96 protein-coding genes and 6 pseudogenes (1 of these 102 running past the window's edge) are annotated in these 115,343 nt (G+C 33.1%); 95 read left to right on the top strand and 7 right to left on the bottom strand.

Translation table 11 applies throughout. The features are described 5' to 3' along the window. The 8 genes from PTSHG_RS02400 to PTSHG_RS02365 all read left to right on the top strand — a co-directional run. A protein-coding gene (locus tag PTSHG_RS02400; protein WP_019107299.1) for a CHAP domain-containing protein crosses the window boundary here: on the top strand, window positions 1-1,709 show its 3' portion. The gene continues 424 nt to the left of window position 1, outside the view; the window shows 1,709 of its 2,133 coding nt (coding positions 425-2,133); its start codon lies off the left edge, out of view; the stop codon is at window positions 1,707-1,709. An 11-nt stretch (window positions 1,710-1,720) separates the two neighbouring features. After that, window positions 1,721-1,960 (top strand): hypothetical protein, encoded by a 240-nt coding sequence (locus PTSHG_RS02395; RefSeq protein WP_000817944.1) that lies wholly within the window; start codon window positions 1,721-1,723, stop codon window positions 1,958-1,960. Further along, on the top strand, window positions 1,935-3,479 hold the full coding sequence (locus tag PTSHG_RS02390; RefSeq protein ID WP_019107298.1) for a CD1107 family mobile element protein: 1,545 nt from the start codon (window positions 1,935-1,937) through the stop codon (window positions 3,477-3,479). Before PTSHG_RS02395 ends, PTSHG_RS02390 begins: the two co-directional genes overlap by 26 nt. Window positions 3,480-3,573: 94 nt before the next feature. Continuing rightward, window positions 3,574-5,286 carry a DNA topoisomerase 3 gene (locus tag PTSHG_RS02385; protein WP_042230926.1) on the top strand — a complete coding sequence of 571 codons (1,713 nt, stop codon included), beginning with the start codon at window positions 3,574-3,576 and terminating at the stop codon, window positions 5,284-5,286. Between the two features lie 83 nt (window positions 5,287-5,369). Continuing rightward, window positions 5,370-5,549: an AbrB/MazE/SpoVT family DNA-binding domain-containing protein gene (locus PTSHG_RS02380; protein ID WP_009643971.1), complete on the top strand. Its 180-nt coding sequence runs from the start codon at window positions 5,370-5,372 to the stop codon at window positions 5,547-5,549. 17 nt (window positions 5,550-5,566) lie between these two features. After that, the gene (locus PTSHG_RS02375; protein ID WP_019107296.1) at window positions 5,567-6,994 is read left to right on the top strand and encodes an RNA/DNA-binding domain-containing protein; all 1,428 of its coding nucleotides are present in this window, start codon (window positions 5,567-5,569) and stop codon (window positions 6,992-6,994) included. 86 nt (window positions 6,995-7,080) lie between these two features. After that, window positions 7,081-15,795 carry a helicase-like domain-containing protein gene (locus tag PTSHG_RS02370; RefSeq protein ID WP_019107295.1) on the top strand — a complete coding sequence of 2,905 codons (8,715 nt, stop codon included), beginning with the start codon at window positions 7,081-7,083 and terminating at the stop codon, window positions 15,793-15,795. 41 nt (window positions 15,796-15,836) lie between these two features. Then, window positions 15,837-16,496: a hypothetical protein gene (locus tag PTSHG_RS02365; RefSeq protein WP_026088818.1), complete on the top strand. Its 660-nt coding sequence runs from the start codon at window positions 15,837-15,839 to the stop codon at window positions 16,494-16,496. 69 nt (window positions 16,497-16,565) lie between these two features. Here the strand turns inward: PTSHG_RS02365 and PTSHG_RS02360 are convergent, their stop codons facing one another. Beyond that, complete coding sequence (locus tag PTSHG_RS02360) at window positions 16,566-17,897, bottom strand: relaxase/mobilization nuclease domain-containing protein (RefSeq protein WP_019107293.1); 1,332 nt, start codon at window positions 17,895-17,897, stop codon at window positions 16,566-16,568. A 2-nt stretch (window positions 17,898-17,899) separates the two neighbouring features. Continuing rightward, window positions 17,900-18,256, bottom strand: a complete 357-nt coding sequence (locus PTSHG_RS02355; protein WP_019107292.1) for a plasmid mobilization protein — start codon at window positions 18,254-18,256, stop codon at window positions 17,900-17,902. 589 nt (window positions 18,257-18,845) lie between these two features. Between PTSHG_RS02355 and PTSHG_RS02350 the strand changes: the two genes are divergently transcribed. The 67 genes and pseudogenes from PTSHG_RS02350 (at window position 18,846) to PTSHG_RS02020 (ending at window position 91,512) form a co-directional block, all read left to right on the top strand. Next, window positions 18,846-19,460: a TetR/AcrR family transcriptional regulator gene (locus PTSHG_RS02350; RefSeq protein ID WP_019107291.1), complete on the top strand. Its 615-nt coding sequence runs from the start codon at window positions 18,846-18,848 to the stop codon at window positions 19,458-19,460. A 65-nt stretch (window positions 19,461-19,525) separates the two neighbouring features. Beyond that, the gene (locus PTSHG_RS02345; RefSeq protein ID WP_002844380.1) at window positions 19,526-20,125 is read left to right on the top strand and encodes an MptD family putative ECF transporter S component; all 600 of its coding nucleotides are present in this window, start codon (window positions 19,526-19,528) and stop codon (window positions 20,123-20,125) included. Further along, window positions 20,126-20,830 carry an energy-coupling factor transporter transmembrane component T gene (locus PTSHG_RS02340; RefSeq protein ID WP_001162459.1) on the top strand — a complete coding sequence of 235 codons (705 nt, stop codon included), beginning with the start codon at window positions 20,126-20,128 and terminating at the stop codon, window positions 20,828-20,830. It abuts the gene before it with no gap. Next, complete coding sequence (locus PTSHG_RS02335) at window positions 20,827-22,296, top strand: ABC transporter ATP-binding protein (RefSeq protein ID WP_002844386.1); 1,470 nt, start codon at window positions 20,827-20,829, stop codon at window positions 22,294-22,296. Before PTSHG_RS02340 ends, PTSHG_RS02335 begins: the two co-directional genes overlap by 4 nt. Next, window positions 22,286-24,040 carry an ABC transporter ATP-binding protein gene (locus PTSHG_RS02330; protein WP_002844383.1) on the top strand — a complete coding sequence of 585 codons (1,755 nt, stop codon included), beginning with the start codon at window positions 22,286-22,288 and terminating at the stop codon, window positions 24,038-24,040. The genes PTSHG_RS02335 and PTSHG_RS02330 overlap by 11 nt, the downstream gene beginning before the upstream one ends. Further along, a complete protein-coding gene (locus PTSHG_RS02325) occupies window positions 24,037-25,791 on the top strand; it encodes an ABC transporter ATP-binding protein (protein ID WP_002844378.1) in 1,755 nt (584 codons plus the stop codon). The genes PTSHG_RS02330 and PTSHG_RS02325 overlap by 4 nt, the downstream gene beginning before the upstream one ends. Then, window positions 25,788-26,372 (top strand): L-2-amino-thiazoline-4-carboxylic acid hydrolase, encoded by a 585-nt coding sequence (locus tag PTSHG_RS02320; RefSeq protein WP_002844398.1) that lies wholly within the window; start codon window positions 25,788-25,790, stop codon window positions 26,370-26,372. Before PTSHG_RS02325 ends, PTSHG_RS02320 begins: the two co-directional genes overlap by 4 nt. 112 nt (window positions 26,373-26,484) lie before the next feature. Beyond that, window positions 26,485-27,114, top strand: a complete 630-nt coding sequence (locus tag PTSHG_RS09110) for a class I SAM-dependent methyltransferase (RefSeq protein WP_238318701.1) — start codon at window positions 26,485-26,487, stop codon at window positions 27,112-27,114. Window positions 27,115-27,133: 19 nt separating this feature from the next. Beyond that, window positions 27,134-27,742: an MptD family putative ECF transporter S component gene (locus tag PTSHG_RS02310; protein ID WP_002844381.1), complete on the top strand. Its 609-nt coding sequence runs from the start codon at window positions 27,134-27,136 to the stop codon at window positions 27,740-27,742. After that, a complete protein-coding gene (locus PTSHG_RS02305; RefSeq protein ID WP_002844403.1) occupies window positions 27,742-28,437 on the top strand; it encodes an energy-coupling factor transporter transmembrane component T family protein in 696 nt (231 codons plus the stop codon). Before PTSHG_RS02310 ends, PTSHG_RS02305 begins: the two co-directional genes overlap by 1 nt. Continuing rightward, window positions 28,434-29,825, top strand: coding sequence for an ABC transporter ATP-binding protein (locus tag PTSHG_RS02300; RefSeq protein WP_002844372.1), 1,392 nt, complete (start codon window positions 28,434-28,436; stop codon window positions 29,823-29,825). Before PTSHG_RS02305 ends, PTSHG_RS02300 begins: the two co-directional genes overlap by 4 nt. A 26-nt stretch (window positions 29,826-29,851) precedes the next feature. Then, window positions 29,852-31,231 carry an MATE family efflux transporter gene (locus tag PTSHG_RS02295; RefSeq protein WP_002844373.1) on the top strand — a complete coding sequence of 460 codons (1,380 nt, stop codon included), beginning with the start codon at window positions 29,852-29,854 and terminating at the stop codon, window positions 31,229-31,231. Further along, a complete protein-coding gene (locus PTSHG_RS02290) occupies window positions 31,228-33,051 on the top strand; it encodes a serine hydrolase domain-containing protein (RefSeq protein ID WP_019107290.1) in 1,824 nt (607 codons plus the stop codon). Before PTSHG_RS02295 ends, PTSHG_RS02290 begins: the two co-directional genes overlap by 4 nt. A gap of 277 nt (window positions 33,052-33,328) precedes the next feature. Beyond that, entirely contained in the window at window positions 33,329-33,745 is a 417-nt protein-coding gene (locus tag PTSHG_RS02285; protein WP_001051308.1) for a sigma factor-like helix-turn-helix DNA-binding protein, read from the top strand. A gap of 447 nt (window positions 33,746-34,192) precedes the next feature. Further along, window positions 34,193-34,339, top strand: coding sequence for an SHOCT domain-containing protein (locus tag PTSHG_RS09935; protein ID WP_001058405.1), 147 nt, complete (start codon window positions 34,193-34,195; stop codon window positions 34,337-34,339). Between the two features lie 62 nt (window positions 34,340-34,401). After that, the gene (locus tag PTSHG_RS02275) at window positions 34,402-36,168 is read left to right on the top strand and encodes a recombinase family protein (RefSeq protein ID WP_019107289.1); all 1,767 of its coding nucleotides are present in this window, start codon (window positions 34,402-34,404) and stop codon (window positions 36,166-36,168) included. Next, window positions 36,152-36,475: pseudogene (locus PTSHG_RS09105) on the top strand (23S rRNA (uracil(1939)-C(5))-methyltransferase RlmD); the annotation flags it as partial. The gene PTSHG_RS02275 and the pseudogene PTSHG_RS09105, both read left to right, overlap by 17 nt. A gap of 13 nt (window positions 36,476-36,488) precedes the next feature. Then, the gene (locus tag PTSHG_RS09745; protein ID WP_019107287.1) at window positions 36,489-36,662 is read left to right on the top strand and encodes a hypothetical protein; all 174 of its coding nucleotides are present in this window, start codon (window positions 36,489-36,491) and stop codon (window positions 36,660-36,662) included. 128 nt (window positions 36,663-36,790) lie between these two features. Then, window positions 36,791-37,006 (top strand): type IV secretory system conjugative DNA transfer family protein, encoded by a 216-nt coding sequence (locus PTSHG_RS10180; RefSeq protein ID WP_019107286.1) that lies wholly within the window; start codon window positions 36,791-36,793, stop codon window positions 37,004-37,006. Window positions 37,007-37,074: 68 nt separating this feature from the next. Continuing rightward, the gene (locus tag PTSHG_RS10175) at window positions 37,075-37,476 is read left to right on the top strand and encodes a type IV secretory system conjugative DNA transfer family protein (RefSeq protein ID WP_019107285.1); all 402 of its coding nucleotides are present in this window, start codon (window positions 37,075-37,077) and stop codon (window positions 37,474-37,476) included. Between the two features lie 36 nt (window positions 37,477-37,512). Then, a pseudogene (locus tag PTSHG_RS10020) lies at window positions 37,513-37,701 on the top strand (DUF4368 domain-containing protein); the annotation flags it as partial. 64 nt (window positions 37,702-37,765) lie between these two features. Continuing rightward, window positions 37,766-38,338: a TetR/AcrR family transcriptional regulator gene (locus PTSHG_RS02245; protein ID WP_019107283.1), complete on the top strand. Its 573-nt coding sequence runs from the start codon at window positions 37,766-37,768 to the stop codon at window positions 38,336-38,338. 103 nt (window positions 38,339-38,441) lie between these two features. After that, window positions 38,442-40,181, top strand: a complete 1,740-nt coding sequence (locus tag PTSHG_RS02240; RefSeq protein WP_019107282.1) for an ABC transporter ATP-binding protein — start codon at window positions 38,442-38,444, stop codon at window positions 40,179-40,181. Then, window positions 40,174-41,883, top strand: a complete 1,710-nt coding sequence (locus PTSHG_RS02235) for an ABC transporter ATP-binding protein (RefSeq protein WP_019107281.1) — start codon at window positions 40,174-40,176, stop codon at window positions 41,881-41,883. The genes PTSHG_RS02240 and PTSHG_RS02235 overlap by 8 nt, the downstream gene beginning before the upstream one ends. Before the next feature lie 2 nt (window positions 41,884-41,885). Continuing rightward, a complete protein-coding gene (locus tag PTSHG_RS02230; RefSeq protein ID WP_019107280.1) occupies window positions 41,886-42,125 on the top strand; it encodes a hypothetical protein in 240 nt (79 codons plus the stop codon). A 43-nt stretch (window positions 42,126-42,168) separates the two neighbouring features. Next, entirely contained in the window at window positions 42,169-42,459 is a 291-nt protein-coding gene (locus PTSHG_RS02225) for a CD1845 family protein (protein ID WP_019107279.1), read from the top strand. Between the two features lie 86 nt (window positions 42,460-42,545). Further along, on the top strand, window positions 42,546-43,523 hold the full coding sequence (locus tag PTSHG_RS02220) for a replication initiator protein A (protein WP_019107278.1): 978 nt from the start codon (window positions 42,546-42,548) through the stop codon (window positions 43,521-43,523). A 14-nt stretch (window positions 43,524-43,537) separates the two neighbouring features. Then, a complete protein-coding gene (locus PTSHG_RS02215) occupies window positions 43,538-44,395 on the top strand; it encodes an ATP-binding protein (RefSeq protein ID WP_026088816.1) in 858 nt (285 codons plus the stop codon). A 14-nt stretch (window positions 44,396-44,409) separates the two neighbouring features. Then, window positions 44,410-44,901 (top strand): PcfB family protein, encoded by a 492-nt coding sequence (locus PTSHG_RS02210; protein ID WP_004829707.1) that lies wholly within the window; start codon window positions 44,410-44,412, stop codon window positions 44,899-44,901. A 188-nt stretch (window positions 44,902-45,089) separates the two neighbouring features. Next, a complete protein-coding gene (locus PTSHG_RS02200) occupies window positions 45,090-45,293 on the top strand; it encodes a hypothetical protein (RefSeq protein WP_019107276.1) in 204 nt (67 codons plus the stop codon). A gap of 44 nt (window positions 45,294-45,337) precedes the next feature. Continuing rightward, a pseudogene (locus tag PTSHG_RS02195) lies at window positions 45,338-45,682 on the top strand (VirD4-like conjugal transfer protein, CD1115 family); the annotation flags it as partial. A gap of 60 nt (window positions 45,683-45,742) precedes the next feature. Then, window positions 45,743-47,581 carry a DUF4368 domain-containing protein gene (locus PTSHG_RS02190; protein WP_019107274.1) on the top strand — a complete coding sequence of 613 codons (1,839 nt, stop codon included), beginning with the start codon at window positions 45,743-45,745 and terminating at the stop codon, window positions 47,579-47,581. A gap of 81 nt (window positions 47,582-47,662) precedes the next feature. Beyond that, complete coding sequence (locus PTSHG_RS02185) at window positions 47,663-47,854, top strand: TnpW family protein (protein WP_019107273.1); 192 nt, start codon at window positions 47,663-47,665, stop codon at window positions 47,852-47,854. Window positions 47,855-47,988: 134 nt separating this feature from the next. Then, window positions 47,989-48,504: a hypothetical protein gene (locus PTSHG_RS02180; protein ID WP_019107272.1), complete on the top strand. Its 516-nt coding sequence runs from the start codon at window positions 47,989-47,991 to the stop codon at window positions 48,502-48,504. Between the two features lie 13 nt (window positions 48,505-48,517). Beyond that, the gene (locus PTSHG_RS02175) at window positions 48,518-48,739 is read left to right on the top strand and encodes a hypothetical protein (RefSeq protein ID WP_019107271.1); all 222 of its coding nucleotides are present in this window, start codon (window positions 48,518-48,520) and stop codon (window positions 48,737-48,739) included. Between the two features lie 82 nt (window positions 48,740-48,821). After that, a complete protein-coding gene (locus tag PTSHG_RS02170) occupies window positions 48,822-49,142 on the top strand; it encodes a DUF3847 domain-containing protein (RefSeq protein WP_019107270.1) in 321 nt (106 codons plus the stop codon). 241 nt (window positions 49,143-49,383) lie between these two features. After that, window positions 49,384-50,844, top strand: coding sequence for a MobQ family relaxase (gene mobQ, locus PTSHG_RS02165; RefSeq protein ID WP_019107269.1), 1,461 nt, complete (start codon window positions 49,384-49,386; stop codon window positions 50,842-50,844). Window positions 50,845-50,904: 60 nt separating this feature from the next. Then, entirely contained in the window at window positions 50,905-51,324 is a 420-nt protein-coding gene (locus tag PTSHG_RS02160; protein ID WP_019107268.1) for a nuclear transport factor 2 family protein, read from the top strand. A 20-nt stretch (window positions 51,325-51,344) separates the two neighbouring features. Then, a complete protein-coding gene (locus PTSHG_RS02155) occupies window positions 51,345-51,977 on the top strand; it encodes a hypothetical protein (RefSeq protein ID WP_019107267.1) in 633 nt (210 codons plus the stop codon). A gap of 151 nt (window positions 51,978-52,128) precedes the next feature. Beyond that, window positions 52,129-53,598: pseudogene (locus tag PTSHG_RS09095) on the top strand (VirD4-like conjugal transfer protein, CD1115 family); the annotation flags it as partial. Window positions 53,599-53,749: 151 nt separating this feature from the next. Continuing rightward, complete coding sequence (locus tag PTSHG_RS02145) at window positions 53,750-54,613, top strand: Abi family protein (protein ID WP_019107265.1); 864 nt, start codon at window positions 53,750-53,752, stop codon at window positions 54,611-54,613. A 190-nt stretch (window positions 54,614-54,803) separates the two neighbouring features. Then, window positions 54,804-55,127: a single-stranded DNA-binding protein gene (locus PTSHG_RS02140; RefSeq protein ID WP_002842079.1), complete on the top strand. Its 324-nt coding sequence runs from the start codon at window positions 54,804-54,806 to the stop codon at window positions 55,125-55,127. Next, window positions 55,128-55,343: a Maff2 family mobile element protein gene (locus PTSHG_RS02135; protein WP_002838961.1), complete on the top strand. Its 216-nt coding sequence runs from the start codon at window positions 55,128-55,130 to the stop codon at window positions 55,341-55,343. It abuts the gene before it with no gap. A gap of 1 nt (window position 55,344) precedes the next feature. Next, window positions 55,345-56,208, top strand: coding sequence for a VirB6/TrbL-like conjugal transfer protein, CD1112 family (locus PTSHG_RS02130; protein WP_019107264.1), 864 nt, complete (start codon window positions 55,345-55,347; stop codon window positions 56,206-56,208). 17 nt (window positions 56,209-56,225) lie between these two features. Beyond that, on the top strand, window positions 56,226-56,483 hold the full coding sequence (locus tag PTSHG_RS02125) for a hypothetical protein (protein ID WP_019107263.1): 258 nt from the start codon (window positions 56,226-56,228) through the stop codon (window positions 56,481-56,483). Beyond that, window positions 56,483-56,821, top strand: a complete 339-nt coding sequence (locus PTSHG_RS02120; protein WP_002838958.1) for a PrgI family protein — start codon at window positions 56,483-56,485, stop codon at window positions 56,819-56,821. Before PTSHG_RS02125 ends, PTSHG_RS02120 begins: the two co-directional genes overlap by 1 nt. Before the next feature lie 100 nt (window positions 56,822-56,921). Continuing rightward, window positions 56,922-59,312, top strand: coding sequence for a VirB4-like conjugal transfer ATPase, CD1110 family (locus PTSHG_RS02115; RefSeq protein ID WP_019107262.1), 2,391 nt, complete (start codon window positions 56,922-56,924; stop codon window positions 59,310-59,312). Beyond that, the gene (locus PTSHG_RS02110; RefSeq protein WP_019107261.1) at window positions 59,284-60,249 is read left to right on the top strand and encodes a DNA-methyltransferase; all 966 of its coding nucleotides are present in this window, start codon (window positions 59,284-59,286) and stop codon (window positions 60,247-60,249) included. The genes PTSHG_RS02115 and PTSHG_RS02110 overlap by 29 nt, the downstream gene beginning before the upstream one ends. A 9-nt stretch (window positions 60,250-60,258) precedes the next feature. Beyond that, complete coding sequence (locus PTSHG_RS02105) at window positions 60,259-63,225, top strand: C40 family peptidase (RefSeq protein ID WP_019107260.1); 2,967 nt, start codon at window positions 60,259-60,261, stop codon at window positions 63,223-63,225. A gap of 20 nt (window positions 63,226-63,245) precedes the next feature. After that, window positions 63,246-63,503, top strand: coding sequence for a hypothetical protein (locus PTSHG_RS02100; protein ID WP_001035536.1), 258 nt, complete (start codon window positions 63,246-63,248; stop codon window positions 63,501-63,503). Then, entirely contained in the window at window positions 63,500-65,854 is a 2,355-nt protein-coding gene (locus PTSHG_RS02095) for a leucine-rich repeat protein (RefSeq protein ID WP_019107259.1), read from the top strand. Before PTSHG_RS02100 ends, PTSHG_RS02095 begins: the two co-directional genes overlap by 4 nt. 15 nt (window positions 65,855-65,869) lie before the next feature. Continuing rightward, window positions 65,870-66,748 (top strand): CD1107 family mobile element protein, encoded by an 879-nt coding sequence (locus PTSHG_RS02090; protein WP_019107258.1) that lies wholly within the window; start codon window positions 65,870-65,872, stop codon window positions 66,746-66,748. A 303-nt stretch (window positions 66,749-67,051) separates the two neighbouring features. Next, window positions 67,052-67,645, top strand: a complete 594-nt coding sequence (locus tag PTSHG_RS02085; protein WP_001109528.1) for a type IV toxin-antitoxin system AbiEi family antitoxin domain-containing protein — start codon at window positions 67,052-67,054, stop codon at window positions 67,643-67,645. Further along, window positions 67,638-68,477, top strand: a complete 840-nt coding sequence (locus PTSHG_RS02080; RefSeq protein WP_019107257.1) for a nucleotidyl transferase AbiEii/AbiGii toxin family protein — start codon at window positions 67,638-67,640, stop codon at window positions 68,475-68,477. The genes PTSHG_RS02085 and PTSHG_RS02080 overlap by 8 nt, the downstream gene beginning before the upstream one ends. A gap of 69 nt (window positions 68,478-68,546) precedes the next feature. Further along, window positions 68,547-70,253, top strand: a complete 1,707-nt coding sequence (locus PTSHG_RS02075; protein WP_019107256.1) for a DNA topoisomerase 3 — start codon at window positions 68,547-68,549, stop codon at window positions 70,251-70,253. Between the two features lie 341 nt (window positions 70,254-70,594). Further along, the gene (locus tag PTSHG_RS09090; protein ID WP_019107255.1) at window positions 70,595-70,921 is read left to right on the top strand and encodes a type III toxin-antitoxin system ToxN/AbiQ family toxin; all 327 of its coding nucleotides are present in this window, start codon (window positions 70,595-70,597) and stop codon (window positions 70,919-70,921) included. Between the two features lie 1,029 nt (window positions 70,922-71,950). Further along, a complete protein-coding gene (locus tag PTSHG_RS10290; protein WP_079392108.1) occupies window positions 71,951-72,409 on the top strand; it encodes a TnpV protein in 459 nt (152 codons plus the stop codon). 659 nt (window positions 72,410-73,068) lie between these two features. Continuing rightward, the gene (locus PTSHG_RS02065) at window positions 73,069-81,525 is read left to right on the top strand and encodes a helicase-like domain-containing protein (RefSeq protein WP_392392321.1); all 8,457 of its coding nucleotides are present in this window, start codon (window positions 73,069-73,071) and stop codon (window positions 81,523-81,525) included. Window positions 81,526-81,558: 33 nt separating this feature from the next. After that, the gene (locus tag PTSHG_RS02060) at window positions 81,559-82,701 is read left to right on the top strand and encodes a transposase (protein WP_019107253.1); all 1,143 of its coding nucleotides are present in this window, start codon (window positions 81,559-81,561) and stop codon (window positions 82,699-82,701) included. Window positions 82,702-83,385: 684 nt separating this feature from the next. Beyond that, window positions 83,386-84,069, top strand: coding sequence for a response regulator transcription factor (locus PTSHG_RS02055; protein ID WP_019107252.1), 684 nt, complete (start codon window positions 83,386-83,388; stop codon window positions 84,067-84,069). Next, window positions 84,062-85,108: a sensor histidine kinase gene (locus PTSHG_RS02050; protein WP_022620841.1), complete on the top strand. Its 1,047-nt coding sequence runs from the start codon at window positions 84,062-84,064 to the stop codon at window positions 85,106-85,108. Before PTSHG_RS02055 ends, PTSHG_RS02050 begins: the two co-directional genes overlap by 8 nt. A gap of 219 nt (window positions 85,109-85,327) precedes the next feature. Next, complete coding sequence (locus PTSHG_RS02045) at window positions 85,328-86,215, top strand: ABC transporter ATP-binding protein (RefSeq protein ID WP_012797171.1); 888 nt, start codon at window positions 85,328-85,330, stop codon at window positions 86,213-86,215. 1 nt (window position 86,216) lies between these two features. Beyond that, on the top strand, window positions 86,217-87,491 hold the full coding sequence (locus tag PTSHG_RS02040; RefSeq protein WP_019107250.1) for an ABC transporter permease: 1,275 nt from the start codon (window positions 86,217-86,219) through the stop codon (window positions 87,489-87,491). Next, complete coding sequence (locus PTSHG_RS02035) at window positions 87,457-87,750, top strand: hypothetical protein (RefSeq protein ID WP_019107249.1); 294 nt, start codon at window positions 87,457-87,459, stop codon at window positions 87,748-87,750. The genes PTSHG_RS02040 and PTSHG_RS02035 overlap by 35 nt, the downstream gene beginning before the upstream one ends. A 177-nt stretch (window positions 87,751-87,927) precedes the next feature. Beyond that, window positions 87,928-89,157 carry an ABC transporter permease gene (locus tag PTSHG_RS02030; RefSeq protein WP_019107248.1) on the top strand — a complete coding sequence of 410 codons (1,230 nt, stop codon included), beginning with the start codon at window positions 87,928-87,930 and terminating at the stop codon, window positions 89,155-89,157. A gap of 30 nt (window positions 89,158-89,187) precedes the next feature. Further along, a complete protein-coding gene (locus PTSHG_RS02025; RefSeq protein ID WP_019107247.1) occupies window positions 89,188-90,963 on the top strand; it encodes an ABC transporter ATP-binding protein in 1,776 nt (591 codons plus the stop codon). A gap of 27 nt (window positions 90,964-90,990) precedes the next feature. After that, on the top strand, window positions 90,991-91,512 hold the full coding sequence (locus PTSHG_RS02020) for a VanZ family protein (protein WP_004812176.1): 522 nt from the start codon (window positions 90,991-90,993) through the stop codon (window positions 91,510-91,512). Between the two features lie 723 nt (window positions 91,513-92,235). Here the strand turns inward: PTSHG_RS02020 and PTSHG_RS02015 are convergent. After that, complete coding sequence (locus PTSHG_RS02015) at window positions 92,236-93,606, bottom strand: relaxase/mobilization nuclease domain-containing protein (protein ID WP_019107246.1); 1,371 nt, start codon at window positions 93,604-93,606, stop codon at window positions 92,236-92,238. Next, complete coding sequence (locus tag PTSHG_RS02010) at window positions 93,606-93,974, bottom strand: plasmid mobilization protein (protein ID WP_019107245.1); 369 nt, start codon at window positions 93,972-93,974, stop codon at window positions 93,606-93,608. Before PTSHG_RS02010 ends, PTSHG_RS02015 begins: the two co-directional genes overlap by 1 nt. Window positions 93,975-94,781: 807 nt before the next feature. Here PTSHG_RS02010 and PTSHG_RS02005 point away from each other — a divergent pair. The 11 genes from PTSHG_RS02005 to PTSHG_RS01955 all read left to right on the top strand — a co-directional run bounded on the left by PTSHG_RS02005 (window position 94,782) and on the right by PTSHG_RS01955 (window position 106,195). Further along, the gene (locus PTSHG_RS02005) at window positions 94,782-95,096 is read left to right on the top strand and encodes a YdcP family protein (protein ID WP_000420682.1); all 315 of its coding nucleotides are present in this window, start codon (window positions 94,782-94,784) and stop codon (window positions 95,094-95,096) included. A 15-nt stretch (window positions 95,097-95,111) separates the two neighbouring features. Next, the gene (locus tag PTSHG_RS02000) at window positions 95,112-95,498 is read left to right on the top strand and encodes a YdcP family protein (RefSeq protein WP_000985015.1); all 387 of its coding nucleotides are present in this window, start codon (window positions 95,112-95,114) and stop codon (window positions 95,496-95,498) included. A gap of 28 nt (window positions 95,499-95,526) precedes the next feature. Next, on the top strand, window positions 95,527-96,912 hold the full coding sequence (locus PTSHG_RS01995) for an FtsK/SpoIIIE domain-containing protein (RefSeq protein WP_000813488.1): 1,386 nt from the start codon (window positions 95,527-95,529) through the stop codon (window positions 96,910-96,912). Between the two features lie 177 nt (window positions 96,913-97,089). After that, window positions 97,090-98,295 (top strand): MobT family relaxase, encoded by a 1,206-nt coding sequence (gene mobT / locus PTSHG_RS01990; protein ID WP_000398284.1) that lies wholly within the window; start codon window positions 97,090-97,092, stop codon window positions 98,293-98,295. A gap of 42 nt (window positions 98,296-98,337) precedes the next feature. Continuing rightward, a complete protein-coding gene (locus tag PTSHG_RS01985) occupies window positions 98,338-98,559 on the top strand; it encodes a hypothetical protein (RefSeq protein ID WP_001009056.1) in 222 nt (73 codons plus the stop codon). Between the two features lie 116 nt (window positions 98,560-98,675). Next, window positions 98,676-99,173, top strand: a complete 498-nt coding sequence (locus tag PTSHG_RS01980) for an antirestriction protein ArdA (RefSeq protein ID WP_000342539.1) — start codon at window positions 98,676-98,678, stop codon at window positions 99,171-99,173. Beyond that, a complete protein-coding gene (locus PTSHG_RS01975) occupies window positions 99,148-99,654 on the top strand; it encodes a conjugal transfer protein (protein ID WP_000506270.1) in 507 nt (168 codons plus the stop codon). The genes PTSHG_RS01980 and PTSHG_RS01975 overlap by 26 nt, the downstream gene beginning before the upstream one ends. After that, the gene (gene tcpF, locus PTSHG_RS01970; RefSeq protein ID WP_000331160.1) at window positions 99,638-102,085 is read left to right on the top strand and encodes a conjugal transfer ATPase TcpF; all 2,448 of its coding nucleotides are present in this window, start codon (window positions 99,638-99,640) and stop codon (window positions 102,083-102,085) included. The genes PTSHG_RS01975 and tcpF overlap by 17 nt, the downstream gene beginning before the upstream one ends. A gap of 2 nt (window positions 102,086-102,087) precedes the next feature. Continuing rightward, window positions 102,088-104,265 carry a CD3337/EF1877 family mobilome membrane protein gene (locus tag PTSHG_RS01965; RefSeq protein WP_000804748.1) on the top strand — a complete coding sequence of 726 codons (2,178 nt, stop codon included), beginning with the start codon at window positions 102,088-102,090 and terminating at the stop codon, window positions 104,263-104,265. After that, on the top strand, window positions 104,262-105,263 hold the full coding sequence (locus PTSHG_RS01960) for a bifunctional lytic transglycosylase/C40 family peptidase (protein ID WP_000769868.1): 1,002 nt from the start codon (window positions 104,262-104,264) through the stop codon (window positions 105,261-105,263). Before PTSHG_RS01965 ends, PTSHG_RS01960 begins: the two co-directional genes overlap by 4 nt. Beyond that, window positions 105,260-106,195: a conjugal transfer protein gene (locus PTSHG_RS01955; RefSeq protein ID WP_001224320.1), complete on the top strand. Its 936-nt coding sequence runs from the start codon at window positions 105,260-105,262 to the stop codon at window positions 106,193-106,195. The genes PTSHG_RS01960 and PTSHG_RS01955 overlap by 4 nt, the downstream gene beginning before the upstream one ends. A gap of 240 nt (window positions 106,196-106,435) precedes the next feature. On the opposite strand, the pseudogene PTSHG_RS10285 reads toward PTSHG_RS01955, so the two are convergent. After that, window positions 106,436-106,522, bottom strand: a pseudogene (locus PTSHG_RS10285) (hypothetical protein); the annotation flags it as partial. Here PTSHG_RS10285 and PTSHG_RS10280 point away from each other — a divergent pair. From PTSHG_RS10280 to PTSHG_RS01945, 3 genes are all read left to right on the top strand, one after another. Continuing rightward, entirely contained in the window at window positions 106,495-106,557 is a 63-nt protein-coding gene (locus PTSHG_RS10280) for a hypothetical protein (RefSeq protein WP_223296035.1), read from the top strand. The pseudogene PTSHG_RS10285 and the gene PTSHG_RS10280 overlap by 28 nt on opposite strands. 15 nt (window positions 106,558-106,572) lie before the next feature. Next, the gene (gene tet(M) / locus PTSHG_RS01950; protein WP_019107244.1) at window positions 106,573-108,492 is read left to right on the top strand and encodes a tetracycline resistance ribosomal protection protein Tet(M); all 1,920 of its coding nucleotides are present in this window, start codon (window positions 106,573-106,575) and stop codon (window positions 108,490-108,492) included. 118 nt (window positions 108,493-108,610) lie between these two features. After that, a complete protein-coding gene (locus PTSHG_RS01945; RefSeq protein WP_000336323.1) occupies window positions 108,611-108,778 on the top strand; it encodes a cysteine-rich KTR domain-containing protein in 168 nt (55 codons plus the stop codon). Window positions 108,779-108,837: 59 nt separating this feature from the next. Here PTSHG_RS01945 and PTSHG_RS01940 read toward each other — a convergent pair whose 3' ends face one another. Beyond that, window positions 108,838-109,191 carry a helix-turn-helix transcriptional regulator gene (locus PTSHG_RS01940; RefSeq protein WP_001227347.1) on the bottom strand — a complete coding sequence of 118 codons (354 nt, stop codon included), beginning with the start codon at window positions 109,189-109,191 and terminating at the stop codon, window positions 108,838-108,840. Window positions 109,192-109,695: 504 nt separating this feature from the next. On the opposite strand from PTSHG_RS01940, the gene PTSHG_RS01935 reads away from it, so the two are divergent. The 6 genes from PTSHG_RS01935 (at window position 109,696) to PTSHG_RS01905 (ending at window position 114,614) form a co-directional block, all read left to right on the top strand. Beyond that, entirely contained in the window at window positions 109,696-110,118 is a 423-nt protein-coding gene (locus PTSHG_RS01935; RefSeq protein WP_000804885.1) for a sigma-70 family RNA polymerase sigma factor, read from the top strand. Then, window positions 110,115-110,345 carry a helix-turn-helix domain-containing protein gene (locus tag PTSHG_RS01930; RefSeq protein WP_000857133.1) on the top strand — a complete coding sequence of 77 codons (231 nt, stop codon included), beginning with the start codon at window positions 110,115-110,117 and terminating at the stop codon, window positions 110,343-110,345. The genes PTSHG_RS01935 and PTSHG_RS01930 overlap by 4 nt, the downstream gene beginning before the upstream one ends. A 460-nt stretch (window positions 110,346-110,805) precedes the next feature. Then, window positions 110,806-111,009, top strand: coding sequence for an excisionase (locus tag PTSHG_RS01925; RefSeq protein WP_000814511.1), 204 nt, complete (start codon window positions 110,806-110,808; stop codon window positions 111,007-111,009). Window positions 111,010-111,090: 81 nt separating this feature from the next. Continuing rightward, window positions 111,091-112,308 (top strand): tyrosine-type recombinase/integrase, encoded by a 1,218-nt coding sequence (locus PTSHG_RS01920; protein WP_001291561.1) that lies wholly within the window; start codon window positions 111,091-111,093, stop codon window positions 112,306-112,308. A 726-nt stretch (window positions 112,309-113,034) separates the two neighbouring features. After that, on the top strand, window positions 113,035-113,931 hold the full coding sequence (locus PTSHG_RS01910) for a copper amine oxidase N-terminal domain-containing protein (protein WP_019107242.1): 897 nt from the start codon (window positions 113,035-113,037) through the stop codon (window positions 113,929-113,931). After that, window positions 113,916-114,614, top strand: a complete 699-nt coding sequence (locus PTSHG_RS01905; protein WP_148498654.1) for a TatD family hydrolase — start codon at window positions 113,916-113,918, stop codon at window positions 114,612-114,614. The genes PTSHG_RS01910 and PTSHG_RS01905 overlap by 16 nt, the downstream gene beginning before the upstream one ends. A gap of 57 nt (window positions 114,615-114,671) precedes the next feature. Here PTSHG_RS01905 and PTSHG_RS01900 read toward each other — a convergent pair. Beyond that, window positions 114,672-115,343 (bottom strand): annotated as a pseudogene (locus PTSHG_RS01900) (relaxase/mobilization nuclease domain-containing protein); the annotation flags it as partial.

Raw genomic sequence — 115,343 nt, 5'->3', positions numbered from 1 at the left:
ATGATAATCTCCATAAAAAAGATGAGTTTATTGGAAGTTCCCCTAAAAGTTATGAGGCTAAAAAGAGAAAGTATAAGAGGAAAAACTACACCGAAAGCCTTTATACAAGAAAAAAAGAAGATGCGTCAAAGGAAAATAAATCTGAAGGTAAAAAGACTGGAAAAGATGCTACAAGCGAAAAAGTTCATAGTAGCCTTTCTAAAGAGCAGAGGAAAAAGCTAAAGAAAGATATGGTAAAGGTATCTGCCCTTTCAGGACTTGCCAAAGGAAGTGAAACCGTAAGGGATTATCTTTCTCATGGAAGTGATGAAAATAAAGGGGTGGAAGCAGGAGAAAAGACGGCGGACGCAAGCTCTAAACTCATTCATGGCATAAAGAAATATTCTGATAAGAAAAAGGCGAAGAAAGGATACGATCTTACAAATAAGGATTATAAAATCAGGAAGCGAAAATCGAAGCTTGAATTTCGTGATGCCAAAGAGAACCTGAAAAAGACGAATGAATATAAAAGAGCAAATGCCTATAAAAGATTTCAAAAGAAAAATCAGGTAAAGGCAGCCATTCGTCGTGAGAATAAGTCAAGACTCAGAGATCGGATTAAAGAAAACCTCATTGGCTCGTTGAAAGCTTCAAAGAGATTTATAGTAAGAAAAGCAAAGGGACTTATGATTATTTTCATAGGTCTTATTATTTTGGGAACTTTCTTTATCAACTTTGCGGGAACGGGAATGACAGGCTTTATGAACTCCACAAGTTCTGTTCTTACAACAAGCTATTTGTCAAAGCCAAATGTCCTAAATGAAATCAATCAGAACTTTTCCGCTATGGAGAGTGAGCTTCAAAACGAGGTTGATCATGTCAAAAATAACTATCCCGGCTATGACGAATACATCTTAAATAATACAGAGTATATTGGTCATAATGTCCATGAGCTTTTATCCTATATTACATCAAGATGTGGAGAGGTAAAGAGTGTATCGGAAGTAGAATCCATATTAAAAGAATTGTTTGAGTCCATGTATGACCTTGAATATAGGGAAGAAGTTGAAATCAGATACAGGACAGTTACAGAAACCTATACCGATGAAGATGGCAATGAATATACCGAAAGTCATGAAGAACCTTATGAGTATAAAAAGCTCATTGTAACGCTGCATAAAAAAGAGATGGACAGCATTATCCGAAAGGTATTTGCAAACTATCCCGATAACTTAAAGCACTATGAAGCCTTATTCCTTGCACAAGGAAATATGGGAGAAGCCTTTGGAAATTCTGACCTTATCAGTGCAAATGGTGGCGTAGGTGGTGGAGTTGAGTATGAAGCATCAAGTGAAGTTCAAAAGAAGATTGTTAATGCTGCATATATCACGCCATCTCCGGGTGCAGGCTGGTGTGCCATGTGGGTTTCACAGGTCTATCAAAATGCAGGTCTTGGATATATTGGCGGAAATGCCTGCGATATGTACAGAAACTATACTTTTACATCAGACAGGTCAAAACTCAAGGTGGGAATGCTTGTAGCGGTGGAAAGCAGTAGTAGTGGAAGCACAGCAGGACTTACCTATGGTCATGTAGGAATTTATATTGGAGATGGTAAAGTTATGGATAATATTGGACGAATAAGAGTAACCACTTTAGACAATTGGATTGCGTCTTTCTGCAAGCATCATCCCGTAGGATTTGGATTCCCACCAAACGTAAAGAAATAGGAGGTAACAATGTGAAACGAGAATTAACGGTAGTGAAAAACAAAATAAAGAAGTTGAAGGATAAAAAGGCTCTGATTGATGAAGAATTGGAGCCTTTATTTATTCGTGAAGAAGAACTTGAAAACGAAGAAATCATTGCCATTTGCAGAAAGAACAACATTACAATCAGTGATTTGATGGCAAAGGTAAACAGACAAAGAGTAGAAATGAAAAAGGAGAAGTCAAATGAAAACCAGTTGGAAAAAGAATAAGAAGTTTTGGACAGCAGCACTTGCAGTCGTTGTAAGTATAAGCTGCCTTTTGGGCCTTTGGACAGTTGTTTATGCTCATGAGCAAAACTTAGCGGGAGCACCTACAAGCGATAAAGCTGTCCAAACACAAGTGGAAGTAAATGTAAAGTATATCTTTGAAGATGAAAAAGTTTATAAGGAAGAAAAGATAAAGGCTGAGAAAGGACAGCTTCTTGACAGCGGAGATCTGCCGATGCTTCCTGATGATATGAAATTTATTGATGAGTTTCTATTTTATGAAGTAAAAGGCGATGGAAATGATGAAATTATCCGAAAGGTAGCAAAGACTGAGGCTAAAAATAAAGAGACTCAGACAGAAGACGAAAAGCCGAAACAGGATGAAAGCTCGCAGACGAAAACTCCAAAGACGGAAGATAAGTCAACGCAGACAGAGCTTTCTAAAAATGATATTTCCAAAATGGAAAAAGATACTAAGGAGCTTCAGGAAAAACTTGATAAGTTAAATAGCGAAATGAAGGATAAAGACAAATTAAGCGATAATCAGAAAGAAAAAATCAAAGAACTTGAAGCCCAGATTGAAAGCTTGAAAGAAAAAATGAAAAAAGATAAGGAAAATAAGGGCTTATCAGAAGACATGAAGAAGGAAATGGATAAGCTGAATAAAAAGATGAAAGAGCTTGAGGAAAAGGCAAACGAAGCAAACAAGGCTCACGTAATATCTAATCAGTCTGCACCGAACAGCCCTATTTCCGAAATTAAGACAAACTCAGGCATTTCAAATCAAACACCTGTAAACAACACAGGAAAAAGCACAACTACACAGGCGAGTTCAGAAAATACTGTAAAAGATACAAGCAATTCTGAAACGAAAGAGAAAGATATTCGCTATCCTAATAAGCTGACACCGAAAGCTCCTGCCAATAACAATCAGGATTCATCTATGGACGGGACAAGTAAGACTGTAAATACCAATAAGGGAGTAGCTTCTGCTCCGTCAAAGGCAAGAGGAACCGTTACGGAAAATAAGGACAATGCGAATAAGGACTATCCAATTCATCATGGGGATAGCGGTGATAACAAAGAAACAGATCTGTATTCTGCTGATGCAAGACAGTTTATTACCTTTCAAACGGAAAACGGTAAGACCTTCCATCTCATCATCAACCACGATGAGACACAAGAAAATGTAATGCTTTTAACGGAAGTATCTGAAGATGATCTTCTAAATATGGTTGAAAAGAAAGAGGCTCCGAAGCAGGAGATTAGCAAAGAGGAGCCAACTAAGGAAGAAGTAAAGCCTGAGAAAAAAGAAGAAAAGAGTAATTTAGGAACATACATTATTCTGCTTCTTGTTATAGGCGGAGCATTAGGAGCAGGTTATTACTTTAAGGTCGTAAAAAAGAAAGAGGACAAGGAGCTTGAATCATTAGAGGAAGAAGATGATGATTTCTTTTCGGAAGCAGAAAGTGAGGAAGAAATAGGAGAAGCAGAAGAAACAGAAGTTTATGATGAAGAATAAATGCATCTTAAAATATATTGTTATGGGTGCAAACGCAGGGCGGGAGAGTAAAATCTTTCGCCCTTTTACAATGAAAGCAGGAGGAAAAATATACATGGAACATATACTTGTGATAGCAGAAAAACCGAGTGTAGCTATATCAATTGCAAAGGTAATAGGAGCTACAAAAAAGAAAGATGGATACTATGAGGGAAATGGATATAAGGTATCTTGGTGTGTAGGTCACCTAATTCAGATGGCAAATCCGGACGCTTATGATGAAAAATACGCTAAGTGGAATATATCGGATTTACCAATTATTCCAAAGCAGTACAAATTTGAAGTGGCAAAGGCTACAAAAAAGCAGTTCAATATCCTTAAAAAGCTGATGAATGATAAGGAGATTGATACAGTTATCAATGCGTGCGATGCGGGAAGAGAAGGAGAAAGTATTTTTCGACTGGTATATAACGAAGCTAAATGCAAAAAGAAAATGCAGCGTCTTTGGATTTCGTCAATGGAAGATAGTGCTATCAAAGAGGGATTTTCCAATCTAAAGAATGGCAAAGATTACGATAAGCTCTTTGAATCGGCACAGGCAAGAGCTATTGCAGACTGGCTTGTCGGAATGAATATCAGTAGGCTCTATTCTTGCCTGTATAAGCAAAATTACAGTGTCGGGAGAGTACAAACCCCAACACTTTACATGATTGTAAAAAGAGATGAAGAAATAAGTAATTTTAAGAAAGAAAAATACTACACCGTAGAGCTTTCTGTGAACGGCTTTACATTATCGACAGACAAAATTGGTGATGAAATAACCGCAGAGCAGCTTATTAATTTAATAGGCGATAATATTGAAATAACTGATGTCATTCAAAAAGAAAAGATTACAAAGCCGGATTTACCCTTTGATCTAACAACACTTCAAAGAGAGTGTAATAAATATTTTGGATATTCAGCAAAGCAGACGCTTGATTATGCTCAAAGCCTGTATGAAAAGAAACTAATTACCTATCCAAGAACAGACAGCAGATGCTTAACGGAAGATATGATTGTAAGTACGGTCAATAACATTTTAGGAAAAAATGATTTTGATACAGAGCGTATCAAGACGGTATTTAACTCTAAAAAGGTTACAGACCATCATGCTATTATTCCGACAGTAAGCTCACTGAGTGAAGATTTATCAGGCATTCCTGAGAGTGAAGCGAAGGTATATAGGCTTATTTCTAATAAGCTTCACGCAAGTGTAGGCTATCCATTAGTGGAAAACACAACAAAGATTGTAGCTGAATTTGACGGATTTGAATTTACAAGTTCAGGAAGGGTAATTAGAGACGAGGGCTTTAGCAAATACCTTAAAGAATACAAGTCCAAGAAGAATGAGTTCATAGAGCTTCCTGATGTAAGTATTTGTGATGTTTTAAGTATTGAAAATAAAGAGATTAAAGAAAAATTTACTCAACCACCGAAACACTTTACTGAAGATACGCTTCTAAAGTCTATGGAGATTGCAGGAAATGAAGCCTTAGAAAAAGGTGTAGAAGTGGAAAGAAAGGGACTTGGAACACCTGCAACAAGGGCAGGAATTATTGAAAATCTAATATTTAAGGGATTTGTTGAAAGGGATAAGAAAAATCTAATTGCAACACATAAAGGGATCAGCCTTGTAACGATTGTAGCAGATACCTTCAAGTCAGCGGAAACAACTGCAAAGTGGGAAATGGAATTAGCGGATATTGCCCAAGGCAAATCGTCTAAGAAAGAATTTTTAGATGCGATTGAAAATGAGATAAAAGAGGCTGTTTTGACATATCGCAAGTAAGACAGCACTAATTTCAGAGTAGAAAAAACCCTCTAAAAATGCTATAATTTCTTGTAGGAAAAGTAGGGCGAAAGGAAGTAAGTATGAAAGATATATTTATGGATACTGCAAAAGTTATGGCAAAAGGACAGGTTACTATCCCGAAAAGGATAAGAGAACTTTTGAATTTAGAAAATGGAGATTATGTTACTTTTGTAGTCAATAAAGATAGAGTTGAAATTCAAAATTCCAAAGTTTTTATTGAAGAAAACATTGGGAAATAAAGGTGGTGAAAAAGCAGATGATGATAGATGAAATAAAGAAGTTAATTCAAAATGGAGAGAAGATAGATGTCGAGTTTAAAGAATCCAAAAATGCTTTAACCAAAGATGTCTTTGATACAGTATGCTCTTTCAATAATAGAAATGGTGGACATATTTTACTTGGTGTAAATGATAAAAGAGAGATTGTTGGTGTTAGTAAAGACAAAGTTGATAAAGTGATTAAGGAATTTACTACGGCAATCAATAATCCGCAAAAGATGTATCCGCCACTTTATTTATTACCTGAAGTCTTTGATATAGATGAGAAAAAAGTAATTTACATCAGAGTTCCGGAAGGCTATCAGGTGTGCAGGCATAACGGAAGAATTTGGGATAGGTCTTACGAGGGAGACATCAATATAACAGACCATTCCGAACTTGTATATAAGCTATATGCAAGAAAGCAAGGAAGCTATTTTGTTAATAAAGTATATCCGAATCTTGATATTGATTTTCTTGATGCTTCTGTCATTGATAAAGCTAAGAAAATGGCTGTTTCCCGAAATAAAAATCATATTTGGGAGAATATGAGCAATGAAGAACTTCTTAGAAGTGCCAATTTGATACTGACCGATCCGGAAACAAAGCGTGAGGGAATTACATTAGCAGCCATTCTTTTATTTGGAAAAGACAACTCTATTATGTCTGTCCTTCCGCAGCACAAAACAGATGCAATATTCAGGGTTGAAAATAAGGATAGATATGATGATAGAGATGTTGTCATAACAAATCTGATTGATAGTTATGACAGGCTTATTGAGTTTGGGCAAAAGCATTTGAATGATTTATTTGTATTGGACGGAATTGTCAATGTCAATGCAAGAGATAGGATACTTAGAGAGATAGTTTCCAATACATTGGCTCATAGGGATTATTCAAGTGGGTATCCTGCAAAGATGATTATTGATGATGAGAAAATTACTGTTGAAAACAGCAACTTGGCTCATGGTATGGGAGCATTAGACTTGCAGAAATTTGAGCCATTTCCTAAAAACCCTGCTATATCAAAGGTATTTAGAGAAATAGGTCTTGCTGATGAATTAGGCTCAGGAATGAGAAATACCTATAAGTACACACAGCTTTATTCAGGACAAAATCCGTTGTTTGAGGAGGGAGATATATTCAGAACGATTATTCCTTTGAAGAAGATAGCAACGCAGAAAGTTGGAGGCGACAATGTCGCTCAGGGTGTCGCTCACGATGTCGCTCAGGGTGTCGCTCACGATAAGGTAGTCCTCGTAGAGTTCATCAAAGAAAAAGTAAGAAGCAATGATAGGATTACAAGAAAAGCTATTGCAGATGAAGCTGGAGTTAGCGTAAAGACTATTGAAAGGGCTATAAAAGAAATAGATAACCTGAAGTATGTAGGTAGTGGAAATAATGGTCATTGGGAACTTAATGAGTAAAATTAAGTTGCAATACACAGAATTAAAAGGTGATTAGAGTAAAATCTAACCGCCTTTTTTTGTTTGGAAAAACGAAGGAGGTAAAAATGCGAATAAATGATTTTCATAACATTTTGGAGCTTATAAAACAAGATGTGCTTCATAGTGAAGCAGAGTATCTGAAGCTCTTAAAGGTTGTCGGAAACAATCAAAGATATGACTTTAGAAGTCAATTAAGTATCTATGATAAAAATCCTGAAGCAATAGCTTGTGCCAAGTTTGACTACTGGAGGGAACGTTTTAATCGAACAGTAATGCGAGGACAGAAAGGTATCCCCATTTTAGAGAACTATGGCACATTCAAAAAAGTGGACTATATTTTTGATATAGGTCAGACAGTTTCAAGAAACAGAGATGTCAACGAAGTAAATCTTTGGAAGTTTGACAAAGAAAATCATCAAGATGTGTTAAAGGAAATGATTAAAAGCGAGGGCTATGAGGAAAGTAAAAGCACACTTGAAAACATCTTTTCTTTAAGCAGACTCTATGGTGATGAAAAAATAGATACCTTAATGAATGAACTTAGAGTAGCGGATGAAGATAGAATATCCTTTACAAAGTTTGTAAGGGACTCGGTAAGCTATGCGGTAGCGTCAAGATTTAAGTTAGATTATTCGATAGATTATGAGCTTTTAAGAGAGAATTTTCAAAGACTTGACAGCATATCTCTAATGAGTCTTGGTGAAAGCGTATCGGATATTAGCGGAAAGATTATTGATGCGACCATTCAAAAAAGCAAAGAACTTGAGCTTCAAAAAGAAGTTTTAAGAGGAAAAGAAGCGGGATATAATAAGATTAAAGAAGAATTGGAGGAGGTAGAAGAATATGTACTTCGACGAGATGATCAGGGAAGAAATGAAAACGAGCGAGTTCTCCGAAATGGAGAGTACAGACGAGATAATAGAGAAAATCAGGGAGAATACGCTAAACAGCTTGGAGGAAGAGACGGACTTCATGAAAGAATTCCCGAATCCGACTTACGCAGTGATGAGGCTGGATTATCTATCACAGAGCGAGGAGCAGAGCCACTTCGAGATGTTAGTAGATCTATACAAGGAGAAGAAGTTGACAGGACACCTGATGGATATTCAGAAACAGGCGATAGAATTTATGAGAACAGAGAAACCGAAACTGATGGCAGCTTGGAAGATAGAGGACGAAAACAACCCGCAGTATGGGGCGATGATTTCAGCTCTCAAAGAAATGACCATCAAGGAAGTAGTGGAAATCTAAAAGAAAATACTGAGGCAGAGATAAGAGAAGCTGAAAATGCTTCTTTTTCTTTACCAGAAAATTCCTATGGACAGATACGCCTTACGATTCCGCTAACTGAGAATGATATAGATACCGTCCTTATTAACGGAGGAAATCACGATGGCGGCAGACTTCCTGTTATTGCTGAGTTTTCTAAAGGAAAAAGTAATGAAGAATTGGGAGAATACCTCAAAGATACCTTTAAAGGCGGAAACGGGTTTTACATTGATGAAAGAGAAGTATCTTCCTGGTATTCGGATAAAGGCATTCATTTAGCTTACGGAACATCGGCAAGAGAAGATGATACGCAGGTTTTAAGTTGGAGTGATGCTGCAAAGAGGATAAACGAACTTCTTAATAGTGGGGAATTTGCTACAAATGTAGAGCTTTTAGAAGCTCTTGATTATGAAAGAAATCGGATTTCAGAATCTCTATGGTATCTATCGCATGATTTAAGTGAAGAAGGAAAAGGGCAAGGATATTTTGAACTTTTTGAAAGAGGCGGGGGCTTTCCGGAAGAAACAAAAAGATTATCTGAAGCATTAAAAAATCCTGAGTATCTGAAAGAAACAATCAGAGAATATGACAGATTTTTAGAAGGATACAAAGAAAATAGGAATGTACTAAGGTTTCACTATCACAAGGTAGATAGCCTTTATCAGAAATTACAGGAGCTTGAGCTGCCACGAAAGGAATATAGCACCAATTTGGCAGAACTTCCGAAGGTAAAGTCCTTTATTACAGAAGATGAAGTCCTTGAAAGCCTTTCAAGAGGAAGTGGCGTTGATAGAGGAAAAGAACGAATCACCAAGTTTTTTAAAGAAAATCATACGCTTCAGGAAAAAGCGAATTTCTTAAAAGACGAATATGGAATTGGAGGACATTCCCATGCTGTTTCCGGAGCAATGGGAAGTGATGAATGGCACGATGCTAAGGGACTTAAATTACAGAAAAATGATTGTAATGATGTGTTTCTTACTTGGACAAGTGTTGCAAAGCATATCGACGAGTTGTTTTCTAAAAATCTTTATCTTGAAGAAAAGGAAACAGAAAACAAGTCAGAGATTAAAGAACCACAATATTATTCCAAAGATGATCCTGAAAACTTAATGACAGATGAAATGCTTGAAAGAGTGCCGGAGCTTTACGCACAGGAGGATGTAGCTTTAGCGGATAAAGAGGTTCATGCTGCATATATCATTCCTTTCCGTTCAAATTGGACTTGGTATATGACGGAATATGACAGGGAAAGCGGTGATGCCTTTGGACTTGTTCTTGGGATTGAGCCTGAATGGGGATATTTTAATCTTAAGGAGCTGGAAGAACTAAACGCACAAAGGCTTATTTTAGAGGATTTCCCAAAGACCTTTAGAGAGCTTAAAGACAGTGAACTTAAAAAGCAGATGGACGAGCAGGAGTTTCAGTATGTCTTTAATGGAGAACTTAGCTTTGAAGAAGAACTTGAAGCACCTGAAGAAACAGAAGAAGTTAGAAGGGCTGATGCAGTTCAAGCTACCTTATTTGATTACCTAAAGGATAGAGAAGAAGTAGAGCTTAATGAAAAAGAGGGAAACCATTTAGAGGATTTTGCAGTTAAAGCAGGTGATACCGTCTACTTTCATCATGAAGAGTACAAGATCAGAGAAATTTCTAAAAATGAAATCACAGGAAAAATTGACTTGTGGCTTGATCCTGTAAGACAAGGCAATCATCAAATTCCGATTGTAGCCTTTACAGATAATGAGGATCTTCTGAAGCATATAAGCCTTGAAAGACCAAACTTTATCGTTGGAGATGAAGTCAAATACAAGGCTAAAGACTATACCATCACACGCTTTGATGATATGGGAAATAACCTAAAGACGGTAACAGTTAAAGATAATACAGAATATCTTGGCGGTATGATAACAGGCTCCGATGTGATTCCTTATCGTCTTGAAAGCGACCTTGAGAGGACATTTGAAAATCTGACATATCAGAGTCCTGAAAAGACAACTGAAGAAATTGAGATAAAGAAAGCTGAGGCTCATAACTTCAAAATTAAAGAAGAAACGCTACCTGACAAGTTATCTCCAAGTGAGAGATTAAACAATAACCTTGAAGCAATCTCGATGTTAAATCGAATTGAAAGAGGTGAGAGAGATTTAGATATTACCGCTCAGGAAGTTTTAGCAAGGTATGTAGGCTGGGGAGGACTTGCTGATGTATTCGATGAAGAAAAAGGCGGACAGTGGAAAGAAGCGAGGAGCTTTCTAAAAGAGAACTTATCTCAGGCAGAATATGAAGCTGCAAGAGAATCTACTTTAACGAGTTTTTACACACCGAAAACAGTGATTGACGGAGTGTATAAGACGCTTTCGGATATGGGATTTAAACAGGGAAACATTTTAGAGCCAAGTATGGGAATAGGGAACTTTATAGGCAATATCCCTGATGAAATGAACAAGTCTAAGTTTTATGGTGTAGAGCTTGACTCAGTAAGCGGTCGAATTGGAAAACTCTTATACCCTGAAAGTGATATACAGATTAAGGGGCTTGAAGAAACTTCTTTCTCAAATAACTTCTTTGATGCGATTATCGGCAATGTACCCTTTGGAGAATACAAGGTAAATGACAGGGAGTATAACAAAAATAACTTCCTTATCCATGATTATTTCTTTGCCAAGTCCATTGATAAAGTAAGAAATGGCGGTGTTATTGCCTTTATTACATCAAGCGGAACGATGGATAAAAAGGACGAAAGTGTAAGACGCTACCTTGCAGCAAGAGCAGAGTTTTTAGGGGCGATAAGACTTCCGAACGATACCTTTAAGGGCATAGCAGGAACAGAAGTAACCTCAGATATTATTTTCCTAAAGAAAAGGGACAGTATCAGAGAAAGGGATGAGGACTGGATTCACCTTGATGAAGATGAAAACGGGCTTTTATATAACAAATACTTTGTTGATCATCCTGAACAGGTGCTTGGTTCTATGGAAGAAATATCCGGAAGATTTGGGAATACAATAGCTTGCCTGCCAAAAGAAAACACAGACTTAAAGGAGCTACTGACAAAAGCAAGCGAAGAAATCTCTAAAAATGCTAATTATGAAGAAATAGAGCTACTTGATGATGAAATTACCTCAATTCCTGCCACAGATGATGTTAAAAACTTTTCATATACCATTATTGATGATGATGTTTATTACAGAGAAAACTCCCTATTTGTAAAGAAAGAAGTAACGGATAAAAACAAGGAAAAGATTAAGGACTATCTTGAGTTAAATGCTGCCTTAAAGGATGTTATTTACAAACAGAAAGAAGATTTTTCAGATGATGAAGTAAAGAAAGCTCAGGAAAAACTAAATGAAATTTATGACAGCTTTTCTAAGAAGCATGGATATGTCAATAACCTTTCTAATACCAGAGCCTTAAAAGAGGATAGCAACTTCCCGCTTGTTTCTTCCATTGAAATCCTTGACGAAGAAGAAAACTTCAAAGCAAAGGGAGATATTTTCTCCAAGCGAACAATCACAAAGGCGAAGGTTATCGACCATGTAGACACTTCTCTTGAAGCTCTTGTTTTATCGGTATCAGAAAAAGGATATGTGGATTTTGAGTATATGGGAAGCCTTACAGATAAAGACAGACCGACTTTGATAGAAGAACTTAGAGGGGAAATCTATCTAAACATCAGAGAAGAGCAAAACTTTTATAGACCATTATCTTTTAACCTTGAAGATGGAGATCTACCTTTTGCCTGTGCAAACGGCAGTAATTCATATAAGTACGGCTATGTAACAAAGGATGAGTATCTAAGCGGAAATATCAGAGATAAGATTGCTATTGTAGACAGCTACCTTGCAAAGTTAAGACAAACCGAAAGAGAGTTACCTCATCTTGGCTATGCGGAAGATGGCAAAGAAAAAGAGTTGATAAGTTATGAGATGAACCGTTTGGAATATCAAAAGGCAGAGCTTACAAAAGTTCTTCCAAAGGAACTTGAAGCAAGTGAAATCAATGTAAGACTCGGAGCTACTTGGATACCGAATAAGGATATTGAAAAATTCATCTTTGAAACGCTGAAAACTCCAGGATATGCCAAATGGGATATTAAGGTTAAATTTTCAAATCTGACAAGTGAATGGAATGTTGAAGGAAAGAGCAGGGACAGAGGAAATGACCTTGCAGAGATGACCTACGGCACCTCAAGGGTAAATGCCTATAAGCTGATTGAAGATGCATTGAACTTAAAAGAAACAAAGGTATTTGATCAGATTGTAAATCCGGACGGCTCGAAAACTTCTGTATTAAATAAAAAGGAAACGCTTCTTGCAGGACAAAAGCAGGAGCTTCTAAAAGAAGAATTTAAGAACTGGATATTTAACGATCAGGAAAGAAGAAACCGTCTTGTAAAGATATATAACGAGCGTTTTAACTCTATCCGCAACAGAGAATATGACGGAAGCAAGCTCTCCTTTGAGGGAATGACCACAGAAATTGATTTAAGACCTCATCAAAGAAATGCCATAGCAAGAAGCCTTTATGGAGGAAATACCTTGCTTGCCCATGTGGTAGGTAGTGGTAAGACCTTTGAAATGGTGGCGTCTGCGATGGAAAGTAAAAGGCTTGGAATGTGCAGTAAGTCCTTGTTTGTTGTCCCCAATCACTTAACAGGTCAAATCGGTCGTGAGTTTATGCAGCTATATCCGTCAGCTAACATTATGGTTGCAGATAAGAAAGACTTTGAGCCGAAAAACAGAAAAAGATTTATCGGAAGAATTGCCACAGGAGAGTATGATGCCGTTGTAATCGGGCATACACAGTTTGAAAAGATCCCGATGAGTAAGGAATATCAGGAAAAGCATATCCAAGATCAGATTGATGAAATTATAAACTATGTGGAGGAATATAAGCATGACAGAAATCAGAACTTTACGGTAAAGCAGCTTGAAAAAACAAAAAAGAAGCTGGAAACAAGGCTTGAAAAGTTAAACGATGATTTTAAAAAAGACGATGTCATTACCTTTGAAGAATTAGGTGTAGATAAGCTCTTTATTGACGAGGCACATAATTACAAAAATCTCTACCTTTATACAAAAATGAGAAATGTAGCAGGTATTGGGCAGTCTGAAGCTTTTAAGTCCTCCGATATGTTTATGAAGTGCAGATACATGGATGAAATGACAGGTGGAAAAGGTATTGTCTTTGCCACAGGAACGCCTGTCAGTAACTCGATGACAGAGCTTTATACTATGCAGCGTTATCTTCAGTATGAAAGCCTTAAAAAGAATAATTTGGAGCATTTTGATAGCTGGGCTTCTACCTTTGGTGAAACGCAGTCAGCATTTGAATTATCTCCTGAAGGTACAGGGTATAGAGTAAAGACAAGATTTTCCAAGTTCTATAACCTTCCTGAACTAATGTCTATGTTTAAAGAAGTTGCGGATATTCAGACAGCAGATATGCTAAATCTTCCAACACCTGAAGCACACTATGAAGTTATTAAAACTTTGCCAAGTGAGGAGCAAAAGGAAATCCTAAAGAGCTTATCGGAAAGAGCTGATGATGTGAGAAACAGGGTAGTAGAGCCTGACGAAGATAATATGCTGAAGATTACCAATGACGGTAAGAAACTCGCCTTAGATCAGCGTTTAATCAATCCTTTACTTCCTGACAATCCTGACAGCAAGGTCAATGTGTGCGTGAAAAATGTCTTTTCCATTTGGGATAAGACAAAAGAAAATAAGTCCACACAGCTTCTTTTCTCCGATATGTCAACTCCAAAAGGAAATGGAGAGTTTAATATTTACGATGATATTAGAGAAAAACTTGTGGCAATGGGAATACCGAAAGAAGAAATAGCCTTTATCCATGAAGCAAATTCCGATAAGCAAAAGGATGAACTCTTTGCAAAGGTAAGGAAAGGTGAGATTCGTGTTTTAATGGGTTCTACACAGAAAATGGGAGCCGGAACGAATGTGCAAAACAAGCTGATTGCACTTCATGATTTAGACGTCCCATGGCGTCCTGCCGACCTTGAGCAGAGAGCCGGAAGAATTGTAAGACAGGGAAATGAAAACAAAGAAGTCAGCATATACAGATATGTAACGGAGAATACCTTTGATGCGTACCTTTGGCAGACCATCGAGAATAAACAGAAGTTCATTTCTCAGATTATGACAAGTAAAACACCTGTAAGAGTGGCGGAAGATGTGGACGAAAGCAGCTTAAACTATGCAGAGATTAAAGCCCTTGCTACAGGTGATCCGAAGATTAAGGAAAAGATGGATTTGGATAATGAGGTTACAAAACTTAAAATGCTTGAAGCAAACCACAAGTCCAACCGTTACAGATTAGAGGATAAGGTTGCTAAAAACTATCCGGAAGAAATTTCAAGAACGGAAAAACTCATAGAAGCTGTCAAGAGAGATATATCAGAAGTTGAACCTAAAGCAGAAGGAGAGGAAAAGTTTACTTCCATTACCATTTTAGGTGAGAAAATTACGGATAAGAAATTAGCCGGAGAAAAGCTGCTTGAAGCTATTTCTAAAGTAAAGATCAATGAAAGCAAAGTTATCGGCAAGTATAGAAACATGGATTTAGAGGTAAGTTACAACTTCTTCACCAATGAGCATAACTTCAGCTTAAACGGTGCTGCAAAGCATTCAGGAGAGCTTGGAACGAGTGCGGACGGTAATATTACAAGGCTTGATAATGTTCTTGAGAAAATGCCTGAGAAATTAAAGAGGCTTGAAGAAAAGCTCTTCAGCACAAAGGAACAACTGGAAAATGCTAAAGAAGAATTAAAAAAGCCATTTGAAAAAGCGGAAGAATTAAAGTCTAAGATACTAAGGCTTGCTGAGTTAAATAAGCTCCTTGATATGGGAGAAGTGGAAGAAAAGAGAAATGACAATCCTCTTGTGGAAGATGTAAAAAGAGCTATCATAGACTTTTGCAACAGAGAATATGAAGAAAACCATAGTTATGATGAGTTTGATACTCTATATCCTGACTTAAAGCATATCGGCATCGCCTATACCAATACACCTGACGAAAGACACGGCATCCAATATGAGCTTAACTTAGAGGATAAGACATGGACACAGTATATTGAAGATATACCGATTAAAACGGAGAGTTTTGATTATGAAAACAAAGGAGAAAACGAAGCTCTACGAAATATGAAAAATGAGATTGAGCTGTCTTCTTTTAGTGATTTGGTCTATGTCGATTCGGAAGATTTAAGGGTGGCACTTGGACTTGAAATTGATGATGAAGGTAACTTCTATGATCCACTTTCTAAAGACCTTGATAATGATGGAATTGCTGACAGATATGACAATGACTTTAAGGACAGCGATTATTTTGAGTCAACCTATGATGTTGAAGATAATCTGCATACCAAAGAGGAAGCAACACAGAAAACAGAGGATAAGCCGTCTATTTTAGGACAAATTAGAGCCTATCAGGAAGAAAGTAAAACAGAAGAAAAACAAACTGCAAAAGAACAGGAATATGTACGATAAGGGAGGGAAACCTCCCTTTTGCCATGAAAGGAGATAAAAACATGGATTACAAAACAATGAGAAATCAGATAGAAGATATGGTAAATGATAATCACAAGGACTTTGTTAAGGCGATTATAAGCATGGAAAAAGGCATCAATGATGAAAGTGCTTTGGACAAGCTATATGACGCTTATATGGACAATGACACCGTTAATTTGCTACATGAGGAATTTGACTATATGATTGAGGATTTAAGGGAACAGGGGCAGATAAAAGACCTGCCTTATGTTAAGGAAGAAAAGGATAATCTTATCAATGTTGTAGGAAATATTGTCGGAGAGGTAGATATAGTAGAAAGGGAAAATAAGAACGGAGAAGCCTTTAAGGTGGCGAACTTCTCCGTAGTATCCAAAGACGATGAGGGGCATAAGGTATATCATAATTGCTCCGCTTATGGAGAAAAGAGTGATATTCCAAAGGAGTTTAAGCAGGGAGATTTTGTTAAGCTCTTTGGACAAATCAGAACATCCATTGATGATAACGGCAAGGAGCATAGCAATATCAGAATACTTTCTTCCAAACTATTAAAGGCAAAGGAACAGATGAAAGGTCGAGATGAAAAGAAAGAATCTGTGCTTGGAGCTATCAAAAAATATCAGGCTGAAGATAAGGAAAAGCCTAAAGAAAAGAAAGAAACATCAAAAGAAGCTGAGAGATAAACTTATGGTCGGTGTGGTCTTGGGACTGCACCGACTCTTTTTTTTATTTGCGAAAAAAGGAGATAAAGATTATCTCTCCATCTCCTTACCCATATAAATTCCGTAATTTTTTCGTATCTTATAAAGCTCGTCCATAGTGGATTTTGAATAAGAATACTCTTGCATAAGGGTGTTCTTTTTTTCTTGTAATTTATCAAGCTCAGCTAAAATATCCTTTGAATTTGGGAGCTTGGAATAGGATTTTTTAAGCTCTGAGAGAGCTTTTTCATATAGGGTAATCTGAGCTTTGTACTCTTCAAAAAATGCCTTGTCAGACGGATTAGCAGTATATTCCTTGTAGCACGCTCTATATTTTTTAACGGTATGAACTTGCTCCATAGTGGTGGAAAGCTTCTGCATTTCCTTATCAATAGCCTTGATTTTCTCTTGTATATTTTGCCTTTCATCGGCTGCTTTTTGAATATACTCGTCAAGCTGTTTAACGGATTTAATGCCATGTTCTCTGATATAAATAACAGACTCAGCCATTGTATTAAGGTTATGTTTGGTTGCCCAATATTCATAGCCTTTGCTTTCTTTTACTCTAACATTTGTGTTCATGTCAATAACATTGCCGATGCGTTTTTTGACGGCGGGAGTCTTGATAAACTCTCTTTCTGCAATACGTTCTTTTAATCTTTCTTCGGTATAATCTTCTCCGATTGTTTTAGCCCTTGTAAATCTCGCCTTATCTTTTGGTTTAAAAGCGATGTGCTTGCCATACTTAATTTCATAGCCAAGATCAGCCATTTTCTTTAGAAATTCGTCCCAGTCCTTTGACTGTTTTATCATTCTGTCAATGTCAAATTGAAGCCTGCTTTTCCAAGAAGTGCCATGTTTTGCCTGTTCGTTTTCATACCAAGATTTACCGTTAATCTTATATTTTTTCTTATAGCTTTCGTAAAACTCGTCAATGACAGATAGGCTATTTTCTTTGCATAACTTATCACTATGATACCTGATTTTATGATAGCTTTTCTTATTAGACTGGTAGCACCTGCCTGTTACCATGTTTACATTATTAAAGATAATATGGTTGTGAATATGTCCCTTATCAATGTGAGTAGATAAGACAAATTCATACTCATCTTTGAGTATCTTTTTACACAGCTCCATACCTATTTGGTGTGCTAATTCAGGACTTGTTTCTCCCGGTAAAAAGGATTGAATGAGATGTCTTGCAAGAACGGTTCCTTTTGTTCCTGCGTTATTTCGTGTCCTTAAAAACTGAGTGTGAGCAGTTGATTCGTGGCATTTATGAGTGCTTACTAAAAGCTGCTCGTCTGTTTTATCTCCATTTACAATGTAGTCGATAGCAAGATTAAGAGTCGATTTTATTGGGTGTATTTTTGTAATAGCCATTATTATTCACCTTCCGTTTCAGATGTTCTTTTCAGAAGTAGTGAATGAATTTGCCACAGCTCTTTTGAGAAATGTTCAATCTCTTTTTTTATATCACTGACGTCCTCTTTGTAGATTACACCTGTCGAATTTACTCGCTTTGCAATCTGATTGATGTTGTTTGTTGCATTAGAAAGTAAGCCTTGTAAATCTCTGAAAGGCTCTAAATCCACTTGATAAATTTCCTTTTCCAAAACGCATTTGCGGATGAAATGGCTCATGTTTCTACACTTCGCAAGTCTTTTTTTCTCTTCAAAAAGAGCCTTTTCTTCTTCAGTTAGTTTAATTTCAAGTCTTTCGTTTCTTGTTCTATTTGCCATAGTTAGTTCCTCCTTTGAATGTATTTCGGGGTCTTAGGGTTCTCCCTAACAAGCTAAAAATTGATAAAAAAAGAAGCAGATCCCCAAGGGCTGCTTCGTCAATTTTCCGTAAGTGTCCGTACACTTACTGTGCTTGCTACAAAAGAATGATTAGGGTAGCAAGCGTTAAGCTTTTATTAAGTATTACATTTGTATTATACCATAAATCAATTCCTTTAGCTGTATTTATATCATAGGTTTTGTATTAATTTTAAAATATTTCTCTCCATAGAAGAACGCAGATTTGTTGATTTATATGGTGAATAATTCCAATCGAAGGACTTTTGTAATTCTTTATTATTTTGCAATAGTTTACATTCATAATAAACATTTCTTTGTTTTAAGGCTCAAAAAGTTCTGGATTAAAGATAACATTAGCATTATAAGTTTAATTTGTTCTCGTATGATTTAATTTTTAGAGTAAATTTCAAACAGGAAATTGAAAAAATGTGAATATTATTATGAATGTAAAAAAACTATTGACAACAATATACCAATGGTATATACTGGTGGTATATACCGATGGTATATTGTTGATGGAGGTGTTTAAATGACTATTTCTGAGACTCAAAAGATAATATTGGCAGTCGGCAAGAAAGAATTTTTAAAAAAAGGATTTAAGGATGCTTCACTTAGAATAATTGTCGAGGAAGCAGGATTTACGAAAGGTGCTTTTTATGGTTACTATCCTAATAAAGCGGCCTTATTTGAAGCTATTGTTTCTGATGTAGCTGATGGGTTAATAGAACAGTTCAAAGCTGCACAAGATACACATTTTGATTTAATTCCAGAAAATAAAACTTTAGAAAGCAGAGAGCTGTCTACAAAATATCTTTTGCATTTTGTGAATTATATTTATGATTATTTTGAAGAATTCAAGCTTGTAATTTGCTGTTCTGAAGGCACAAAATACGAAGATTATATTCATGAACTTGTAGAATTGGAAGTATCCCGTACGGAAAAATATTACGCTATTCTTAAAGAAAAAGGCAAAATGGCAGGAAACGTCAGTCATGATTTACATCACATGATTACCAGTGCATATTTTACAGCTGTTTTTGAAACGATTGTGCATGATATGACAAGAGAACAAGCCATTAAATATGTTAAAGAGCTTGCAGTTTTTTTTAATTCGGGATGGGATGGACTTTTAAGGTTTAAATAAAGCGTAAAATTTTCACGCAAGGTTAGCAAAGGCTAACAACTATATTTAGAAAGGATATGATTATTATGAAAAATAGAGAAAATATATTACTAACAAGAGATTATATTTCCATAGGCATTTTTTCACTTATTTATTTTGTTATTGCATTTGTTATAGGCGGTATCGCACAGATGACACCTGTCACTTTTCCGTTTATGCCGATGATAGTAGCTTTATTTGCGGGCAGTGTTTTTATGTTATACACCGCTAAAATACCGAAGCGCGGATCACTTTCCATACTTGGTATACTTGCCGGAATCTTGTTATTTGTTACCGGTATGTTTTGGATGATGTCGGTATTTTTCATCGTATTTGGATTTATTGCGGACTTTATTTGCCAATCAGGAAATTTCAAATCATTCAGAAGAAATTTACTTGCCTATTGCGTGTTTGCGCTGTCTCCAATGGGAGCCTATATTCCCATGGCTATCATGCCTGCACAGTTTGATGAATTCATGCGTAGAAAAGGAGATGTTTCTTCTTTTGAAGGAATCATCAATGCTATTAGAATAAATTGGTGGGTTATCCCCTTAATGATTTTGGGGACAATTATTTGTGCCATAATCGGAGGCCTTATAGGTAAAAAATTATTGAAAAAACATTTTGAAAAAGTGGGGATTATATAAATGGCTTTAGATCCCAGAACAAAGCTGCTGATTTTATCAATAACAAGTATTTCCGTGTTTCTGAATGAAAGTATCGTTATAGAATGCCTTTTTACAGCAATCCCTATATTATTGCTCTTACAGGCGAAAGAGTTCCGTACTGCTTCAAAATACGGAATTCTCTTTATTGTGTTATTGATGGTACAGCTTTTTGTTATATCAAAATTACCTGTTACGATCGGAGGCATCATATATATGTTTGATGTCTATATAAGAAAACTTATTCCTTGTTTTATGCTCGGCACATTTTTAATACAAACTACAAAGGTCAGTGCTTTTTTAGCTGCATTCAGTCGATTGCATTTGCCTAAAGGTTTCACTATTGCACTTTCTGTTACATTGCGATACTTTCCGACAATGGCTGAGGAATGGAACTATATTAAGGACGCCATGGCTCTTCGAGGGATAACCGCTTCTTTTACAGGATTTTTACGCCATCCGGTCAAAATAATGGAGTATGTATATGTACCGATGCTGGTATCTGCTTCTAAAATCTCTGATGAAATCACACAAGCCGCAATTACAAGAGGAATAGATCATGTCGGAAGGCGCAGCTGTATGGAAAAAGTTTGTTTTTCAATCCATGATGCTCTGATTGTAACAATCTATATAGGGATTATTTGCATGATATTTTTTGATTTTTTACGAGGAGGTGTATTCCCTTGATTGAATTTATAAAACTTTCTTTTTCCTACAAGGATATGGAAAAAGCTTCTTTACGGGAATTACACTTAAATATTCCAAAAGGACAATGTGTTCTCTTGTGCGGTGCATCAGGATGCGGAAAAACGACTCTTACCAGATTGGTAAACGGGCTGATTCCTCATTTTTTTGAAGGAAAACTTTCAGGCAAAGTAACTGTAAAAGGAATGAATGTTGCCGAGACCGAAATTTCAACTCTTTCCGATAGTGTCGGCACGGTTTTTCAAAATCCGAGAACACAATTTTTCAACACAGATACAGATAGTGAAATTGTTTTCGGACTGGAAAACAGAATGCTTGAGACGAAAGAATTAAAACAGCAGCTTGAAAGGATTACTAAAGATTTGCATATAGAAAAATTAAAAGGATGCAGCATTTTTGAACTTTCCGGAGGGGAAAAACAAAAAATTGCATTTGCGTCTGTGTATGCCACGAATCCGGATATTTTTGTATTGGATGAACCGTCCTCAAATCTGGATTTTCATTCCGTGCTTGAACTGAAAAAACTGATAGAAAAAATAAAACAACAAGGGAAAACGATTATCATTGCAGAACATCGCTTGTGGTATTTAACAGATGTTGCAGACAGGGTCATCTTAATGCAGGAGGGTCAGATTTTTAAGGATATGAGTATACAGGATTTTTGCGAGCTCCCGCTTGAACAAATACAAAATATGGGGCTCAGGTGTCGAAATCTTTCTGAAATCAAAACAAATACCAATGATAAAAAATTTTCCCAACACACCTTAGAGCTGAAAGATATTCATGTCAAATATGGTGAAAAGATTATCTTGCAAAACATCTCTTTTACCGCAAATGGTGGAGAGATCGTCGCAATTACCGGCGCAAACGGAACAGGAAAAACGACACTGGCACGCACGATATGCGGACTGATAAAACAAAAATCGGGAAATATTTTTGTAGACGGCAGGAGTTTGTCTGCAAAAGCGCGTATTAAAAAATCTTACATGGTGATGCAGGATGTCGGACATCAACTTTTTACGGATTGTGTGGAAACAGAATGCACACTCGGAACAAAAACAACAGATGAGTCTGTTATTGACGAAACTTTATCGGCCTTATCTCTTTCCGAATTAAAAAACAGACATCCCCTTTCACTTTCAGGAGGACAAAAACAGAGGTTGGCAGTGGCAATCAGCTTGCTTTGTGATAAAGAAATTCTTATTTTCGATGAACCGACCAGTGGGCTTGACTTAAAAAGCATGCGGGAAGTAGGAACGATGGTAGAGAGACTTTCTGAACAGGAAAAAATCCTGCTCATTATTACACACGACATTGAATTTATAAAAACAATATGTTCCAGAGTTTTGCTTTTGTCAGGCGGTAAAATAATTGCCGATTTGAGAGGTGAAGAAAAGAAAAATATCGAAAAATATATTTTAGCAGAAGGAGATCGAAATGAAGAATAAGAAGAACAAAAACACATTGCATCGCTTATTTGAGTTTGCCGGATCATGTAAAGGCTTGCTTTTAAGTTCGGTTGTTTTTGCCGTTCTTGGTGCAGGGTTTGGAATCGTCCCGTATATTGCAGTTTCACGCATTATTATTCAAATATGCGCCGGCGATTACAGCTTGAAATCAATCATGCCGATGGCAGTAATTGCTCTTTTGGGGTACCTTTTGCAGCTTGGTCTATCAACTGTATCTACGGTGCGGTCTCACAAAGCCGCATTTACTATACTAAAAAATATTCGTACTGCACTTACGAAAAAGTTGTCACGAGTGCCCATGGGATTTGTCTTGGATACCCCGTCAGGAAAATTCAAAACGATGCTTGTAGATACGGTTGAAAAACTGGAGTTACCCCTTGCTCACATGATACCGGAATTAACAGCAAATATTATGATTCCTGTCTTAATGTTGATTTATTTCATGTTCCTTGATTGGAGGCTGGCACTTATTGCTCTTGCAACCTTTCCTGTCGGGATGCTCTGTTATATGGGAATGATGAAAGATTATGAGAAGCGTTATGACAGAGTTATTAAAGCCGCAAAAGCTATGGATGCCGCTACGGTTGAATATATAGGCGGAATCGAAGTGGTTAAGGCTTTTAATCAAAGTAGCGATTCTTATCGCAAATATGCAGAGGCGGTAAAGGAGAATGAAAATTCTAAATCGGAATGGTTCAAAAAGACGAATCCGTACTATGCGGCAGGTATTGCAATAGCACCCTCAAGTCTAATCGGAGTTCTTCCTGTCGGAAGTTTGTTTTATATAGGCGGAAGCATAAGCGCAGGCAGTTTTATATCCTGCATTATTTTATCATTGGGCTTGATTGCTCCGCTTATTCAGGCATTGCGATATACAGACAGCCTTGCTATGGTAGATGCCACCGTAAAAGAAATCGGAAGCCTTTTGGATACGGAAGAAATGGAACGCCCGGAAAAACGAGTACAGCTTAAAGGAGAAAAAATAGAATTTTCCAACGTCTCTTTCTCTTACAAGGATACAGAGGTTTTACACAGCATTTCCTTTGAAGCGAATGAAAATGAAATGACGGCTTTGGTCGGACCGTCGGGATCGGGCAAATCCACTGTCGCCAGACTCATTGCGTCTTTTTGGAATGCGGGAAGCGGAACCGTGAAAATAGGCGGTGTCGATGTGCAGAACATACCGCTTTCGCAGATAATGGAACATATTGCGTATGTTTCACAGGATAATTATTTGTTTCATCTTTCTATACGAGAAAATATACGAATCGGTAAGCCGGATGCTACAAACAGCGAAATCGAAAATGCAGCAAAAAAAGCGGCATGCCATGATTTTATTACATCACTTCCCAATGGCTACGATACCGTTGTCGGAGACAGCGGAAGCAATCTTTCCGGCGGAGAAAAGCAGCGCATTGCCATTGCAAGAGCCATATTAAAAGACAGCCCCGTAGTTATTTTAGATGAAGCTACCGCCTTTACAGACCCTGAAAATGAGTCGATAATTCAGCACTCCATCAGCGAGCTTGTAGCGGGAAAAACGCTGATTGTCATTGCACATCGATTATCTACTATCACATCAGCCGATAAGATTATCGTCATGAATGCAGGAAATATAGAAGCGGAAGGAAAACATGAGGAGCTTACCCAAAATTGTGTTCTTTACAGAGAACTTTGGAATGCACATATCAGCACGCTTGATATGAAGGAGGTATCAGCATGATTCAGATGTTCAGACGACTTTTGGATTTTTCCGGAATGGAAAGAAAAAGATTGATTTTATCGTTTATTTTTCATATGTGCAATTCCGTGTTTGAGATGCTTCCCATTATGGCTGTGCTTGCAGTTTTGAACGGAATACTATTATCACTTTCAAGTGGCTTCATGTCGATTAAAACAATATGGGCAGCCTTGGGGATTATGCTTTTAAGTATTTCAGGACGCATTCTATTTACGAATCTTTCCGCTGTAAAAAGAACCCTTGGAAGCTTTTCCATGTGTTCCAAATGGCGCATGGAGCTTGGCGAAAAATTAAAACGCGTACCTATGGGATATTTTAATGAGCATCGCCTTGGAGATATTACAGCGGCAGTTACTACAACACTTGGAGATCTGGAAACCAATGCAGTTACCGTCATGGAAGCGGTAGCCGGAGGATTTATCCACGCCGCAGTGATAGGGATATGGCTTTTGTTTTATGAATGGAAAATTGGAGTTTTGATGTTCATAGGGCTTTTTCTTTCCCTTTGTGTGTACGCAAAAACACAAAAAGCTGGTATGAAATATTCTCCGCGCAGGCAAGCTGCACAGGCCGGACTTGTTACAGGCATTTTAGAATATATACAGGGGATGTCCGTGATAAAGGCATTCGGACTTGCCGACCGTTCGGACAAATCCGTAGACGCTGCAATCAATGAAAGCGCAGAGGCAAACATCGCTTTAGAAAAAGTTTTCTCCGGCTTAGCTGCCGTCTTTCAAATGATATTCAAATTTGCCAGATTCGCAATCCTTGTTGTTGCACCATACCTGCTTATGAACGGAGAAATAACTCCTGAAAAGTGCCTGCTCCTTATTGTCGCAAGCTTTATGATTTATACGACTGTGGAGCTTGCAGGAAGTACGGCTGCCGTTGCAAGAGTTGTGGATGCTTCTTTAGACAGATTGGAAACAATATCCAATATTCCCCTTCTTGATGAAAAGGGAACAGACCTTATCCCGAAAGCATACGACATAACCGTTTCAAACATTTCCTTTGCATATGAGGAAAAGGAAATTCTGCACGATGTAAGCTTTTCTGTTCCTCAAGGTACGAGCTGTGCCATTGTAGGACCATCAGGCTCAGGAAAGACGACCCTTTGCAGTTTAATTGCACGGTTTTGGGATGTAAAAGACGGAGAAATTCTTTTAGGCGGCGTTAATGTCAAAGACTATACCTGCGACAGCCTTCTTAAAAATTTTTCCATCGTGTTTCAAAGAGTTTACCTTTTTGAAGATACCATTGAAAATAACATTCTTTTTGGAAAACCGCAGGCAACAAAAGAAGAAATGATTACAGCGGCAAAGAAAGCATGCTGCCATGATTTCATATCCGCACTTCCGGATGGATACCAAACAAAGATTGGAGAAGGAGGTGCAACCCTTTCCGGCGGTGAGAAGCAGCGAATCTCTATCGCACGAGCGATTTTGAAAGATGCACCTGTTGTCATTTTAGATGAGGCTACGGCAAGTGTCGATCCTGAAAACGAACGGGAATTGCAGCAGGCTATTTCAGAGCTGACAAAAAATAAAACGCTTCTGATGATTGCTCACAGGTTGAATACAGTTCGAGAAGCAGATCAAATTCTTGTTCTTGAAAATGGACGAATTGTGCAAAGAGGAAAACATCAGGAGCTGATACAGCAGGAAGGACTTTATCGACGATTTGTTGAAATTCGGGGAAATGCAATTGGATGGAAATTAGGAGGTCTGGAATGACATACAAAAAATTTTACTTCGGAAAGTTAAATGCACAGATATTAAAAAAAATAGATGCGGAACATAAAACAAAAATGAAGCAGCTCATCAAAGAAATCAATCAAGGATCATGGACGGAAAAACAGAAAAAAAGGCAAAAAAGAAGCATTATTTCAAATATAGCCCTATACCGATGTTTCATAGATAAAGGGCTTTCAAAAAATGAGGCAAAAGAATTGGTAAAGGAGTATTCATTTTATGTTGCCCAAAAGGCACATAAGCTTTTGAAAACATTTTTCCATATCCCCGGGTTTTTCAGGATATTTCGTTTGTTTATGAAAAAAGGGATGTCGGGCGATGAAATATGGAAAAGCAGAATCCTGTCGGATGACGGGGAATACTACCGTGTCGATGTGCTCAAGTGCCTTTGGGCGGATACCTGCAATTTTTTTGAATGCCCAGAGCTTTGTGAGATATTCTGTCTGTGTGATCATATCGTATTCGGAAATATAAAGGGATTTGTATTTGAAAGAAGTCAGACACTGGGAATGAACGGTGAAAAATGCGACTTTTGCTTCATAAATAGGAAAGGGGAAAGTTAAATGAATAGGGCTGAGGAAAAATGGTCCGGGGATGCCGGAAAAATGAAAATGTTTCTTCTTCAAGAAATAGAAGAAAGAGGTCTGGAATGGAGAGGTTTGTTAGAACGGTGTCTTGGAGATTGTCAAAAAAAACAAAATTTTAGATGTCGGATGTGGAACCGGGTTTATTTCACTGCTTCTTGCACAAATTGGGTGTGATGTCATTGCAATAGACAATAATGTCGCAATGCTCAAGGAAGCTGAAAAAATATCTGAGGAGTTAGGATTTTCAAATAAAATCACTTTTATGCTTAAAGACACAGAGTTAGTGGATTTTCCCGATAATACCTTTAATGCAGTGGTCTCAAGACATGCCTTTTGGCTATTTAATAATCCGAAAAAAGTTTATGCGCAGTGGTACAGAATTTTGAAATCCGGCGGTTGTATGCTGAATTTAGATGCAAATTGGCTTTTCCCTTTTTGGGGAGAGGAACAGGCAAAGCTCTTTCAGTCAGATGAAAACATTTTAACAAAACGCTACGGCAAATTTCAGGATTATTATCATGATACAGATATGATGGACGAATTGAAAAAACTCCCTTTAAGTTATATAAAACGCCCGGAATGGGATTTGGAAACATGCAGAGAAACAGGTTTTAAGAACATTGAAACAGAGACACTGTTACAGGAAAAGTATTGGAATCCTTTTATGGCACGCAGGTATCGCACGATGCCGACCTTTATCATCAAAGCTCAAAAGTAATATTTACGGAGGAAAATAAATGAAAAAAAATAAAGCATTAAAATGGGAAATTAAAGATGTCATTGCGGCTGCTCTGTTGAGTCTCTTTCTTATTCTCATCCAGTTTATTGTAAATATGGTATGCATGGCCAATCATTTTGTCAGCATGGTTTTATCAATCGGTTTTACCATGTTCTTATGTGCACCTGTCTATTATCTGCTTTTGTGTCGGGTAAGGAAGCACTTTGTCAGCCTTGTTTATATGAGTATCGTCGGTATGATTTATCTGTTGATGGGGAACTGGTATCTTTTACCGTACTTTGTTGCGGTTGGTATGATATGCGAAGTAATCTTGTGGAAAAATTGCTCTGAAAGAAATCCAAAACAAATTATAGCGGCGTGGACTGTTGCCAGTCTTTTATATAACGGTGTCAATTTACTGCCGATTTGGTTCTTTTGGGAAACCTATTACAGCTTTGCAAAAAGCAGTGGCATGGATCAAAATTATATAGATTCATATATCAGCTACTATAAGACTCCCGGATGGATTGTATTCATTGTGATTTTTACCACGATATGTGGGTTTGCGGGTGGTCTGGCCGGGAAAAAAATTATGGGAAAGCATTTCAAAAAAACGGGACTTCTATAATGAGGAAAATTTCTTTTGCTGTCATAACTAAAATATGGGGATTCATTTGTGTGCTGATAGCCATTTATATGGGAAAAGATGTCATTTTCAGCTGTATCCTTACAATTGTCGCTTTTTTGCATCTTATTATACAGGGAAAATGGAAAATCGTATTTAATTATGGCATATTCTACATCTTATTGGGAATTTTGCTCTGCGCCATACAACGCTGCGGACTTCATATGTTGATTTTTTCAGAATTTTATGTGCTGATGTTTTGGAATCTTTCTCCTGCTTTCTTGATGTCATGGGATTTGGTTACAACACCACCCGGAAAGATTTCAGCGTTCCTAAGCAGTATTCACCTTCCCACATCCATTATTTTGGGAGTTCTTGTAGTATTCAGATTCTTTCCTACCATGAAATCGGAGTTAAGGAGTGTGTATCTATCTATGAAAAACAGAAACCTGACAGGTATTAAACAGATATTGCAAGCACCCGCAAGGACATGCGAATATGTGCTGATTCCCCTGCTCGTCAGAATTTTGATGACAGCAGATCAGCTTTCCGTTTCAGCTATTGCAAGAGGTGGAGAATCACCGGGAAAAAGAAGCAGCTACTATGAGAGCAAGATTGAAATAACGGATATATTTGCCATGATTTTATGGTTCGCTTTGGTATCGGGCTATTTATGGATAGGAGGCATCAAAATATGATTGAATTAAGGAATGTTTCCTTTCAGTATGCTGATAGCAACCATGGTGTGACGAATATAAATTTAGCGATAAAAGCCGGTGAATGCGTGGTTTTGACAGGAAAATCAGGATGTGGGAAAACGACCATTACCAGACTTATCAACGGTCTTGCTCCAAAATATTACAAAGGAACTAAAAAAGGCAGTATACGAATTGCAGGAAAAGATATTGAAATGATGCCGTCCTATGATATCGGTAAAATTGTCGGCAGCATATTTCAAGATCCTCAAAGACAATTTTTTTCGTCAGAGCTTGAGGGTGAAATAGCATTTGGATGTGAAAATTACGGTTTCTCAAAATTTGAAATTCAAAAAAGAACAAAGGATGCTATTCATAAGATGAAATTGGAAAACATAGGAAAGATTTCCTTAGATTTGCTTTCAAGTGGTGAAAAACAACGAGCAGCAGTAGCTTCTGTATATGCAATGCATCCGGAGGTTTTTGTGTTTGATGAGCCGACTGCAAATCTGGACAAAGACGGCATCACTCAAATGAAAAACATCCTTATGCAGTTAAAGAAAGCAGGATACACATTGCTGATTGCCGAACATCGTCTCAGTTGGACAGAAGAGCTTGCCGACAGGTATTTATATATGAAAGACGGACAGATACAGCATGAATATTCTTCTTTAGAATTTAGTACAATGAATGACTTGGAACGCATTTCAAAGGGACTTCGCCGTATTATAAATAAACCTTTTACAAACCAAATTCCCCCACCCCGAACGGACAATATTGCAATACAGGGAGAAAGGATAGCTCTCAAGAAAAATAAAAAACAAATATTAAAAAATGTGGATATTTTTGCTAATGAAAAAAGTGTTACTGCCATCACAGGCAACAATGGTGCGGGAAAAACCAGTTTAGCTTTAATTTTGAGCGGACTTGAAAAATCAACAGAAGGTAATGTTTATATTCATGGTGAAAAGGTAAGATACAGAAATCTTCGCAGACATACCTATTACTGTTCAAATGACACAGGTACACAATTTTTTACAGAAAGCGTTTCAAAAGAACTTTTGCTCGGAACAAAATATGATGCAGAGAATTTAGAAGATGCAAAAAAATTGCTTAAGGATATGCATCTGTACGAATATAAAGATTCTCATCCTGCTTCCTTGTCAGGGGGACAAAAACAAAGACTTGCGGTATGCTGTGCGCTGTTATCAGGTAAAAATATTTTGATACTTGACGAACCGACCAGTGGATTGGATGCCGAAAATATGTTTTTGGTTGCAAGGGAACTAAAAAAGGCTACGGAAAAAGAAAAAACCATTTTTGTAATCACTCATGATGAGGAATTTATGGATGCTTGCTGTGAATACAGAATAAATATAGATAAAACATAAAAATAAAAGACAAGGAGGGTCTTATAATGGATGTTCGTGATAAATTGCTTACGGAAAATCCTTGGAAATTGATGATTAGCCTTAGTTTGCCGGCGATTTTGGGTCAACTGATAGTAGGATTATATGCCTTTGTCGATTCAATTTATGTCGGGCAAATGGTAGGAACCGATGCCATGAGTGCAGTTTCGGCGGCATCTCCGTTTGTATTGATCAATAATGCGATTGCAGTTCTTCTCGGAATAGGTTCGGGCTCTGTACTTTCTCGGGCAATCGGGAAAAAAGATAAAGAAACCGTGGATAAGATTATAGGAAATTTGACTTTCTTGGTAATCATTCTATCATCAGTAGTTATGATTATCGGTATCATATTTGCTCCTGAATTTTTACGCTTATCTGGTGCCGACGGTGAAGTGCTGGAGATGGGTGTTTCTTATTTAAGAACAGTATATCTCGGCTCCATATTCGTAAATTTTATGCAAGGTGCAAATATGGTAATAAGGGCAGAGGGCCGCATGGGAGTTGCAATGGGAATCATGGCGGCCGGTGCTATTTTGAATATTATATTAGATCCTATATTCATTCTGCTTATGCCATCTCGGGGACCGCAAGCCGTTGCGATTGCAACTGTAATTTCTCAAATCAGTCAAGCTCTGGTCACCTTAATATACTTCTTGAAAAAAAGTCCGGTGGTTCGTTTTCATGGGATAAAACCTGCAAAAGATTTATTACCTGAAATTTTTTCCGTGGGAATGAGCGCTATGCTCATGCAAATTATGATGTTGGTTCAAATGACAGTTGTATATAATACGGCAGTGCATTTTGGCGGAGAAAAGCAAATAGCTCTTATGGGAGCCGCTCAAAGAGTTATGCAGCTTGCATTTGTTCCGATATGGGGAATGAGTCAAGGGATGCAGCCCGCTGTCGGAACAAATTTCGGAGCAAAAGAATATATAAGGGTTAAAAAACTTACGAATGTATTTATTATAGGTTCGACTTGTCTTGCCGGATTTTTCTTTGCCATAATCGAAATTTTTTCAGTGCAGATATTATCTGCATTTATTACCGATTCAGCTATCGTAAGTTCAGGATTATCTAATTTTAGACTTATGTACTGCATATTTCCTACCTATGGCATGCTCATAATGACAGTCACTTATTTTCAGGCTATCGGGAAAGCAAAACAGGCAGGAGTATTGGTTATACTAAGGCAACTTGTACTTGTAGTCCCTTTAGTATTGATATTGCCTCGTTTTCTGAACGGAAATGTTCTCGGAGTATGGTTGGCGTTGCCTTTGAATGATGTCGTTATAATTTTGATTGCAATTATATTGCTAATTAGTGAATACAAGCATCTCATTAAGCTTGCACAGGAAATAAGCAAGGTGAAAGTTGGCGAAATATCATGAAAAAAATCTTCATTTTGAGTTATTTCATTGCTTTTGCCTTTGTCGTTTTATTTCCGCGTTCCTTTATTTTTGCTGCGGAAGAAACTGAACATTACGAAACTGTTATTGATAAAGTTGCGGATGCGTATATAGGTAAAAGTGTTCCGGGTGCATGTGTTATTGTATCTGAACACGGAGAAATTGTGTTTTCAAAAACCTACGGATATGCTGATTTAGAAAAAAATATACCTATGAATCCTGAGAACACAGTTTTTGAATGGGGCTCAATATCAAAAACCTTTATATGGGTGAGTGTAATGCAATTAAGTGAAGAAGGAAAAATTGATTTGAATGCGGATATCCGCAATTATTTACCAAAAGGTTTTTTGAAAAATTTGCATTATGATACACCTATTACAATGCTCCATCTCATGAATCATACGGCGGGTTTCGAGGATCAGCTTATTAACCTGCGCTATTTTGAAAGTGATAAGGAATTTGCATTAGCCGAAGTCTTGTCCTCATATCAACCCGAACAGGTATTTTCACCGGGCAAGGTAAGCGCATATTCTAATTGGGGTGCTGCATTAGCTGCATTTATTGTAGAGAGAGCGAGCGGTCAAAATTACAAAGAATATGTAAATGAACATATTTTGAAACCTTTAGATATGAACAATACATCGATAGGTCCATTTCAGAATGACAATCCTACGATTTTGGCAAGAAAGGCAGTCGGTTATTCTTTTTCTGAAAAGGGATTCCGAAAAGAACCGAATATGTATTTAAGAATGTACCCTGCTGGTGGAATGAATGGCTCAGCCGGAGATTTATTGAATTATGCACAAGAGCTGGCTAAAAATCATGACAAAGATAATCTGTTGTTTAATAATCCTCATACTAAAAAAGATATGTTTACAGAAACCTATCGCTCCTATGGTGCAAATTCCGGTTTGTCTCATGGCTTCTGGCAATATGTGAATAATCCGGAAATACATGGACATGAAGGGGGAACATACGGGTTCAAAACACAAATATGGGTAGAGCCAAAAAATGAGAGAGCAATTTTAATATTGACAAATGTAATGGAGACGGAGTTTTGCTCGGAGATTATGGAAAAAATTGCATATACAGAAGCTGATGAAAAAAAGATAAAAGAAAATTTAGATCTTAAGATGTTAAGCGGAGATTATCTTCCTGCCCGCTCTGCATTGAAAAATGTTGGAAAAATACAAGGGAAAATGCAAATGATTTCCATTAGGGTGACAGATGGAAATCGTCTTTGTCTTACTATGCCATTTGAAGATAAAAAGCAATATTACGAACAAATAGATTCTAACATTTTCTTTTGCAAGGATGCGAGTCCTGAAGAAAAAACACTTGCTTTTAATATAGCTGACGGCAAAGTACATTCTATGAGCTTTAGATTAGCTCATGATTATATCCCTGCCACTAACACACAAGGAAAAATAGCATTTTTGTTCAGCTTGGGAACTTATATATCAACCACATTATTATTTTTAACATTACTGATTATATGCATCATTTCAACTCTACAAAGGCGGAAGAAATGTACGCGGCATCATATGTATCTATATATTTGTGGAGCTATGCTTGGGGTTTCTGGAATTACCGGAATAGTTCATTGGTTTTCAATATATGAAATTCTTGCTCATGAACTTATGATTATTGTTATTGCCGGATGGTTTTTTAGTATTATAGGGATTTTATGTGGAGGATATGCAATTTTCAAAGAAAGAAGTATCAAAAACAGTGGATTACTACTAATATTTATAGCTCAGATTTTTTCGGCATATTATCTTGGGTTTTTAACTGTTGTATAGAGGATCTTTTAAAAGAATGCTCTAATATATATTTTTCGAGTAAGGAAAATTTGATTAAATAGTGGAGGTAATTGCTATGTGTTATGTAGGGTCTGTTATTTATATAGAAAATAATAATAGACCTTTTTGATGTCGGTAATTATTATAAACAATTAAATTTAAAACATTTTGGAAGAACAGGTTTCTTCCGTTTTCGAGGACTTTTTATGCTTATGTGCAGGAGTCCTCCTTTTTTGTCTGAAAAACAAATAGACAAAAAAGAAATGGAGGAAACTTTATGGCAAAAGAGTATTACCTTTATGTCAGAGGGCAAAAGGTAAAAGTCAGTGAAGATATTTATAAAGTCTACTGGCGAGAAAAAGAACACGAGAAGTATTTAGAGCAGGTGGACAGAAAAAACCACCTGCTTTTCTTTTCCTCTTTGGATCATGATGGGAATTTTGTAGATAACATCGCTGATGAAAGCGTTGATGTAGCAAAGATTGTTGAAACACAGATGATGATTGAGGCAGTCAGAAATGCTATATCAAAACTAAACGATGAGGAAAGGGACATCATAGAGCGTTTGTATTTCAATGATGAAACGCTATCAAGCATAGCGAGAGGTAAGAAAGTGAGCTATCAAGCTATACAATGGCGAAAAAATAGCATTCTTAAAAAACTAAGTGTGCTATTGGAAGAATTTATGAAGTAATCGCCTTGTGCATGAGGGCAGATTTTCCTTTATAAAGTGAAGGGAGAACTGTCCTCATTTCTTATTTAAGAAGTGTTTTGAGAAAAGTCAAAGTTAAAAATCTCTCTTAATGCCATTAGGCACTTGTTCCTTGACAACTGAATAGACCAAAGGTAGGACTTTAGCTACTTGTGGAGGATTATGACTTACGCCATGACCTTTCTGCTTAAAGGGATTTTAGTTTTATGAGTACTGAGAAATTAAGGAAACAAGAAAGCGAGCGACAAATAAGAATACATAAAAACAGATGTGGCAACCTGTTCGATGAAGCAAGTGGTGATAATGATACTTCAATAGTTTAAGCCGGCTCGTCTGGAATAAGGGGCGGAGGTGAGATTCCTATGTTGCTGCCAAGCACCTACCAATGTCATTAAACTTAAAAATAAATTTGAATGAGGAGGAGTTGAAATGAATAATGAATTATTAAAATATAGCCTCCAATTATCTATGCTGTCTATGTTACTTTCTAAGCACTTACTCAGCGATATTGAATATAAAAAGATAAAAATTAAATTGATGAAAAAGTATAACATTCCCACAGAATTATATTTATAATGTCTTGGAAGTGTGGTATAATAAAACTGCATAGAAAGATACAAAAAAAGGAGGCAGGTGCAGTGAAAAGAGATGTAAAAGTTATTAAAGGTGATACCACACTGAAAAGAACTGCATCAGGCTGTGTAGAGCGCTCAATAAAGAGGGTAGCAGCTTATTGCAGAGTCAGCACGGATACCGAAGATCAAATTAACAGCTATAATTCTCAAGTAGAACACTACACAGATTTTATAAAGCAAAATAATGAGTGGACACTTGCGGGGATATATGCTGATGAAGCGATAACCGGCACACAGGTTGACAGAAGAATTGATTTTCAAAGATTAATCAATGATTGTATGAACGGAGATATAGATATGGTAATTACAAAATCTATATCAAGATTTGCAAGAAATACTTTAGACACCTTGAAATATGTTAGAAAGCTGAAGGAATACAATGTTGCAGTATTTTTTGAAGAAGAAAATATCAATACATTAACGATGGATGGCGAATTGCTTTTGACTATTTTAAGTTCAGTCGCTCAACAGGAAGTGGAAAATATTTCAGCCAATGTTAAAAAAGGCTTGAGAATGAAGATGGAAAGAGGAGAAATGGTCGGGTTTCAAGGCTGCTTAGGTTATGACTATGATCCGGAGACCAAGAGTATTTCCGTCAATGAAAAAGAAGCTGAGATTGTACGATATATTTTCAGGAGATACCTTGAAGGTGTTGGTGGGATGGTTATTTCCAGAGAGCTTGAAGAACAAGGTTATTTATCACCAAGAGGGCATAAGAGGTGGACTGAAACCACTGTTTTAGGAATCATTAAGAATGAAAAATACAAGGGCGATCTTCTTATGGGCAAAACATTTACTGTTGATCCTATTTCAAAAAGAAGATTGGATAACTTCGGAGAACAAGATAAATTCTATATTGAGAATCATCACGAACCTATTATTTCTGAAGAAGATTTTGAAAAGGCGCAGGGGATTAGATTAAGAAGAGCAAAAAATAGAAATACTGTTGCTAACAATGGTGGCAAAAGAGAAAAGTATTCAAGAAAATACGCCTTTAGCAGTATGCTTGAATGTGGTTTTTGTGGACACATGCTTTCAAGAAGAAATTGGCATTCAAGCTCTGAATATACAAAGGTAATTTGGCAATGTGTTAATGCAACAAAAAACGGAAAGAAATATTGTCCACATAGCAAAGGCATTGAGGAAGAAGCTATAGAAAAAGCATTTATGGAAAGCTATCGTCAGGTATGCCACAATAATGTAGAAATTACAAATGAGTTCTTGAAAACTGTGGAAGAAGAGCTAAAAGATAATAGCTTAGCAAAGGACTTGAAGAAAATAAGCAATCAACTTGATAAAATACTGAAGAAAGAAAAAGACCTTGTAGAATTAAGACTTAATGAAGCAATCAGTATGGAGATATATCAAGAGAAATATAATGAAATAGCCATAAGCAAGGAAAAATTGCTCGAAGAAAAGAGGACTTTAGAGGTAACACTGACTGATGAAAAAGCATTGAAGAAAAGGCTTGAGGGGTTTAAGAAGTTACTGGAGTCTAATAAATATCTTGAAGAGTTTGATAGGACAGTATTTGAAAGTATAGTAGACAAAATTGTAATCGGTGGGACAAATGATGATGGTGATATTGATCCTGCAATGATTACTATCATATATAAGACAGGGAAAAAGGATTCTCAAAACGGACGATTATTCAAGAGCAGAAGAAAAAATGCAAAGGTTGTTGAGGAAAATGATGGCGATAAATTGTATTCTCAGTCAAGCAACGAGGTTAATAAATTGTGTTCCTATTCAACAGACAACACATTGTGAGACGGTAGCACTTTTGTCCAAACTCGATGTCGATAAGCATATAAATATTGAAATTGAGCTGGATGAGCTTGATTTGACCAGTGCTGAAAGTAAGGCAACATATGCTCAAATCAAAGAATATGTTTGGAATAAATTTGAATTAAAAGTTTCGACATTATATATTGCACAGATAAAAAAGAAATGTGGAATAGAATTACGAGAACATTACAACAAGTCTAAAAAAGAAAAACAAATTATTCCACAGTGTACACCTGAAAAAGAAGAAGCTATCATGGATGCCTTGAGACACTTCAAAATGATTGAATAGAAAGGAAGTTTATATGAATCATTACCTTACTGATGAAAAGCCTAATAAGGCGATTATTAAATTTGCCCTGCCTATGATTAACGGTTCATTTTTCCAACAGGTCTATACTTTAGTAGATTCTGCTGTCGTTGGTAAATACGTTGGCGAAGCAGCACTTGCTTCTATTGGAGTAAGCTTTGCCCTCTAATAGGCATAGGAGTAGCAGCTTTAATTAAATTCATTGTCTACAGCAAAGGCAAAAATGCAAAAAAGTTCAGACAGGGAAAAGAGTATGGTTCAGCAAGATGGGGAACGAGAAAAGATATAGAACCGTATATGGATGAAAAGTTCCAGAACAATATCTTGCTTACACAAACAGAACGATTAACTATGAACGGCAGACCAGCTAATCCAAAGTATGCAAGAAACAAGAATATACTTGTCATAGGAGGTTCAGGCTCCGGCAAGACGAGATTTTATGTAAAACCGAATTTAATGCAAATGCACTCGTCCTATTTTGTAACCGATCCTAAAGGAACGATAGTGATTTAGTGCGGTAAGATGCTTGAAGATAATGGATATGAGATTAAAATTCTAAATCCCATAAACTTCAAAAGTCTATGAAGTACAATCCATTCGCATGTATCCGTTCTGAGAAAGATATTTTAAAACTGGTTCAGACAATCATCTCAAACACGAAGGGCGAGGGAGAAAAAGCAGGTGATAACTTTTGGGTGAAAGCTGAGAAGCTCTACTATACGGCACTTATCGGATATATCTGGTATGAGGCTCCAAGAGAAGAAAAGAACTTTGCAACACTACTTGATATGATAGACGCTTCAGAGGTAAGAGAAGATGATGAAACCTACATGAATCCGATTGATAGACTCTTTGAAGCATTGGAGAAGAAAGAACCGACACACTTTGCGGTGAAGCAATATAAAAAGTACAAATTGGCTGCTGGAGTAATAGAATTAAGGAGAACACTTAATCACTGTTTTAGTGAAACATGTACTTCTTAATTCTTTTTTATTTAAGAAATTAAGAGGAAGGAAGAAAAAGAACGAGCAAGAAAAGATCGACTTCATCAAAACTACCTCAAGCGTAAAGCAAACGGCAAGCAAAAAGAATATGAGGAAAGATATAAGGCAAGGAAAGAGGAGAAAAAACAGGAGAAGCTAAAGGTTTTGAAAAGAACAGGGATATCGGTAAGCGAGTACAAAAATATGGAAACAAAGTTAACTTGACAAATATTGAATTTAGATTTATTATTAAATTGAGATTCAGTATTTCATTCGAAAGAGGTGTGATATGGCACAAGTATTGAAAGAAGAAGTTAGAAATAGGATACTTGATGCAGCAGAAAAAGTATTTTATAAAAATGATTATAGAGGTGCTAAATTAACAGAAATTGCAAAAGAAGCAGATATTCCTGTGGCACTAATTTATACCTATTTTAAAAATAAGGAAGTTTTGTTTGATGCAGTAGTAAGTTCTGTTTATATAAACTTCGAGTCAGCTTTTAATGAGGAAGAATCCTTGGAAAAAGGTTCTGCTTCTGAAAGGTTTGATGAGGTTGGAGAAAAATATATTCACGAGCTTTTAAAAGAGCGTAAGAAGTTAATTATTTTAATGGATAAAAGCTCAGGTACAAAGCATATAGAAGCAAAACAAAAACTCATATCGCAAATGGAGGCTCATATTGAAGTTAGTTTAAAGAGACAATCGAAAGAGGAATATGATCCAATGCTTGCCCATATTTTAGCCAGTAACTTTACTGAGGGGCTTCTTGAAATAGCAAGACACTATCAAAGTGAAAAGTGGGCAAAAGATATGCTAAAACTTATTGCAAGGTGTTATTACAAGGGAGTGGAATCCCTTTAATAAGCATCAAAAAATAGACTTTGCGTAATCAGCAAAGTCTTACTTTAAACCATAATACTGAATTAAGATTCAATATTATTCAATTTTGAAAGGAGTGTTGTCCATGCCAGAAAAAGAATTAAGGAAAAAAGTGATAGGGAAAAATGGTTTATCCAATTCACTTCTTGCTTTAAAAATAGTATTTGATTTGATACCACAAATCTTACTTGTATATTTGATTAGTTCTTTAATCACAAACAATATTAACGAAGATAATTTAAAGTATGTATTCATTGGAATCTTTATATCATTTGTGTTAAAAGGCGTGTTTTACTATTTTGCAACAAAGGTTGCTCATGAGAAAGCATACGAAAAATTAACAGAACTTAGGTTAGATATTATTGATCATCTAAAAAAACTAAGTTTAGGATTTTTTAAAGAACATAATACAGGAGAGCTTACCAACATTGTTCAGCATGATGTGGAACAAGTGGAAGTATACCTTGCCCATGGTCTTCCTGAAATAATGTCAGTTACACTTCTACCTACCATTATTTTTGTAGCTATGATTTTTGTGGATTGGCGTCTTGCTCTTGGAATGATTGCCGGAGTTCCACTTATGTATTTGGTAAAAGTTCTTTCACAGAAAACAATGGATAAAAACTTTGCTATTTATTTTAACCACGAAAAAAAGATGAGAGAAGAACTAATGGAATATGTAAAAAATATTTCTGTTATTAAAGCTTTTGCTAAAGAAGAGGAGATAAGTGAAAGAACATTAAAAACGGCAAGAGAATATGTTTACTGGGTTAAAAAGAGCATGGGGATGGTTACAATCCCAATGGGACTCATTGACATATTTATGGAAATTGGAGTGGTAATTGTCATGATTTTGGGAAGTATCTTTCTTTATCATGGGAATATTACAACACCTAATTTTATTCTTTCAATAATTTTATCGTCTGCTTTTACTGCATCTATAAGTAAGACTGCTACATTGCAACATTTTTCTATTGTGTTTAAGGAAGCATTAAAGTCTATAGGAAAAGTTTTAACAGTTCCGCTTCCAACCAAGAATACAGAACAAGGTTTAGAGTTTGGAAATATAGAATTTAAAGATGTTAATTTTGCATATGGAAAAGATGGTTTTGAGCTTAAAAATATCAATTTAACTTTTAAGAAAAATAGTTTGAATGCCTTTGTAGGAGCAAGTGGTTGCGGGAAAAGTACTGTATCTAATTTGCTTATGGGATTTTGGGATGCAGACGAAGGACAAATACTAATAAATGGAAAAGATATAAAAGAATATAGTCAAGAAAATATATCAATGCTGATTGGCAGTGTGCAACAGGAGGTTATCCTTTTTGATTTAAGCATTTCTGAAAATATAGCAATCGGAAAACTAAATGCAACAAAAGAAGAAGTCATAGAAGCAGCTAAAAAAGCAAGATGCCATGATTTTATTTCAGCGTTGCCAAATGGATATGAAACACGAGTAGGTGAAATGGGAGTTAAGTTATCCGGTGGAGAAAAACAAAGAATATCAATTGCGAGAATGATACTTAAAAATGCACCGATTTTAATATTAGATGAGGCAATGGCAGCTGTTGATAGTGAAAATGAAAGACTAATCGGTGAAGCGATTGATGATTTAAGTAAGGATAAAACTATCATTACAATTGCTCATCATCTAAATACGATTAGAGATTCAGACCAAATTATAGTTATGGATAAGGGCGTTGTTCTTGATGCAGGAAGCCATGAAGAGCTGATGAAAAGATGTGATTTTTATAAGGATATGGTTGAAGCACAGAACAAGGTAGATAGATGGAATTTGAAAGAGGTGGTAACAGAAAATGTTTAGAGAAATGTTAAAACTACTAACAAAAATCGGCAAGAGAGATTTGATTATATCAAGTGTATTCTTTGCCCTTTATGGACTCAGCTCCATAGCCATGATTGTTATCGTATTTTCTATACTGTTCCAAATCTTTGACGGAACGAGCTTAGCAAGCCTATATAAATATTTTATTTCGATTGGATTACTTGTAGTATTCAAAGGTATTTGTAATATGGTCGCAGATATGAAAAAGCATAGTGCAGGTTTTGATATTGTTCAGCAAATAAGAGAACGCATGATTATTAAATTGAAAAAATTCAGTTTGGGATTTTATACCAATGAACGACTTGGGGAAATAAATACAATTTTACACAAAGATGTTGATAATATGTCCCTTGTTGTAGGACACATGTGGTCAAGAATGTTTGGCGATTTTTTGATAGGTGCAGTCGTATTTATTGGTCTTGCAAGTATTGATTTAAAACTTGCTATTCTAATGGCTGTATCTGTTCCGATTGCACTTATCTTTCTATATCTGACTATTAAGCAATCTGAAAAAATAGAGAATCAGAATAACTCAGCACTTCTTGATATGGTTAGCCTATTTGTTGAATATGTGAGAGGAATACCTGTATTAAAGAGTTTTTCTAACAATAAGAGCTTGGATAATGAGCTTATGAATAAAACAAAGAAGTTTGGAGAGACAAGTAAAGCAGCTTCAAGATTTAAGGCAAAACAATTATCTATATTTGGATTTTTACTGGATATTGGATATTTGGTTCTTTTAATTGCAGGAACAATATTTGTTGTAAAGGGAAATCTTGATGTACTTAATTTTATTATCTTTGCAGTAATTTCAAAAGAGTTTTATAAGCCATTCGCTTCTATGGAACAACACTATATGTACTATGTTTCGGCGGTAGATAGTTATGAGAGACTTTCAAGAATTTTATATGCAGATGTAATCCCGGATAAAGTGAATGGAATTGTTCCGATGTATAATGATATAGCTTTTGAAAACATAGATTTTTCCTATGAAAAAGATGAATTTAAAATGGAAAAATTGAGCTTTTCTATTGCTGAAAAAACAATGACAGCCTTAGTTGGAGAATCAGGTAGTGGAAAGACTACTATAACCAACTTGCTTTTAAGATTTTATGATGTGCATAAAGGAAAAATTACCCTCGGAGGAACTGATATAAGGGATATTCCTTATGATGAGCTTTTAGATCGTATTAGTATTGTCATGCAAAATGTTCAGTTGTTTGATAATACCATTGAAGAAAACATCAAGGTAGGTAAAAAAGGAGCAATGAAAGAAGAAATCATTGAAGCTGCAAAGAAAGCGAGAATACATGATTTCATTATGAGTTTACCAAAAGGTTATGAAACTGATATTGGAGAAAATGGTGGGATTTTATCAGGTGGACAGAGACAAAGAATATCTATTGCAAGAGCTTTTCTAAAGGATGCACCTATTTTAATTCTTGATGAAATGACAAGTAATGTTGATCCTGTAAATGAATCTTTGATACAAGATGCTATCACAGAACTTGCAAAGAATAGAACTGTACTTGTAGTGGCTCATCATTTAAAAACCATTCAAAAAGCTGACCAAATTCTCGTATTTCAAAAAGGAAATTTACTTGAAAAAGGAAAGCATGGGGAACTTCTTGAGAAAGATGGTTACTACACAAAATTATGGAAAGCTCAGTACGAGGTATAATCATGATTTTGTTAAAAAATGTTTCTTATGAATGGGAAGATGGACGAACTGCTTTAAAAAATATCAATCTTGAAATTAAAAAAGGTGAATTTGTTTTAATTTCAGGGAAAAGTGGAAGTGGGGACAGTGATATAATGATGACAGATACAATAAATCCATTAAAATCAAAGTTTAAAGGCTTCCACAAAACTTTTAAACAAGACGATTTAGGATTAAGTCTGTCATCTTTTTTATTAAATTAACAAAAAAGAAAAGAAAACATAAGTAATAAGGATTGAAGAGAATATGATAATATTTAGAGTTTTTTTCAAAATCATATTGTTTCCTATTAGTATAGCGTTAAGTATCATCACTCTATTTTTAACGTTTGTATTAGGACTCAGCACAATATTTTTCAAACTGATTTCATTTATCGCTATTATGGGATTTTTAGGATCTGTTTATCATGGAGAAAAAGCACTTGCTATAGAGGCAATTATAATAGCATATCTTTTTAGTCCTTATGGTTTACCAGTGCTAGGATATTTTATTATAGAAGTGATAGAAGGGGTGAATGAAAGAATAAAAACAATTTAAATATAAAAATAAATAGATTAAAACGATGAAAAAGAGATAGCAAAATCAAAGCTATCTCTTTTTATATGAAAAGAAAGGGGGTTATGATGAAAGAAATAGTTAAATTTGAATACTATTATGGCAATGAAGCAGAACAATATTCATTTTTTAGGATTCCCAAAACTTTATTTACCGACTTAAATTTTAAAAAACTATCCGTAGAAGCAAAAATTCTTTATGGAATTCTACTCGATAGAATGAGCTTGTCAATTAAGAATAAATGGTTAGATGAAGAAAACAAGGTATACATCATCTATACCATAGAAGAAATTATGGAAGTATTAAATTGGGGGAGAAATAAATCGGTCAAAGTAATGAAAGAAATTGAAGAGATAGGATTATTAGAAAAAAAGAGGTTAGGACTTGGAAAGCCAAATTTACTCTATGTAAAGAACTTTATTTACACAGAAAATAATAAAACTACAGAAGTTTCAAAAGCAAACCTCAAGAAGTTTAAAAAACAAACTTCAGGAAGTTTAGAAAACAAACCTCAAGAAGTTTCAAAAGAGGACTCTAATAATACTAATATTAATAATACTGAAACTAATAATACTGATTTTAATAATACCACCCCCATATCCCCCTTAGAAAAGCTAGGAGAAAAATCAAAAAAAACTTTGGAGGAGGAAGAATTAAAAGAAACTATAAAAAAGAATATATCTTATGAAATCTTTGAAAAAGTAAGAATAGAAGAAAAGAAGCAAGTAGATGTAATGATAAATGTACTTGTAAAAGCCTTAACTAGCTTTACAAACATTAAAATAGGAGGGAGGCATATATCCAATGAAAATTTTAAAGAAAAATTTCTAAGTCTTAACTATAAACACATAGACTATGTTTTGAAATACCTAAGAGAAAATGCTCCAAAGGATATTAGAAACATTAATGCTTATCTACTGACTCTCTTATACAATGCAGATGAAAATATTAGAAACATAGAAGTCATAAAGAGAGAAGATCAGAAAAGAGAAAACTATGACTATAGTAACGATGAGGATATATGGAGAGAAATTTTAAATACTTGATAGGAGAGGAGCATATGGAATTAATAAAAGAAATCCTAGAACAGAAAATAAAAAATGCAGAAACAAATAGTCCATCAAAAGATGAAGAAAATAGGAGTTATATAGATCAAGAAACAGGATTAAAATATTGTGCAAAATGTAAAACACCAATTGAAAAAGAAATAGACTTCTTTGGAGAAATAAAAAAAGTTGGTATTTTATGTCAATGTAAAAAAGAAAGACAAAAATTAGAGGAAGAAAAAAGAAAAGAAAATAAAAGGCTTTTGAAAATTGAACACTTAAAAAAAGAGTGTTTTTCTGATCCTATCCTATTAAATTGGAATTTTAAAAATATGGACAAAGACAGTGAGCATGAAAAAGTAGCAAAAAACTATGTGGAAAAATTTGATGAAATATATGAAAATAATATAGGATTAATTCTCACAGGGAATGTGGGATGTGGAAAAACATATCTTGCAAGTGCTATAGCAAATGCTTTACTAGAAAAAGAAATATCAGTCAAAATGACAAATTTTTCTGTAATTTTAAATGATATGACTAACTTTGAGATTGATAAAAGTAAGTATATAAACAATCTAAATCGAAAGGAACTATTAATTATTGATGATTTTGGAATGGAAAGAGATACAGATTTTGCAGCTGAGCATATCTTTAACATAATAGATGGTAGATATAGAAGTGGGAAACCTCTAATTATAACAACAAACTTAAATATATCAGCTTTAACTAATCCTGAAACTATAAAAGATAAAAGAATTTACTCAAGGATACTTGAAATATGCAGTCCCATTATATTTACAGGAGAAAATAGAAGAATAGAAAAAATGAAGGAGAAATCAAAATTAGCCTATGAAATATTAAAAAAAGAATGAAAGTAGGTGAGTGAATGCAAAATGATGATATAAATAGCAGAACAATAGCCATAGTAAAAAAAGCAAGTATAGTAACAGCCAAGCAAGTTATAAATTTGATGAAGAAAATATTAGAAATAAATAAACATAAAGCGCAGACAGAACAGTCAAGACCCTTAGAAAAATTTAAAAAAGTAAAAGTAAAAGACCTTGTAAAAAAAGGTAAAGTAGAAACCTTAGAATTAAATGACATAGACTTAAAAGCATTGAAAAAAGAATTAAAAAGATATGGGGTGAAATTTTCCATAAAGAAAGATTTAGAAAATGGAAACAACATTATCTTTTTTCAAGCAAAAGATATAAAAGTAATGGAACAAGCTTTTAAAAAGACAGTCCAGAAATTTACTAAAGATAAGTCAAGAAAAAGAAAATCTTTAATAGAAAGGCTTAATAACTTCAAGGATAAAGTCAAAGATACTATTGACAGAGATAAGGTTAAACATAAACATCAGGAACAAAGTTTATAATAAAAGAACTTAGATATATAATATATATGATGAGAAGGCATGAATAGCTGTATTGTTGAATACTATGAAAAAGAAGATTGGAATCATCCAGTAGAAGAATTTCTCTTATCTATAGATAAAAAATGAGAGCAGAAGTATTAGGAAAGAAACTAAAAGCTACCTTTGAAAGTAAAGTATAAGTGTATGAAATGAAGAAAAATATTTGCCCAAAATGTAAAAGAAAGATGAAACAACAATTTATAGGCCTACTACATTGCAAGTGTGGTATAAGCTACCATAAAGATTTAGGATATTTTAAAAGAAATGAAAATATGATTTTTGTCTTGGAAAGAAAAAAGATAGGTAAAAAAATAAAACAAGTTCCAGTAATAAGATATAAAAAAGATAAATAAAATACTAATGGGTAGAGAAATCTACTCTTTTTTATGGAGAGGAAGTGATTAATTCGAAAATACTAAATGAAATAATAAAAGATATAAAAAATGTTTTTAAGATAAGAGATAAGAAGAAATTTGTATTAGAAAATCTTCCTTACCTCTTATTTTTTTATATAGGAAATATCTTTGCAAGCCATGTCAACTCTTATGTAGGAGGAGATATAATAGATAGAATTCTAGTAGCTTTTAGTCAAATAGATACTTTAAAATATATTCCATCATTAAAAATAAAAAACCTGATACCTGGTCTAATTCTATCAGTAGTTATTAAGTTAATCATTATACAGAAAAAGAAAAAAGCAAAAAAGTTTAGAGAGGGTAGAGAATATGGATCGGCAAGATGGGTTGCATAATATTAACTGAACAGGAGTGATATATAGACACGAGAAAAGGAGGATAATGCCATGATAGAATATCATAACAAAATCACAGCACTATACTCCCGCCTTTCAGTTGGTGATGAAGATAGAGACGGTGGCGAGAGTAATAGTATTGTCAATCAAAAAGCATTTTTAGAAAGGTATGCAAGAGATAAAAAGCTGATAAACATTCGCCACTATATCGACGATGATGAAAGCGGTAGGTTCTTTGACCGCTCCGCCTATACACAGATGATAAGCGATGTGGAAAGTGGTAAAATCGGCATTGTCATTATGAAAGATATGACGAGATGGGGAAGAGATTATCTTCAAGTCGGAAACGCTATGGAGATATTTAGAAGAAACAATGTACGCTTTATCGCCATCAACAACGGTATAGACAGCATTGACCAAAATACATTGGAATTTGCCCCATTTATCAACATCATGTCAGAGTGGTATGCAAGAGACATCAGCAAGAAAGTAAAGACAGGAATAAAGACCAAAGGAGCAGACGGAAAGCCTGTTGCAACAGAAGCCCCATACGGCTATATAAAAGACCCTGATAACAAAGATTATTGGATAGTCGATAAAGAAGCTGCCGAAGTTGTAAAACTCATTTTCAGGCTATTTATGGAGGGAAAAAACAGAAATCAGATAGCTTTTTACCTGAAAGAAAAGGAAATACTAACCCCAACCTTTTATATGAAAAGACAAGATAGAGGAACAGCTAAAAACAAACCACTAAATGAAGAAAATAGATATAACTGGAACAAAGCAACCATAACACGCATACTGAAAAGACAAGAGTATTGTGGTGATGTAGTCAACTTCAAGACCGAAAAGCATTACAGAGATAAGAGAAACCACTATGTAGATAAAAGCAAATGGCAAATAACAGAAAATGTGCATGAGCCAATAATAGATAGAACTACCTTTGAAAATGTAGAGCGTATGTTAAAAAATGCACCTGTAAAAAGACCAAACGGAGATGGAGAAATTCACGCACTTTCAGGCTTGATGTACTGTAAAGATTGCGGAACAAAAATGCACATTCGCACCATACACAAAAATGGAAGAGTACAGCATGTAACCTATTGCAGTGAATATGCCAAAGGGAAAGCAAAGCACCCCAAATGCAACTCCCCACACCGCATTGATGTTGATGAGGTTATGGAAAATATTGCAGAAGTCTTGCGAAAGATAGCACAGTATTCTTTGGAAAACAAAGCAGATTTTGAGAAACTTGTAAAAGGGAGTCTGTATAAAGAACAGACCGAAGAATTCAAGAAAAATCAAAAGCGTATGCCACAAATCACAGATCGAATGGAACAGATAGAAAGAGTGATGAATAAACTCTATGAAGATAATGCACTTGGAAATATGGATACAGAACGCTATGAACAGTTATCAAGAAAGTATGCTGAAGAATACTACACCTTAAAAGCAGAAAAAGAAGAAATCAAAGAACGCTTATCCGAATGTGAAAATGCAAACCAAAGAGCAAAGAAATTTATCAGACTTGCAGAAAGCTATTCCAACTTTGAAGAACTTACCCCTACCATTATCAATGAGTTTATCAGTAAAATCGTAGTGCATGAAAGAGATGTAAAAAGAGCAAAATATGTAGTTCAACGAATAGAGGTTTATTTTAACTATATCGGAAAATTTGAAAATGAACTTACAAAACAGATAGAGCCGACAAAAGAAGAAATGATACAGATGAGGGAAGAAATAGAAGAAGCAAAGAGAGAAAAATCACGAGCTTATCATAGGGCATATTCTAAAGCATACAGAGCCAAAAATCTTGAAAAGTGCCGAGAGTATGAAAAATTAAAAGCAAGAGAATACAGAGCAAAAAAGAAACTACAAGCAACAACCTAAAACCAAATATTAATTAATCGCAAAAGAGGTTTCCTAATCACAGGAAATCTTTTTTTTGTGCAAGTCGAAAGGAGGAACTAAATGGCAGAAAATGAGAAAACAGATATTAAAGAAATACAAGCAGAACAACATCAAAAGCCCGATGGCATTCTTACAAAGAAGATAAATGGAAAGACCTTTGTAACAGAGATATATTTTGACAAAAAGAGCAAAGAAACATTTCAAGATAAACTGTTTAAGGTAATACATTCTAAAAAGAATGAAAAACAATAAATAGGTATACCACTCCTACAATATAAAAGACAAAAATAATTGAATCCAGATAAAAAATGATAGAAAAAATAACTAAAAAGTGGTATAATAAAGTATAATTATATTCAAAAACTAAATGAACGGAGGAACAAAAAATGGGGTTATTCGGACTGTTTGGAGGAAAAAAAGAAGTTGAATTAGATAAAGCAAAAAGCGATAAAAACAAGGCATTAATGAGAGAAATCTTTGATAGGAAAGTAGATAATGGCTCAGAATATAGAATAATCTATGCTTATTCAGAAGATATAGGTGGAGCTAATTTTGCGGTACTTCGTACGGTTTCCTATAAGTATAGAAGTTTTATACTTGGCTACAAGGAAAGTGATTTAAGTTTAGTTTTCCTTGAGGTAAGCCCTGATTTAACTCAGGTTGGTGAAGCACTTCTTTATAGACCACAAGATATAAAGAAAACTAATTTCACCAAGATGGTAGGTTCATATTATCTACAATACGGAAACTCATTCAAGAAAGAATTTTTCAACTTTTTTGTTCCTGAGACTATTGGCGATATAGTAAATCATGATTGGTATGATGAAGAAACATTCACTTATATTGACCAAAGAGAAGAACATAGTGGTTGGGTAGATTTTTGGAATAAATTTTGCAAATAAAAGGTAAAGTATAATGAGTATGTTACCAAATTATATTTTGGCTTTTATATTTGCAGTATTTCTCATATATAGCTATATAAATATAAAAGTTAAAAAAGCTAAAGTTAGTAACGGATGTCTTTATGGAATAGGCATAGTTGTTGCAGTATTGCTACTTGGAATGTCTATTTACGGTATAATATTTAATATCCCATTAGGGCAAGTGCAGATGCTAATAGAAAATAGCTTTAAATAAAAAATAGATATATGAAACAGTAAATCAAATTCGGTTTACTGTTTTTTATTTGCTCAAAATTAGAAAGAGAGGAAATGAGAAAATGAAGAACATAGAAGAAAAAATCTTAATGGCAGATGAAGAAATCAAGCAGTTACAAAACAAAAGGAAAAAGCTCATCAGTCAGCAGAAACAGGAAGAAAGAAAAAAGAGAGATAAAAGAATATATGAAAAAGGAGCAGTCTTTGAAAGTATCTTTACAGAAAGCAAAAATCTAACCAAAGATGAATTTTATCAGTTAATCACATCTTTAATTCGTAAAGAGGAAGCCAATCTCAAAATACAAAAAATTATAGAAAGCAGAGAAGAAAGCGAAGTTGAAAATATAGAAAAAGAAGATGAAGAAACGGGGATAGAGGAATAGTCCCTTGTTTACAAGGGCGCACATATACACCTTAGCAGGTGTGTGCGTTCTCCGAAGGCTCTTAGCAGAGGGCATATCAGCTAACGCTGATACAGGGGAACTACATTCCCCTACGGAAATAAATTTTCTACCCCTTGTGTACTTACCAAAAGAAATCGGATAAAAAGCAATCCGATTTCTTTAGGAAGTCTTATCTATCGCCACATCAAAGTATCAGAAAAACGAAAGGAGGTTTTCTCTTATGGCGATATATCATCTTTGTATAAAGATTATTTCAAGAGGTAAAGGCAAAAGTGCAGTAGCAGCTTCCGCCTATCGAAGTGGCGAAAAAATAAAAAATGAATACGATGGCGAACTGCATGACTTTACAAGAAAAGGCGGAATAGCACATACTGAAATTCTTTTACCACAAAATGCACCACAGGAATTTTTAGATAGAGGGACATTGTGGAACAGTGTTGAGAAAATAGAAAAAAGTAAAAACTCACAGCTTGCAAGAGAAATTGAAGTAGCCTTACCTAAAGAATTAGACCGAGAGAAACAAATAAATCTTGTACGAGAATATGTAAAAGAAAATTTTGTAAAAGTAGGTATGTGTGCCGACATTGCCCTACATGATAAAAATGATGGAAACCCACATTGTCATATATTACTTACCATGCGACCACTAAACGAAGATACAACATGGGGAGCAAAATCAAAAAAGGAATATATCCTTGATGAAAATGGAGAAAAAGTAAAACTTAAAAATGGTAATTACAAAACAAGAAAGATAAATACAACAGATTGGAACGAGCAAGACAAGGCAGAAGAATGGCGAAAAGCATGGGCAGATATTACAAACAAATATCTTGAAGAAAACAGCATACAGGAGAAAGTAGATCATCGTTCTTATCAAAGACAAGGGATAGAACAAATACCGACCATTCATTTAGGAGTGTCAGCAACCCAAATGGAGAAGAAAGGCATAGCCACAGACAGAGGAAATATCAACCGAGAAATCAAACATCAAAATATGATTTTAAGAGAAATTTCAAGAAGAATAAAGGCATTACTAAATTGGATAAGAGGAATAGGAAAAGAAGAAAAAATAGAAAACGAAAATACAAAGTCCACCCTCCCACCCAAAGAAAATCTGTTGTCAATCTTTGAAAATCTTATTCATAAAAACGCAGATAACAATAATGCAGACTTGGAGAAATATATTGAAAGTTATCAGCTACTCAAAGAGAAAAACATCACTTCATTATCCGAGCTTAAAGAAAATATAGTTATCCTTAGAGATAAGAATTATAAGACAACACGAGCCTTAAAAGATACCGAGAAGAAGATTGATGAAAAAACACAACTCATCGACCAATCAGAAAAATATTTGAAGTATAAGGACACCTACAAAGTCTATGCACAATTAAAGAAAAGAAAACAGGAAGATTTTTATAATGAGCATACAGCAGAGATTATTTTATTTGAAAGTGCTAAGAAATATTTGAAAGACCATTTAGGAGAAAGCAAGACCTTAGCCATCAGTAAATGGGAACCAGAAGTTGCCACTTTGAAGAAAGAGAAAAAGAGCCTTTACAATCAAATATTAGAGATAAGAGAAGAAGTAGAACAAGCAGAAAAAGTTAAGACCTGTATAGAGCAGTTACAGGAACACGAAAAGCAACTATCACAGGTAAAGCGGAACGAGTTAGACCTATAAAACTAAGTGAAAAAATGGTATAATAATATATAAATATTTGATTTTGGAGGTGCTAAATATATGGATGAAAGAGAAAAAATCATTCGTTTATGGTTTGATATGTGGCTTGAACAACAAGACTTAGGGATAGATGAAATTTTTTCAGATGATGTAATTTATGTTGAAAGTTGGTGTCCAAAGTATGAAAATCGTCAAACTGTAAAGCACTGGTTTAATGAATGGAATACAAGAGGAACAGTGCTTGCGTGGGATATAAAGCAATTTTTTCATAAGGATAATCAAACCATTGTAGAATGGCACTTCAAAAATAAAATGAATGAAGGGAAAGTTGAAGAATTTGACGGTATTTCTTTGATTGTTTGGACAGCCGATAATAAGATAAAAACATTGAAAGAGTTTGGTTGTAATTGCAATAACTACAATCCTTATAAACAGAGTAAAAGTCCATTATTTAGAGATGAAAAAGTAAATTGGTTTTGAGGAGATGAAATATAACGAAAATGGAGTTAAGAGATGATAGAAAATCATATATAAAAATATTTTTAATTGGAATATTGGTGGGATGTATTACTCGATTATTAGATTACTGCTCATTAGATACTTTATGGAGTTGGTCTTCTGTTCAAACACTATTAGGATTTTGGATGATTTCAAATACTGTAATAGTAGTAAAAAGTTCATCTAATAAGTGTGCAGGAATTAGCTCATTCTTATATATGTTTGGAATGACATTGAGCTTTTATGGATTGCAAGCTATTCTTGGTATGTTTATTCCAATGTTTTCGGATGGATTTCGTTTTTCTTTATTTATAATGTTTACTATTTTGTCTATACCATGTGCGATTGCAGCGTTTGTACTTTATTATTGGAATAGAGATAAATTTTATAACTCTATTTTATATTCGTTGCCTGTAGGAGCATTATTTTCTGAAACGGTAGCTATAGCAATAAAATTTTACATGACACATACTTTTCTATTTCAGTTACTAATGGATGGAATAGGAACTATTGCTTTCGGAGTATTATTTTTTAGAAGAGTGAAAAATCGCTATGTTTACTTATTTTCTATAATCATAAGTTTCTTAGTATTTTACTTTATTCTATATCATAGAGAAGTTCTTACATGGTTATAGTGATTTTACTTGCGTAATTTATAAAAATAGTAATTTATACGAAACTAAAACAAGAACAGTAAATCAAAAAAGGTTTACTGTTTTTCTTTGTCTAAAAGTTAAAATGCCATTGTAGAAAAAGCATCCATAAATATAAAAAGGCACTTGACAAAACGCTTCCTGGGGAAATGAAAAAGACATTGAGCCATACATTGACAAGAAGTTTGAAAACAATGTGCTACTAACTCAAACTGAAAGACTTACTATGAACAATAGACCTAAAAATCCAAAATATGCGAGAAATAAAAATGTAATGGTAATTGGAGGTTCTGGTAGTGGTAAAACAAGGTTTTTTGTAAAGCCAAATCTCATGCAAATGCACTCTTCATATGTAGTAACCGATCCAAAAGGAACATTAGTCTTGGAATGTGGGAAAATGTTGGAAAGAAATGGATATGAGATAAAAATACTAAACACAATAAACTTTAAAAAATCCATGAGATATAATCCCTTTGCATACTTGAAAAGTGAAAAAGATATTTTGAAATTAGTACAAACAATAATTGCAAATACTAAGGGAGAAGGAGAAAAATCAACTGAGGATTTTTGGGTGAAAGCTGAAAAACTCTATTACACAGCACTTATAGGATATATCTGGTATGAAGCTCCTAAAGAAGAACAGAACTTTACAACTTTACTTGCTATGATAGATGCAAGTGAGGTAAGAGAAGAAGATGAAAATTTTAAAAATGCAGTAGACTATATGTTTGAAGCATTAGAAAAAGAAAAGCCAAATCATTTCGCAGTAAAACAATATAAGAAATACAAACTTGCAGCAGGAAAAACTGCCAAATCAATCCTTATATCCTGTGGAGTAAGGCTTGCTCCATTTGATATTCAGGAACTTAGGGACTTAATGAAAGAAGATGAACTGGAGCTTGATACACTTGGAGAAAAGAAAACAGCTTTATTCGTAATAATATCGGATACAGATGATACATTTAACTTTGTAGTATCAATAATGTACTCACAATTATTTAATCTATTATGTGATAAAGCAGATGATGAATATGGCGGAAGACTTCCTGTTCATGTGAGATGCCTACTTGATGAATTCGCAAATATCGGCTTAATTCCTAAATTTGAAAAGCTGATAGCAACTATTAGAAGTAGAGAAATATCAGCTTGTATAATATTACAAGCACAATCACAACTAAAAAGTATCTATAAAGATAATGCAGATACCATAGTTGGCAATTGTGATTCGACGTTATTTTTAGGAGGCAAAGAAAGAACAACATTAAAAGAATTATCTGAAAGCCTAGGCAAAGAAACCATAGACCTATATAACACATCAGAAACAAGATCGAATCAAAAGAGTTTTGGACTAAATTATCAAAAAACTGGTAAGGAACTTATGAGTCAAGATGAAATAACTGTAATGGATGGTGGTAAGTGTATTTATCAGTTAAGAGGAGTAAGACCTTTCTTATCTGATAAATTTGATATTACAAAGCATAAGAATTACAAGTTATTGGAAGATTATGATAAGAGAAATATATTTGACATAGAGAAATACCTACAGAGAAAAGATGAGGTTAAGTTAAAAGAAAGTATGGTAGTTGAAATATTAGATGAATAAATTTAAAATTAGAAGTAAGATAGCTATTTAGGAAAGATTAAAAGGAAATACTTGACAAAAAATATTTTATAACATATAATAATGTCAACAGTACCCGACACGCCTCTTAACAATGCGGACCAAGTCGGGTCATTTGATTTTAGGAGAAAAAATGAAAAAAATTCATCAAGAACCGATTAGTATAGAAAATCAAGTAAAAAACTTAATAGACTTAGGACTTTTAGTAGAAGATAAAACTTATGCTAAGAAAATTCTTGGAAGAATATCCTATTACAGGCTGATTAAAGCTTATAGTATCACATTAAAAAAAGATGGAAGATATATATCAGGAATAAGTTTTGAAGATATTGTAAGTTTATATAAATTTGATAGAGAACTTAGACAGCTTATATTTGAAACAATAGAGCATATTGAAGTTTCTTTAAGGGCAGTTATCACAAACTATTTTTCTTTAAGATATGGGAACTTTTCATATAAAGATATGAATAATTTTGAGAAACAAAAGGAACAAGAAAGGGTACTAGAAGAATTAGCAAGGGAAGTTAAAAGAAATAGACGCTCACCATTTATAAAAAACTTTAAAGACAATTATGAAGGTGGAGAAATTCCACTCTATGCAGTGATAGAAGTAGCAAGTTTTGGAACTTTATCTAAAATGTATAAGAATATGAAAAATGAAGATAAAAGTAAAATTGCAAAAGTCTTTCATACAGACTACCATTACTTTGAATCTTGGATAGAAAATTTTGCCTATATAAGAAATATATGTGCCCATTATGGCAGGCTATATGGAGCAAAGCTTACAAAATCACCAAAGCTATATAAAGAATATTTAAAAAATAATATTTCAAACAATACAATATTTGCTACATTAGTTAATCTTAAAATAGTTTCTGAAGAAGAAAATTACAAAAATTTTTATCATGATCTAATAGCACTAATAGCAAGATATGAAAATATTGAATTAAGACATGTTGGCTTTATAGAAAACTGGAAAGAATTACTAAAACCATAAAATTAAATAGAGAAATTTACACCGAAAAAAACATTTCGGTGTTTTTTTATGCCCAAAGGAGGAAGAATGAAATATATACGAGATGAGCCGAAAAAATAAGATACAGAGAAAAATGAAATATTAATTAATTAGAAGTAGAAGCGATAGAGAAAACTATCGCTTTTTTTATGGAATAAAGGAGATAGAACAAATGGAAAGAGAAATGCTAAATATTAATGGAAATCTAGTAGGAGAAATAAAAACAACTGCAATAGATACAAAGGAAGGAGAAAAAGAAGTAGCTAACTTCACAATAGTTAGAAAGAACAAAGAAGAAGGAAAGGTTAAGAAAGAATATATCTACTGTAATCTCTACGGAGAAAAGGCAAAAAGTGTGAAGGAATTTAAAAGTGGAGAATACATCCATATTTTTGGATATTTTAAGGAAACAAAAAAAGAAGACAAGACATTTAAAAATTTTATCGTAAAGCACATAAATAAAATTAAAAAAGAAGAAAAAGAGGAGGAAATATAAATGGAATTTTTTACACAAGCAGTAAATGTATTAAAAATATTAGTTACAGCAATTGGTGCAGGGCTTGGAGCATGGGGTGTTATCAACCTGATGGAAGGTTATGGGAATGACAACCCTGGTGCTAAATCTCAAGGCATTAAGCAGCTTATGGCTGGAGGGGGAATTGTACTCATAGGTTTAAAACTAATACCGCTATTAGCAAACGTGTTAAAATAAAATGTTTAATATAGTAGATAAGATCAAAGAGTTTTTTTCGGAGATACTTATTGATATGATCAAGGAAAATTTAAGCGGAATGCTCCTTGATATAAATGACAAAGTATCAACGATAGCAAATGAGGTAGGAAAGACTCCGAGTGGATGGAACTCGGAGGTTTTCCACTTCATAAAGTCTATTTCAGAAAATGTTATACTTCCCATAGCAGGTCTTATCATAACGGCTGTACTATGTATTGAATTAATTCAAATGGTAATGAACAAAAATAATATGCATGACACAGATACCTTTGGTTTTTTTAAATATATGATAAAAATGTGGATAGCAGTATGGCTTGTATCTCATGCTTTTGACTTTTCTATGGCAGTATTTGATGTGGCACAGAATTTAATAGGAAAGGCAGCAGGTGTGGCAAATGCTAGTGCAAAAGTTTCTCCGGGTGATATAGCTAATATGGTAGATAGCCTAAAAGGAGAGTCAATAGGAAAATTAATGACTATAGTACTAGAGACATCAATTGTAAAGATGATAATTCAAGGGATATCAATACTCATTACAGTTATTCTATACGGCAGGATGATAGAAATATATATTTATACTTCAGTTTGCGCCATACCTTTTGCCACAATGGGTAATAAAGAATGGGGAAGTATTGGAACAAACTATATAAGAGGGCTCTTCGCACTTGGCTTGCAAGGTTTATTCTTACTTATATGCGTAGGAATTTATGCCGTACTTGTTAAGACTTTAAATATATCAGACATACACAAAAGTATTTTTGAATTACTAGGATACACATTAATACTTGGGATAACTATGATGAAATCAGGAAGTATTGCAAAATCAATTTTAAATGCTCATTAATAAAAAAGGAGAAGATGATGAAAATTAGAAGAAAAAAGGACAAAAAAATTAATTTAAAAACACTTGGAACAATAGGACTCCCAATACTTTTAATAGGGGGATATATTACAAGAGAAATACAAAATAGAATGATTATAAGAAAAACATCGGAAGTTTTAGATAATAGAGAAGAAACGAATGAAAAAGTATTAGAAATAGCAGTGAATATGGGAAAATCATTAGAAGATCTGAACAGAGAAGACATATATGGCTTTTACTTAGAGGGTTTAGAATAATGGCTTATGTAAATGTACCAAAGGACTTAACAAAAGTAAAAACAAAGGTAGCTCTAAATCTAACAAAAAGACAATTAATTGGCTTTACAATTGCAGGTCTAATAGGCTTTCCAGTATATTTAATGGTAAAAAAAGTGCTGCCTAATGACCTATCTATGTTAATCATGATAGGTGTGTCTTTTCCTATAATATTTGCAACTCTTTATGAAAAGGACGGGATCTATTTTGAAAAATATTTAAAGTATATTATAGATAAGAAAAGACAGACAAGTATAAGGATATACAAGACAGAATGTATTTATGATATAAAGAAACAAAGAAAGGAAAGGAGTAAATGAATCAAATACAGAAAAAACAACAGAAAAAATTAAATCAAGAAAAAAGAAATTTAAAAAACAAAAAGAAGATTTAAAAAGCATTAGTATAAGTCAAAAAAAGATGAAAAAAGCAAATATTTCTAAAGAAAAAGGAAAGCCCAAAAAGAAGCTTTCCTTTTTTGGTGGGAAGAAGAAAAAGAGTGTTCAGGAAACAATCCCTTATTTAAGAATGTTGAGAAATGGGATTTGCCAAGTTGAGAAGAACAAATTTAATAAAATGATACGTTTTTTAGATATTAACTACCAGCTTTCAACAGAAGAAGATAAGGAAAGTATATTTAATGAATTTTCAAGTTTTTTAAACTATTTTGATCCAAGTGTTGATATAGAACTTTCATATATTAATCGCATAGGAAAAAATGAAGAAGTAGAAAAAAACATCAATGTTCCGGATAGAAACGATTCATATAATGAAATACGAAAAGAGTACAGGGAAATGCTAAAAAATCAGAGTCAAAAAGGAAATAATGGACTTACTAAATATATGTATATCACCTTTAGCTTACAAGCACAAGATTTAAAAGAGGCAACTACAAGACTTGAAAGAATGGAAATGGATATATTAAATAACTTTAAGCAGATGGGAGTAAAAGCTTATGTATTAAGTGGATATGAAAGGTTAAAGGTTATTCACGATATCTTAAATCCAAATAAGAATTTTGTTTTTTCATTTGAAGACCTAAAATATAGTGGACTATCTACTAAGGATTATATAGTACCAGCATCATTTAACTTTTCATCTAACAATCAATTTAAAATTGGAGAATACTTTGGAGAAGTAAACTTTCTACAAATTCTAGCACCTGAATTATCAGATAGATTATTATCAGAATTTTTAGGAGTTGAAGAAAATATGATTGTAACATTTCATATAAATTCCATTGATCAAACAGAAGCTATAAAGATGATTAAAAGAAAAATAACAGACTTGGATAAAATGAAAATTGAAGAAAATAAGAAGGCTATAAGATCAGGATATGATATTGATATTCTTCCAAGCGATTTAATTACCTATGGTAATGATGCTAAGAAACTATTGGTAGAACTTCAAAATCATAATGAGAGAATGTTTGTCATAACTATTTTGTTTACAAATATGGAAAAAAGTAGAAAGAAATTGAGTAATATAATCTTTCAACTAAATTCAATAGCAGGTAGGCATAATTGTGTATTGAAAAATCTTAACTATAGACAGGAACAAGGACTAATTTCTTCCCTGCCACTTGGAAAAAATGAAATAGAAATAAAAAGAGGACTTACAACCAGCTCTACAGCAGTCTTTATTCCTTTTACAACAGAAGAGTTGTGCTTAGAAGGAGAGAGCTTATATTACGGATTAAATGCTTTAAGTCGTAATATCATTATGACAGATAGAAAGCTTTTAAAGAATCCAAACGGTTTAATACTTGGAACACCGGGTAGCGGTAAATCTTTTTCAGCTAAAAGAGAAATTACCAATGCTTTTTTAATCACACAAGATGACATCATTATCTGTGATCCGGAAGGGGAGTATGGAAATTTAACTAAGGCACTAGGTGGAGAAGTTATAAAAATATCGCCAACAAGTAAGGATTATATAAACCCGTTGGATATAAATGTAGACTATGCCGATGAAGACAATCCCTTATCTTTAAAGTCTGACTTTATTCTTTCACTGTTTGAACTTGTAGTAGGAAAGGAAGGGTTAAGTGCAGAAGAAACTTCAGTAATTGATAGATGTCTTCCAATATTATATAAGGATTACTTCGACAATCCAATTTCTGAAAATATGCCAATTTTAGAAGATTTATATAATTTACTTTTAAAACAAGAAGAAAATGTAGGGAAAAAATTAGCGGTAGAAATGGAAATTTATGTCAAAGGCAGCCTCAATGTATTTAACCATAGGACTAATGTAGATACAGGAAATAGAATTCTTTGTTATGACATTAAGGAATTAGGAAAGCAACTTAGAAAAATAGGTATGTTAATTGTTCAAGATCAAGTGTGGAATAGAGTAACTATTAATAGAAATAAGAAGGAAACCAGATATTACTGTGACGAATTCCATTTGCTTTTAAGAGAAGAACAAACAGCCTCATATTCCATAGAAATTTGGAAGAGATTTAGAAAATGGGGCGGGATTCCAACAGGATTAACACAAAATGTAAAGGACCTTTTAGCCAGTCCCGAAATAGAAAATATATTTGATAATACAGATTTTATCTTAATGCTTAATCAAGCTAGTGGTGATAGGGAAATTTTAGCTAACAAGTTAAATATATCTCTTTATCAGTTATCCTACGTAACAAATTCCAATGAGGGAGAGGGATTACTATTCTATGGAAACACAATAGTACCTTTTGTAGATAGATTTCCTAAAGATACAAAATTGTATAAGTTAATGACAACTAAACCAGAAGAATTAAAGGAAGGGATAGAAATTGATAGACAGAGAGAAGTTAAAAACTAACTATATTATTAATTTAGATGCAATTTCTGCTCTAAAGGAATTTCCAGATAAAATATTTGATTGCTGTATTACATCTCCTCCATATTATGGACTTAGAGATTATAAAGCAGAAGGACAAATTGGAAGAGAAGAAAGTCCGGAGGAATATTTAAATAAATTAATTAAAGTCTTTAGAGAAGTAAAAAGAGTATTAAAAAAAGAAGGAACACTTTGGGTAGTTATTGGAGATTCTTATGCAGGTACAAGAAGCAAAAAAAAATATAAAGATCCTAAAAACATAGAAGGAAGAAGTGGTCAAAAAGAGTCTATTACAGAAAAACTCAGTGGCTACAAGGCAAAAGACTTAATGGGGATACCTTGGCAACTAGCTTTAAAATTAAGAGAGGATGGTTGGTATTTAAGAAGCGATATTATTTGGCATAAGGAAAATGCCATGCCTGAGTCTTGTAGGGATAGACCATCAAGGTCTTATGAACATATCTTCCTACTATCAAAAGCAAGAAAGTATTTCTATAACTTTGACGCTATGAAAGAACCAATAAAAGAAATAAGCAAGAAAAGATATATGAGGGCAAGAGGAAAAGATAATAAGTATTTACAAGAAGGCACAGGAGCTAAAAGACAGAGCATAAATGAAGCAAGAGAGTATGGAGAATATATAGGAGATAATGTCCCTAAGTTTAGAAACAATAGAGATATTTGGACTATTAACACCAGTGCGTTTAAAGGAAAACACTATGCGGTATTTCCACCAAAACTGGTAGAACTTTGTATAAAAGCAGGATGTCCTAAAAAAGGCTTAATTCTTGATCCCTTTATGGGTTCAGGAACTGTTGGAATGGTAGCTATTAGGATGGACAGAGAATATATTGGAATTGACATAAACAAAGACTACTGTCAAATAGCTAAAGAAAGGATAGAGAAAAATATGAAATAGGAGGTATATATGAAAAAGAAAGGGAAAGTAAACCCAAGAGATGTACCAAAGACCAAACTTATATCAGAAAAGAAAGAAGAAAGCAATGAAAAATTCAGTAGTACAGAGAGAAAATCAGATTTTTCAAAAAAAGAAATTAATAAAGTAAAAAGCAGGAATAACATAGACAATAATGATGAAAACTCTAAGTATTATTCATCTCATTTGCAAGAAAATAGTCAAGATTTACTCAACGAAAAAGATAAGTCAAATAGAGGAAGAAGACAAAGAAAAAACCATGAGGAAAAATTTGCAGAAGCCTCCTATCATAATGAATATCAGCCAGAATATTCGCAACAGCAGCATAGAAAAATGGAAGAAAATGAGGAAAGTAGATATGGTGAATATTACGGGCAAGAAACAGAATACAGGCTAAGTAACTTTAAAGAAGATTTTAATGATAGACCAAATTCAACTAGCTCTAATTTAAAAAGTAGCACTTCTCCCCAAAAAAATTACAAGGGGAATAGTAATTTAAAATGGAAGAAAAACGTTGAGAGTGAAAGTTTTAATGGAGTGCAAGAGAAAAAAATAAGGAGATTTAGAAAAGAAGAAGATAAGGATTTTAATATAGAGGTAAGTTCAACATATGATCCCTTATCGCAGGACTCAGATAATGATGGTGTCATAGATCGCTATGACATGAACTTTAGTGATAGCAATGTATCATATAGGGACACAAGAGATGACTATAAGTATTTACCATCTTCTGATGTGCAAAGAAAAAATTGGGATGGTTATTCTATTCTTGGTGAGAAAGGGAAAGAAAGCTTTCAAAAAAACACCTTTAAAAAACTTTATCAATCTCAAAGTCAGTTTAAGGATAAAGGGGAAAAAGTAGAATTAAAATCTTTAAATGGGAAGTTTAGAAGAAAATATCTATCATATAAGGCAAATGAAGAAGATAAAAAAATAATTCAAGACCTGAATACTAATAAAAAACAAAATAGCAAATATTTCAAAGGCAAAGTTAGAAATTTAGAAGAAAAAGATATGCTAATGGGTAAGGTTTCTAGTGGGAAATTTAGACAGGATAGCCTATCTGAAGGATTCAAAAGTGAATCTGAAAAAAATAAAGATAAATATAATATAAATAAAAAGAATCAAGAAAAAATAGGCACGAAAAAAGAAATCTTCAAACAGGAAAAAAACGTAATAAAAAATGAGAATCTTGAAGTAGATGAACTTGATTTAAATCATAGTGGAATTTCTAATAAAAACAAGGGAAAGAAAAGACAAATAAAAGACGCTTTTGATAATACTATAAAGAAAAGCAACTTTGATCCAAAGAAAGAATACACCAGGACAAAAAAAGAAGTACAGGATTCTAAAAATGTATCTGAAGAAAATAAGGTAGATACAAAAAATAAAACTAAATTCCATTCTAAAAAAGATAACAAAAGTGAAAAAGATAAGTTTTATAAAAAGGAAGATAAAATATCAAAACTATATGAGAAAAAGAATAAAAAAGAAAAAGAGTTAATTAAGTATAAGAAAAAGTCAAAAAAAGCGGGTTTAGAAAAACCTATTACTTTTGCGAGTGCTATGACGGCAAACTATCTATATAGTGGGAAAGATGATAATGCAGGTGTTAACGCTGCTTATAAGCTTAGTAGAACTACCGAAGTTGTAGGTAGAGAAATTAGCCATTTTAGAAGAAAAAAACCTTTAAAAACTCAAAGAAAAATAAAATCTTTAGAAGGAAAAATTTATAAGAAAGAAAGTAAACTCCTCTTTCAAAGAAATTTTGAAGAATTGAAGAAGACTAAAGCTTATCAAAACTCTAATAAATTGAATCGATTTTTTATGAAAAAGAAGTTTCAGAGAGATTTTAGGAAGAAACACGGGGAAGGTTTAGTAAATAGAATAAAGAAATCTTTCGCTAATATTGGAAAGAAAACATTGGAAGTTTTAAAAAACAAAGGATATAAGCAAATTTTAATTGCCCTTTGTATTTTAGGACTTTTTTTTATGCTATTTCAAGGAATTAGCAATGTTGGCAGTCTTACTTCAGGATTAACAAGTAATGTTATAGCTACAAGCTATCTATCAAAAGAAGAAGTTTTAATGGATATTAATAATGAATTTACAAGTTATGAATATGCATTACAAGATGAAATAGATAGTATTAAAGAAAATTATCCAAATTATGATGAATATCATATAAAAGGAGATTCAGTTGGTCATGACCTACACGAGCTTTTTAGCTATTTAACAGCAAGATATGGAGAGATTAAGTCAGCTGAAGAGATACAAAAAGAATTAAAAAAACTCTTTAATCAAATGTATGAGAAAAAATATACTTCAAAGTCTATTACAAAATATGACAGTGAAGGAAATCCATATACCTATAGAATTCTAACTTTAACTATAAAAAAGAAAAGTATTGATGAAATAGCAAGAGAAGAATTTGCAAACTATGAAACAAATATGGCTCATTATTTAGCATTACTTGATAGTCAGGGAAATATGAGTGGATATTTTGGATCAAGCTATGGGAACTTGGGAGAGATTATAGACAATCCAAACTTTGGAAATCCCGGTCTTGCTTTTGATTCTGAAACTGCCAAAGCCTTATTTAATGAAGCAGAAAAACATATAGGTAAAAGATATGTGTTTGGAGCAAGTGGACCATCTAACTTTGACTGTTCAGGTTTTGTATGTTGGTCATTTACAAAGTCTGGTGTAAAGAGAATGCCAAGAACTACAGCTTGGCTTATTTATAAAAACTATTGTAATCCAATATCTCCAAGAGAGGCAAAACCTGGGGATATTATTTTCTTTAAAGGCACATATAATTCCGGTACGCCAATTTCTCACGTAGGGATATATGCCGGAAATGGAATGATGCTCCATGCAGGAGATCCTATCCAATATACCAGTATAAACTCAAGATACTGGAAAAATCACTTTTATTCCTTTGGTAGACCAAAATAAGGGGGAAGGGGTAAAAATCTATGAATAAAAAATTAATCAGAAACATAGAAAAACAGAAGAATTTAAGAAAGAAAAAAGAAGAAATTGAAATAGAACTTCAGTTATTAGTAGAGGAACAAGAAGAAATAGAAAATTTAGAGGTCATCAAGGAATTTCGAAGTCGAAAAATATCTCTTGATGAATTTTTATTTATTGTTAGAAAAAATAAGGAAGAAGAAAATAGAGAAAGACAAGAACTTAAAAGAAAAGATACAAATGAAAGTGAGGAAAATTTATGAAAAAAATAACCAGTGGAATTTTAGCTGTGATAATGCTACTTGTAAGTTTAGTGAATATATTGGCTGTAAGTCCTGTATATGCAAGTACAGATTATAAGGTAGAGTGGACGGAAGATGATTTTATGTATTCCTCTGAGGGAAATATAATTGCCTTTAGTGATAAAGGCTTAGAAAAGAAAGAAAAGACAAATATTCTAGTATTTCCTGAAGGAACGAAATCTATAAATGGAAATTATTCTTTAAGTCATTCAAACGATGAACTTAGATATAAAAGAGAATTTGGACGTGGCAAACATTGGGATAAAGTAATTATTCCTGATTCTGTTAAGCATTTAGGCTATGCTGCCTTTTACGATGCAAGTATAGACGAGGTAAAACTATCAAATAGGCTAACTTATCTTGGTGGTTTAGCATTTTTTAATTGTGGACTTAGAGAAGTGACTTTACCTGATACTTTGGTAAATATTGAACATAATGCTTTTGAAAGAAATAACCTTCAAGAAATAACTATACCGAAGTCTGTAAAGACAATTGAACAATACGCTTTTTCAAGAAATAAATTGCACACTATAAAAGTTTTAGGCAATCCAAACATTAACAGTAAAGGAGTATTCCATAATCAAGATGTTGAATATAGACCAAAACAAAATCCATTTTACGAAAATCATTTTGGTTTCAACGGAAATCAAGGATTCAAATCTATTCCTAATGGATTAAGGTTTGAAAATGGAGAGTTTGTCTTTGATAAGAACGTAGATAGTGTAGAACTTGAATTTGATTATAACAATGATATGTATCAAGGAAAGATGACTATATACAATCCAAATAAATATTCCATTGATACTCAAACTGATTTGACAGGACAAGATATTGATGAAAAGGACAATAAGATTGATGATTTAACTAAAAACATTAAGGACTTAGAAAATCAGATCAAAGACTTAAATGATAAGAAACAAGAAGATCAATCAAAGATAGATGAGTTAAAGGAAAAGTTAGAATCTTGCAAAGATAATGGAGAGAAACTAAAACAAGAAAAAGCTAGGCTAGAAGAAGAAATTAGAGATAAAGACAATAAGATTGCTCAATTGAATAAAGAAATTGAGGATCTTAAAAATTCTAACAATGATGAACTAATAGCAGAAATTACTCAGCTTAAAGATGAACTAAAAAGATTACAAGATGAAAATGCAAAACTAAAAGAAGATTATTCATCTACAAAATGGGAGTTAGAAGCTGAGAAAGAAAAGACCGATAAAAACGAAAATAAAATCAAAGAAATGCAAGAAAAGCTCGAGTCTTTAGAAGGAGAACTAGCAAAGAAGACTAAAGAAATTGAGGATAAAGATAATAAAATTAAGGACTTAGAAAAAGCTCTTGATGAAAAAGATACTAAGATAAAAGACCTCGAGTCTAAAAAGAAAGAAACAGAAAATTCTAAGTCAGAATGTTGTAAGAAAATTGAAGAGCTTCAAAAGGCTATTGATAGTTTAAAAGAATCTTCTGAAAATACAAAAAAAGAATTAGAAGAGAAGATTAAAGGGTTAGAAGAAAAACAAAAAGCTTCTGAAGAAGAAATTAAAAAGCTAAAAGAAGAGTTAGATAAGAAAATTGAAGAAGCAAAGAAGTTAATCGAGGAAGCAAATAAAAAAGCAAAAGAAGAACTTGAGAAACAAGCTAAAGATGAAAAAGACAAAAATTTAAACCAAGACTTATCCAAGAAATTAGATGAAATTCTAAAACTCCAAAAAGAAAATAAAGAGAAGAAAGAAGACAAGAAATCTCAAGATAAAAAGTTGGACGAACTTTTGAAAGCTGATGACAAGAATATCCTAAATCAATTTGATCTTAACAAGATGAAAGAGCAAGAGGAACAACAAGATAAAAAACAAGTTAAAGATGAAAAAGAATTTGCAGTTTTCCAAGTAGAGAAAAACTTTTATAACATTATAAAAGATGGAAAGAAAACTACTGTGTATATGGATGTAAAAGCATATATTAAGGATAATCGCATTATGCTACCTGTTAGATATGCAGCTTATACTCTTGGGTTTAATGTAGAATATGATGATAGTAAGAGAGAGGCTATCTTTTCAAATAAAGAAAATACAGCCTTACCTAAAAAAACTCTAAGATTAAATATAGATACTGGTGTTATGAAAGATAGTCAAGGAAACATTTATCATTCTGACACTAAACCTGTAATTATAAATGGAAGAATTCACGCATCTATTTCTAATATAGCTAAAGCCTTTAATGCAAGCTGTGGGGATATAAGAGATGAAAAAGATCAAAGTATAGAATGGGATAATAGCAGAAAGGCAGTTTATGTCTTTAAGAATATAAAGTAAGAAAAGGAGATAACTATGAAGAAAAAAAGATTAGGGGTAGCCTTAGTGCTACTCCTTTTACTATTAAGTATGCCAAGCATATCCATAGCTAAGAGCAATGATAATGAAATAAAAAATCAGTCAAATGATATTTATTTGCCAGAAAAAAGTAAAGAATTAGAAAGCTTATTTGATGAAGATGTATATAAACCATCCAATGAGAGTCAAAAAATTCCTTATCAGGAAGTGCCGAAAATACAAGAAAATAACATAAAAAATGAGCAAGTAGATAAAAAAGAAAAGCCATCTAAGCTTGTTAAAGGTGGCAATACTAAAGCAATTAATCCATTAGCCACAAAAGAAAATAAGGCAAGAGGAACAGTTATAGAAAATGTAGATAAAAATGGACAGGATATTACACCGAAAGTAGAAGATCAAACATCAAGAGATGAAAAAAAGGAAAATCCAATAGATGTCAGACAATTTTTAACCTTTCAAACAAAGAGTGGAAAAACTATGCACCTCATTGTAGATCACTCGGAAAATCAAGAAAATGTGCAACTACTAACAGAAGTTGGAGAACAAGATCTACTAAATATGATTGAAGGAGAAAGTGAAGTAAAGCCAAAAGAAGAAGTAGTAAAAAAAGAAGAACCGGTGGAGGAAAAACCGAAGAAAGAGGAGAAAGAAGAAAAGAAATCAGGGATAGGACTTTATTTATTTATGGGTTTAATTATTGTTGGTGTAATGGGTGCAGGATATTACTTCAAAATCTATAAAAAAAATGAAGAGGAAAGTTTTGAAGAGGAGCAAGATTATAATGAATTAGAAGATGATTATGAATCTGAAGGGGAGGATTATGATCTTGAAGATAAGGAAGATACAGAAATTATTCCAGATGAAGATGAATTTTAATCTTCTCAATGATTTAAGCAGTAGATTAAGGACAACAATAAACTCAATTATCGTGTAAATTTATAAAAAAAGTATAATTAGAATTCTGGAACTTTAATAAAAAACGATGAACAAAACGACAGCCCAAACTTAATATAAAAGGAAAGCTAAGTATAAATGATTGATTGTATAATTAAGAATTTGATGATATGAAATTTCTTGATAATTTTTGAAACAAATTGGGATAGAAATTCAAAGCCTTGTTGCAAACACACTTATAAAAATATATAATATAAGTGTAAACACAACAAGGGGATGAATATAATGAATTATAGAAAGCAAATTGAAATACATCTAAAAGAATCAGGTGGTATTATAACATCTGCTTATTGCAGAGAGAATAACATACCTACAGTATATTTAAGTAGACTAGCAAAAGAGGGAAAATTGTTTAGAGTTCAAAAAGGAATATATATTATTGAAGATGGTGATTTCGATGAGTACTATTTTTTCCAATATCAGTATAGAAAGGCGATATTTTCCTATGAGACAGCTTTGTTTCTACTTGGGGTAACGGACAAAATTCCATGGAGAATAGATGTTACAGTATACAATGGATATAAATTTAATGAGAAGCAAGATACACTTAATATCAATTATGTAAAAAAATCTATTTATAATCTAGGAATTATACAGAAAAAGACAATGTTTGGAAACACTGTGAATGTTTACTCCTACGAAAGAATACTTTGTGATTTTATTTCCAACAAAGAAAAAATGGATACTGAAGTTTATGTAAAACTCATTCGTTCTTATTTTAAATATAAGGATAAGGATATACATTCTCTATATAAAATAGCAAGAAAAATGGGAATAGAAGATAAAGTAAAGGAAGTTATGGAGGTGGTATATGAATAAAGCAAAGTTAACCGCCATTTGTCATAATATAAGCAAAGAATCAGGACTCCCATTTAATTCAGTAATGTTATATTATTTTTTGGAAAGCATATTAAAAAAATTAGCACAGAGTAAGTATCATGAAAAATTTATTTTTAAAGGAGGTTTTCTTTTATCTAATGTAGTAGGGATAGATTCAAGAAGCACAGTAGATATAGATCTTCTTTTAAGAAATATGCATTTATCAGAAGAAAATGTATTAAAAACAATACAAGAATTACTAGAAGCAAGTCATTCAGATGATATATCCTATAAAGTAAATGGAATAAGTACAATCAAGGAAGATGACCAGTATGGAGGGTTTCGTGTAAGTATACTTTGTAGGATGGAGAATATAAGACAAATTGTACCTCTTGATATTGCAACAGGTGATGTTATCACCCCACATCCCATAGATTATAAATATATAAGTGCTTTTGGGCAAGAAGATATTTTAATTAAAGCCTATCCTATTGAAACAATTGTGGCAGAAAAAATTCAAACAATATACTCTAGGGGGTTTTTAAATAGCAGAAGTAAGGATTACTATGATCTTTATATAATTTATAAATTAAAAGATAAAGAAATTGATACCAAGATATTAAAAGAAGCATGTATTAGAACTTTTGATTATAGAAAAACGGAATTTGATATAGATAAAATCATAAATTTAATGAGAATGCTAAAAACGGATCAAGCTTTTTTATACAGATGGAATTCTTATTCGAAGAAAAATCTTTATGTTAGAGACATAAAGTTTGAAGATGTAATAGATAATGGAATAAATATTATAGAAAAAATAAAAAATCAGTAGAGCTATAAAAAGATGAGGGATTGAAAATTTAATCTCTCATTTTTTTATTAAAAAACTAAAGGAGGAAAAATGAAATTAGTAATCGCAGAAAAACCAAGTGTTGCAGCATCAATAGCAAAAGTTATAGGAGCAAAAAATAGAAATAATGGTTATTATGAGGGGAATGGATACATTGTTTCATGGTGTGTTGGGCATTTAGTACAAATGGCAAATCCTGATGTGTATGATGAAAGATATAAGAAGTGGAGAATTGAAGATTTACCTATTATCCCAAAAGAATACAAGTATGAGGTAACGAATACAACTAAAAAACAGTTTAATATTCTTAAAAGACTAATGAATAGTAATGAAGTTGACACCATTATTAATGCTTGTGATGCTGGTAGAGAAGGAGAAGCTATCTTTAGACTTGTATATATGATGGCAAATTGTAAGAAGAAAATGAAACGTCTTTGGATTTCCTCAATGGAAGACTCTTCCATAAAAGAAGGATTTAGCAACTTAAAAGATGGAAGTAATTATGATAATCTTTTTGATTCAGCTAAGGCTCGTGCCATAGCTGATTGGCTTGTTGGAATGAACATAAGTAGACTTTACTCCTGTCTATATAATGAAAATTATAGTGTAGGCAGAGTACAAACACCAACTTTATCAATGATTGTGAATAGAGATGATGAGATAAATAGTTTTAAAAAAGAAAAATATTATACAGTGGAGATTTCTATGAATGGATTTACACTGTCGACAGATAGAATTGATGACAAGATAGTGGCAGAGCAGCTTAAAAATTTAATCGGAGAAAAAATTGAAATAACCGATGTAATTAAAAAAGAAAAGATTACAAAGCCTAATCTGCCCTTTGATCTAACAACACTTCAAAGAGAATGTAATAAGTATTTTGGATACAGTGCAAAACAAACCCTAGATTATGCCCAAAGCCTGTATGAAAAGAAGTATATTACCTATCCACGAACAGATTCAAGATATTTGACAGTAGACATGATAGAAAGCACTGTAAATAATATTATAGGAAAAAATGATTTTGACACAGAAAGAATTAAGGTAGTTTTTAATTCTGAAAAAGTTACAGATCATCATGCAATAATTCCAACGATAAGTTCATTAAATAAGGATATTTCAAATCTCCCGGAAAGCGAAGCCAAAGTATATAGACTTATAACAAATAAACTCTATGCAAGTTTTGGATATCCACTTGTAGAAAATACAACAAAGATAGTGGCTGAATTTGACGGGTTTGAATTTATAAACACTTATAAAATAATTGCAGAAGAAGGGTTTACAAAATATTTAGAAGAATATACATCAAAGAAGAAAGAAGATATACAACTTCCTGATGTAAAAATAGGAGATTTTTTATATATTGAAAATAAAGATATAAAAGAGAAGTATACAAATCCACCTAAACACTTCACTGAAGACACACTCTTAAAAGCAATGGAAATAGCTGGAAATGATGAATTAGTTAAGGATGTTGAAATTGAAAGAAAAGGACTTGGTACTCCTGCTACAAGAGCGGGAATAATAGAAAATTTGATATACAAAGGTTATATAAAAAGAGAAAAGAAAAACCTAATATCAACTAGGAAGGGATTAAACCTAGTTACTATAGTTATAGATGAGTTTAAATCTCCAAAGACAACAGCAAAATGGGAAATGAGATTAAGTGATATAGCAAAGGGTAAGGAAAATAAAGAGAATTTTTTAAAAGAAATTGAAGAAGAAATAAAAAATACTATAGGTAAATATTATAAGTAAATTGATTATAAAAACTTGAATATAATTATAGGAATGAAGAAAGGAATGATTTATGAAAGAAATAGGGTATAGTATAAGTGATAAAAGAGTAGGTATTAGGAAATTTGCTTATTTGACATTACTATAAATATACGTTATACTCTTATCAGATAAAGATGGTGTCCCGCTACCGTTAAAGGTGGAGCATTAAAGAAGGTGTATCACTACCTACATCCCAAAGGTAAAATATTAAAGCAAACAGAGAGGTTAAAACCTTTCTATTTTTTTATTCCAATTTCTTCTGCAAAGGAAAACGCAAAAAATGAAAGAATGTTTCTGATGAGCATTTTTTAATTTATGAAGTGATCGATGATAGTATTACTATAGATGGAGATATTTACAAATATTATTCTGATAAAGAAAAATTGCACATATTATCTATATTGGATATTAAGAAAATGATTCCTGTACCGACTGATGGTTATGAAAGAATTGATTTTAACGAACTTGAGGATATTAGATATAAAGACTTATTTCAAAAAGAATACGCTTTTTGTTTAAAAATAAAAACAAAGGTCTTGATAAAGGTGGAAAAAATATACAGAAAGCAAAAGAAAACAGGAATTATAAGAAGAGCAAATTGTAATTTTTCAAAGTTAGAAAAAGCAATGTTGGATTGGAAGCAATAGAATAAAGGCAGTTAAAGCGATTAGAAAAGTAAAAAATTCCAATCGTTTTTTTATTGCAATAAAAAGATAGCGTAAATGACATTTTAAAGTTATCTTTTGCTTACAGAAATTTAAAAAATAGAAAGAAATAAAGTTTAATAAATAAATATATAAAAATTTAGTTCATTTTTATCACTATAATGAGGAGGGATAAAATGCCAAGATATGATATAGTAGATTTAAGTAGAACAATCTATCTTGCAAAAGAAGAATTTAAGAAAGATATAAAAAAATATGAGGAATATTTAAAGGTATCAGGCAATAACTATAAGTATCCATATATACATCAAATATCTATATACAATATGGATCCAAAAGCAACAGCCTGTGCAGAATTTGATTATTGGAAAAGTATAGGTAGAAGCGTTAAAAGAGGCGAAAAAGGAATACCACTTTTAGATATAGATAGTGGAAGGATAAAATATATCTTCGACATAAGGCAAACAGTAAGTATTAATCATAATATTTCTGAGGTAAAGTTATGGAAATATGATAGCAAAAAGCATTTAAACTTACTAGATGAAATGATAGATAAGTTTAAAGAAAAAGATAGTAAGCTTCTATTAAGCCAAGAAGATAAAATTGCTGCCTTAGTAGAAAGTAATGTTAGAGGAAAATTCAATAAAATTTTAGAAAGTCTATCTGATGAAAGTTTAAAAAGCATTCAAAAGGTAGACCTTTTTAATTTGTTAAAAGAATCCGTAAAAATTTCTATAAGCGAGAGAATGGAGGTCTCATATCAGCTAAAAGAAGAAAACTTATCTTTACTGTCTAAAATATCAAGTTCGGACATAGACAAAGTATTAAGTATAAGTGCTAATATAAGTAAAAATATCTTACTTGATTTGGGAAGTGAAATAAAAAGATTAGAAATTTTAGAGAAAATTCAAGAAAGAAAAGATTTGGAGCAGACAAAAGAGCTTAAGGAGCGTTATAATAAATTAAGTTCTGATATAAACGGTGAAATAAATTTTAAAGGAGGCTTGGAAGATGAAAGAGAAATTAACATTGGCAGGCAAGGAATACCTCATGGAGGAGGGGATTTACACACCAATCGTCAAGGAGAATTCCTTCGAGAGACAGGGAGGGACATACAAGATGGAAGAATTGGAGGAAGGCATGGAAGTCCTAATACCCAATATGGCAATTCCCAAGGAAATAGATTTAAAGAAACTCAACAGATGGGGAAGGATGAGATTGAACTTTCTCAAGGAGAACAAAGAAGAGGATTATCAGATAATGTATTTGCAAGGGACATTGATGGATCATCTTCTATCAAAGGAAAAAGAGATAGAGGACTTTATCACGAGGGAAGAAGTCAAAATGATGGAAACTTGGGGTCTGACAGAAGAACTGAAAGAAGAGGACTATCTGAAATATCTGAGATTGAAGAAGAACATGGATATGACCCTACAAGAAATAGGGGAAAGGGAGATAATCCTAATCTAAAAAATGAGGAAGTAGAGTCTACTTCCTTTTTTTCTGCTAAAAATCATGGAGAGCAAATATCCTTCTCAAATCCAATAAGTCAAAGAGAAATAGATACATTTTTAATACATGGAGGAAATCATGAAGATGGAAGATTAGCAGTAATAGCAGAATTTTCTAAGGGTAAATCTTTAGAAGAACAGGCAAACTTTTTGAAAGAAATATATAGGGGAGCCAATGGTCTTGAAATTGAAGGAAGAAAGATATCTGCATGGTTTGGAAAGGAAGGAGCAATTTTTAAAGATGGAGATGAGGCAAGATATAGAGAAGGGCAAATAGTTTCTTGGAAAGATTTAGCTAATAATATTAATAATTTATTAGATAGAGGAGAATTTGCTAGCAATGTTGAGATTGTAGAAAGTGCGACATATGAAAGAGAAAAAATAGCAGAAAAATTATTGTATTTAAAGAGAGATCTTACTGATGAAACTAAGGATAGATATTTAGCGATTCTTAATGATATAAAAGGAAGAGGCTTCCCAGATGAAAAAGAAAATCTCGGGAAAAAACTTGAAGATAAAAATTTTATAAATAAACTTAGAAAAGAATACGAGGTATTTTTAGAAGAATATAAGATTAATCCTGATATTTTAAGATTTCATCATTATAAATTATCTAGAATGTACAATGATATCAATGATCTAGAAATAGAAAGAAAATTATATAGGTCAAATTTAAAGGATATTGCACCTATTCAGAGTTTTATAACACAAGATGAGATAGATGAAAACTTAAAAAGAGGAAGTGGGTTTTCTGATGGAAAGAAAAGAATATATGAATTTTTTACTGAAAAGCATGATTTAAAAGAACAAGCAGATTTCTTGAAAAATGAATATGGCGTAGGTGGAAGTTCTCATGCACTATCTGCTGCAAGAGAAAGTGGTGAGTGGCACGATGCGAAGGGAATAAAATATAATAAAGGTAATGCAAAAGAAATACAACTATCATGGTCCAATGTTGCAAGAAAAATTAATGACCTTATTAAAAAGAATAGATATATAGATGAAGAAAGTTTTGAAGAAAATAGGGAGAAAAAAACAGATCAGGAAATAAATAAAACAGAAAAAGAAAGCCAGGAGTATATAAATTATCAAGATGATTTACCTCCAACTGATAATGATGTATATATAGAAAGAACAAATAATAGTTCTATATATTATTATCAAGGACAGTCTGTAGCAAGTATAGGTGATGATGGAAAACTTATCATTTATGATGAATTTATACCAAACTTTTTAAAAGAAGAAATATATTCCATAGCCTTTGAAAAACAATTAGATATACCATTAGACCAGTTAGACGATGGAATTATTCTTGAGGGAATACATGACACTTTTTATATTAAAGAAAAGGAAGAAATAGAAGGAAGAGAATATTACCTTTTAGAAAGTCAAAGTCGATATGATGATATTCCAAATATTGTAGTTAATTCTAACAAAGAAGTTATAGATGATGATATAGTAAATGGGTTTGAAGAATTTAAGGAATTTTATCCTAATAAAAATAAAGAGAATATAGGTTTTGATTTAGATAGCCATATAAAAGATGATTATTGGATAATTGAGTTTAATGAGGGTTCAAGTCTAATAGAAAAAGATTATGCAGGACAAAGGCTGACTAAAGAATTATTAGATGAAATAAGGGAAATAGATGAAAAGATAAGACTTCATAATAAGACCTTAGGAGAAGATGAATATGGGCAGATGACTGATAAGTGGGAGGGGTATTCCAAATTCTATTTTAACCATATAGTAGATGGGAAAATAGTTGATCACTATAAGATAGACATAGGTGATGGAAATGAGATCAACCAAAGAGACTTTGAATTTCTTTATGAACAAATAGGAAAAAGTCAGATAGAACTTAATCAAACTATAGAAGAAAATAAGATAGATGAAAAAATAATTTCCATAGACCAAATTGAAGATAGAATTTTTGATGTATTAGTTAAGGATAAAGTTTTAGAAAATGAAATTATAAAGGCAAGAGAAAACTTAGGAAATAATACCTTAGCAAGTTTTAACTCTGTATTCCAAAGAGAATATGCAAAAATCATGAGAGAAGTTGCCGATAAGCAAGGAAATCTTCCAGATGATATGAAGTCAATAGATAAGGTTAAAGAATTAAGTCTTAGAACCCAAAATAGATATAGACAGTATTTATATAATTCACTTGAAAACAATATAGAAGATGATAAGGAGATACTCTCTATAAAAGTGGGAGATATAGTTAGAACAGAGGATAATAAATATATAAAAATAAAAGATATTTCCAGTGGATATGATAATAACCATAATCCAATAACATATTATTCATATGATGCCTATTTTGATAAGGACTTAAAACTATTTTCACATTCCTTTAAAGGAAGCTATTTAAAAGCTTTAGAAGTATTAAGAAATGAAGTAGAAGAAAAATTAACAAAAGAGATTGTAGAAGATAAATTAGCAGTAAAAGTAGGATATTATTATGCTTTAGTAGATAAAGAGAAAACAAAGGATATAGAACTAGAAGAGACAGGAATTAGAGTTTATCCAAGAAATGAAAACTCACAAGGAAAGATCTATACTTTATATAAAGGGAAATCTTTTGAAGATAGCAGAAAAATAGACAATTTGTTTGATGAAATTACTGCCAAAATGAAAGAAGTAAACCTTACAAATTTAAATGATGTATTAGAATTGGAAAGGGAAGGTTTATTTGAAATTACTGATGATAAAGTTACAAAATTTGAGGAAGGCTATGATATAGATGTTCAAAGCTTTAATCAGCAATTTCCAGATTATTATAATGATATATATGTTTTTAATAAAAATCTTGAAATCAATGGAGCATATCAAAATTTAGCACATATAAATGAAGAAAATAAAATTACTTTTAATATAAATTTATCGCAAGAAGAAAAATCAAAAATTGAAGAAATAAGAGATAAAAAAGAAGTTCTTTCCAAGTTAATAGATAAGGATATCAAAGAAAAAAGAGAATACTATTTTGATCCTCAAAATGAAGAATACTTACTACTATCAAAGAAAATAGAAGAAGGACTATTAAAAATCCCAGATAGTATTAAGGAGACAATCGATGGAAAAGAAGGCTTTGATGTAGAGCTAATCTTAGATATAAAAGAAAAAACTCTAAGACAAAATTTACGATACAATGGATATATTTTAAATTCTAATCAAGCTATAAAATATAAAAGTTATAAGGACATATTAAGTAACTTACCTTATTTACTTGATGACAAACATAGAGAAGTGCTTTTAAATGGATATTTAAATCAGCAAATAGAAAATGATAGAACAAGGCAAGAAGAAAATCCATTTAAAGAAGGTATGAGTGTTAGATACAAAGGAAAAGAATACACTATAACTGCCATTAACGATACTACAAGTCCTAAAACTATAGAACTAGAAGATAGCACAGGACTAATGAATGGCTTTATTACCGGAAGCGAAATAATTCTTTTTAATGACTACAGAAATCTTGATTTAGAAGTATATAAATCTAGTGAAAAAGAACGACAATTTATTGATAAAGAGGAACTGGTAGAACAAATCAGCTTTGAAGATATTGACAATAATAACAAAGAAGAAGTTAAAAAAGACAAAAAGACTGATAGAGAAAATATAGAAGGGGTTTCTGAAGTTTCTTTAGAAAACTATAAAATTATTAATGAAGAAGAAAACCTACCACCTTCACAGAGATTAAAAAACAACATTGAAGCTATAAATGTCTTAAAGGCTTTAGAAAAAGAAAATAGAAGTGTAAGAAAAGATGAACAGGAAATTTTGGCAAAATATATTGGCTGGGGAGGACTTTCCGATGTATTTGATGAAGAAAAGGAAGGTCAATGGCTTGATGCAAGAAACTTTTTAAAAGAAAATCTAACTGGGGAAGAATATAATAGGGCAAGAGGATCAACCCTAACAGCTTTTTATACGCCGAAAGTAGTTATAGACGCTATCTATGAAAGTCTTTCTAATCTTGGATTTGAAATAGGAAATATATTAGAACCAAGTGCTGGGACAGGGAGATTTATAGGAAATCTACCTGAAGAAATGAAAGAGTCAAACTTTTATGGAGTTGAATTAGATAGCATTAGTGGACAAATTGCCAAAGAACTTTACCCTAATTCCAATATACAAATAAAAGGATTTGAAGAAACCAATTTTTCTAATAACCTATTTGATGTGGCCATAGGAAATATTCCTTTTGGAGAATTTAAAGTAGCAGATCGTGAGTATGAAAGAAATAACTTTCTAATTCACGATTATTTTTTTGCTAAAACTTTAGATAAGGTTAGAGATGGTGGCATCATTGCCTTTATAACATCTTCAGGAACAATGGATAAAAAAAGTGAAGATGTTAGAAGATATATATCGGAAAGAGCAGAGTTCTTAGGAGCAATAAGACTACCAAATACTACATTTAAAGGGGTAGCTGGAACAGAAGTAACTTCAGATATAATCTTTTTAAAAAAGAGAAATAGGCTATTAAAGATAGATGAAGACTGGATAAAGCTAGACAAAGATGCAAAAGGACTAATATATAATAAATACTTTGTAGATAATCCTCAGATGGTAATAGGGACTATGGAAGAAATACCGTCAAGATTTGGGACAAGCCTTGCATGTATTGAAAATAAAGATATTTCTTTAGAAGAAGGACTAAAAAAAGCCATTAAAAATATTCAAGGTATGTATGAAGAAGCTCAAATAAATGATGATTTAGGAGAAGAAACAATACCAGCTGATGATAGTGTTAAAAACTATTCTTTTGCTTTAGTGGATGATGAAATATATTTTAGAGAAAATTCAATTATGCAAAGAATATCCTTAAACCAAAAGGATAAAGATAAGGTAAAAGAATATTTAAGATTAAATGAAAGTCTAAGGAAAGTTATAACCTATCAAAAAGAAGACTATTCAGATGAAGAGATAAAAAAAGAACAAGAAAATCTAAATAAGTTCTACGATGATTTCAATAGCAAACATGGAAGACTAAATTCAAAAAACAATAAAAAGTTATTTAGAGAAGATGCCAATTTTTCTTTAATTTCAACTTTGGAGAAATTAGATAAAGAAGGCAACTTTATAGGAAAATCTGATATCTTTAACAAGAGAACTATAAAAAAAGCTGTAATAATAGATCATACAGATAGGGCAATAGATGCTCTGGTACTCTCTATTAGTCAAAAAGGTAAAATAAATTTTGATTATATGGAAGAATTGACAGGAAAAACAAGAGATAAATTAATAGAAGAATTAAAGGGAGAAATATTTTTAAATTTAGATTCCTTTGAACCTAATGATATAAATCCATTTAAGTCTGCTAAGGATCTAGGAGATTTTTCAAGACCTTACGTAAGTGCTGATGAATACTTGTCAGGAAATATAAGAGATAAAATTGAAGTTGTAGACTCTTATATTAAAAACATCGAAAAAGAGTTAGGAAAGGAAGAAAATCTAGAGGATAGTAAACTCTTAAAAAAAGAATTAGAAGAGTTACATTTTCAAAAAGCAAAGCTAGTGGAAGTAATGCCTAAAGCACTAGATGCAAGTGAGATTACAGTTAGAATGGGTGCAACATGGATACCGGAACAAGATTACAAAAAATTTATGTTTGATTTGTTGAAAACACCAGTTTCATCAAGGTGGAATATAGATATTAAGTATTCTGACTTTACAGGAGAATATAGAGTTGAAGGAAAAAGCTCTGATAGGGACAATGACCTTGCTTCTTTTACCTATGGTACAAATAGGGTAAATGCCTACAAATTGATAGAAGATACTTTAAATTTAAGAGATACTAAGGTATTTGACCAAGTAGAAGACAGTGATGGAAAGAAAAAATCTGTGCTTAATCAAAAAGAAACAATGCTTGCAAGAAGTAAGCAAGAGATGATAAAAGAAGAATTTAAAAGCTGGATATTTGATGATGTGGAAAGAAGAAATAGATTAGTAGAAGATTATAACGAAAGATTCAATTCCATAAGACAAAGGGAATATGATGGATCTAATCTTACTTTTGAAGGAATGAATCCTGAAATAGAATTAAGAGCACATCAAAAAGATGCCATAGCAAGAGGTTTGTTTGGTGGAAATACTTTACTTGCCCATGAAGTAGGAGCAGGAAAAACCTTTGAAATGATAGGTATAGCCATGGAGTCAAAAAGACTTGGTATGAGTAATAAGTCAATGTTTGTTGTTCCTAACCACATTGTAGAGCAATTTGGAAGAGAATTTAATGAACTTTATCCAGGAGCTAATGTATTATGTGCTACAGAAAAAGATTTTACACCAGATAGAAGAAAAAGATTTTGTAGTCGTATTGCTACAGGAAGTTTTGATGCTGTTATTATAGGGCACAGTCAATTTGAAAAAATTCCTATATCAAAAGAAAGACAAGAATATGAATTGCAAGGTCAAATTGATGAAATCATTGACTATATAGATGAATATAAGAGAGAAAGGGATCAAAGATTTACTGTAAAGCAATTAGAAAAAACAAAGAAAAAATTAGAGACAAAGTTAGAAAAACTAAATGCTGATTATAAGAAAGATGACGTTGTAACCTTTGAGGAACTGGGAGTAGATAAGTTATTTGTAGATGAAGCCCACGCATACAAAAACCTCTATCTATTTTCTAAAATGAGGAATGTAGCAGGAATTACTTCTACAGATTCACAAAAATCATCAGATATGCTTATGAAATGCCGCTATATGGATGAAATAACTAATAATAAAGGATTAGTATTTGCCACAGGTACACCAGTAAGCAACAGTATGGCTGAACTTTATACCATGCAGAGATATTTACAGTATGATGAATTAAAAAAGATGAAATTGCAACATTTCGATTCTTGGGCGTCTACTTTTGGAGAAACAATAACGGCAATAGAATTAAATCCTGAGGGTAATGGTTATAGGAGCAAAACCAGATTTGCAAAATTTTATAATCTTCCTGAACTTATGAATACTGTAAAAGGATTTATGGATATTAAAACAGTTGATGTTTTAAATCTTCCTACACCAATTGCCCATTATGAAACTATAAAAACAAAGCCTACCGAAGAACAAAAAGAAATTCTTGAAACTTTTTCCGAGAGAGCAGATAAGGTTCGTGATAAGCAGGTAGATGCAAGTGTTGATAATATGCTTTTGATTACAAATGACGGAAAGAAAATGGCACTTGACCAAAGGTTAATCAATCCTTTACTTTCTGATGATCCTAATAGTAAGGTGAATACCTGTATAAAAAATGTATTTAGCATTTGGGATAAATATAAAGATAAAAAATCTGCTCAATTAATATTTTGTGATATGTCTACACCAAGTAATGATTTTAATATCTATGATGATATTAAAACAAAACTTATAGATATGGGAGTACCTGAAAATGAAATAGAATTTATTCATAAGGCAAAAAACAATATGGAAAAAGACGCTATCTTTGATAAGGTAAGAAAAGGAGAAATAAGAGTCTTACTTGGTTCAACACAGAAAATGGGAGCAGGTACTAATGCCCAAGACAAACTAATTGCAATTCACGATCTTGATATACCATGGAGACCTGCTGATCTTTCTCAAAGGGCAGGCAGGATTGTTAGGCAGGGAAATGAGAATAAGGAAGTCCATATATTTAGATATGTAACAGAAAATACTTTTGATGCCTACCTATTCCAAACCTTAGAGAATAAACAAAAATATATTTCCCAAATTATGACGTCAAAGACTCCTGTAAGAGTTGCAGAAGATGTAGACGAAGCCACATTAAACTATGCCGAAATCAAAGCTCTTGCAACAGGAAATCCATTAATAAAGGAGAAGATGGACCTTGATGTTGAAGTTTCTAAACTTAAAATGCTAGAGTCCAATTTTAAATCAAATCTTTACAAGCTGGAAGATAAAGTAGTTAAATTTTATCCAAAGGAAATAGAAAGATTAAAAGAAAGGATAGAGAACTTAAAGGAAGATATTAAAAATGTTGAGCCTTATAGAGAAGTAGATAAAAATTTAAAAGAAGATAATAAATTTACCTCTCTAATTATTGACGGAAAGAAGTATATAGATAAGAAAATAGCTGGAGAGTTTTTGTTGAACAAAATTAAGGGAGTTAAAATATATAGGGAAATGGATAAAGATGGAGAAAAAATAGGTGAATATAGAAATTTTGATTTATCCATAAAATATGATTCTTTTTTCAATAAATATAACTTTATATTAAAAGGTAAGGGAGAATATAGAGGAGAGTTTGGAACAGATGGAATAGGTAATATAACAAGAATGGATAATGTATTAGATAAATTACCAGAAAGATTAGAAAATACAATTTCAAAACTAAAAGATACAGAAGAGCAATTTCAAACAACCAAAATTGAAATACAAAAGACATTTCCACAAGCTGAACTTTTAAAGGATAAGACACTAAGACTTGCAGAAGTAAATAATTTACTAGATATGGGAAAAAGTGAAAATATAAGCCAAGATAATCCATTACTAGAAGAAGTAAAGGAAGAATTGATAGACTTCCTTAACAGAGAATATGATGAAGAAAACAGGTTAGAGGACTTTGATACTATATTTCCTGACTTAACAGATATAGGAATAGCTTATACAACTACACCAGATGAAAAACATGAAATACAAGTAAGTTTAGATTTAATAAATTACAAGATGAACACCTATGTAGATAAGAACCTAATTGACAGCTTTCAATACACCTATGATCCCTTAGATGCAAGTGATTTAAAAGAGCTAGTACAGATAAAGACATCTATTGGCTTTTGGAATTTTAGTGAGCTTGTATCAGTAAATGAAGAAAAACTGAGAGAAGTAATGGGACTTGAAATAGATGATGATGGCAACTTCTATGATCCATTATCTAAAGATATGGATTTAGATGGAATAATAGATAGAAATGATGCTGACTTTAGAGATAGTAAAGTGCAGGAAATAGGAGATTTTGAAAGGAAAGAAAAAACATCTATTATGGATAAATTAAAGGAATATAAGGGAAATTTAGTAGTAAATAATAATATAAAAGAAATAAATAATAGTGAACCATGTGGCAGATAAAACTTTAAATGAGATTATTAGAGGACAAAGAATATGGAATTTGATAGAGATAGATTTAATGAATTTATTCGAGAAAATTTTTCTTTTGATGGTAATACTCAGAGAATAATCAACAATATAGTTGAATATGGAATTAAAAATTTTGCCGATTCAGAAGATAAATTAGTTGAATTTATTCAGACTACAATCGATGATCCAACAGTTGAAGAAATAAAACAATTTATTATTAGTGATGGAAAGGAAGAAGAAATAAAAGATTTAACAGATAAGAAAGATAAAAATAGAAATGGAGGAATAAAAATGAATATAAAAAAGGGAAATGTAATTGAAACTGAATTTGGAGACACTATGGTATTGGATGTGAAAGATAATCAAGCTACCTTATTTGACGGGAAGCAATTTATTTTAGCCACAGGAGTAGAGTTTAACAAAGAAAGTGGAAAGTATGAATGGGATTCTGTTAGATACGCAAGTGATATAAAAACAATAGCAAATATGGAAAATACAAATTTTGAAAGCATGAAAAATACAATAGATTTTTTAGCAGAATATAATCATAAAGAATTTGTAAAAGGTATTATATCTCTTGAAACAGGAGTAGAAAATGAAAATGTTCTTAATAATGCCTATGATAATTATATGAACGATTCAGTTATGGGGCTTATTGATGAAAAGTTTATTGAATATATAGACGAAGAAGAGTTAAAAGAAAATTTAGAAGTTAATCAAGAACAAGGAGATAAAGAAATGAAAGATATAGATAATAAAGAAAAGGATACATTAAATATAGATGGAAATATAGCAACTGATATAGAAATTAAAGATTTAAAATCAAAAGATGGAAGGGACTTTAAAGTAGCCTCCTTTTCTATTGCTGAAAATGACAAGGAAGGAAATGCAAAATTCATCAGCTGCTACGCCTATAATGACAAAATCAATCAAGTAAAAAATTTGAAAAAAGGAGATTTTGTACACCTATTTGGAAAAGAAAAGAAAAGTATGGGAAAGGATAATAAGGAATACACAAGTCTAAAAGTATACTCTGCAAAGTTATTAAAAGCTAAAGAGCATACTAAAGCAAAAGCATCAACAATAGGGAAATTAAAGGAATTTAAGACTAAAGGGAATATGAAAGTGGATGAAAAGAAGAAAAAGGATAATAGCATAGAAAGGTAAAAGATTATAGGGGGCAGGTTTTAGTCTGCTTACTGTATTGTATGATGGGGCAAGTTCCAATACTGGGGTGAAAGTCCCTAAACAGCGTATTTGTCGACGAATTCCATAGCAATCCTGAAATTTCACATGGAGATATGTGGAAGAGAGGAACGACCTGACTTGATGAACATGAATATGATATTAAGGTTGGTTAGATATGTAGATTACAGTATACTAACAGTAGCAAACAGAGTAATGGTTTTAGTAACCAAATGTATAGAAAAGAAGTTAGGATTAAAATAAATGCAACAAAATTCAAAGTTATTAAACCAACCAAGCTAAAATGTTTTGGATTTGAAGTCTGAAAAAGAAAAGACGATTAGAAGGCTAGAACAGACGAAAACTTTTTAAAAGATATAGTATATGTGATGACAGCAAAGACAATCTATTATCAATATAGTAGATATAGATATTGAAATGAGATAAAGAATAATGGTATACTTATTTATAAGTAGACATTTATAAACAACGAAAGAAATGTATATTAAATCAAAAATTATAGATTTAAGAAATTTAGAAAGATAGATTTAATTCATTAAAAGGATGTTGTATTGTTCTTCTTGATTCTTTTACTTAAAAAATTTCTTTATTTTTTTAAAGTTGTTTTGACAAAAGTGATAGATTTAAAATGGAGGAAATTTAGTTATGAATTACTCAGTATTAGTAGTAGAAGATGATGAAAGTATTTTAGATTTAATAGAGATATATCTAGAAAATGAAAATTATATTATAAAAAAGGCAACATGTTCAGAGGAAGCAATTAGATATATTAAGGAAGAAGAATTTGATTTAGCGATTTTAGATATTATGTTACCTGATAAAGATGGATATTATTTATGCAAAAAGATTAGAGAGTCTTTTAATTATCCAATTATTATGCTTACATCAAAAGATGATGAGTCAAGTAAAATTAAGGGCTTAACCTTTGGAGCGGATGATTATGTAACTAAACCATTTTTACCTGGAGAGTTAGTTGCTAGAGTAAAGGCTCAATTAAGAAGATACAATAATTATAATTTAAAAACTAAAGAAGGTACAGGAAATATTTTAACTTATCAAAATGTGGATTTAAATATCAAATCAAGAGAAGTTTTAGTTGATGGACAGGAAATTGATTTAACTCCTATTGAATTTATTATTTTAAAATCATTACTAGAGAAAAAATCTGAAGTACTAGGATCCGAAGATTTATTCTATAAAATATATCCGGATGAATATTATATAAAAAATAATACGGTTTCAGTTCATATTAGACATATTAGGGAAAAGTTAGGAGTGCAAAACAATATAATAACAACTGTATGGGGAGTTGGGTATAAAATTGGATAAAGATCAATATTTTAAAGATATACTAAAAAAAATAGTAATAAAAATTATGGTATTTTTATTTATTCTAATGAGTTGTATGCTTGCAATAGATAGCAATATTTTTAGATTTAATAATGAAATACACGAATTTTTTGTTAATAGATTGGATCTGATTTTTTTTGTTATTTTATTATTGGGGATATTAATTATTATAATAAAAGAATTTTCAAAATTAGAGAAAGATTATATTGACTTATGCAAAAAAATAGACGATTTGGATGAGAATATTGTTAGTTTCCCGACTCCTTATAAAACTTTAGAAGATTCCATAAATAGATTAAAATTTAAACAAAAAGAGATAGAATATACGCTTAAAAAAAGAGAAAATGAAGATAATGATTTAATCACCTACTTAGCACATGACTTAAGAACTCCTTTGACATCTATCATTGGATATTTATCAATGCTCGATGAAATGAAAGACTTGCCTAATAAGCAAAGAGAGAAATATATTAGACAATTATTAGAAATAGCATTAGGATTAGAAGATCTTATAAACCAATTTTTTGAAATTGCTAGATTAAATAATGGTGAATTTAGTATTCATAAAGAAAAAATTGATTTAGAATATTTTTTAATACAATTAAAAGATGAGCTTTATCCTATGATGAAAGAGAATAATCATAAGATAAATATCTCAAGTGAAGGCTCAATATTTGTAAATGTCGATCCAAATAAAATGAAAAGAGCCTTAGAGAATATTTTAAAAAATGCAATCTTATATTCTTATGCAAATACAGAGATAAAAGTTAAAATATATCAAACGTATAAGTGTGTAATATTAAAAATTATTAACAAGGCCGATACACTAGAAGAAGCGCAGATAAGAAATATGTTTAACAAATTTACTAGATTAAATCTAGCAAGAAATTCAAAAAAAGTGGGATCTGGCTTAGGTTTACCTATCGCAAAAGAAATTATTGAATTACATGAGGGTAAGATAGAGGTAGAAAGTTCTAATAATGAAGTTATTGTCATTGTAAGATTAAAAAATAAATGAGGATTACACCTTAATTATGTATAAAACTACATAATTAAGGTGTTTTTTTATTTTTTAAAAATTAATGAAATCTTAAGAATTAATCAATAGAATATTAAAACACTTTTTTATTGTATCAATTAAAATAAAATCATAGAGGAGTAAAATTTTTATCACTAACATGAAGATGTATTTTTTACTTTTTAATAAGGAAGCATAAAAGATAAGGGAGGTAGTTTAGTGGAATTAGAGATTAAAAACGTAAGTAAGAAATTTAAAGATAAATTAGCGGTTGATAATGCATCAGCTACGTTATGTCCAGGTGTTTGGGGACTCTTAGGTGCAAATGGTGCTGGGAAAACAACTTTAATAAAAATGATCACTGGAATTAGTACACCGAGTCAAGGCGAAATTTTATATAATGGGGAAAGAATCAACAAATTAGGAGAAGAATATAGGAATTTGTTAGGGTTTTTACCTCAAGAATTTATTTGTGCTCCAGAGTTTACTGTAAATTCATTTTTACAATATGTAGCTGCTTTAAAAGGTATAGACAAGAGCAAAACAGAAGAAATGATTGATAAACTCCTAGAAGTATTAAACTTATCTGATGTCAAGTACAAAAAAGTAGTAAAGCTTTCAGGAGGAATGAGAAGGAGAGTAGGAATATGTCAAGCTATTTTAAATGATCCTAAAATATTAATTTTAGATGAACCAACAGCAGGACTTGATCCTGGTGAGAGAATAAAATTAAGAAATTTTATCACGGAAATATCAAAAAATAAAATAGTTTTGCTTTCGACTCATATAGTCTCTGATATTGAATATATATCAACATCAAATTTAATTATGAAAGATGGTAAATTTGTATATTCTGGAACAACTGATGAACTGATATCTAAAATTAAGAATAAGGTATACGAAGCATCTATATCAAATAGAGAATATGCAGAAAAAGAAACACAATTGAATGTTGTTAATGTAAAACAACAAGATGATGGAAACGTACTCATTAGATACATATCAGATAAAGATGATGTTTTAAATAATTCTAAATTAACAAAAGCTCATCTAGAAGACTTCTATTTATGGGTCTTTCCAGAAGATAGAAGTTTTAAGGTGAATTAAAATGAAAATTTACTTAAATGAGATAAAGAGGATTTTATCAATAAGATCAAATCAAATTATAATATTGTTTTCATTACTACTTGCTATATTGCTTTCCATAGCTCCAATTAATTTTACAAAAATTACCTATGGAGAAGGAGATCAAGTAAAAAATTTAAAAGGAAAAGAAGCAATAGAATATATTAAAAAAGCTAAAGAGCCTTATTCAGGAAAGATAACAGAAGATTTAATTTATAATGGCACAAAAAAATATAGAGAAATACTAAGAGAATATAATGTTACTGATAGGTCTGAATTAAAACCTGAAATTAATACAAAGAAGCTTATGCCTATAGAACATATAAGTAAGAAAGTAAATGAAGTATTCACTGATTCTCAAAGTAATAACCTTCCTCCAGTTTTAAGCATAGATATCAATGATACCAAATATTTTTACAATAAAGTATTTGATTATCTAAATAAAGTAATTGAAAATGAATATCCTAATAAAGCTCAGAATCAAATTATAGAAAAATCTGAAAAAGAACTGGGTAAAATAAAGACTCCATATGAATATTATGGATATTATAGTACAGATGCAAATGATTATAGAGGATTTTATAATACGATAATAATAATTTTAATGGTTGTAGTAGCAGCTCCAATATTCTCGTCAGATAGTGAGAATGATTTAGATTATATATTTAAAACAACTAAATATGGGAGAAGGAAGTTTGCCATCTATAAAATCCTAGCAATACTTACGATTTCGGTATTAACTTTGCTCTTAGGAAACTTCATACAAGGCTCTATATTAGACTATGCTTTTGGAACAGAGTATAAAAAGACTTCTGTTCAGATGATGTTTAGTGCTTTAAGTTTGCATAATTGGAACTTTGGACAGTTTAATAAATATATGCTTATTTGTAATAGTATCATATTGATTTCAACCATTCTTGCTACACTAATTATTTCTGTATTAAGTAAAAGAAAAGTTGAATCCATAATGAAATCAATTTTATTAGCAGTATTTCCAACAATAATTTCTCCTATTGGTATGATTAGTGCTATAAACTATATTTTTCCATCTTCAGGAGTAGGACTACTCAATTCATTACAAAATCAAATAGCTGATTTTAATTTTGTAAATGTTTTTGGAAATTGGATGAGTTCATCAAGTCTTATAATGATATCAGCTGTAATATATATTATTATTTTACCAAGTTTAGTAGTAATGATGTATTCAAAAATTGGAGGTAATTATGGACTTAATAACCCTAGAAGCAGAAAAATATAATAATAAAGAAAACATTACCTTAAACATGGTAATCGAAGGACCTGATTATGAGGATAAGTATGATAAGATACAAGTTTATTTAAATGAATGCGATTGGTTGCCTAAGAATATAAACATATTAACATCTTCCATAGATTATGGACCACATGAAAGCATATATACAAGACCACAATCTTATGAAGAAAGAATGATTTTAAAAGATTATTATGATGATTCAATTTTATCGTGGGATGAAAAAAATAAAATAAGGAGAATATAGAACTGGTAACAGAGTTCGCGCTTTAAAAACTCCAAGAGCATCATAATTAATGATGAATTATAGAGGCTCACACTATATAGAAATTTTAGTCTATATTTTGTGGGCTTCTATATTAATTATAAATAATAAGACTAGTTTGCTTTGTCAAAGCTGTAAGGGAGGTATAGTTTATAGATTATGAATATATATATACAGGAACTTAAAAGATTTTTATTTAAAAAATCGGTAAGAGTCTTTTTGGGCATGGGTTTAGTTTTTACTTTTTTGATATCATTTATAACTTATGTAAGTATACAATATGATGATATAAGTTCTGGAGATACAATTACCTATTTTGGAAAAGAGGCTATAGAACACTTTAATGAGGATAGTAAAGATTCTATAGGTTATTTGACAGAAGAAAAAATAACTAAAGTAGTAAAATCTTATAAAGAAATATTAAATAATGAAAATGTAAACAGTAGAGAAAACTTATCAGAGGATGCTAAAAAAAATATATCGAAATTTGATCCTATATTAAGAGTAATAACATACCCATATACAATTACAACATCTGGAAGTTTACTTGATGTAAACGAACTTGATACAGAAAAAGATTTAAATTTTTATCAAAGTTGTAATGATGCGTTGAAAAAAGACATAGAACAGAAATATAACAACGACAAGATAACAGAATTTGCTCTAAAAAAATATGAAGAGGTTAATAAACCATATTATTATGCAGGGTATTTTAGTGAAGATACACTATTTTTCGTAAATATATTTGTAACAGTATTATCATTAATATGTATATTGATTTCATCACAATGCATTGTTGAAGATAAAGAAAATTACCTAGATTCAATTTTTAGAACAACTAGAAATGGAAGAAATAAATATATTTGCAGCAAGATACTTGCCTTAGCAAGTATTATATCGCTTTATTTGATATTAAATATATCTATTTATTATGGCACTATTAAATATATTTACACTAGTGGTTTAGACTCATCTTTTCAAATGTTACTATTTAATCAACTGTCAATATCTAATTTAACTATAGGTAAAGTTATATTAAGTGTATTTTTGTTAAGTATATTATTTACTATTGCAAGTTCAATGATGTCAATATTTGTCGCTATAAATTCAAAAGTTTCTATGGTTTCAACAGCCATATCGTGTGCTTTATTTTTTATTCCATCATTATTGTATGGAAAAACTGAGTTTAAATCAATATTTTATTTTTTGCCGTCTTTGGGATTAGGTACTGCAGAAAATAGCTTAATTGAACAGTATCAAAAATTTGAATTTGTTAAGTTGCCAGGTAAAATTTTATGGGTTCCAAAGTTTCTAGTAATAATGGCTTTAATTAATATTGCTCTGTATTTATTGCTAAGTATAAAATCATATAACAAAATAGAGCAATAAATATTTTAATGGGAAGTAGAGGATAAATATATGGGTAAGGATAAAATAAATCATCTTGAATGTATAAAAATAGCATTCAAGATGATTTATGAAGTAGATAAAAATTCTTTTGCGATTACTATAATATTGTCAATTGTAAGTGGTGTTTTTCCGTTTTTAGTTCTTAAATTAGGACAAACAATAATTAATATAATTCAAATTCATTCCACTAGATTTGATAATATTATAATACTTATACTTATATATTTATCTTTACAATTTATATCTGTAATAGTAGATAATATTAAAAACTACTATTTACAAAGGTTAAGTAATGAAGTTACTTATTCTTCCATGAGGAAAGTAATGGGAAAATGTGCTGATTTGCCTTTAAAAAAATTTGAAGATAATAAAACTTACGATATTTTGAACAGAATAGAGCAAGATGCTACATTAAAGCCATATGAAATATTGATGTCAGTTATTAATTTGCTTTTTAATTTAACGCAAACTATTATAGCTATGTATGTATTAATTAAATGGAATTATTTTTTGGTTATTCTTTTGTTTGCAGTTACCATAATATCAGTGTTTGGAGAAATAAAAATAGGTAAATTAGAATTTAATATAAGAAATAGAAGAAGTACTTTAGAGAGGAAAAGTTGGTATTATTCTTTTTTATTAACTCACGATATTGCTTTTAAGGAGATAAAAACTTTTAGGTTAAAAAATTATTTTATTAGTAAGTATAAAGAAATTACAGATACTATTATTAATCAAAATAATAGCATTGAAAAATTGAAAGCTTTATTAATAATTGTTATAAATTTTTTTCAAGTTCTTATTAATTTATATATTTTTAAAGAACTTGCATTTAAAACGTATAATGGAGAATTTTTAATTGGAACTGCTATGGTGTACATAAGCACAATTGTTATATTTCAAGGTTCTCTAAATGAAACAGGAACCAGTGTATACAATATTATTAATTCAAATTTATATATAAATTTACTTAAAGAGTTTCTTGAATTTAAAACTGACGATTTAAAAGTAGAGACAAAAACTATACTAAGATCAATAAAAGACATTAATGTAATATCGTTATCTAATATAAACTTTTCTTATGATGATAATAGTTTAGCTCTGCAAGACATTTCTTTAAAGATAAAAAAAGGAGAATCCATTGCAATAATTGGGGAAAATGGTTCAGGAAAAAGTACACTTCTAAAAATTTTAGCTGGATTGTATAGTCCAGATTCAGGTGTGTTTTTAATTAATGGGATGAAATTTGATGATATTGAAATAGAATCTTATAGAACACAGATTAGTTCATTATTTCAAGATTATTTGAAATATGAGGGGACAATAAAAGAGAATATTATATTAGGGCAAATTGATAGAAATGAAGACGACTGTTCGATTCTAACAGCATTAAATAGTGCTGATGCAAAATTTTTAAAAAATGATGGTAAATATAATATTAATAAAGTAGTAGGTAATTGGTTTGAAAATGGGCAGGAACTTTCAGGCGGACAATGGCAAAAAATTGCAATAGCACGAACTATGTATAGAAAATCAAGTCTATTGTTATTTGATGAGCCAAGCTCGTCATTAGACATAATTTCTGAAAAAATCATATTTGATAATATTTTAAATAATTCGAATGATAAGATTATTATATATATCACCCATAGGATAAGATGTGCGATGAATTCTGATAGAATTATTGTGATGGATAATGGAAAAATAGTAGGTGATGGGAGTCACGATGATTTAATTGAAAACTGTAATAGATATAAGTTAATGTATAATAAGGAATTTAAGTGACTTTAATAGATTGAAGGGGAATTAATTATGAAATTGAAAAATCAATATATTTCAGTTGGGATGAAAGTGCTAACTGTATACTATATAATTTGGTTAATCTTTATTGTAGTATTTAAAATGACATTTTCAATCAATAATTTATTGATTGAGCGACAAATAAATTTACTACCATTTTATTATGACAATACAGTTAATATTAAAGTTATTTTTGATGAGATGGTATCAAATATACTCATTTTTTTACCTTTGGGAATTATGATTAGATCTATTTTATTTCGTAAAAACAATTTAAAAAGTATTCTTTTTGTATTTTTCTTTAGTTTAGCTATAGAGTTTTTACAGTACGCATTGTCAATTGGAGTATTTGATATAACTGATATAATTAATAATACATTAGGTGGTGTATTGGGCGTGGGAATATATAATTTAGCTTTAAAAAAATTTAAATCTAAGTTTAAAGTAGATAAATTTATTTTTTGGATAGCTTTTATTAGTGCTATTTTTATAAGTTTAGTATTAATTGTTTTTTTAAAATATAATGGTATTTAAAATTTTGATATTAACTAAATTATTAGTATCAAAATTTTTTGTATAACGGGCAAGTTCCAATACTGGGGTGAAAGTTCCTAAATAGCGTATTTGTCGACGAATTCCATAGCAATCCTGAAATTTCACATGGAGATATGTGGAAGAGAGGAACGACCTGACTTGATGAACATGAATATGATATTAAGGTTGGTTAGATATGTAGATTACAGTATACTAACAGTAGCAAACAGTGTAGTGGCAAATAGAGTAATAGTTTTAGTAACCAATGTATAGAAAAGAAGTTAGGATTAAAATAAATGCAACAAAATTCAAAGTTATTAAACCAACAAAGCTAAAATGTTTTGGATTTGAAGTCTGAAAAAGAAAAGAGAGTTGGAAGGCTAGGGAACACGAGAATTCATTATAAAAGATTAAAAGAAAATTAAATGTCCCACTGTAGATGGAAAACAGTCCTAGGGGTTTGGCGACTATTATTAAGTTGTAACTAACATAACAGGATTGTACTATATAAACAAAGAAATCCTCAAAAAGAGAGGACTTTAAAGCTGTTTTGATTATTATTTGCATTGAACTACTTGTATGTCTAATGGCACGTACGATGGTGTGAGAGGGTTATATTTAGTCCTACTCGATTTTTATTGGCAAAGGCAAAATGAGAGCTCATATTTGAAAGGGGCTGTGGAAAAGTTTCCACACTATCCTATCATTTTTTTATAGATCCAATTACTTATACAATTCATTATAAATATACTTATCAGTATTCTTTCTTAATTGAGTCAATTCATTTATCAAGATATTCTCGTTGGCGTAGTCATCCATAAGAATATCTTTTTTATTTTTGTATTCATCATATAATTTTGACAACTCTTTTATACTTGGATTTTTATATTGACACTTTTCTAAAGTATTTATTGCTTTTTCATATGCGATAATTTGAGGCTTATATTCACTATAAAAATCTTTATCATTTGGATTTTCTTTATAGGTTTTATAGATAACCTTATTTATTTTTATAGTGTTAATGTCTTCAATAGCTGCGTAAATTTTGCTCATAACTTTTTCAACATCTTTAATCTTATTTAGGATTTCTTGCCTATTAACAGCCTCTTCTTGGAGTTTAGTTTCCAAATCCATACTAGATGATAGTCCGTATTTTCTAAGCTGATTTAAGGTCTTCGCCATAGTATTCATGTTATGCTTTCTTGCCCATATTTCATAACCTTTAGAAGATTTAACCTTTTCATTACTTTCTGTGTCTATTATATTATCAAATTTCTTATAAGATTTTTTATCATAACAAATTTTGTTATTTTTGTAATTTTCATTTACCTTATTTTCAATTCTCTCTTTTATTTTCTCTTTTGTATAATCTTTTCCAAGAGTAGTTTCTCTCGCACGAATGAATCGCCCTTTTTCTCCTTGTTTTTTATGCCTGAAAGAAAGATATTTTCCAAGTTTAATTTCATAGCCATATTCTTCCATAAGCTTTAAGAAATTCTCATAGCTATTTGCTTTATTAATAGTATGATCAATAGCGATTTGAAGTTTATGTTTCCAGGATTTTCCTTTCTTAAATTCAATATATTCTTTGTAGGATTTACCATTGGTTTTATACTTTTCCTTAAATTTTACATAATCTTCATCTATAACTGATAGCTTATACTTTCTACATAAATTATCACTATGATTTCTAATTTGGTGATAAGTTTTTTTGTTACTTTGATATGCTTTACCAGTCTCAAAAGAAACATTATTAAATAGTATATGGTTGTGAATATGTCCCTTATCTATATGGGTAGTAAGAACATATTCATACTTTCCTTTTAAGATTTTTTCGCATAGTTCTATTCCTATTTGATGAGCCTCTTCAGCAGTAGTTTCTCCGGGGAAAAAAGATTGAATTAAATGTCTTGCCAAAACTTTTGCTTTAGAATTACATTCTATTTTTGTTTGTTCAAATTCTAAATGAGCAGTTATAGGGTTACAGTTTAGGGAGGAAATTAGAATTTTTCCATCTGTTTTATCACTATTCATAATATAATCAAGTGCTGCTTTTAAAGTGGATTTTATAGGATGAATTTTAGTAATTGCCATTATTCTTTCTCAGTATTTATGCTATTAGAATTAGTAAGAGAGTATATTTTTTTACGTATAGAGAAAATATCTTTTGCCTGATTTTCTAATAAGATTTTTAAATCTTCTACATCATCTTTATATATAATTGATGTAGTATTTACCCTTTTAGTAATTTGATTTATATTATTTGAAGTACGACTTATATTTGTTGACATTTCACGAAAGACATCCATATCTAATACATAAATATCTTTTTCTAAAATACATTTCATAATAAATTGCCTAAGAGTTTTACACTTAGATGCTTTATATTTTTCATTTAACAATTCTAACTCCTCATCAGATAACATTAAATAGATTCCGTTATTCCTAAATCTACTTGTCATAATTTAACCTCCTCGTATATTATAGTTGTAGTAATAAAATACTACATTTTGTTCTCAATCCCTCTTTATTATGGGATAATAATTGTATATATAGAGCTCGTAGTAAACCTCATTGAAGTTCGTCTACCTAATAAATTTATTAATAGAAATAAAAAAGAAAAACCTGTAAATTCAAGTAGGATTACTTGACTTACAGGTTTAATTTATTCTATATATTTCGTCTGGAAATCTCCTGATTTAAATTTTTATCATTCATATTGTATCACTTTTTGAGGGAATATTCAAGTTTACGTTGGGGCTATTATAAGCGTTTGTTGCTGAATTTAATTATTATAAATCTAGGGGTTTGGGGATATTCCCCAACAAGTAAAATGGGAAAAAATAAGTGATATAATCGTAGTATTCTTATTTCATTTTTAGTAAGTGCATATGCACTTACTGTGCTTGCTATTTTTGCTATTTTTGTTTAATAAAAATAGCATAAAAATCTAGTTATCCGCATAAAAACTGGACTTATCACACTTTATCAAGGTCAAAACCACTCAATTTACTACTAATTTACTACTTATGAATGAGCTTTGATACGACGATTTATCCTTGAAAAGTGAAGATATAAAGATACTTCCAATAAAATTTGAATATTTAATAGGTAGACACTTCAAAAAATGAGGTGTCTATTTTTTTACCCGATTTTGAAAGGAAGTGAACTTATGAAAACAAAAAATCAAGAATCAAAAGGTCGTTCCCCACTCTTTAAGACCATCAAACATTCATTCAGCCAATAAAAAAGAAAGGATAGGTAAAAATATGGAACTTAAATTTGTGATTCCCAACATGGAAAAAACATTCGGCAATTTAGAATTTGCTGGCGAGGATAAAGTCGTTCAGCGAAGAATCAACGGACGGCTAACTGTCTTATCAAGAAGCTATAATCTCTATTCTGATGTTCAAAGAGCAGATGATATTGTGGTGGTGCTTCCTGCTGAAGCTGGCGAAAAACATTTCGGCTTTGAGGAACGTGTGAAGTTAGTCAATCCACGTATTACCGCAGAGGGCTACAAAATCGGCACTCGTGGTTTTACAAATTACCTTTTACATGCTGACGACATGATAAAAGAATAAAGAAAGAGAGGAAAAATGATGAGATTAGCAAATGGCATTGTATTAGATAAAGACACGACTTTTGGAGAATTGAAATTCTCTGCTCTACGTCGTGAAGTGAGAATCCAAAATGAAGACGGGTCGGTTTCAGATGAAATCAAGGAACGTACCTATGACTTAAAATCCAAAGGACAAGGACGCATGATTCAAGTAAGTATTCCTGCCAGCGTGCCTTTGAAAGAGTTTGATTATAACGCACGGGTGGAACTTATCAATCCCATTGCGGACACCGTTGCTACTGCCACCTATCAAGGAGCAGATGTTGACTGGTATATCAAGGCAGACGATATTGTGCTGACAAAGGATTCTAGTTCATTCAAAGCTCAACCACAAGCAAAGAAAGAACCGACACAAGACAAATAGTCGCTAGGTAGAAAGGAGACTTTTTCGCATGAAACAGCGTGGTAAAAGGATTCGCCCATCTGGTAAAGATTTAGTCTTTCATTTTACGATAGCGTCACTCCTGCCTGTTTTCCTGCTGGTTGTCGGACTGTTTCATGTGAAGACAATCCAGCAGATCAACTGGCAGGATTTTAACCTATCACAAGCAGATAAGATTGACATTCCCTATTTAATTATCAGTTTCAGTGTCGCAATTCTTATCTGCTTGCTGGTAGCGTTTGTATTCAAACGGGTTCGCTATGATACGGTTAAACAACTTTACCACCGTCAAAAACTGGCAAAGATGATACTTGAAAACAAGTGGTATGAATCTGAACAGGTCAAAACAGAGGGTTTCTTTAAAGATAGTGCTGGTCGTACAAAGGAAAAGATAACCTACTTCCCTAAAATGTATTATCGACTTAAAAATGGCTTGATACAGATACGGGTGGAAATCACGCTGGGAAAATATCAAGACCAACTCTTACACTTGGAAAAGAAATTAGAGAGTGGCTTGTACTGTGAGCTGACGGATAAAGAGTTAAAGGATTCCTATGTGGAATATACTTTGCTCTATGACACCATAGCCAGTCGTATTTCTATTGATGAAGTAGAAGCTAAAGATGGTAAACTTCGCTTAATGAAAAACGTATGGTGGGAATATGATAAGCTCCCTCATATGTTGATTGCTGGTGGTACAGGTGGCGGTAAAACTTACTTTATACTGACACTGATTGAAGCCTTGCTTCATACAGATTCAAAACTGTATATTCTTGACCCGAAAAATGCTGACCTTGCGGACTTAGGTTCTGTGATGGCAAATGTCTACTATAGAAAAGAAGACTTGCTTTCTTGCATTGAAACATTCTATGAAGAAATGATGAAACGTAGTGAGGAAATGAAGCAGATGAAGAACTATAAGACTGGCAAAAATTATGCTTACTTAGGTCTCCCGGCACACTTCTTAATCTTTGATGAATACGTCGCTTTCATGGAAATGCTGGGAACAAAAGAAAACACCGCAGTTATGAATAAGCTGAAACAGATTGTCATGTTAGGTCGTCAAGCTGGCTTCTTTCTAATACTGGCTTGTCAACGTCCAGACGCAAAATATTTAGGCGACGGAATCCGTGATCAGTTTAATTTCAGAGTGGCTTTAGGTCGTATGTCTGAAATGGGCTATGGCATGATGTTTGGCAGTGACGTACAAAAGGATTTCTTCTTAAAGCGAATCAAAGGTCGTGGCTATGTTGATGTAGGAACAAGTGTCATATCAGAGTTTTATACTCCCCTTGTACCAAAAGGATATGATTTCTTGGAGGAAATTAAAAAGTTATCCAACAGCAGACAGTCCACGCAGGCGACGTGCGAAGCGGAAGTCGCAGGTGTGGACTGATCTTGCTGGCTGGTGTGGCAATAGCCACGCCAGCACTTAACCCCCCGTATCTAACAGGGGGGTACAAATCGACAGGAAACAGTCAAAAAAACATTAGAAAATCCTTTGGTTACAAGGGATTTACAAAATTTCAGCGTATGTCAAATGGGCTTTAAAAGTTGACATACGCCTTTTTGATTGGAGGGATTTTTACTGAATGAACAAACTTGGTTACAGCATTTAAAAGAAAAACGCTTGGCTTATGGACTATCTCAAAACCGTTTAGCTGTTGCGACTGGTATTACAAGGCAGTATCTAAGCGATATTGAAACAGGAAAAGTCAAGCCATCAGAGGATTTACAGCAGTCCCTTTGGGAAGCTCTGGAACGCTTCAATCCCGACGCTCCCCTTGAAATGCTGTTTGATTATGTAAGGATTCGCTTTCCGACAACAGACGTACAGCAGGTGGTCGAAAACATCTTACAACTGAAACTGTCCTATTTTCTTCATGAGGACTATGGTTTCTATTCTTATTCAGAGCATTATGCTTTAGGCGACATATTCGTCCTTTGCTCCCATGAACTGGACAAAGGAGTTCTGGTGGAATTGAAAGGTCGTGGGTGCAGACAATTTGAAAGCTATCTTCTGGCACAACAAAGAAGCTGGTATGAGTTCTTTATGGACGTTTTGGTGGCTGGCGGTGTGATGAAACGCCTTGACCTTGCCATTAACGATAAGACAGGGATTTTGAATATCCCTGTACTCACTGAAAAGTGCCAACAGGAAGAATGTATCTCCGTCTTCCGCAGTTTTAAAAGCTATCGCAGTGGCGAACTGGTACGCAAAGAGGAAAAGGAATGTATGGGAAACACCCTCTATATCGGTTCATTACAAAGTGAAGTTTATTTCTGTATCTATGAAAAGGACTACGAGCAGTACAAGAAAAATGATATTCCCATTGAAGACGCAGAAGTAAAAAACCGTTTTGAGATTCGATTGAAAAATGAGCGTGCCTATTATGCAGTCCGTGATTTACTCGTCTATGACAATCCAGAGCATACCGCCTTTAAAATTATCAATCGGTATATCCGTTTTGTAGATAAAGACGATTCCAAACCTCGTTCTGATTGGAAACTGAATGAAGAATGGGCTTGGTTTATTGGGAACAATCGTGAACGATTAAAACTAACCACAAAACCAGAGCCTTACTCCTTCCAAAGGACGCTGAACTGGCTATCTCATCAAGTTGCCCCGACCTTAAAGGTTGCGATTAAACTTGATGAAATCAACCAGACGCAGGTTGTAAAAGACATTCTCGACCATGCGAAACTGACAGACCGACACAAGCAGATTTTGAAGCAACAGTCAGTAAAAGAACAGGACGTGATAACAACAAAAAAATAACTCAAATACAAATTCATTGAATATAGAGAGGAGAACATTTTTATGAATTTTGGACAAAACCTTTATAACTGGTTTCTATCAAACGCTCAATCACTGGTGCTTTTAGCAATCGTTGTGATTGGCTTGTATCTTGGCTTCAAGCGTGAGTTTAGCAAACTGATTGGCTTTTTAATTATTGCGATTATTGCGGTTGGCTTAGTCTTCAACGCTGCTGGAGTAAAAGACATTTTACTAGAGCTATTCAATCGCATTATTGGTGCTTAAATAAAACCGTTCTTTTGTGGAATATAAGTGGTTTTCTTATGTTCCGCAAAGGAATGGTACACCAAACGAAGTGCGGTAGGGATTTTTGAATCTCTACAAAGAAAGGACGTGAATATATGGACGATATGCAAGTCTATATTGCGAATTTAGGCAAATACAATGAGGGCGAATTGGTCGGTGCGTGGTTTACCTTTCCCATTGACTTTGAGGAAGTCAAAGAGAAAATCGGCTTGAATGATGAATATGAGGAATACGCCATTCATGACTACGAGTTACCCTTTACGGTTGACGAATACACTTCCATTGGCGAACTCAATCGACTATGGGAAATGGTATCGGAATTACCCGAAGAATTACAATCGGAGCTATCTGCTCTGCTCACTCATTTTTCAAGCATTGAAGAACTAAGCGAACATCAAGAGGATATTATCATTCATTCCGATTGTGATGATATGTATGACGTGGCACGCTACTACATTGAAGAAACGGGTGCTTTAGGCGAAGTACCAGCTAGTCTTCAAAACTATATTGATTATCAAGCCTATGGTCGGGATTTAGACCTTTCAGGAACGTTTATCTCAACCAATCATGGGATTTTTGAAATCGTCTATTAAATCTGTCGGTACATTACTACTGGCAGATTTTCTATTTTACGGGGTGGCTCAATCAGCTACCCCTATTTTTTATGAAAGGATTGATTACATGAAGAAAATACGAAGCTATACCAGTATCTGGTCTGTGGAAAAGGTACTGTATTCTATCAATGATTTTAGACTTCCGTTTCCCATAACCTTTACGCAAATGACATGGTTTGTCGTGTCACTCTTTGCAGTGATGATACTTGGCAACTTGCCCCCTCTTTCCATGATAGAGGGAGCATTTCTCAAATACTTTGGGATTCCTGTGGCTTTCACATGGTTTATGTCTACAAAAACTTTTGATGGTAAAAAGCCTTATGGATTTTTGAAGTCTGTCATTGCTTATGCACTGCGACCAAAGCTGACCTATGCAGGAAAAAAAGTAACGCTTGGCAGAAACCAGCCACAAGAAGCCATTACAGCAGTTAGGAGTGAATTTTATGGCATATCCAATTAAATACATTGAAAACAATCTCGTCTGGAATAAAGACGGGGAATGTTATGCTTACTATGAGCTTGTTCCTTACAATTACTCATTTCTAAGTCCAGAACAGAAAATACAAGTGCATGATTCTTTCAGACAGCTTATCGCACAAAATCGTGATGGCAAAATTCATGCTTTACAAATCAGTACAGAATCCAGCATACGTTCTGCACAAGAGCGTTCCAAAAATGAAGTCACTGGCAAGCTCAAAGCGGTTGCCTATGACAAAATCGACCAACAGACAGACGCTTTAATATCCATGATTGGCGAAAATCAAGTGAACTACCGTTTCTTTATCGGCTTTAAGTTGCTTCTCAACGATCAGGAGTTTTCTATGAAAAGTCTTACCGTTGAAGCAAAAAATGCTTTGTCTGATTTTGTCTATGATGTGAACCATAAGCTGATGGGCGATTTTGTTAGTATGAGTAATGATGAAATCCTGCGTTTTCAGAAGATGGAAAAGCTCTTAGAAAATAAAATCTCTCGTCGTTTCAAAATCCGCAGGTTAGATAAGGACGACTTCGGCTATCTGATTGAACACCTTTACGGACAGACAGGCACTGCCTATGAAGAGTATGAGTACCATCTATCAAAGAAAAAGCTGGATAATGAAACGCTGATTAAATACTATGACTTGATTAAGCCTACTCGCTGTTTGGTGGAAGAAAAACAGCGATATTTGAAAATCCAGCAGGAAGATGAAACCGTCTATGTAGCTTACTTTACCATTAACAGCATTGTCGGAGAACTGGACTTCCCGTCCTCTGAAATCTTCTACTACCAGCAACAGCAATTTACATTCCCGATTGATACGTCAATGAATGTGGAAATTGTAGCGAATCGTAAAGCCCTATCTACTGTCCGCAATAAAAAGAAAGAACTGAAAGACTTGGATAACCACGCTTGGCAAAGTGATAATGAAACCAGCTCCAATGTGGCGGAAGCTCTGGAAAGTGTGAATGAGCTGGAAACCAATTTAGACCAAAGCAAGGAATCTATGTACAAGCTGTCTTATGTGGTAAGGGTATCAGCAAATGATCTTGACGAACTCAAACGTCGTTGTAATGAAGTGAAAGATTTTTATGACGATTTAAGCGTAAAACTGGTACGACCATTTGGGGATATGCTCGGCTTACATGAAGAATTTTTACCTGCCAGCAAGCGTTATATGAATGATTATATTCAATACGTGACCTCTGATTTCCTCGCTGGTTTAGGTTTTGGTGCTACTCAAATGCTGGGGGAAAATGAGGGGATTTATGTTGGCTACAGCTTAGATACTGGACGCAATGTCTATCTGAAACCTGCTCTTGCCAGTCAAGGGGTTAAGGGTTCAGTAACCAATGCGTTAGCGTCGGCTTTTGTTGGTTCGCTGGGTGGTGGTAAATCCTTTGCGAATAACCTTATCGTCTATTATGCGGTGCTTTATGGGGCACAAGCAGTGATTGTAGACCCAAAAGCAGAACGTGGCAGATGGAAAGAAACCTTGCCAGAGATTTCCCATGAAATCAATATCGTCACTCTGACTTCTGATGAGAAAAACAAAGGCTTACTTGACCCTTATGTGATTATGAAAAATCCCAAAGATTCTGAATCACTGGCTATTGATATTCTGACATTCCTTACGGGGATTTCCTCTCGTGATGGGGAACGCTTCCCAATCCTTAGAAAAGCCATTCGTGCAGTAACCAATAGTGAAGTACGAGGGTTGATGAAAGTGATTGAGGAATTACGGGTTGAGAATACGCCACTAAGTACCAGTATAGCCGACCATATCGAAAGTTTTACAGACTATGACTTTGCACATTTATTATTCAGTAATGGTTATGTGGAGCAGTCTATCAGCTTAGAAAAACAACTGAACATTATACAGGTTGCGGACTTGGTACTTCCCGACAAGGAAACTTCCTTTGAGGAATATACCACTATGGAGCTTTTATCCGTTGCTATGCTGATTGTCATTAGTACCTTTGCTTTAGACTTTATCCATACAGACCGAAGCATTTTCAAGATTGTAGATTTAGACGAAGCATGGAGCTTTTTACAGGTAGCACAAGGAAAAACACTATCTATGAAGCTGGTTCGGGCTGGTCGTGCTATGAACGCTGGGGTATATTTCGTGACCCAAAATACAGACGACCTCTTAGATGAAAAACTGAAAAATAACCTCGGCTTAAAATTTGCATTTCGTTCCACTGACCTTAACGAGATTAAAAAGACCTTAGCCTTTTTTGGTGTAGACCCAGAGGACGAAAACAATCAGAAGCGATTGCGTGATTTGGAAAACGGGCAATGCCTTATCAGTGATTTATATGGTCGTGTCGGTGTGATACAGTTCCACCCTGTATTTGAAGAACTGCTCCATGCCTTTGATACCAGACCACCTGTGCGAAAAGAGGTGTAAATGTGAAACCATCAATAGTAAACAGAATAAAATCAAACTGGACGCTGAAACGTCTAGGTAAAGTGGCAATGACAGTGGCTTTCACACTTGTGATTGCCATTTTTCTTTTAGCCATGCTGGGAACGGTGGTTCAAGCTGCGGGCTTGGTAGATGATACGGTCAATGTGGCAAATGAATACAGCCGATACCCACTTGAAAACTATCAACTGGATTTTTATGTGGATAATAGCTGGGGCTGGCTTCCGTGGAACTGGTCGGACGGGATTGGAAAACAGGTCATGTATGGACTATATGCCATTACCAATTTTATTTGGACAATCAGTTTGTATGTTTCCAATGCGACAGGTTACTTAGTACAGGAAGCCTATTCCTTAGACTTCATTTCCGCTACAGCAGATTCCATTGGTAAGAATATGCAGACCTTAGCTGGTGTGAGTGCAAACGGATTTTCAACAGAGGGTTTCTATGTTGGATTCCTCTTACTCTTGATTTTGGTTCTTGGGGTTTATGTTGCCTATACGGGACTGATAAAGAGAGAAACCACAAAGGCAATTCATGCCATTATGAATTTTGTGCTGGTGTTTATCCTATCGGCTTCCTTTATTGCCTACGCTCCCGACTACATTAAAAAAATCAATGACTTTTCATCAGACATCAGTAATGCCAGTTTATCACTTGGCACGAAGATTGTCATGCCCCATTCCGATAGTCAAGGCAAGGACAGCGTGGACTTAATCAGAGATAGCCTGTTTTCCATACAGGTTCAGCAACCGTGGCTACTGCTTCAATACAACAGTTCAGACATTGAAAGTATCGGTATTGACCGTGTGGAAAGCCTGCTCTCCACCAGCCCAGATTCCAACAATGGCGAAGACAGAGAAAAAATTGTTGCGGAAGAAATTGAAGACAGAAGCAATACCAATCTAACCATTACAAAGACCATTAACCGTTTAGGTACAGTCTTCTTCCTATTTGTCTTCAATATTGGGATTTCCATATTTGTATTCCTATTAACAGGAATCATGATTTTCTCGCAGGTACTTTTTATCATCTATGCTATGTTTCTGCCTGTGAGCTTTATTTTAAGCATGATTCCATCATTTGATGGTATGTCAAAACGAGCCATAACAAAGCTCTTTAATACCATTTTGACACGAGCTGGAATCACATTGATTATTACGACAGCATTTAGTATTTCAACCATGCTCTATACCTTATCGGCTGGTTATCCGTTCTTTTTGATTGCTTTTCTACAGATTGTGACCTTTGCAGGAATCTACTTCAAGCTGGGCGATTTAATGAGTATGTTTTCTCTACAGAGTAACGATTCTCAAAGTGTGGGAAGTCGTGTGATGAGAAAACCTCGTATGCTTATGCACGCTCACATGCACCGTCTACAGCGGAAACTTGGACGTTCCATGACTACTCTAGGGGCTGGGTCTGCCATTGTTACAGGTAAAAAAGGACAGTCGGGTTCGGGGAGTTCTGCAAGGACACAAGCAGATCACTCCCGACCAGACGGAAAGGAAAAATCAACACTTGGAAAACGTATCGGTCAAACCATCGGTACAGTAGCTGATACCAAAGACAGAATGGTAGACACTGCTAGTGGTTTGAAAGAACAGGTTAAAGATTTGCCGACCAATGCAAGATATGCAGTATATCAAGGAAAATCCAAAGTAAAAGAGAATGTCCGTGATTTAACCAGTAGTATTTCTCAAACCAAAGCGGACAGAGCCAGTGGACGCAAGGAACAGCAGGAACAAAGGCGAAAAACCATTGCGAAGCGTCGCTCTGAAATGGAACAGGTCAAACAGAAAAAACAGCCTGCTTCTTCTGTTCATGAAAGACCGACTACAAGACAAGAACAATATCATGATGAACAGACCTCAAAACAGTCTAATATTCAGACTTCATATAAGGAATCTCAACAAGCCAAACAAGAGCGTCCAGCAGTTAAGTCCGATTTTTCAAGTCCAAAAGTGGAACGCCAAGGCAATACCGTTCAAGAAAAAACCGTTCAAAAGCCAGCAACTTCAACCACTACAGCAGATAGAACTTCACAACGTCCAATCACAAAAGAACGTCCGTCTACTGTTCAAAGAGTACCACTACAAAATACAAGAAGTAGACCACCAATCAAAACCGCCACCATTAAGAAAGTCGGTAAGAAACCATGAAGTTGAAAACTTTAGTGATTGGTGGTTCTGGATTATTCTTGATGGTCTTCTCACTGCTTCTGTTTGTTGCCATTTTATTTTCAGATGAACAGGACAGCGGAATTTCCAATATTCATTATGGAGGTGTGAATGTTTCCGCAGAAGTGCTGGCTCATAAGCCTATGGTAGAAAAATATGCCAAAGAATATGGCGTTGAAGAATATGTCAACATACTTCTTGCGATTATACAGGTGGAATCGGGCGGTACTGCGGAAGATGTTATGCAGTCCTCGGAATCCCTCGGTCTTCCACCTAATTCATTGAGTACAGAAGAATCCATTAAGCAAGGTGTGAAGTATTTCAGTGAATTATTAGCCAGTAGCGAAAGGCTCAGTGTAGATTTAGAATCGGTTATCCAGTCCTACAATTATGGTGGTGGTTTCTTAGGGTATGTGGCTAATCGTGGAAATAAATATACCTTTGAACTGGCTCAAAGTTTCTCAAAAGAGTATTCAGGTGGCGAAAAAGTGTCTTACCCCAATCCCATAGCCATACCTATCAATGGGGGCTGGCGATACAACTATGGCAATATGTTTTATGTGCAACTGGTAACGCAGTATCTTGTCACAACAGAGTTTGATGATGATACGGTACAAGCCATCATGGACGAAGCACTGAAATATGAGGGCTGGCGATACGTTTACGGTGGAGCTTCCCCGACTACTTCTTTTGATTGTAGCGGACTGACACAATGGACGTATGGAAAAGCTGGAATTAACTTACCACGAACCGCACAACAGCAATATGATGTGACCCAGCATATCCCACTATCGGAAGCACAAGCTGGCGATTTGGTTTTCTTTCATTCTACCTATAACGCTGGCTCTTATATTACTCATGTTGGGATATACCTTGGCAATAACCGTATGTTTCATGCAGGCGACCCAATCGGTTATGCCGACTTAACAAGCCCCTACTGGCAACAGCATTTAGTGGGAGCAGGACGAATCAAACAATGAGAAAGGAAGATTTAATGATGAAATTTAGAAAAAATCAGAATAAAGAAAAACAGATACCAAAGGAAAAGAAACCTCGTGTCTACTATAAGGTCAATCCTCATAAAAAGGTTGTGATTGCCTTGTGGGTACTTTTAGGGCTTAGTTTCAGCTTTGCGATATTCAAGCACTTTACAGCTATAGATACTCATACTATTCACGAAACAACTATCATAGAAAAGGAATACGTTGATACTCATCATGTAGAAAATTTTGTAGAGAACTTTGCGAAAGTCTACTATTCATGGGAGCAATCCGATAAGTCCATTGATAATCGAATGGAAAGTCTAAAAGGCTATCTGACAGATGAACTTCAAGCTCTCAATGTTGATACAGTACGCAAAGATATTCCTGTATCGTCTTCTGTAAGAGGATTTCAGATATGGACGGTAGAGCCAACTGGCGACAATGAGTTTAATGTAACCTACAGTGTAGACCAGCTCATTACAGAGGGAGAAAATACAAAGACCGTCCACTCTGCTTATATAGTGAGTGTCTATGTAGATGGTTCTGGAAATATGGTACTGGTTAAGAATCCGACCATTACCAACATACCTAAGAAATCAAGTTATAAACCAAAAGCCATTGAAAGTGAGGGGACGGTTGATTCCATTACAACCAATGAAATCAATGAGTTTTTAACGACGTTCTTCAAGCTCTATCCTACAGCGACAGCCAGTGAACTTTCCTACTATGTGAATGACGGGATATTAAAACCAATCGGAAAAGAGTACATCTTTCAAGAACTGGTAAATCCTATTCACAATCGTAAGGATAATCAAGTCACGGTATCGCTGACAGTGGAGTATATCGACCAGCAGACCAAAGCAACGCAGGTATCTCAATTTGATTTGGTACTTGAAAAGAACGGGAGTAATTGGAAGATTATAGAATAACAAATATTGGTACATTATTACAGCTATTTTGTAATCACGTACTCTCTTTGATAAAAAATTGGAGATTCCTTTACAAATATGCTCTTACGTGCTATTATTTAAGTATCTATTTAAAAGGAGTTAATAAATATGCAGCAAGGTATTCTTAAATAAACTGTCAATTTGATAGTGGGAACAAATAATTGGATGTCCTTTTTTAGGAGGGCTTAGTTTTTTGTACCCAGTTTAAGAATACCTTTATCATGTGATTCTAAAGTATCCAGAGAATATCTGTATGCTTTGTATACCTATGGTTATGCATAAAAAATCCCAGTGATAAAAGTATTTATCACTGGGATTTTTATGCCCTTTTGGGTTTTTGAATGGAGGAAAATCACATGAAAATTATTAATATTGGAGTTTTAGCTCATGTTGATGCAGGAAAAACTACCTTAACAGAAAGCTTATTATATAACAGTGGAGCGATTACAGAATTAGGAAGCGTGGACAAAGGTACAACGAGGACGGATAATACGCTTTTAGAACGTCAGAGAGGAATTACAATTCAGACAGGAATAACCTCTTTTCAGTGGGAAAATACGAAGGTGAACATCATAGACACGCCAGGACATATGGATTTCTTAGCAGAAGTATATCGTTCATTATCAGTTTTAGATGGGGCAATTCTACTGATTTCTGCAAAAGATGGCGTACAAGCACAAACTCGTATATTATTTCATGCACTTAGGAAAATGGGGATTCCCACAATCTTTTTTATCAATAAGATTGACCAAAATGGAATTGATTTATCAACGGTTTATCAGGATATTAAAGAGAAACTTTCTGCCGAAATTGTAATCAAACAGAAGGTAGAACTGTATCCTAATATGTGTGTGACGAACTTTACCGAATCTGAACAATGGGATACGGTAATAGAGGGAAACGATGACCTTTTAGAGAAATATATGTCCGGTAAATCATTAGAAGCATTGGAACTCGAACAAGAGGAAAGCATAAGATTTCAGAATTGTTCCCTGTTCCCTGTTTATCACGGAAGTGCAAAAAACAATATAGGGATTGATAACCTTATAGAAGTGATTACGAATAAATTTTATTCATCAACACATCGAGGTCAGTCTGAACTTTGCGGAAAAGTTTTCAAAATTGAGTATTCGGAAAAAAGACAGCGTCTTGCATATATACGTCTTTATAGTGGCGTACTGCATTTGCGAGATTCGGTTAGAATATCGGAAAAGGAAAAAATAAAAATTACAGAAATGTATACTTCAATAAATGGTGAATTATGTAAGATTGATAGAGCTTATTCTGGAGAAATTGTTATTTTGCAAAATGAGTTTTTGAAGTTAAATAGTGTTCTTGGAGATACAAAACTATTGCCACAGAGAAAAAAGATTGAAAATCCGCACCCTCTACTACAAACAACTGTTGAACCGAGTAAACCTGAACAGAGAGAAATGTTGCTTGATGCCCTTTTGGAAATCTCAGATAGTGATCCGCTTCTACGATATTACGTGGATTCTACGACACATGAAATTATACTTTCTTTCTTAGGGAAAGTACAAATGGAAGTGATTAGTGCACTGTTGCAAGAAAAGTATCATGTGGAGATAGAACTAAAAGAGCCTACAGTCATTTATATGGAGAGACCGTTAAAAAATGCAGAATATACCATTCACATCGAAGTGCCGCCAAATCCTTTCTGGGCTTCCATTGGTTTATCTGTATCACCGCTTCCGTTGGGAAGTGGAATGCAGTATGAGAGCTCGGTTTCTCTTGGATACTTAAATCAATCATTTCAAAATGCAGTTATGGAAGGGATACGCTATGGTTGCGAACAAGGATTATATGGTTGGAATGTGACGGATTGTAAAATCTGTTTTAAGTATGGCTTATACTATAGCCCTGTTAGTACCCCAGCAGATTTTCGAATGCTTGCTCCTATTGTATTGGAACAAGTCTTAAAAAAAGCTGGAACAGAATTGTTAGAGCCATATCTTAGTTTTAAAATTTATGCGCCACAGGAATATCTTTCACGAGCATACAACGATGCTCCTAAATATTGTGCGAACATCGTAGACACTCAATTGAAAAATAATGAGGTCATTCTTAGTGGAGAAATCCCTGCTAGGTGTATTCAAGAATATCGTAGTGATTTAACTTTCTTTACAAATGGACGTAGTGTTTGTTTAACAGAGTTAAAAGGGTACCATGTTACTACCGGTGAACCTGTTTGCCAGCCCCGTCGTCCAAATAGTCGTATAGATAAAGTACGATATATGTTCAATAAAATAACTTAGTGTATTTTATGTTGTTATATAAATATGGTTTCTTGTTAAATAAGATGAAATATTTTTTAATAAAGATTTGAATTAAAGTGTAAAGGAGGAGATAGTTATTATAAACTACAAGTGGATATTGTGTCCTGTATGTGGAAATAAAACACGATTAAAGATAAGGGAAGATACTGAATTAAAAAAATTCCCCCTCTATTGTCCGAAATGCAGACAAGAAAATTTAATTGAAATAAAGCAGTTCAAAGTAACTGTGATTACAGAGCCAGACGCAAAGACGCAGAGCCGATAAAATGAGATTAATACAATCTCATTTTATCGGCTCTTTCCGTTATGTATGGATTCTTTTAATTAGTCTTCGATGTTTCTTGCTTCGTTGATACCGCTGGCTAAAGATTCCATTAAGGATAGTTCTTTGTCTGTAAAGCTATCCATGTATTTCTCTATCTGTAATCGTCGGGTGCTTTTTACCAAGTTATTAGCAGGTAAGAAAAATTCATCAACGGAAACATGAAGTAACGATACAAGGTCATAAAGAACTTGTATGCTGGGGTGTTGCCCTTTATTTTCAATATTAGTTAAGTACCGTGGGTCAATTTCAATCAATGCTCCCACTTGTTCACGAGTTAAACCTCGTTTCAATCGAGCTTCTTTAATGGCTAAACCAAAGGCTCTAAAATCATATTTATCTTCTTTTTTACGCATAGTAGACCACCTCTATACATTTTATTGTTCCTACTGAATTAAAAACAGGTATAGAAAAACGTGTTATATGGTTTATAGGTTTATATTTAATAAAAAGCACTACTAAACGCCAATAAAAAAAACCGTTATATGGTAGTGCTATTTACGCTGTTAAAATATTGTATATTACTTCCAAATGGCGGTTTGTTGGAGGTCAACGTCGCCATGAAGTACATCATATACAATAAATTTCCTTACATTGGGTTCTTGTCAAAAAAAGTCGTCTATCTGCAATAGATAAGTACGTCCACCAATGTGGTTTTATAAATCATATAGATAGAATAACAGAAGCATGTAAACAGAGAAATAAATCTGTTTATATGCTTTTTTGGCTATTCAGAACTTTTTTACAAAGTTTATTTATCAGTAATGCAACAAATCCCCCTTTCACATTGGGACTAAGAGTGAAAGGAGATAAACGAGCAAGGCTCACTTCCTTTCCTAGACAGAAAGGGGGTGAGAAACATGAAACCATCTTCTTTTCAGACCACAATAGAAAATCAGTTTGACTATATCTGTAAACGTGCTATGGAAGACGAGCGAAAGAATTATATGCTTTATCTTTCAAGGATTGCAAAGCGTGAGGTGTCCTTTTCGGATGTTGGCGATTATCTTGTTAGCCAGTTTGCGACAACAGATAACTATTCAACTGACTTTCAGATTTTTACACTCAATGGGTTATCAGTAGGCGTTGAAAATGATTTGTTGAGTGAAGCATTACGTGAGTTGCCAGACAAGAAACGTGAAATTCTACTGCTGTTTTACTTTATGGACATGAGCGATTCAGAAATTGCAGACCTGTTGAAATTGAACCGTTCTACTGTCTATCGGCATAGAACCAGTGGACTAGCCTTAATTAAAAAGTTTATGGAGGAATTTGAAGAATGAAAACACAATATCCTATGATTCCCTTTCCTCTCATTGTAAAGGCAACAGATGGCGATACCGAAGCGATTAACCAGATTCTACATCATTACAGAGGGTACATAACGAAGCGTTCCCTACGACTTATGAAAGATGAATATGGCAATCAAAGTATGGTCGTTGATGAAGTCTTACGTGGAAGAATGGAAACCAGACTGATTACAAAGATTTTGTCATTTGAAATTAAGTAATATCCTCTCTCCTTTCGTGGAAGCGTGCTAAACCATTCCACGCTTCCCGAACAGGGAGGTTTGTTATTCCACCAAAGCATATTGAGCTTTCAATGTGTTTTGATAGGCTAACGAGCCATTGTTCTTTGAAAACTGAATAAAAGTAATCGAATACGTTTCGATAAGAAAAGAGCCAACGGAACTAACCGCCATGACCTATCTTATAAAGATAGCGAGCGATTCATGTTAGTGATCCGAGAAGCAATCTTTAGCAGGATTGCCTGCAACGACATTCTTATCGTGATAATGATACTCCCATACAGTCAATAGTCCGAGCGTGATAAAACCGTCGCAGGCAATGAGTATGGCTACATGAGAACCATGCAGGGGTGGAACTCCCGTGAGCTTTGCTAAAGCTGTTCGATTGCTGGTAAAACAACTTTTATGAAATCCAAATAAGTGATTTGGAAAGGAGGATTTTATGAAGCAGACTGACATTCCTATTTGGGAACGTTATACCCTAACCATTGAAGAAGCGTCAAAATATTTTCGTATTGGCGAAAACAAGCTACGACGCTTGGCAGAGGAAAATAAAAATGCAAATTGGCTGATTATGAATGGCAATCGTATTCAGATTAAACGAAAACAATTTGAAAAAATTATAGATACATTGGACGCAATCTAGCGTCGCCAAAGGGTCTTGTATATGATAAAATAGTATTAAGTCGTATCAAGGCTCTTTCCATAAAGGAAAGGAGCAAATGCCATGTCAGAAAAAAGACGTGACAATAAAGGTCGAATCTTAAAGACTGGAGAGAGCCAACGAAAAGACGGAAGATACTTATACAAATATATAGATTCATTTGGAGAACCGCAATTTGTTTACTCGTGGAAACTTGTGGCTACAGACCGAGTACCAGCAGGAAAGCGTGATTGTATCTCACTTAGAGAGAAAATCGCAGAGTTACAGAAAGACATTCATGATGGTATTGATGTTGTAGGAAAGAAAATGACACTCTGCCAGCTTTACGCAAAACAGAACGCTCAAAGACCAAAGGTTAGAAAAAACACTGAAACTGGACGCAAATATCTTATGGATATTTTGAAGAAAGACAAGTTAGGTGTAAGAAGTATTGACAGTATTAAGCCATCAGACGCTAAAGAATGGGCTATTAGAATGAGTGAAAATGGTTATGCTTATCAAACCATCAATAACTACAAACGTTCTTTAAAGGCTTCATTCTATATTGCTATACAAGATGATTGTGTTCGGAAGAATCCATTTGACTTTCAACTGAAAGCAGTTCTTGATGATGATACTGTCCCTAAGACCGTACTAACAGAAGAACAGGAAGAAAAACTGTTAGCCTTTGCAAAAGCTGATAAAACCTACAGCAAAAATTATGATGAAATTCTGATACTCTTAAAAACAGGTCTTCGTATTTCAGAGTTTGGTGGTTTGACACTTCCAGATTTAGATTTTGAGAATCGTCTTGTCAATATAGACCATCAGCTATTGAGAGATACTGAAATTGGGTACTACATTGAAACACCAAAGACCAAAAGTGGCGAACGTCAAGTTCCTATGGTTGAAGAAGCCTATCAAGCATTTAAGCGAGTGTTAGCGAATCGAAAGAATGATAAGCGTGTTGAGATTGATGGATATAGTGATTTCCTCTTTCTTAATAGAAAGAACTATCCAAAAGTGGCAAGTGATTACAACGGCATGATGAAAGGTCTTGTTAAGAAATACAATAAGTATAACGAGGATAAATTGCCACACATCACTCCACATAGTTTGCGACATACATTCTGTACCAACTATGCAAATGCAGGAATGAATCCAAAGGCATTACAGTACATTATGGGACATGCTAATATAGCCATGACGCTGAACTATTACGCACATGCAACATTCGATTCTGCAATGGCAGAAATGAAACGCTTGAATAAAGAGAAGCAACAGGAGCGTCTTGTTGCTTAGTAGTACAAATGAATTTACTACTTATTTACCACTTCTGACAGCTAAGACATGAGGAAATATGCAAAGAAACGTGAAGTATCTTCCTACAGTAAAAATACTCGAAAGCACATAGAATAAGGCTTTACGAGCATTTAAGAAAATATAAAAAGATAATTAGAAATTTATACTTTGTGTTTACTAAAAAAAACAAAGAACTTTATGCAAATTTTCACAAGTATTATTTTATACTATTCTCTGCTTATTCTATTAGACAAAATAGGGAGTGTAATTTTCAACTACAAACTTCTTAACTTTTTGTCTTATAAGGCTATGGGATTTTTTTATCACTATACTCACTATGATCTTTATTTATTTGGTGACATTGTTTTAAAATCAATAGATGCCATATTACTTGTTAAACTCATTCAATTAATAGCTTTTGGTATTTTTATTTTTGGCTTCAATACAGAATCGAGAGGAAAGCTAAAAACTCGAAAAAAGGCAAATTGAGTCATAATGAAAAAATTTAGAAAAAGTTCTAGAAGATTGCAAGTTATCAGAAGAATTATAAGAGTTTGAACAATATATTATAGAAGAAGATTTATTAAAAGCTTTCACTTCTGTGAGAGCTTTTTTGATGCTTTATTATAAATTTGTTAAATATTAAGATAAACCATTTATTTACACTTGCGTGGGTATATAGTATACATAAGCAAAGTAATAAAAAGTGATAAAAGGAGGTTTATTATGAAAAAGTTTTTATCATTTCTTTTAGTATTTGTGCTAGTTTTGTCCATGTCTATGAGTATTTCTATGGCGAAGCTTGATGAGACTGGTGCAAAGGAAATTAGTTTTGGAACTGATAGGGGAGCTGAAGATGCCATTATATGTATCGCTGACAAAACTTATCCTGTTAAGAATGGAACTATATTATTCATCAATGGAGAGATAATTCCTGAAGCTGAGGTAATCATGGACGGCGACAAGGCAATGCTACCACTAAGGCTTATTGCTGAAAAGCTTGGCTACGAAGTTGGCTGGAATAATAAAGAAAGAAAAGTTACTCTTGTAAAGGATGATAAAAATTTAAGAGTTGCCATTGGCAAAGATGATTCTAATGCTAAGATTTTCAAAGACCGCAGTTATGTTCTAGCAAGTTTTGTTGAAAAAAATCTTGCCGAAAGTGCTGTAGTGACTGAAGGTCTAGCTAAGGACTTTAAAAAATTCTACGACACTAATATGCCTATAACTCAAGATAAGACTATTGAAAGAAGCTTAAGAAATGTCATAATTGATGAAAAGCACGAGTACAAGGACAATATTAGCTCGGATGACGCAATGAAGCTAGTTAAGGAGAAATGTCTTGAAGGTCTAAAGAATTTTGAAAAAGTTATGAAGGAAAAAGCAAAGGACGAGCCGGGTAGATTTGACGATGACATAAAATTAATCGAAAAAGATATCAATAGAATGATCTACATTGGCGAAGTATCTAAGTTTTATAGATACACAATAGGACCTTACGATGTTTTATATGACAGAACAGATGGCAAAATCTACTTCCAAATATATCAAGCAGAAACTAGAATTAAGGAAGTGGATGTAAATGATCCAAATCTGTATATGGCGATATTTATCGTAGGATAAAAAATGATAAAAAACTCCTCATCATTGATTTTCATTGCCATCCAGATTTATATAAAAACAATTTTAAAATATTAAACAATGGTAATAAAATAGTGTTTATGACAAATTTACCAGTTTTGTTTGAAAGATACTATCCAAAATATAAAGATTCTACAAATACTTTTTTAGCTTTAGGCTATCATCCAGAACTGATTGAAGAGTACCCTAATTACTTTGACAATTTTAAACGAAATTTGTATAAAACTAGGTTTGTAGGAGAAATTGGTCTAGATAATTCTGAAAGCAATAAAAAATCTTTTGAAAAACAACTAAAAATATTTCGAGAAATAATGTATGAGTGTAATAAAAACGATGGCAAGATTATATCAATTCACTCAAGAAAAGCTGAAAGTGTTATATTTGAAGAGCTAATTAACAACAATAATATATATATTCTACATTGGTACACAGGAGCTCTTAAAAGACTACTAGATGGTATGATGAATAGTTCAAACATATATATATCTGTCAATTTAGATATGACAACAACAAAAAAAGGTACTGATTTAATTCAAAGTGTACCTATAGATAGAATTGTTTTAGAAACAGATGCTCCTTTTACAAAAGAAAGTAAAAAAAGATATGATTATAAAATCTTAGAAGATACTATTATTCAAATAGCAAAAATAAAAAAAGTAACTTAGAGAATGTTACCATTCAAATTAAAGCTAATTCAAAGAAGATATTAGGATAGGAAGTAGTTACCTCTCTACTTCCTTTCCATAATAATTTTCATAGTTTTTCCTATACTGAACGAGGTCAGAAAATTGTTCTTTATTCAAAGAATACTCTTGCATAAGGGTGTTCTTTTTTTCTTGCATTTTATCGAGGTTTGATAGTATTTCTTTTGTATTTGGCAGTTTTTTATAGTTTTTTAAAATTTCTTTTGCGGCTATTTTATAGACGGAAAGTTCACTGTAATATTCTTCTGCAAATTGTTTATCATCAGGATTTTTCTTATGGTATTTATAGATTTCACGATACTTATTTATAGTATTTATATTTTCCATATCTTGTGATAAACTCTTCATTTCAGTTTCAATTTTCTTTATTTTATCTAATAAGCCTTGTCTATCATCAGCAGATTTTTTGATCAGGTTATCGAGTTGAGTAATTGAATTAATTCCTTGTTCTCTAAGTTTAATTATTGAATCAGCCATTGTTTTGATATTGTGTTTTCTTGCCCAGACTTCGTAACCTTTAGAGGATTGAGCTTTTTTATTAGTAGATATATCAATGACGTTTCCTACACGTTTTTTAATAGGATTAGCTTTATTTTTAATTGCTAAATCTATTCTTTCTTTGATTTTTTCTTCGGCATAATCTTCTCCGATAGTCTTAGCTCTTGTAAATCTCGGCTTATCTTTATGGCG

The organism is Peptoniphilus senegalensis JC140 (assembly GCF_000321025.1).
In the GTDB taxonomy this organism is placed as follows: Bacteria; Bacillota; Clostridia; order Tissierellales; family Peptoniphilaceae; genus Peptoniphilus_A; species Peptoniphilus_A senegalensis.
The sequence above is the reverse complement of the archived record's forward strand: the minus strand, read 5'-3'. Positions and strand labels throughout refer to the sequence as shown.

Coding starts and splice junctions, on each gene's coding strand:
- PTSHG_RS02390 (WP_019107298.1), top strand. CDS start 1,935: ATGAAAACCAGTTGGAAAAAGAATAAGAAGTTTTGGACAGCAGCACTT.
- PTSHG_RS02385 (WP_042230926.1), top strand. CDS start 3,574: ATGGAACATATACTTGTGATAGCAGAAAAACCGAGTGTAGCTATATCA.
- PTSHG_RS02380 (WP_009643971.1), top strand. CDS start 5,370: ATGAAAGATATATTTATGGATACTGCAAAAGTTATGGCAAAAGGACAG.
- PTSHG_RS02375 (WP_019107296.1), top strand. CDS start 5,567: ATGATGATAGATGAAATAAAGAAGTTAATTCAAAATGGAGAGAAGATA.
- PTSHG_RS02370 (WP_019107295.1), top strand. CDS start 7,081: ATGCGAATAAATGATTTTCATAACATTTTGGAGCTTATAAAACAAGAT.
- PTSHG_RS02365 (WP_026088818.1), top strand. CDS start 15,837: ATGGATTACAAAACAATGAGAAATCAGATAGAAGATATGGTAAATGAT.
- PTSHG_RS02360 (WP_019107293.1), bottom strand. CDS start 17,897: ATGGCTATTACAAAAATACACCCAATAAAATCGACTCTTAATCTTGCT.
- PTSHG_RS02355 (WP_019107292.1), bottom strand. CDS start 18,256: ATGGCAAATAGAACAAGAAACGAAAGACTTGAAATTAAACTAACTGAA.
- PTSHG_RS02350 (WP_019107291.1), top strand. CDS start 18,846: ATGACTATTTCTGAGACTCAAAAGATAATATTGGCAGTCGGCAAGAAA.
- PTSHG_RS02345 (WP_002844380.1), top strand. CDS start 19,526: ATGAAAAATAGAGAAAATATATTACTAACAAGAGATTATATTTCCATA.
- PTSHG_RS02340 (WP_001162459.1), top strand. CDS start 20,126: ATGGCTTTAGATCCCAGAACAAAGCTGCTGATTTTATCAATAACAAGT.
- PTSHG_RS02330 (WP_002844383.1), top strand. CDS start 22,286: ATGAAGAATAAGAAGAACAAAAACACATTGCATCGCTTATTTGAGTTT.
- PTSHG_RS02325 (WP_002844378.1), top strand. CDS start 24,037: ATGATTCAGATGTTCAGACGACTTTTGGATTTTTCCGGAATGGAAAGA.
- PTSHG_RS02320 (WP_002844398.1), top strand. CDS start 25,788: ATGACATACAAAAAATTTTACTTCGGAAAGTTAAATGCACAGATATTA.
- PTSHG_RS02310 (WP_002844381.1), top strand. CDS start 27,134: ATGAAAAAAAATAAAGCATTAAAATGGGAAATTAAAGATGTCATTGCG.
- PTSHG_RS02305 (WP_002844403.1), top strand. CDS start 27,742: ATGAGGAAAATTTCTTTTGCTGTCATAACTAAAATATGGGGATTCATT.
- PTSHG_RS02300 (WP_002844372.1), top strand. CDS start 28,434: ATGATTGAATTAAGGAATGTTTCCTTTCAGTATGCTGATAGCAACCAT.
- PTSHG_RS02295 (WP_002844373.1), top strand. CDS start 29,852: ATGGATGTTCGTGATAAATTGCTTACGGAAAATCCTTGGAAATTGATG.
- PTSHG_RS02290 (WP_019107290.1), top strand. CDS start 31,228: ATGAAAAAAATCTTCATTTTGAGTTATTTCATTGCTTTTGCCTTTGTC.
- PTSHG_RS02285 (WP_001051308.1), top strand. CDS start 33,329: ATGGCAAAAGAGTATTACCTTTATGTCAGAGGGCAAAAGGTAAAAGTC.
- PTSHG_RS09935 (WP_001058405.1), top strand. CDS start 34,193: ATGAATAATGAATTATTAAAATATAGCCTCCAATTATCTATGCTGTCT.
- PTSHG_RS09745 (WP_019107287.1), top strand. CDS start 36,489: ATGAATCATTACCTTACTGATGAAAAGCCTAATAAGGCGATTATTAAA.
- PTSHG_RS10180 (WP_019107286.1), top strand. CDS start 36,791: ATGGATGAAAAGTTCCAGAACAATATCTTGCTTACACAAACAGAACGA.
- PTSHG_RS10175 (WP_019107285.1), top strand. CDS start 37,075: ATGAAGTACAATCCATTCGCATGTATCCGTTCTGAGAAAGATATTTTA.
- PTSHG_RS02245 (WP_019107283.1), top strand. CDS start 37,766: ATGGCACAAGTATTGAAAGAAGAAGTTAGAAATAGGATACTTGATGCA.
- PTSHG_RS02240 (WP_019107282.1), top strand. CDS start 38,442: ATGCCAGAAAAAGAATTAAGGAAAAAAGTGATAGGGAAAAATGGTTTA.
- PTSHG_RS02235 (WP_019107281.1), top strand. CDS start 40,174: ATGTTTAGAGAAATGTTAAAACTACTAACAAAAATCGGCAAGAGAGAT.
- PTSHG_RS02230 (WP_019107280.1), top strand. CDS start 41,886: ATGATTTTGTTAAAAAATGTTTCTTATGAATGGGAAGATGGACGAACT.
- PTSHG_RS02225 (WP_019107279.1), top strand. CDS start 42,169: ATGATAATATTTAGAGTTTTTTTCAAAATCATATTGTTTCCTATTAGT.
- PTSHG_RS02220 (WP_019107278.1), top strand. CDS start 42,546: ATGAAAGAAATAGTTAAATTTGAATACTATTATGGCAATGAAGCAGAA.
- PTSHG_RS02215 (WP_026088816.1), top strand. CDS start 43,538: ATGGAATTAATAAAAGAAATCCTAGAACAGAAAATAAAAAATGCAGAA.
- PTSHG_RS02210 (WP_004829707.1), top strand. CDS start 44,410: ATGCAAAATGATGATATAAATAGCAGAACAATAGCCATAGTAAAAAAA.
- PTSHG_RS02200 (WP_019107276.1), top strand. CDS start 45,090: ATGAAGAAAAATATTTGCCCAAAATGTAAAAGAAAGATGAAACAACAA.
- PTSHG_RS02190 (WP_019107274.1), top strand. CDS start 45,743: ATGATAGAATATCATAACAAAATCACAGCACTATACTCCCGCCTTTCA.
- PTSHG_RS02185 (WP_019107273.1), top strand. CDS start 47,663: ATGGCAGAAAATGAGAAAACAGATATTAAAGAAATACAAGCAGAACAA.
- PTSHG_RS02180 (WP_019107272.1), top strand. CDS start 47,989: ATGGGGTTATTCGGACTGTTTGGAGGAAAAAAAGAAGTTGAATTAGAT.
- PTSHG_RS02175 (WP_019107271.1), top strand. CDS start 48,518: ATGAGTATGTTACCAAATTATATTTTGGCTTTTATATTTGCAGTATTT.
- PTSHG_RS02170 (WP_019107270.1), top strand. CDS start 48,822: ATGAAGAACATAGAAGAAAAAATCTTAATGGCAGATGAAGAAATCAAG.
- mobQ (WP_019107269.1), top strand. CDS start 49,384: ATGGCGATATATCATCTTTGTATAAAGATTATTTCAAGAGGTAAAGGC.
- PTSHG_RS02160 (WP_019107268.1), top strand. CDS start 50,905: ATGGATGAAAGAGAAAAAATCATTCGTTTATGGTTTGATATGTGGCTT.
- PTSHG_RS02155 (WP_019107267.1), top strand. CDS start 51,345: ATGGAGTTAAGAGATGATAGAAAATCATATATAAAAATATTTTTAATT.
- PTSHG_RS02145 (WP_019107265.1), top strand. CDS start 53,750: ATGAAAAAAATTCATCAAGAACCGATTAGTATAGAAAATCAAGTAAAA.
- PTSHG_RS02140 (WP_002842079.1), top strand. CDS start 54,804: ATGGAAAGAGAAATGCTAAATATTAATGGAAATCTAGTAGGAGAAATA.
- PTSHG_RS02135 (WP_002838961.1), top strand. CDS start 55,128: ATGGAATTTTTTACACAAGCAGTAAATGTATTAAAAATATTAGTTACA.
- PTSHG_RS02130 (WP_019107264.1), top strand. CDS start 55,345: ATGTTTAATATAGTAGATAAGATCAAAGAGTTTTTTTCGGAGATACTT.
- PTSHG_RS02125 (WP_019107263.1), top strand. CDS start 56,226: ATGAAAATTAGAAGAAAAAAGGACAAAAAAATTAATTTAAAAACACTT.
- PTSHG_RS02120 (WP_002838958.1), top strand. CDS start 56,483: ATGGCTTATGTAAATGTACCAAAGGACTTAACAAAAGTAAAAACAAAG.
- PTSHG_RS02115 (WP_019107262.1), top strand. CDS start 56,922: ATGAAAAAAGCAAATATTTCTAAAGAAAAAGGAAAGCCCAAAAAGAAG.
- PTSHG_RS02105 (WP_019107260.1), top strand. CDS start 60,259: ATGAAAAAGAAAGGGAAAGTAAACCCAAGAGATGTACCAAAGACCAAA.
- PTSHG_RS02100 (WP_001035536.1), top strand. CDS start 63,246: ATGAATAAAAAATTAATCAGAAACATAGAAAAACAGAAGAATTTAAGA.
- PTSHG_RS02095 (WP_019107259.1), top strand. CDS start 63,500: ATGAAAAAAATAACCAGTGGAATTTTAGCTGTGATAATGCTACTTGTA.
- PTSHG_RS02090 (WP_019107258.1), top strand. CDS start 65,870: ATGAAGAAAAAAAGATTAGGGGTAGCCTTAGTGCTACTCCTTTTACTA.
- PTSHG_RS02085 (WP_001109528.1), top strand. CDS start 67,052: ATGAATTATAGAAAGCAAATTGAAATACATCTAAAAGAATCAGGTGGT.
- PTSHG_RS02080 (WP_019107257.1), top strand. CDS start 67,638: ATGAATAAAGCAAAGTTAACCGCCATTTGTCATAATATAAGCAAAGAA.
- PTSHG_RS02075 (WP_019107256.1), top strand. CDS start 68,547: ATGAAATTAGTAATCGCAGAAAAACCAAGTGTTGCAGCATCAATAGCA.
- PTSHG_RS10290 (WP_079392108.1), top strand. CDS start 71,951: ATGAAAGAGAAATTAACATTGGCAGGCAAGGAATACCTCATGGAGGAG.
- PTSHG_RS02065 (WP_392392321.1), top strand. CDS start 73,069: ATGTACAATGATATCAATGATCTAGAAATAGAAAGAAAATTATATAGG.
- PTSHG_RS02060 (WP_019107253.1), top strand. CDS start 81,559: ATGGAATTTGATAGAGATAGATTTAATGAATTTATTCGAGAAAATTTT.
- PTSHG_RS02055 (WP_019107252.1), top strand. CDS start 83,386: ATGAATTACTCAGTATTAGTAGTAGAAGATGATGAAAGTATTTTAGAT.
- PTSHG_RS02040 (WP_019107250.1), top strand. CDS start 86,217: ATGAAAATTTACTTAAATGAGATAAAGAGGATTTTATCAATAAGATCA.
- PTSHG_RS02035 (WP_019107249.1), top strand. CDS start 87,457: ATGGACTTAATAACCCTAGAAGCAGAAAAATATAATAATAAAGAAAAC.
- PTSHG_RS02030 (WP_019107248.1), top strand. CDS start 87,928: ATGAATATATATATACAGGAACTTAAAAGATTTTTATTTAAAAAATCG.
- PTSHG_RS02025 (WP_019107247.1), top strand. CDS start 89,188: ATGGGTAAGGATAAAATAAATCATCTTGAATGTATAAAAATAGCATTC.
- PTSHG_RS02020 (WP_004812176.1), top strand. CDS start 90,991: ATGAAATTGAAAAATCAATATATTTCAGTTGGGATGAAAGTGCTAACT.
- PTSHG_RS02015 (WP_019107246.1), bottom strand. CDS start 93,606: ATGGCAATTACTAAAATTCATCCTATAAAATCCACTTTAAAAGCAGCA.
- PTSHG_RS02010 (WP_019107245.1), bottom strand. CDS start 93,974: ATGACAAGTAGATTTAGGAATAACGGAATCTATTTAATGTTATCTGAT.
- PTSHG_RS02005 (WP_000420682.1), top strand. CDS start 94,782: ATGGAACTTAAATTTGTGATTCCCAACATGGAAAAAACATTCGGCAAT.
- PTSHG_RS02000 (WP_000985015.1), top strand. CDS start 95,112: ATGATGAGATTAGCAAATGGCATTGTATTAGATAAAGACACGACTTTT.
- PTSHG_RS01995 (WP_000813488.1), top strand. CDS start 95,527: ATGAAACAGCGTGGTAAAAGGATTCGCCCATCTGGTAAAGATTTAGTC.
- PTSHG_RS01985 (WP_001009056.1), top strand. CDS start 98,338: ATGAATTTTGGACAAAACCTTTATAACTGGTTTCTATCAAACGCTCAA.
- PTSHG_RS01980 (WP_000342539.1), top strand. CDS start 98,676: ATGGACGATATGCAAGTCTATATTGCGAATTTAGGCAAATACAATGAG.
- PTSHG_RS01975 (WP_000506270.1), top strand. CDS start 99,148: ATGGGATTTTTGAAATCGTCTATTAAATCTGTCGGTACATTACTACTG.
- tcpF (WP_000331160.1), top strand. CDS start 99,638: ATGGCATATCCAATTAAATACATTGAAAACAATCTCGTCTGGAATAAA.
- PTSHG_RS01960 (WP_000769868.1), top strand. CDS start 104,262: ATGAAGTTGAAAACTTTAGTGATTGGTGGTTCTGGATTATTCTTGATG.
- PTSHG_RS01955 (WP_001224320.1), top strand. CDS start 105,260: ATGAGAAAGGAAGATTTAATGATGAAATTTAGAAAAAATCAGAATAAA.
- PTSHG_RS01940 (WP_001227347.1), bottom strand. CDS start 109,191: ATGCGTAAAAAAGAAGATAAATATGATTTTAGAGCCTTTGGTTTAGCC.
- PTSHG_RS01935 (WP_000804885.1), top strand. CDS start 109,696: ATGAAACCATCTTCTTTTCAGACCACAATAGAAAATCAGTTTGACTAT.
- PTSHG_RS01930 (WP_000857133.1), top strand. CDS start 110,115: ATGAAAACACAATATCCTATGATTCCCTTTCCTCTCATTGTAAAGGCA.
- PTSHG_RS01925 (WP_000814511.1), top strand. CDS start 110,806: ATGAAGCAGACTGACATTCCTATTTGGGAACGTTATACCCTAACCATT.
- PTSHG_RS01920 (WP_001291561.1), top strand. CDS start 111,091: ATGTCAGAAAAAAGACGTGACAATAAAGGTCGAATCTTAAAGACTGGA.
- PTSHG_RS01910 (WP_019107242.1), top strand. CDS start 113,035: ATGAAAAAGTTTTTATCATTTCTTTTAGTATTTGTGCTAGTTTTGTCC.